The sequence below is a fragment of the Enterobacter sp. BNK-18 genome (genome assembly GCF_047456135.1).
Lineage (GTDB): Bacteria > Pseudomonadota > Gammaproteobacteria > Enterobacterales > Enterobacteriaceae > Enterobacter > Enterobacter ludwigii.
Genome location: NZ_CP179899.1, coordinates 1,087,137 through 1,200,073, shown reverse-complemented (window position 1 = coordinate 1,200,073; position 112,937 = coordinate 1,087,137). Strand labels below are relative to the sequence as shown.

General features: G+C 54.3%; 113 protein-coding genes, 2 tRNA genes and 1 other RNA gene (2 of these 116 cut by a window edge). 65 read left to right on the top strand and 51 right to left on the bottom strand.

Features of this window, described 5'->3' with window-relative positions; all coding sequences use genetic code 11:
* The 6 genes from ACMGG3_RS05780 to uspE all read left to right on the top strand — a co-directional run.
* On the top strand, positions 1-120 hold the final stretch of the coding sequence (locus ACMGG3_RS05780; RefSeq protein ID WP_414149675.1) for a M20 family metallopeptidase. 1,326 nt of this gene lie to the left of the window's left edge; only the last 120 of its 1,446 coding nucleotides appear in the window; its start codon lies off the left edge, out of view; the stop codon is at positions 118-120.
* A gap of 60 nt (positions 121-180) precedes the next feature.
* On the top strand, positions 181-1,707 hold the full coding sequence (gene abgT, locus ACMGG3_RS05775) for a p-aminobenzoyl-glutamate transporter (RefSeq protein ID WP_020884305.1): 1,527 nt from the start codon (positions 181-183) through the stop codon (positions 1,705-1,707).
* A 10-nt stretch (positions 1,708-1,717) separates the two neighbouring features.
* The gene (gene ogt, locus ACMGG3_RS05770) at positions 1,718-2,233 is read left to right on the top strand and encodes a methylated-DNA--[protein]-cysteine S-methyltransferase (RefSeq protein WP_020884306.1); all 516 of its coding nucleotides are present in this window, start codon (positions 1,718-1,720) and stop codon (positions 2,231-2,233) included.
* Between the two features lie 183 nt (positions 2,234-2,416).
* Positions 2,417-3,169, top strand: coding sequence for a fumarate/nitrate reduction transcriptional regulator Fnr (fnr, locus tag ACMGG3_RS05765; protein ID WP_014070017.1), 753 nt, complete (start codon positions 2,417-2,419; stop codon positions 3,167-3,169).
* Between the two features lie 176 nt (positions 3,170-3,345).
* A complete protein-coding gene (locus ACMGG3_RS05760; RefSeq protein ID WP_223398027.1) occupies positions 3,346-3,498 on the top strand; it encodes a hypothetical protein in 153 nt (50 codons plus the stop codon).
* Between the two features lie 110 nt (positions 3,499-3,608).
* Positions 3,609-4,559: a universal stress protein UspE gene (gene uspE, locus ACMGG3_RS05755; protein ID WP_014169827.1), complete on the top strand. Its 951-nt coding sequence runs from the start codon at positions 3,609-3,611 to the stop codon at positions 4,557-4,559.
* A gap of 50 nt (positions 4,560-4,609) precedes the next feature.
* On the opposite strand, the gene pntB is transcribed toward uspE, so the two are convergent.
* Entirely contained in the window at positions 4,610-5,998 is a 1,389-nt protein-coding gene (gene pntB, locus ACMGG3_RS05750) for a Re/Si-specific NAD(P)(+) transhydrogenase subunit beta (protein ID WP_025204333.1), read from the bottom strand.
* A 10-nt stretch (positions 5,999-6,008) separates the two neighbouring features.
* Positions 6,009-7,538: a Re/Si-specific NAD(P)(+) transhydrogenase subunit alpha gene (gene pntA / locus ACMGG3_RS05745; RefSeq protein ID WP_020884308.1), complete on the bottom strand. Its 1,530-nt coding sequence runs from the start codon at positions 7,536-7,538 to the stop codon at positions 6,009-6,011.
* A gap of 535 nt (positions 7,539-8,073) precedes the next feature.
* Between pntA and ydgH the strand changes: the two genes are divergently transcribed.
* The 3 genes from ydgH to folM all read left to right on the top strand — a co-directional run bounded on the left by ydgH (position 8,074) and on the right by folM (position 11,348).
* On the top strand, positions 8,074-9,018 hold the full coding sequence (ydgH, locus tag ACMGG3_RS05740; protein ID WP_020884309.1) for a DUF1471 family protein YdgH: 945 nt from the start codon (positions 8,074-8,076) through the stop codon (positions 9,016-9,018).
* Positions 9,019-9,203: 185 nt separating this feature from the next.
* Positions 9,204-10,586: an amino acid permease gene (locus ACMGG3_RS05735; protein WP_020884310.1), complete on the top strand. Its 1,383-nt coding sequence runs from the start codon at positions 9,204-9,206 to the stop codon at positions 10,584-10,586.
* A gap of 39 nt (positions 10,587-10,625) precedes the next feature.
* The gene (gene folM / locus ACMGG3_RS05730; RefSeq protein ID WP_025204335.1) at positions 10,626-11,348 is read left to right on the top strand and encodes a dihydromonapterin reductase; all 723 of its coding nucleotides are present in this window, start codon (positions 10,626-10,628) and stop codon (positions 11,346-11,348) included.
* Here the strand turns inward: folM and ACMGG3_RS05725 are convergent.
* On the bottom strand, positions 11,345-11,680 hold the full coding sequence (locus ACMGG3_RS05725; RefSeq protein ID WP_025204336.1) for a GlpM family protein: 336 nt from the start codon (positions 11,678-11,680) through the stop codon (positions 11,345-11,347). The two genes, folM and ACMGG3_RS05725, sit on opposite strands and share 4 nt — an antisense overlap.
* A gap of 128 nt (positions 11,681-11,808) precedes the next feature.
* Here ACMGG3_RS05725 and rstA point away from each other — a divergent pair, with 128 nt between their 5' ends.
* From rstA to tus, 3 genes are all read left to right on the top strand, one after another.
* On the top strand, positions 11,809-12,525 hold the full coding sequence (gene rstA / locus ACMGG3_RS05720; RefSeq protein ID WP_025204337.1) for a two-component system response regulator RstA: 717 nt from the start codon (positions 11,809-11,811) through the stop codon (positions 12,523-12,525).
* 483 nt (positions 12,526-13,008) lie between these two features.
* Positions 13,009-14,307, top strand: coding sequence for a two-component system sensor histidine kinase RstB (gene rstB / locus ACMGG3_RS05715; RefSeq protein WP_414149674.1), 1,299 nt, complete (start codon positions 13,009-13,011; stop codon positions 14,305-14,307).
* A 74-nt stretch (positions 14,308-14,381) separates the two neighbouring features.
* Complete coding sequence (gene tus, locus ACMGG3_RS05710; RefSeq protein WP_414149673.1) at positions 14,382-15,311, top strand: DNA replication terminus site-binding protein; 930 nt, start codon at positions 14,382-14,384, stop codon at positions 15,309-15,311.
* On the opposite strand, the gene fumC is transcribed toward tus, so the two are convergent.
* Together fumC and fumA are read right to left on the bottom strand one after the other, a co-directional pair.
* Positions 15,312-16,706, bottom strand: coding sequence for a class II fumarate hydratase (gene fumC / locus ACMGG3_RS05705; RefSeq protein ID WP_414149672.1), 1,395 nt, complete (start codon positions 16,704-16,706; stop codon positions 15,312-15,314).
* A 137-nt stretch (positions 16,707-16,843) separates the two neighbouring features.
* Positions 16,844-18,490: a class I fumarate hydratase FumA gene (fumA, locus tag ACMGG3_RS05700; RefSeq protein ID WP_025204339.1), complete on the bottom strand. Its 1,647-nt coding sequence runs from the start codon at positions 18,488-18,490 to the stop codon at positions 16,844-16,846.
* Positions 18,491-18,687: 197 nt separating this feature from the next.
* On the opposite strand from fumA, the gene manA reads away from it, so the two are divergent.
* The gene (gene manA / locus ACMGG3_RS05695) at positions 18,688-19,863 is read left to right on the top strand and encodes a mannose-6-phosphate isomerase (RefSeq protein ID WP_272754962.1); all 1,176 of its coding nucleotides are present in this window, start codon (positions 18,688-18,690) and stop codon (positions 19,861-19,863) included.
* A gap of 99 nt (positions 19,864-19,962) precedes the next feature.
* Positions 19,963-21,513, top strand: a complete 1,551-nt coding sequence (locus tag ACMGG3_RS05690; protein ID WP_414149671.1) for a YdgA family protein — start codon at positions 19,963-19,965, stop codon at positions 21,511-21,513.
* Between the two features lie 69 nt (positions 21,514-21,582).
* On the opposite strand, the gene ACMGG3_RS05685 is transcribed toward ACMGG3_RS05690, so the two are convergent.
* A complete protein-coding gene (locus ACMGG3_RS05685; RefSeq protein ID WP_014169810.1) occupies positions 21,583-22,611 on the bottom strand; it encodes a Mal regulon transcriptional regulator MalI in 1,029 nt (342 codons plus the stop codon).
* A gap of 177 nt (positions 22,612-22,788) precedes the next feature.
* Here ACMGG3_RS05685 and malX point away from each other — a divergent pair, with 177 nt between their 5' ends.
* The 3 genes from malX (at position 22,789) to add (ending at position 26,700) form a co-directional block, all read left to right on the top strand.
* The gene (gene malX / locus ACMGG3_RS05680; RefSeq protein WP_414149670.1) at positions 22,789-24,381 is read left to right on the top strand and encodes a maltose/glucose-specific PTS transporter subunit IIBC; all 1,593 of its coding nucleotides are present in this window, start codon (positions 22,789-22,791) and stop codon (positions 24,379-24,381) included.
* A 48-nt stretch (positions 24,382-24,429) separates the two neighbouring features.
* Complete coding sequence (locus ACMGG3_RS05675; RefSeq protein WP_414149669.1) at positions 24,430-25,602, top strand: MalY/PatB family protein; 1,173 nt, start codon at positions 24,430-24,432, stop codon at positions 25,600-25,602.
* Positions 25,603-25,698: 96 nt separating this feature from the next.
* A complete protein-coding gene (gene add / locus ACMGG3_RS05670) occupies positions 25,699-26,700 on the top strand; it encodes an adenosine deaminase (protein ID WP_414149668.1) in 1,002 nt (333 codons plus the stop codon).
* A gap of 45 nt (positions 26,701-26,745) precedes the next feature.
* Here add and ACMGG3_RS05665 read toward each other — a convergent pair whose 3' ends face one another.
* On the bottom strand, positions 26,746-27,786 hold the full coding sequence (locus ACMGG3_RS05665) for an oxidoreductase (protein WP_410378574.1): 1,041 nt from the start codon (positions 27,784-27,786) through the stop codon (positions 26,746-26,748).
* A gap of 243 nt (positions 27,787-28,029) precedes the next feature.
* Here ACMGG3_RS05665 and blr point away from each other — a divergent pair, with 243 nt between their 5' ends.
* The 12 genes from blr to gstA all read left to right on the top strand — a co-directional run bounded on the left by blr (position 28,030) and on the right by gstA (position 38,423).
* A complete protein-coding gene (gene blr / locus ACMGG3_RS05660) occupies positions 28,030-28,155 on the top strand; it encodes a division septum protein Blr (RefSeq protein ID WP_168112406.1) in 126 nt (41 codons plus the stop codon).
* A 232-nt stretch (positions 28,156-28,387) separates the two neighbouring features.
* The gene (ydgT, locus tag ACMGG3_RS05655) at positions 28,388-28,603 is read left to right on the top strand and encodes a transcription modulator YdgT (protein ID WP_006174966.1); all 216 of its coding nucleotides are present in this window, start codon (positions 28,388-28,390) and stop codon (positions 28,601-28,603) included.
* An 86-nt stretch (positions 28,604-28,689) separates the two neighbouring features.
* A complete protein-coding gene (locus ACMGG3_RS05650; protein ID WP_025204344.1) occupies positions 28,690-29,130 on the top strand; it encodes a DUF2569 domain-containing protein in 441 nt (146 codons plus the stop codon).
* A 76-nt stretch (positions 29,131-29,206) separates the two neighbouring features.
* Positions 29,207-29,788: an electron transport complex subunit RsxA gene (gene rsxA / locus ACMGG3_RS05645; RefSeq protein ID WP_014169803.1), complete on the top strand. Its 582-nt coding sequence runs from the start codon at positions 29,207-29,209 to the stop codon at positions 29,786-29,788.
* On the top strand, positions 29,788-30,366 hold the full coding sequence (rsxB, locus tag ACMGG3_RS05640; protein ID WP_049022026.1) for an electron transport complex subunit RsxB: 579 nt from the start codon (positions 29,788-29,790) through the stop codon (positions 30,364-30,366). Before rsxA ends, rsxB begins: the two co-directional genes overlap by 1 nt.
* Positions 30,359-32,581, top strand: coding sequence for an electron transport complex subunit RsxC (gene rsxC / locus ACMGG3_RS05635; protein ID WP_014169801.1), 2,223 nt, complete (start codon positions 30,359-30,361; stop codon positions 32,579-32,581). The genes rsxB and rsxC overlap by 8 nt, the downstream gene beginning before the upstream one ends.
* Positions 32,582-33,634 carry an electron transport complex subunit RsxD gene (gene rsxD, locus ACMGG3_RS05630; RefSeq protein ID WP_014169800.1) on the top strand — a complete coding sequence of 351 codons (1,053 nt, stop codon included), beginning with the start codon at positions 32,582-32,584 and terminating at the stop codon, positions 33,632-33,634.
* 10 nt (positions 33,635-33,644) lie between these two features.
* Positions 33,645-34,265, top strand: a complete 621-nt coding sequence (gene rsxG, locus ACMGG3_RS05625) for an electron transport complex subunit RsxG (RefSeq protein ID WP_163304230.1) — start codon at positions 33,645-33,647, stop codon at positions 34,263-34,265.
* A gap of 2 nt (positions 34,266-34,267) precedes the next feature.
* The gene (locus tag ACMGG3_RS05620; RefSeq protein WP_020884326.1) at positions 34,268-34,954 is read left to right on the top strand and encodes an electron transport complex subunit E; all 687 of its coding nucleotides are present in this window, start codon (positions 34,268-34,270) and stop codon (positions 34,952-34,954) included.
* Positions 34,951-35,586 carry an endonuclease III gene (gene nth, locus ACMGG3_RS05615; protein WP_410384094.1) on the top strand — a complete coding sequence of 212 codons (636 nt, stop codon included), beginning with the start codon at positions 34,951-34,953 and terminating at the stop codon, positions 35,584-35,586. The genes ACMGG3_RS05620 and nth overlap by 4 nt, the downstream gene beginning before the upstream one ends.
* Before the next feature lie 617 nt (positions 35,587-36,203).
* On the top strand, positions 36,204-37,712 hold the full coding sequence (gene dtpA, locus ACMGG3_RS05610; protein WP_014169796.1) for a dipeptide/tripeptide permease DtpA: 1,509 nt from the start codon (positions 36,204-36,206) through the stop codon (positions 37,710-37,712).
* A gap of 105 nt (positions 37,713-37,817) precedes the next feature.
* Positions 37,818-38,423, top strand: a complete 606-nt coding sequence (gstA, locus tag ACMGG3_RS05605; RefSeq protein ID WP_014169795.1) for a glutathione transferase GstA — start codon at positions 37,818-37,820, stop codon at positions 38,421-38,423.
* A gap of 59 nt (positions 38,424-38,482) precedes the next feature.
* Here the strand turns inward: gstA and pdxY are convergent, their stop codons facing one another.
* From pdxY to anmK, 5 genes are all read right to left on the bottom strand, one after another.
* Complete coding sequence (pdxY, locus tag ACMGG3_RS05600; RefSeq protein WP_014169794.1) at positions 38,483-39,343, bottom strand: pyridoxal kinase PdxY; 861 nt, start codon at positions 39,341-39,343, stop codon at positions 38,483-38,485.
* Positions 39,344-39,408: 65 nt separating this feature from the next.
* Positions 39,409-40,683: a tyrosine--tRNA ligase gene (gene tyrS / locus ACMGG3_RS05595; protein WP_047744554.1), complete on the bottom strand. Its 1,275-nt coding sequence runs from the start codon at positions 40,681-40,683 to the stop codon at positions 39,409-39,411.
* 125 nt (positions 40,684-40,808) lie between these two features.
* Complete coding sequence (gene pdxH / locus ACMGG3_RS05590) at positions 40,809-41,465, bottom strand: pyridoxamine 5'-phosphate oxidase (RefSeq protein ID WP_025204349.1); 657 nt, start codon at positions 41,463-41,465, stop codon at positions 40,809-40,811.
* Positions 41,466-41,522: 57 nt separating this feature from the next.
* Entirely contained in the window at positions 41,523-41,846 is a 324-nt protein-coding gene (mliC, locus tag ACMGG3_RS05585; RefSeq protein WP_020884329.1) for a C-type lysozyme inhibitor, read from the bottom strand.
* Positions 41,847-41,939: 93 nt separating this feature from the next.
* Entirely contained in the window at positions 41,940-43,064 is a 1,125-nt protein-coding gene (anmK, locus tag ACMGG3_RS05580) for an anhydro-N-acetylmuramic acid kinase (protein ID WP_014169790.1), read from the bottom strand.
* 254 nt (positions 43,065-43,318) lie between these two features.
* Here anmK and slyB point away from each other — a divergent pair, with 254 nt between their 5' ends.
* Together slyB and ACMGG3_RS05570 are read left to right on the top strand one after the other, a co-directional pair.
* Positions 43,319-43,786 carry an outer membrane lipoprotein SlyB gene (gene slyB, locus ACMGG3_RS05575; RefSeq protein WP_014169789.1) on the top strand — a complete coding sequence of 156 codons (468 nt, stop codon included), beginning with the start codon at positions 43,319-43,321 and terminating at the stop codon, positions 43,784-43,786.
* 235 nt (positions 43,787-44,021) lie between these two features.
* Positions 44,022-45,383: an MASE4 domain-containing protein gene (locus tag ACMGG3_RS05570; RefSeq protein ID WP_414149667.1), complete on the top strand. Its 1,362-nt coding sequence runs from the start codon at positions 44,022-44,024 to the stop codon at positions 45,381-45,383.
* Between the two features lie 35 nt (positions 45,384-45,418).
* Here the strand turns inward: ACMGG3_RS05570 and slyA are convergent, their stop codons facing one another.
* Positions 45,419-45,859, bottom strand: coding sequence for a transcriptional regulator SlyA (gene slyA / locus ACMGG3_RS05565; protein ID WP_014169785.1), 441 nt, complete (start codon positions 45,857-45,859; stop codon positions 45,419-45,421).
* Between the two features lie 186 nt (positions 45,860-46,045).
* On the opposite strand from slyA, the gene ACMGG3_RS05560 reads away from it, so the two are divergent.
* Genes ACMGG3_RS05560 through ACMGG3_RS05550 form a run of 3 tightly spaced genes read left to right on the top strand, consistent with a single transcriptional unit; the run spans position 46,046 to position 49,178 of the window.
* A complete protein-coding gene (locus ACMGG3_RS05560) occupies positions 46,046-46,282 on the top strand; it encodes a DUF1656 domain-containing protein (protein ID WP_020884333.1) in 237 nt (78 codons plus the stop codon).
* 2 nt (positions 46,283-46,284) lie between these two features.
* Positions 46,285-47,145 (top strand): HlyD family secretion protein, encoded by an 861-nt coding sequence (locus ACMGG3_RS05555; protein WP_040017309.1) that lies wholly within the window; start codon positions 46,285-46,287, stop codon positions 47,143-47,145.
* A complete protein-coding gene (locus ACMGG3_RS05550; RefSeq protein WP_047366454.1) occupies positions 47,145-49,178 on the top strand; it encodes an FUSC family protein in 2,034 nt (677 codons plus the stop codon). Before ACMGG3_RS05555 ends, ACMGG3_RS05550 begins: the two co-directional genes overlap by 1 nt.
* Here the strand turns inward: ACMGG3_RS05550 and sodC are convergent.
* The 3 genes from sodC to ACMGG3_RS05535 all read right to left on the bottom strand — a co-directional run bounded on the left by sodC (position 49,157) and on the right by ACMGG3_RS05535 (position 50,939).
* Complete coding sequence (sodC, locus tag ACMGG3_RS05545) at positions 49,157-49,675, bottom strand: superoxide dismutase [Cu-Zn] SodC (protein WP_020884336.1); 519 nt, start codon at positions 49,673-49,675, stop codon at positions 49,157-49,159. The genes ACMGG3_RS05550 and sodC overlap by 22 nt on opposite strands.
* A gap of 79 nt (positions 49,676-49,754) precedes the next feature.
* Positions 49,755-50,651: an aldo/keto reductase gene (locus ACMGG3_RS05540; protein ID WP_079231117.1), complete on the bottom strand. Its 897-nt coding sequence runs from the start codon at positions 50,649-50,651 to the stop codon at positions 49,755-49,757.
* Positions 50,652-50,699: 48 nt separating this feature from the next.
* Positions 50,700-50,939, bottom strand: coding sequence for a DUF1289 domain-containing protein (locus ACMGG3_RS05535; RefSeq protein WP_020884337.1), 240 nt, complete (start codon positions 50,937-50,939; stop codon positions 50,700-50,702).
* Between the two features lie 149 nt (positions 50,940-51,088).
* On the opposite strand from ACMGG3_RS05535, the gene eptA reads away from it, so the two are divergent.
* From eptA to rnt, 5 genes are all read left to right on the top strand, one after another.
* A complete protein-coding gene (gene eptA, locus ACMGG3_RS05530) occupies positions 51,089-52,714 on the top strand; it encodes a phosphoethanolamine transferase EptA (protein WP_032681163.1) in 1,626 nt (541 codons plus the stop codon).
* Between the two features lie 41 nt (positions 52,715-52,755).
* A complete protein-coding gene (locus tag ACMGG3_RS05525; protein ID WP_014169778.1) occupies positions 52,756-53,355 on the top strand; it encodes a TetR/AcrR family transcriptional regulator in 600 nt (199 codons plus the stop codon).
* Positions 53,356-53,408: 53 nt separating this feature from the next.
* Positions 53,409-54,506 carry an alkene reductase gene (locus ACMGG3_RS05520; RefSeq protein ID WP_020884339.1) on the top strand — a complete coding sequence of 366 codons (1,098 nt, stop codon included), beginning with the start codon at positions 53,409-53,411 and terminating at the stop codon, positions 54,504-54,506.
* A gap of 100 nt (positions 54,507-54,606) precedes the next feature.
* Entirely contained in the window at positions 54,607-55,014 is a 408-nt protein-coding gene (gene gloA / locus ACMGG3_RS05515; RefSeq protein WP_020884340.1) for a lactoylglutathione lyase, read from the top strand.
* 96 nt (positions 55,015-55,110) lie between these two features.
* A complete protein-coding gene (gene rnt / locus ACMGG3_RS05510; RefSeq protein WP_025204356.1) occupies positions 55,111-55,761 on the top strand; it encodes a ribonuclease T in 651 nt (216 codons plus the stop codon).
* Positions 55,762-55,806: 45 nt separating this feature from the next.
* Here rnt and grxD read toward each other — a convergent pair whose 3' ends face one another.
* A complete protein-coding gene (grxD, locus tag ACMGG3_RS05505) occupies positions 55,807-56,154 on the bottom strand; it encodes a monothiol glutaredoxin 4 (RefSeq protein WP_003832760.1) in 348 nt (115 codons plus the stop codon).
* 339 nt (positions 56,155-56,493) lie between these two features.
* On the opposite strand from grxD, the gene ACMGG3_RS05500 reads away from it, so the two are divergent.
* Positions 56,494-57,267 carry a C40 family peptidase gene (locus ACMGG3_RS05500; protein WP_014169773.1) on the top strand — a complete coding sequence of 258 codons (774 nt, stop codon included), beginning with the start codon at positions 56,494-56,496 and terminating at the stop codon, positions 57,265-57,267.
* A gap of 122 nt (positions 57,268-57,389) precedes the next feature.
* Positions 57,390-57,971, top strand: a complete 582-nt coding sequence (gene sodB / locus ACMGG3_RS05495) for a superoxide dismutase [Fe] (RefSeq protein WP_020884341.1) — start codon at positions 57,390-57,392, stop codon at positions 57,969-57,971.
* A 38-nt stretch (positions 57,972-58,009) separates the two neighbouring features.
* Here sodB and ACMGG3_RS05490 read toward each other — a convergent pair whose 3' ends face one another.
* Positions 58,010-59,176: an MFS transporter gene (locus ACMGG3_RS05490; RefSeq protein WP_414149666.1), complete on the bottom strand. Its 1,167-nt coding sequence runs from the start codon at positions 59,174-59,176 to the stop codon at positions 58,010-58,012.
* Positions 59,177-59,339: 163 nt separating this feature from the next.
* Entirely contained in the window at positions 59,340-59,429 is a 90-nt protein-coding gene (locus ACMGG3_RS05485) for a YnhF family membrane protein (RefSeq protein WP_032670423.1), read from the bottom strand.
* 297 nt (positions 59,430-59,726) lie between these two features.
* On the opposite strand from ACMGG3_RS05485, the gene purR reads away from it, so the two are divergent.
* Positions 59,727-60,752 carry an HTH-type transcriptional repressor PurR gene (gene purR / locus ACMGG3_RS05480; protein ID WP_014169769.1) on the top strand — a complete coding sequence of 342 codons (1,026 nt, stop codon included), beginning with the start codon at positions 59,727-59,729 and terminating at the stop codon, positions 60,750-60,752.
* 16 nt (positions 60,753-60,768) lie between these two features.
* Here purR and punR read toward each other — a convergent pair whose 3' ends face one another.
* Positions 60,769-61,680 (bottom strand): DNA-binding transcriptional activator PunR, encoded by a 912-nt coding sequence (gene punR, locus ACMGG3_RS05475; RefSeq protein WP_014169768.1) that lies wholly within the window; start codon positions 61,678-61,680, stop codon positions 60,769-60,771.
* A 115-nt stretch (positions 61,681-61,795) separates the two neighbouring features.
* Between punR and punC the strand changes: the two genes are divergently transcribed.
* Both punC and cfa read left to right on the top strand, forming a co-directional pair.
* Entirely contained in the window at positions 61,796-62,995 is a 1,200-nt protein-coding gene (gene punC, locus ACMGG3_RS05470) for a purine nucleoside transporter PunC (protein WP_414149665.1), read from the top strand.
* A gap of 299 nt (positions 62,996-63,294) precedes the next feature.
* Positions 63,295-64,443, top strand: coding sequence for a cyclopropane fatty acyl phospholipid synthase (gene cfa, locus ACMGG3_RS05465; protein ID WP_014169766.1), 1,149 nt, complete (start codon positions 63,295-63,297; stop codon positions 64,441-64,443).
* Positions 64,444-64,471: 28 nt separating this feature from the next.
* Here the strand turns inward: cfa and ACMGG3_RS05460 are convergent, their stop codons facing one another.
* Positions 64,472-65,113: a riboflavin synthase gene (locus tag ACMGG3_RS05460; RefSeq protein ID WP_020884345.1), complete on the bottom strand. Its 642-nt coding sequence runs from the start codon at positions 65,111-65,113 to the stop codon at positions 64,472-64,474.
* A 225-nt stretch (positions 65,114-65,338) separates the two neighbouring features.
* Between ACMGG3_RS05460 and mdtK the strand changes: the two genes are divergently transcribed.
* From mdtK to ACMGG3_RS05440, 4 genes are all read left to right on the top strand, one after another.
* Entirely contained in the window at positions 65,339-66,712 is a 1,374-nt protein-coding gene (gene mdtK, locus ACMGG3_RS05455; protein ID WP_014169764.1) for an MdtK family multidrug efflux MATE transporter, read from the top strand.
* Between the two features lie 153 nt (positions 66,713-66,865).
* Positions 66,866-66,942, top strand: a tRNA-Val gene (locus ACMGG3_RS05450).
* 4 nt (positions 66,943-66,946) lie between these two features.
* Positions 66,947-67,023, top strand: a tRNA-Val gene (locus ACMGG3_RS05445).
* Positions 67,024-67,141: 118 nt separating this feature from the next.
* The gene (locus ACMGG3_RS05440) at positions 67,142-68,737 is read left to right on the top strand and encodes an FAD-NAD(P)-binding protein (protein ID WP_414149664.1); all 1,596 of its coding nucleotides are present in this window, start codon (positions 67,142-67,144) and stop codon (positions 68,735-68,737) included.
* Between the two features lie 28 nt (positions 68,738-68,765).
* On the opposite strand, the gene ACMGG3_RS05435 is transcribed toward ACMGG3_RS05440, so the two are convergent.
* The gene (locus ACMGG3_RS05435; RefSeq protein WP_014169762.1) at positions 68,766-69,401 is read right to left on the bottom strand and encodes a carbonic anhydrase; all 636 of its coding nucleotides are present in this window, start codon (positions 69,399-69,401) and stop codon (positions 68,766-68,768) included.
* Between the two features lie 72 nt (positions 69,402-69,473).
* Positions 69,474-70,256, bottom strand: coding sequence for an MBL fold metallo-hydrolase (locus tag ACMGG3_RS05430; RefSeq protein WP_025204360.1), 783 nt, complete (start codon positions 70,254-70,256; stop codon positions 69,474-69,476).
* A gap of 125 nt (positions 70,257-70,381) precedes the next feature.
* On the opposite strand from ACMGG3_RS05430, the gene ACMGG3_RS05425 reads away from it, so the two are divergent.
* Positions 70,382-70,522: a hypothetical protein gene (locus ACMGG3_RS05425; protein WP_020884349.1), complete on the top strand. Its 141-nt coding sequence runs from the start codon at positions 70,382-70,384 to the stop codon at positions 70,520-70,522.
* A gap of 35 nt (positions 70,523-70,557) precedes the next feature.
* Here ACMGG3_RS05425 and ACMGG3_RS05420 read toward each other — a convergent pair whose 3' ends face one another.
* The 4 genes from ACMGG3_RS05420 to ACMGG3_RS05405 form a co-directional block, all read right to left on the bottom strand.
* Complete coding sequence (locus tag ACMGG3_RS05420; protein WP_020884350.1) at positions 70,558-71,037, bottom strand: GlcG/HbpS family heme-binding protein; 480 nt, start codon at positions 71,035-71,037, stop codon at positions 70,558-70,560.
* 89 nt (positions 71,038-71,126) lie between these two features.
* Complete coding sequence (locus ACMGG3_RS05415) at positions 71,127-71,738, bottom strand: response regulator transcription factor (RefSeq protein WP_414149663.1); 612 nt, start codon at positions 71,736-71,738, stop codon at positions 71,127-71,129.
* Positions 71,731-73,056 carry a sensor histidine kinase gene (locus ACMGG3_RS05410; protein ID WP_414149662.1) on the bottom strand — a complete coding sequence of 442 codons (1,326 nt, stop codon included), beginning with the start codon at positions 73,054-73,056 and terminating at the stop codon, positions 71,731-71,733. The genes ACMGG3_RS05415 and ACMGG3_RS05410 overlap by 8 nt, the downstream gene beginning before the upstream one ends.
* 107 nt (positions 73,057-73,163) lie before the next feature.
* Entirely contained in the window at positions 73,164-73,331 is a 168-nt protein-coding gene (locus tag ACMGG3_RS05405) for a hypothetical protein (protein WP_014169756.1), read from the bottom strand.
* Positions 73,332-73,575: 244 nt separating this feature from the next.
* Between ACMGG3_RS05405 and ACMGG3_RS05400 the strand changes: the two genes are divergently transcribed.
* The 4 genes from ACMGG3_RS05400 to ACMGG3_RS05385 are packed head-to-tail and all read left to right on the top strand — an operon-like array spanning position 73,576 to position 76,639.
* The gene (locus ACMGG3_RS05400; RefSeq protein WP_414149661.1) at positions 73,576-74,406 is read left to right on the top strand and encodes an ABC transporter substrate-binding protein; all 831 of its coding nucleotides are present in this window, start codon (positions 73,576-73,578) and stop codon (positions 74,404-74,406) included.
* Between the two features lies 1 nt (position 74,407).
* A complete protein-coding gene (locus ACMGG3_RS05395) occupies positions 74,408-75,223 on the top strand; it encodes an amino acid ABC transporter ATP-binding protein (RefSeq protein WP_014169754.1) in 816 nt (271 codons plus the stop codon).
* On the top strand, positions 75,223-75,969 hold the full coding sequence (locus ACMGG3_RS05390) for an amino acid ABC transporter permease (protein WP_025204365.1): 747 nt from the start codon (positions 75,223-75,225) through the stop codon (positions 75,967-75,969). Before ACMGG3_RS05395 ends, ACMGG3_RS05390 begins: the two co-directional genes overlap by 1 nt.
* Entirely contained in the window at positions 75,953-76,639 is a 687-nt protein-coding gene (locus ACMGG3_RS05385; RefSeq protein WP_047357333.1) for an amino acid ABC transporter permease, read from the top strand. The genes ACMGG3_RS05390 and ACMGG3_RS05385 overlap by 17 nt, the downstream gene beginning before the upstream one ends.
* Here ACMGG3_RS05385 and fumD read toward each other — a convergent pair.
* The 4 genes from fumD to ACMGG3_RS05365 form a co-directional block, all read right to left on the bottom strand.
* A complete protein-coding gene (fumD, locus tag ACMGG3_RS05380) occupies positions 76,620-76,829 on the bottom strand; it encodes a fumarate hydratase FumD (RefSeq protein WP_014831602.1) in 210 nt (69 codons plus the stop codon). The two genes, ACMGG3_RS05385 and fumD, sit on opposite strands and share 20 nt — an antisense overlap.
* A gap of 108 nt (positions 76,830-76,937) precedes the next feature.
* Complete coding sequence (locus ACMGG3_RS05375; protein ID WP_014169750.1) at positions 76,938-77,750, bottom strand: MetQ/NlpA family ABC transporter substrate-binding protein; 813 nt, start codon at positions 77,748-77,750, stop codon at positions 76,938-76,940.
* Between the two features lie 28 nt (positions 77,751-77,778).
* Positions 77,779-78,447, bottom strand: a complete 669-nt coding sequence (locus ACMGG3_RS05370) for a methionine ABC transporter permease (protein ID WP_025204366.1) — start codon at positions 78,445-78,447, stop codon at positions 77,779-77,781.
* Positions 78,440-79,462 carry a methionine ABC transporter ATP-binding protein gene (locus tag ACMGG3_RS05365; protein WP_020884357.1) on the bottom strand — a complete coding sequence of 341 codons (1,023 nt, stop codon included), beginning with the start codon at positions 79,460-79,462 and terminating at the stop codon, positions 78,440-78,442. The genes ACMGG3_RS05370 and ACMGG3_RS05365 overlap by 8 nt, the downstream gene beginning before the upstream one ends.
* Positions 79,463-79,861: 399 nt before the next feature.
* On the opposite strand from ACMGG3_RS05365, the gene ACMGG3_RS05360 reads away from it, so the two are divergent.
* The 4 genes from ACMGG3_RS05360 (at position 79,862) to lpp (ending at position 84,726) form a co-directional block, all read left to right on the top strand.
* Positions 79,862-81,232: a pyridoxal-phosphate dependent enzyme gene (locus tag ACMGG3_RS05360; protein WP_063435084.1), complete on the top strand. Its 1,371-nt coding sequence runs from the start codon at positions 79,862-79,864 to the stop codon at positions 81,230-81,232.
* An 11-nt stretch (positions 81,233-81,243) separates the two neighbouring features.
* On the top strand, positions 81,244-82,389 hold the full coding sequence (locus ACMGG3_RS05355) for a trans-sulfuration enzyme family protein (protein WP_049022368.1): 1,146 nt from the start codon (positions 81,244-81,246) through the stop codon (positions 82,387-82,389).
* A 377-nt stretch (positions 82,390-82,766) separates the two neighbouring features.
* Entirely contained in the window at positions 82,767-84,179 is a 1,413-nt protein-coding gene (gene pykF, locus ACMGG3_RS05350; protein ID WP_014169744.1) for a pyruvate kinase PykF, read from the top strand.
* 310 nt (positions 84,180-84,489) lie between these two features.
* Complete coding sequence (gene lpp / locus ACMGG3_RS05345; RefSeq protein ID WP_001082307.1) at positions 84,490-84,726, top strand: murein lipoprotein Lpp; 237 nt, start codon at positions 84,490-84,492, stop codon at positions 84,724-84,726.
* Positions 84,727-84,786: 60 nt separating this feature from the next.
* On the opposite strand, the gene ldtE is transcribed toward lpp, so the two are convergent.
* From ldtE to ACMGG3_RS05300, 9 genes are all read right to left on the bottom strand, one after another.
* Positions 84,787-85,800 carry a L,D-transpeptidase LdtE gene (gene ldtE, locus ACMGG3_RS05340; protein WP_414149660.1) on the bottom strand — a complete coding sequence of 338 codons (1,014 nt, stop codon included), beginning with the start codon at positions 85,798-85,800 and terminating at the stop codon, positions 84,787-84,789.
* A gap of 97 nt (positions 85,801-85,897) precedes the next feature.
* Positions 85,898-86,314, bottom strand: a complete 417-nt coding sequence (gene sufE, locus ACMGG3_RS05335) for a cysteine desulfuration protein SufE (protein ID WP_025204370.1) — start codon at positions 86,312-86,314, stop codon at positions 85,898-85,900.
* 14 nt (positions 86,315-86,328) lie between these two features.
* Positions 86,329-87,549 carry a cysteine desulfurase SufS gene (gene sufS, locus ACMGG3_RS05330; RefSeq protein ID WP_414149659.1) on the bottom strand — a complete coding sequence of 407 codons (1,221 nt, stop codon included), beginning with the start codon at positions 87,547-87,549 and terminating at the stop codon, positions 86,329-86,331.
* Entirely contained in the window at positions 87,546-88,817 is a 1,272-nt protein-coding gene (sufD, locus tag ACMGG3_RS05325; RefSeq protein ID WP_414149658.1) for a Fe-S cluster assembly protein SufD, read from the bottom strand. Before sufD ends, sufS begins: the two co-directional genes overlap by 4 nt.
* Positions 88,792-89,538 (bottom strand): Fe-S cluster assembly ATPase SufC, encoded by a 747-nt coding sequence (gene sufC / locus ACMGG3_RS05320; RefSeq protein WP_020884365.1) that lies wholly within the window; start codon positions 89,536-89,538, stop codon positions 88,792-88,794. Before sufC ends, sufD begins: the two co-directional genes overlap by 26 nt.
* Before the next feature lie 9 nt (positions 89,539-89,547).
* Entirely contained in the window at positions 89,548-91,038 is a 1,491-nt protein-coding gene (gene sufB, locus ACMGG3_RS05315) for a Fe-S cluster assembly protein SufB (RefSeq protein ID WP_414149657.1), read from the bottom strand.
* 8 nt (positions 91,039-91,046) lie between these two features.
* Positions 91,047-91,415, bottom strand: coding sequence for a Fe-S cluster assembly scaffold SufA (sufA, locus tag ACMGG3_RS05310; protein WP_008500631.1), 369 nt, complete (start codon positions 91,413-91,415; stop codon positions 91,047-91,049).
* 313 nt (positions 91,416-91,728) lie between these two features.
* Positions 91,729-92,457, bottom strand: a complete 729-nt coding sequence (locus tag ACMGG3_RS05305; protein WP_020884367.1) for a MerR family transcriptional regulator — start codon at positions 92,455-92,457, stop codon at positions 91,729-91,731.
* Between the two features lie 188 nt (positions 92,458-92,645).
* Positions 92,646-93,866: a diguanylate phosphodiesterase gene (locus ACMGG3_RS05300; RefSeq protein WP_414149656.1), complete on the bottom strand. Its 1,221-nt coding sequence runs from the start codon at positions 93,864-93,866 to the stop codon at positions 92,646-92,648.
* Positions 93,867-94,207: 341 nt separating this feature from the next.
* On the opposite strand from ACMGG3_RS05300, the gene ycgZ reads away from it, so the two are divergent.
* The 4 genes from ycgZ (at position 94,208) to fdhF (ending at position 97,423) form a co-directional block, all read left to right on the top strand.
* The gene (ycgZ, locus tag ACMGG3_RS05295) at positions 94,208-94,447 is read left to right on the top strand and encodes a regulatory protein YcgZ (RefSeq protein ID WP_414149655.1); all 240 of its coding nucleotides are present in this window, start codon (positions 94,208-94,210) and stop codon (positions 94,445-94,447) included.
* A 4-nt stretch (positions 94,448-94,451) separates the two neighbouring features.
* Positions 94,452-94,772 (top strand): hypothetical protein, encoded by a 321-nt coding sequence (locus tag ACMGG3_RS05290; protein WP_020884369.1) that lies wholly within the window; start codon positions 94,452-94,454, stop codon positions 94,770-94,772.
* 29 nt (positions 94,773-94,801) lie between these two features.
* A complete protein-coding gene (locus tag ACMGG3_RS05285; RefSeq protein WP_014169732.1) occupies positions 94,802-95,080 on the top strand; it encodes a biofilm development regulator YmgB/AriR family protein in 279 nt (92 codons plus the stop codon).
* 192 nt (positions 95,081-95,272) lie between these two features.
* Positions 95,273-97,423 (top strand): formate dehydrogenase subunit alpha, encoded by a 2,151-nt coding sequence (gene fdhF / locus ACMGG3_RS05280; protein WP_078773940.1) that lies wholly within the window; start codon positions 95,273-95,275, stop codon positions 97,421-97,423.
* Between the two features lie 37 nt (positions 97,424-97,460).
* On the opposite strand, the gene fliB is transcribed toward fdhF, so the two are convergent.
* The 7 genes from fliB to ACMGG3_RS05245 form a co-directional block, all read right to left on the bottom strand.
* A complete protein-coding gene (fliB, locus tag ACMGG3_RS05275) occupies positions 97,461-98,678 on the bottom strand; it encodes a flagellin lysine-N-methylase (protein ID WP_044859405.1) in 1,218 nt (405 codons plus the stop codon).
* A gap of 110 nt (positions 98,679-98,788) precedes the next feature.
* Positions 98,789-99,451, bottom strand: coding sequence for a helix-turn-helix transcriptional regulator (locus ACMGG3_RS05270; protein WP_014169729.1), 663 nt, complete (start codon positions 99,449-99,451; stop codon positions 98,789-98,791).
* Positions 99,452-99,498: 47 nt separating this feature from the next.
* Positions 99,499-100,014, bottom strand: a complete 516-nt coding sequence (locus ACMGG3_RS05265; protein ID WP_414149654.1) for a fimbrial protein — start codon at positions 100,012-100,014, stop codon at positions 99,499-99,501.
* Positions 100,015-100,022: 8 nt separating this feature from the next.
* Complete coding sequence (locus ACMGG3_RS05260; RefSeq protein WP_414149653.1) at positions 100,023-100,970, bottom strand: fimbrial protein; 948 nt, start codon at positions 100,968-100,970, stop codon at positions 100,023-100,025.
* A gap of 2 nt (positions 100,971-100,972) precedes the next feature.
* Positions 100,973-103,498 carry a fimbria/pilus outer membrane usher protein gene (locus ACMGG3_RS05255; protein WP_414149652.1) on the bottom strand — a complete coding sequence of 842 codons (2,526 nt, stop codon included), beginning with the start codon at positions 103,496-103,498 and terminating at the stop codon, positions 100,973-100,975.
* Positions 103,499-103,542: 44 nt separating this feature from the next.
* Complete coding sequence (locus ACMGG3_RS05250) at positions 103,543-104,220, bottom strand: molecular chaperone (RefSeq protein WP_041162554.1); 678 nt, start codon at positions 104,218-104,220, stop codon at positions 103,543-103,545.
* A gap of 54 nt (positions 104,221-104,274) precedes the next feature.
* A complete protein-coding gene (locus ACMGG3_RS05245) occupies positions 104,275-104,805 on the bottom strand; it encodes a fimbrial protein (RefSeq protein WP_020884377.1) in 531 nt (176 codons plus the stop codon).
* 451 nt (positions 104,806-105,256) lie between these two features.
* Between ACMGG3_RS05245 and ACMGG3_RS05240 the strand changes: the two genes are divergently transcribed.
* Positions 105,257-105,916 carry a winged helix-turn-helix transcriptional regulator gene (locus ACMGG3_RS05240; protein ID WP_025204381.1) on the top strand — a complete coding sequence of 220 codons (660 nt, stop codon included), beginning with the start codon at positions 105,257-105,259 and terminating at the stop codon, positions 105,914-105,916.
* Positions 105,917-105,983: 67 nt separating this feature from the next.
* Positions 105,984-106,613, top strand: coding sequence for a winged helix-turn-helix transcriptional regulator (locus ACMGG3_RS05235; protein ID WP_014169722.1), 630 nt, complete (start codon positions 105,984-105,986; stop codon positions 106,611-106,613).
* Between the two features lie 51 nt (positions 106,614-106,664).
* On the opposite strand, the gene ACMGG3_RS05230 is transcribed toward ACMGG3_RS05235, so the two are convergent.
* The 3 genes from ACMGG3_RS05230 to ACMGG3_RS05220 all read right to left on the bottom strand — a co-directional run bounded on the left by ACMGG3_RS05230 (position 106,665) and on the right by ACMGG3_RS05220 (position 110,408).
* Complete coding sequence (locus ACMGG3_RS05230; RefSeq protein ID WP_003857766.1) at positions 106,665-106,859, bottom strand: YdiH family protein; 195 nt, start codon at positions 106,857-106,859, stop codon at positions 106,665-106,667.
* Between the two features lie 85 nt (positions 106,860-106,944).
* Positions 106,945-107,355 (bottom strand): 1,4-dihydroxy-2-naphthoyl-CoA hydrolase, encoded by a 411-nt coding sequence (gene menI / locus ACMGG3_RS05225; protein WP_284942304.1) that lies wholly within the window; start codon positions 107,353-107,355, stop codon positions 106,945-106,947.
* Complete coding sequence (locus ACMGG3_RS05220; protein WP_414149651.1) at positions 107,352-110,408, bottom strand: FAD-binding and (Fe-S)-binding domain-containing protein; 3,057 nt, start codon at positions 110,406-110,408, stop codon at positions 107,352-107,354. Before ACMGG3_RS05220 ends, menI begins: the two co-directional genes overlap by 4 nt.
* Before the next feature lie 197 nt (positions 110,409-110,605).
* On the opposite strand from ACMGG3_RS05220, the gene ydiK reads away from it, so the two are divergent.
* Together ydiK and rprA are read left to right on the top strand one after the other, a co-directional pair.
* Positions 110,606-111,721 carry an AI-2E family transporter YdiK gene (gene ydiK, locus ACMGG3_RS05215; protein ID WP_414149650.1) on the top strand — a complete coding sequence of 372 codons (1,116 nt, stop codon included), beginning with the start codon at positions 110,606-110,608 and terminating at the stop codon, positions 111,719-111,721.
* Positions 111,722-111,929: 208 nt separating this feature from the next.
* Positions 111,930-112,037: antisense sRNA RprA (gene rprA, locus ACMGG3_RS05210), an RNA gene on the top strand.
* Positions 112,038-112,042: 5 nt separating this feature from the next.
* Here rprA and ACMGG3_RS05205 read toward each other — a convergent pair.
* Positions 112,043-112,937 carry the end of a glycoside hydrolase family 3 N-terminal domain-containing protein gene (locus tag ACMGG3_RS05205; RefSeq protein ID WP_414149649.1) on the bottom strand. The gene runs 1,481 nt beyond the window's last position, so 895 of the gene's 2,376 nt are visible here — the last part of the coding sequence; the start codon falls outside the window, past its right edge; its stop codon occupies positions 112,043-112,045.

Here is a 112,937-nt window from a genome sequence, read left to right as displayed (position 1 = left end):
AATCTGCTCCAGGATGCAACGCTGCTGCAACAATGCCGGGAAGAGTTCGAACAACAAATCACCGAAAAGCCGTACGTGTGTCCGATTCCGGCAGGCGTGACACCGTCACCTTTAAAATAATAAAACACAACACAACAACACAACAACACAACAACACAACAACAGTCCCGAGGAACGCCCATGAGTATGTCTTCCATACCTTCGCATTCCCCATCCGGTAAGCTCTATGGCTGGGTTGAAAGGATCGGCAATAAAGTGCCGCACCCTTTCCTGCTTTTTATCTGGTTGATCGTGGTTTTGATGGTGGCGACAGCGGTGCTGTCCGCCTTTGATGTCAGCGTGCGCAGTCCGGCCGATGGCAGTATGGTGGCGGTCAAGAACCTGTTGAGTGTCGAAGGGTTGCACTGGTTCTTACCGAATGTGGTTAAAAACTTCAGCGGCTTCGCCCCGCTGGGAGCCATTCTGGCGCTGGTACTGGGCGCCGGGCTTGCCGAGCGTGTCGGTCTGTTACCGGCGCTGATGGTGAAAATGGCCTCCCACGTCAGCGCACGTTACGCCAGCTACATGGTGCTGTTTATCGCCTTCTTTAGCCACATCTCCTCTGATGCCGCGCTGGTGATCATGCCGCCCATGGGCGCTCTGATTTTCCTCGCCGTCGGACGCCATCCCGTGGCGGGTCTGCTGTCGGCGATTGCGGGCGTAGGCTGCGGCTTTACCGCCAACCTGCTGATCGTGACCACCGATGTCCTGCTCTCAGGCATCAGCACGGAGGCGGCCAAAACCATCGACACCGCGATGCACGTCAGCGTCATCGACAACTGGTACTTTATGGCCAGCTCGGTGGTCCTGCTGACCCTGGTGGGCGGACTGATTACCGATAAGCTTATAGAGCCGCGTTTAGGGAAATGGGAAGGCCGAAGCGATGAGAAGCTGGAGACGCTGAGTAAAGAGCAACGCGTTGGCCTGCGCGTGGCAGGCGTGGTCTCGCTGGCGTTTATTGCCGCGGTCGCGCTGATGGTGGTACCGGAAAACGGCATCCTGCGCGATCCGGTTAAACATACCGTTCTCCCCTCGCCGTTTATTCAGGGCATTGTGCCGCTGATTATTCTGTTTTTCTTTGTCGTTTCGCTCGCCTATGGGATCGCCACCGGCAAAATTCGCCGTCAGGGCGATCTGCCGCAGCTGATGATCGAACCCATGAAAGAGATGGCGGGCTTTATTGTGATGGTGTTCCCGCTGGCGCAGTTCGTGGCGATGTTTAACTGGAGCAACATGGGCAAATTTATGGCCGTGGGGCTGACCGATGCGCTGGAAGCGGCGGGGTTAAGCGGCGTCCCGGCATTTGTCGGCCTTGCGCTGCTGTCGTCACTGCTGTGCATGTTTATCGCCAGCGGCTCGGCTATCTGGTCGATTCTGGCCCCCATCTTTGTGCCGATGTTTATGATGCTGGGGTTCCACCCGGCGTTTGCCCAGATCCTGTTTCGTATCGCAGACTCCTCCGTCATCCCCTTGGCACCGGTCTCACCGTTTGTTCCGCTGTTTTTAGGCTTCCTGCAGCGCTATAAACCAGAGGCAAAACTGGGTACCTACTATTCGCTGGTTTTACCCTATCCGCTTATCTTTTTAGGGGTATGGCTGGTGATGCTGGTGGCATGGTATCTTGTCGGTCTGCCGATTGGGCCGGGGATTTACCCAAGGCTGCACTAAAGGATTAACGATGCTGAGATTACTCGAAGATAAAATTGCCACGCCGCTTGGTCCACTGTGGGTGATTGCAGACGAGCAGTTCTGTCTGCGCGCCGTTGAGTGGGAAGAACACAGCGACAGGATGGACACGTTGCTCAACGTGCACTATCGCGCGCAGGGTTATGAACGTATCAGCGCCACCAACCCCGGCGGCCTGAGCGACAAACTGACGGCGTACTTCGAGGGCGATCTCAGCATCATTGACACCCTGCCGACCGCCACGGCAGGCACACCTTTCCAGCGCGAAGTCTGGCAGGCGCTGCGCAGTATTCCGTGCGGACAGGTCATGCATTACGGCCAGCTCGCCGGGCAACTCGGCCGTGCCGGCGCGGCCCGCGCGGTCGGCGCGGCAAATGGCGCTAACCCCGTCAGTATTGTGGTCCCCTGCCACCGCGTGATTGGCCGCAACGGCACCCTGACCGGCTATGCCGGTGGCGTGCAGCGCAAGGAGTGGTTACTGCGTCACGAGGGGTATCTCCTGCTCTAGTTTCCAGGCTTTTAGTGCTTAATTTTCTTCCGGTTAGGCTAAAAATCCATAATCAAGCTGTGGAATTTCAAGAAGATGGCAACAGGTTGCCGTCTCTTGTCCTTATTGATGGTTTGGCAGGCTTACGTACTTACCAAAAAGATGTTAAAATTGACCAATATCAATTAAGGCTTGAGCAAACCTATGATCCCGGAAAAGCGAATTATACGACGCATTCAGTCTGGCGGTTGTGCTATCCATTGCCAGGATTGCAGCATCAGCCAGCTCTGTATCCCGTTTACCCTGAATGAGCATGAACTCGATCAGCTTGATAATATCATCGAGCGCAAAAAGCCTATTCAGAAAGGGCAGACGCTGTTTAAAGCGGGAGACGAACTGAAATCGCTCTATGCTATCCGTTCTGGCACCATCAAAAGCTACACCATCACGGAACAGGGTGATGAGCAGATCACCGGCTTCCATCTGGCGGGTGACCTGGTTGGCTTTGATGCCATCGGTACTGGCCATCACCCGAGCTTTGCTCAGGCGCTGGAAACCTCAATGGTTTGCGAAATCCCGTTTGAAACGCTGGACGATCTCTCAGGCAAAATGCCCAATCTGCGTCAGCAGATGATGCGTCTGATGAGCGGTGAGATCAAAGGCGATCAGGACATGATTCTGCTACTTTCCAAAAAGAATGCAGAAGAACGCCTGGCCGCGTTTATCTATAATCTCTCACGCCGCTTCGCGGAGCGCGGTTTCTCCCCGCGTGAATTCCGTCTGACCATGACGCGTGGCGATATCGGTAACTACCTGGGCCTGACCGTGGAAACCATTAGCCGCCTGCTGGGTCGTTTCCAGAAAAGCGGAATGCTGGCCGTTAAGGGTAAATACATTACCATCGAAAACGGTGAAGCTCTGGCCGTTCTTGCCGGTCACTCCCGCAACGTGGCATAACGCCTCCGCATGATTGATGCCAGGCCGATAAATTTTTATGATTTATTGGTCTGGTACGTCACCACTTCCGTTTCACCACGTTTCCCTGGCACCGCCCCACTCAGTCCCTGAAAGGTTCTTGTTGAGGTTATGAATTGAGAGAAAGTTTATTTTTCGTTTCAGTCGTTATCGCCTCAGTGACCTTCATATTCATCTGGATCATGCTTGTCGGGCCAATGAAGGGTGAAGAAAAAACCTACGTACAGGATTCAACGACGTTTGCGATTGCGGTGATGGTACTGCTGCTGATTGCCTTTATCGCGGTAACGACAACGGTTCTGTTTCTGTGACAGATTTTCATGATTTATTGATCTGACAAAAACTTCCCCCCTGTTTCATTCAAGATATATAGGTTACTCTTTTAATTACAGACTGTGGTGACAGTAGTAAGGAGACCTGTATGGCAAAGTATCAAAACATGCTGGTGGCTATCGATCCTAACCAGGACGATCAGCCGGCATTACGACGTGCTGTGTATCTACATCAACGGATTGGTGGCAAAATCAAAGCGTTTTTGCCGATCTATGACTTCTCTTATGAGATGACCACCCTTCTGTCGCCTGACGAACGCACCGCAATGCGTCAGGGAGTGATCAGCCAGCGTACCGCGTGGATCCGTGAACAGGCCAAATATTACCTGGAAGCGGGTGTTCCTATCGATATTAAAGTGGTCTGGCATAACCGACCTTTCGAAGCCATTATCCAGGAAGTGGTCGCCGGTGGGCACGACCTGTTGCTGAAAATGGCGCACCAGCACGACAAGCTGGAATCCGTGATCTTTACCCCTACCGACTGGCACCTGCTGCGTAAATGCCCTTGCCCGGTGTGGATGGTAAAAGACCAGCCGTGGCCAGAAGGCGGCAAGGCCGTCGTGGCTGTCAACCTGGCGAGCGAGGAGGATTACCACAATTCGCTCAATGAAAAGCTGGTCAAGGAGACGATCCAGCTTGCCGAGCAGGTTAACCACACTGAAGTCCATCTGGTGGGCGCTTACCCGGTAACACCGATTAATATTGCCATCGAGCTGCCTGAATTTGACCCGAGCGTGTATAACGATGCGATCCGGGGGCAGCACCTGCTGGCCATGAAGGCGTTACGCCAGAAATTCAGCATCGATGAGAAAATGACACATGTGGAAAAAGGGTTACCTGAAGAGGTGATCCCGGATTTAGCAGAACATCTGCAGGCGGGGATTGTGGTACTGGGTACCATTGGCCGGACCGGTATTTCTGCCGCGTTCCTGGGCAATACCGCCGAACAGGTGATCGACCATCTGCGCTGTGACCTGCTGGTCATCAAGCCGGATGAGTATCAGACACCGGTTGAACTGGACGACCCGGAAGACGACTAAGTTCAGACATAAAAAAACCGCCGGAAACGGCGGTTTTTTTTGTCGCTGATTTACAGCGATTTCAGAATCGCATCGACACTGGCTTTTGCATCGCCAAACAGCATGTGCGTGTTCTCTTTAAAGAACAGCGGGTTCTGAACCCCTGCATAACCGGTGTTCATGGAACGTTTGAAGACAATCACGTTCTGCGCCTTCCACACTTCCAGAACCGGCATACCGGCGATTGGGCTACGCGGATCGTCCTGCGCCGCCGGGTTAACGGTGTCGTTGGCACCAATAACCAGGACGGTGTCGGTATCGGTGAAATCATCGTTGATCTCATCCATCTCCAGCACGATGTCGTAAGGCACTTTCGCTTCCGCCAGCAGCACGTTCATGTGGCCTGGCAGACGCCCCGCTACCGGGTGAATGCCAAAGCGAACCTTGATACCACGCGCACGCAGCTTCTCGGTGATCTCCGCAACCGGATACTGAGCCTGCGCCACCGCCATGCCGTAGCCTGGGGTAATGATGACCGAGTGTGAGTTTTTCAGCATCTCTGCGGTATCTTCCGCGGTGATCTCACGGTGCTCACCCACTTCTTCGTCAGAACCGGTTGAGGAGCCGTCCGAACCAAAGCCACCCGCGATAACGCTGATAAACGAACGGTTCATCGCCTTACACATGATGTAAGACAGGATCGCACCAGAAGAACCGACCAGCGCACCGGTGACGATCAACAGATCGTTGCTCAGCATGAAGCCTGCTGCTGCCGCGGCCCAACCGGAGTAGGAGTTCAGCATGGAGACAACCACTGGCATATCGGCACCACCAATGGAGGCCACCAGGTGCCAGCCAAAGGCCAGGGCAATCAGGGTCATCACCAGTAACGCCAGCACCTGCAGGCCCACGCTTTCAGTGCGCACGAAGACCACCAACAGCACAAAGGACACGACCAGCGCCGCCAGGTTCAGCTTGTGACGGTTTGGCAGCATCAGCGGTTTAGAAGAGATCTTACCGCGCAGTTTGCCGAACGCGACAATTGAGCCGGTGAAGGTCACCGCACCAATGAAGATGCCGAGGAACACTTCCGTCAGATGGATGTTGACCAGAATCGGTTCCAGACCGGGTGTGTGGTACAGATAGCTGTTGAAGCCCACCAGCACCGCCGCCAGCCCCACGAAGCTGTGCAGAATGGCCACCAGCTCTGGCATCTCGGTCATTTCAACGCGTTTCGCCAGGCGAATACCAATCGCGCCACCGATGATCATCGCCACCAGGATCCATGCAACGTTGCCGGTGTCCGGCCCGAAGATGGTGGCAATCAGCGCAATCGCCATCCCGGCGATACCAAAGTTATTTCCCTGCTGAGACGTTTCGTGTTTGGAAAGTCCCGCCAGACTGAAAATAAACAGGATTGCAGCAACAATGTATGCGGCTGTGACTAATCCTCCAGACATATGCTACCCCTTAGCCTTTACGAAACATTTTCAGCATGCGCTGAGTCACGGTGAACCCACCGAAAATATTGATACTGGCGATCAGCACCGCGATAAAGCTCAGGAAGCTTACCCAGCCGCCGTGGCCAATCTGCAGCAGCGCCCCGACCACGATAATCCCGGAGATGGCGTTAGTGACCGACATCAGTGGCGTATGCAGCGCATGAGAGACATTCCACACGACGTAGTACCCCACCACACACGAGAGCGCGAAGACGGTAAAGTGGCCGAGGAATTCTTTCGGCGCGACATCTGCCAGCCAGCCAAACAGAATAATGACCAGCGCCATGATCGCGTACTTGCGCCACGGAGAAGCCGGTTTAGCAGGCTCTTTAGGCTCAGGTGCCGCTTTCGGTGCCGCCTGAGGCTGCGCGGACACCTGAATCGGTGGCGCAGGCCAGGTGATTTCGCCTTCACGCACCACCGTTACGCCACGCACAACAACATCGTCAAAATCAACGGTGATGTTGCCGTCTTTCTCTTTGCAGAGCAGTTTCAGCAGGTTAACAAGGTTGGTACCGTACAGCTGAGAAGACTGGGTTGGCAGACGGCCCGGCAAATCGGTATACCCGATCACCTTCACGCCGTTAGCGGTTGTGGTCACCTGATTTGGCACGGTGTATTCACAGTTGCCACCGTTCTGCGACGCCAGGTCGACGATCACACTGCCCGACTTCATTGAGTCAACCATCTCACGGGTAATCAGCTTCGGCGCGGGTTTACCGGGGATAAGCGCGGTAGTGACAATGATGTCGACATCTTTTGCCTGCGCGGCGAAGAGTTCCATTTCCGCTTTGATAAAGGCTTCGGACATGACCTTCGCGTAACCGTCACCGCTGCCCGCTTCTTCCTTGAAGTCCAGCTCAAGGAATTCGGCACCCATACTTTGGACTTGTTCTTTTACTTCAGGACGGGTGTCAAAAGCGCGTACGATAGCGCCCAGGCTGTTTGCTGCGCCGATAGCCGCAAGACCCGCCACGCCCGCGCCAATCACCATCACTTTCGCCGGAGGCACTTTCCCTGCCGCAGTGATCTGACCGGTAAAGAAGCGACCAAACTCATGCGCCGCCTCAACAATCGCGCGGTAACCGGCGATATTCGCCATGGAACTTAAGGCATCCAGCGACTGCGCGCGCGAAATACGCGGCACGGAGTCCATGGCCATCACGGTCACGCCACGTGCTGCCAGCTTCTCCATCAACTCAGGATTCTGTGCAGGCCAGATGAAGCTCACCAGCGTCGTGCCAGGATTCAGCAGTTCAATCTCGCTCTCTTCCGGCGCATTAACCTTGAGAATAACGGGCGACTGCCAGACTTCAGCACCGTCCACCACTTCCGCGCCAGCCTGAATAAAGGCCTCGTCATCGAAACTCGCCAGTTTGCCCGCGCCGCGTTCAACTGCGACGGTAAAACCCAGTTTAAGCAGTTGCTCCACCGTTTTCGGTGTTGCCGCTACGCGGGTTTCATTGGCTAACCGTTCTTTTGGTACCCCAATACGCATAGTTTTCCCTTCCATCGGTTTTTGATGATGGTTTGTCGATAAATGCCCGCGGTTTGTATCAACTTTCGCCAGCAGGACAGCGACGACATATGATTAACCCCAGAAAATAAAACAGTAACAAACTTTCTATAACCTACTGAAAATAACGCCCGTGATCTACCGCCAGAAAACACTATTTCTTACTTTATCTGTGAAAAATAAGTGATCTGCGTCGCTGACAGTGATATTTACCTTAAATTCATCGCTGAGACCGATAAATAGCGCAAGCGAAGCGGTAAAAACATGATATAGCGCCATTAGAGAACAACTTATTAACATTAAATTAACTTGTAAAAGTCATAAGCTTTATCAGTTTTGCTTGTCAGACGCCTGTTTTTTCAACATATCACTAAATGTTATCAAATCAGATGATTCAGTGAGCACAGGCTGTGAAAAATGGCGCAGACAGCGACGGGTTTTAAATGCCATAATCGGGACCGTCTCAAATTAACAACAATACCAGTACATGGTTTGCGCAAGGCGAAGGATTATTTTTATGAAGCTTAAGAACACACTCCTGGCGTCCGCACTTCTCTCCGCGACCGCCCTGTCTGCGAATGCCGCGACAGAGTTAACGCCGGAGCAAGCGGCAGCGTTAAAACCTTTTGACCATACGGTCATTGTGGGTCGTTATAATTCTATTGGCGATGCCGTCGCCGCCGCATCAAAAGCCGCCGATAAAAACGGTGCGGCCTCGTTTTACGTTGTTGATCAGTCTGACTCCGGCAACAGCGGTAACCAGCGCGTGACCATTGCGCTGTATAAAGACAATGCGCCGAAAGCTGACGCACCGAAAAACCGCGTGATTAACGGCGTCGTTGAATTACCAAAAGATCAGGCGATTGAGCTGGAACCTTATGACACCGTCACCGTGCAGGGCTTCTATCGCAGCCAGCCTGAAGTGAACGATGCCATCACCAAAGCCGCAAAAGAAAAAGGCGCGTACTCTTTCTTTATCGTGCGTCAGGTCGATGCTAACCAGGGTGGCAACCAGCGTATTACCGCGTTCATCTATAAAGAAGATGCGAAAAAACGCGTTCTGCAAAGCCCGGACGCCATCCCTGCTGATTCCGAAGCGGGTCGTGCGGCGATAGCAAAAGGCGGCGAAGAAGCGAAGAAAGTGGAAATTCCAGGCGTAGCCACCTCTGCCGCACCAAGCGCTGAAGTGGGCCGTTTCTTCGAAACGCAATCCACCAAAGGTGGCCGTTACTCCGTTACCCTGCCAGACGGAACCAAAATTGAAGAGCTGAACAAAGCCACTGCAGCGCAGATGGTGCCGTTCGACAGCATTAAATTTACCGGCAACTACGGCAACATGACGGAAGTCTCTTATCAGGTCGCGAAACGTGCGGCGAAGAAAGGGGCGAAGTATTACCACATCACCCGCCAGTGGCAGGAACGTGGTAACAACGTGACCATCAGCGCCGACCTGTACAAGTAACAGAACGGTTGACCCGAGGCGGCGCAATGCCGCCTTTTTTGTTACTTTTTTTTGAAATTCGGCCCCACGTCATTGCATGCTTTCGTGACACTCCGTAAAATCCCGCGCCTTAGTGTGATCCACCATTTTTATGCGCCTGTGCGAAATAATTATTCTGGATTTGGACCTTTCATAACAGGAAGCCAATGGAAAAGAAACTAGGCCTGAGTGCTTTGACTGCACTCGTTTTGAGCTCAATGCTGGGTGCGGGCGTGTTCAGCTTACCGCAGAATATGGCAGCGGTCGCCAGCCCTGCCGCACTGCTTATAGGGTGGGGCATCACGGGTGCCGGGATTTTGTTGCTGGCGTTCGCAATGCTGCTTCTGACCCGCATCCGCCCGGATCTGGATGGAGGGATTTTCACTTACGCCCGTGAAGGTTTCGGCGAACTGATTGGCTTCTGTTCCGCATGGGGCTACTGGCTATGTGCGGTCATCGCAAACGTCTCCTACCTGGTGATCGTCTTTTCGGCGCTCAGTTTCTTTACCGATACCCCTGAACTGCGGTTCTTTGGCGACGGCAATACCTGGCAGTCCATTGTGGGCGCCTCGGTACTGCTGTGGGTTGTTCACTGGCTGATTCTACGTGGCGTACAGACGGCGGCCAGCATTAATCTGGTGGCAACTCTGGCCAAACTGGTTCCGCTCGGCCTGTTTATCGTGCTGGCCTTTATGGCGTTCCGTCTCGATGTGTTCAGTCTCGATTTCAGCGGTGTCGCGCTGGGCGTACCGGTCTGGGAGCAGGTCAAAAACACCATGCTGATCACCTTGTGGGTCTTCATCGGTGTTGAAGGGGCCGTCGTGGTCTCTGCCCGGGCGCGGAATAAGCGCGATGTGGGTCGCGCCACGCTGCTGGCGGTACTGGCGGCGCTGGGCGTGTATCTGATGGTGACGCTGCTGTCGCTGGGGGTGGTCGCGCGTCCTGAGCTGGCCGAAATGCGTAACCCGTCGATGGCGGGCCTGATGGTGAAAATGTTCGGACCGTGGGGTGACGTGGTGATTGCCGCGGGGCTGATTATCTCCGTGTGTGGCGCGTACCTGAGCTGGACCATTATGGCGGCAGAAGTGCCGTTCCTGGCCGCAACGCACAAAGCATTTCCACGCCTGTTTGCTCGTCAAAACAAAAACAGCGCGCCGTCGGCCTCACTCTGGCTGACCAACATCAGCGTTCAGGTCTGTCTGGTGCTGATCTGGCTCACAGGTTCAGACTATAACACTCTGCTGACCATCGCCTCGGAGATGATTCTGGTACCCTATTTCTTAGTGGGTGCATATCTGTTAAAAATCGCCACACGTCCGGCGCACTATGTGGTGGGTGTCGGAGCCTGTATTTACGGCCTGTGGTTGTTGTATGCTTCCGGGCCTATGCATCTGCTGCTGTCGGTGGTGTTGTATGCACCGGGTCTGCTGGTGTTTATCTACGCCCGCCGCACGCATCAGTTAGAGAACGCGCTTAGACGCCGTGAGATGGCCTTAATCGGGCTGTTACTGGTTGCTGCCGTACCGGCAACCTGGATGTTAATGGGATAGAATCGCCTTTCCCATTGTTGAACTGAAAAGGAGAACACGATGGGAAACGCGCAGCAACGCCCAATACTGATTACTGGTGGAGGCCGTCGTATCGGCCTCGCCCTTGCCCATCACTTTCTCAATCTTCGCCATCCGGTCATCATCAGTTATCGCAGCGAATATCCCTCGATTGAGGGGCTACGCAAAGCCGGTGCGATCTGCATTCAGGCCGACTTCTCAACCGATGACGGTATTCTGGCCTTCGCTGAAAAAGTAAAATCTACCACCCCCGGGCTGCGCGCCATTATCCATAATGCCAGCGCCTGGCTTCCCGAAAAATCCGGTACGCCACTCAGCGAAACGCTCTCCTGCATGCTGCAGATCCACGTCAATGCGCCCTATCTGCTGAACCATGCCCTGCTCGACCTGTTGCGCGGTCACGGACATGCGGCGGGTGATATTATTCATTTCACCGATTACGTCGTGGAGCGCGGCAGCGACAAGCACATCGCCTATGCGGCCAGTAAAGCCGCACTCGATAACATGACGCGCTCGTTCGCGCGTAAACTTGCCCCTGAAGTTAAGGTGAACGCCATCGCCCCGGCGATGATTTTATTCAACGAAGACGATGATGCGGAGTATCGCCAGCAGGCGCTGAATAAATCGCTGATGAAAATTGCGCCAGGTGAAAAAGAGGTTATCGATCTGATCGATTATCTGCTCACCAGTTGCTACGTCACTGGCAGAACCTTTGCCGTGGACGGCGGTCGACCGCTGCGCTAGTGAAAGCGGCTCCAGAAGAAGATAAGCACCCAGGCGCTGAGTCCCCAGCAGACAACGGCCCCGCTCAGCGCCAGGGGAAGTCGCATAAAACCGGTGAAGTACCAGAGTGAAAGCAGATAAAGAAAATAAGGGATGATCGACCACATCCCGAACACGATAGTCGTACGCAATGCTTCCGTGCCTCGTTCTGAGGCGACAATATAGTGCGCTATTAACGCAAAGGTCGGGAAGAGTGGGATCAGCCCGGCAATATAATAATTCCTGGTTTTAGCCAGAACACCAATCAGTAACACCACCAGCGCACCCAACGCGGCTTTTATCACCAGCCCCATGTTTTTCCCTATAACAATCAAATAACACTATGAGCCAGAATAACGGAACTGGCGTTAATTATGAAAGATTAATGGAACGTTAAGGTTGTGCGGTGTATGTTGGCTTTTTTCACGATAACAGACGTTGTATGAATAAGATTGTTTATGTTGAAGACGAGCCCGAAGTGGGGCAATTGATCGCCGCCTATCTGGGTAAACATGATATGGACGTCATTGTTGAGCCTCGTGGCGATCGTGCCGAAGAGGTGGTCTTACGTGAAAACCCGGACCTGGTGCTGCTGGACATTATGCTGCCCGGCAAAGATGGCATGACGGTCTGCCGCGATCTGCGCGCCCGGTGGGAGGGCCCTATCGTGCTGCTGACCTCGCTGGACAGCGACATGAACCATATTTTGTCACTCGAAATGGGTGCCAATGACTACATTCTGAAAACCACGCCCCCTGCCGTCCTCCTTGCTCGTCTGCGCCTCCATTTACGCCAACGTGCCAGCGTTGAACGAGAAGCGCCTGCTCAGTCGCTGACCCCGCACAAAGCGATGCGTTTTGGTACCTTGTCTATTGATCCGATTAACCGTCAGGTTCTGCTTTCTGGCGAGCTTATCGCCCTTTCCACCGCAGATTTTGACCTGCTCTGGGAACTGGCAACCCACGCCGGGCAGATCATGGACCGCGATGCATTACTGAAAAACCTGCGCGGCGTCAGCTACGACGGAATGGATCGCAGCGTTGACGTGGCTATTTCGCGCCTGCGTAAAAAACTGCAGGATAATGCCACTGAGCCGTACCGCATTAAAACCGTGCGTAACAAGGGCTATCTGTTCGCGCCTCACGCCTGGGAAACCTGATGCCGGTTCCCCACGACACTGTTTAAAACATTACGCAGACGAGGTCTGACAGTTGCATAAAATAAGAACACTCAGCCTGATCTGCTGTTTTGGGTTAACCGGGTGCGTTGTCGCAGATATGGATTCAAGTCATTATGACTATGTTCCATATATTCAGACTATCCAAAATCCCAGGACCCCGGGCCATACCAATGTGCAACAACGCCGTGAGGATTTGTACGCCTGCGGCGTTGATCGAAAGTATTCGCTCAATTCATGGGACGAAAACTTCAGTCGTAACCGCCTGCTGCCGGGCGAAACGATAGAACAGCAGGATTCCAGGATCAAAAAAATAGAAGACTGTATGAAATCAAAAGGGTACGTTCTGTGGGATTACTCACAATGCGGGCCCCGTAAAAAACCGAGCGGTATGTGTAACTAGTTTGGGTTTGCGTGTTTGTCTTCGACGCAGGTTGTTAACGTATTGATTTTCGGTGAGATTGAATGAAAAAGCTGTTCGTACAGTTTTACCTCCTGCTGTTTGTCTGCTTCCTGGTGATGACCATGCTGGTTGGACTGGTCTATAAATTCACCGCCGAACGTGCGGGCAGGCAGTCACTGGATGATTTAATGAAAAGCTCGCTCTACCTGATGCGCAGCGAGCTGCGAGAGATCCCGCCACACGACTGGGCCAAGACCTTAAAAGAGCTGGATCTGAACCTGTCGTTTGATCTGCGCATCGAGCCGATGAAGGATTTCGATTTAGAGCCACCCGCCATGCAGCGACTGCGTGACGGGGACATTGTGGCGCTGGATGAGAAATATACCTTTATCCAGCGCATTCCACGGAGCCATTACGTTCTGGCCGTGGGGCCGGTACCTTATCTCTATTATCTGCACCAGATGCGCCTGCTGGACCTTGCCCTGCTGGCTCTCATTGCCATTTCGCTCGCGTTCCCGGTCTTTATCTGGATGAGGCCACACTGGCAGGACATGCTGAAACTGGAATCTGCTGCGCAGCGTTTTGGTGACGGGCATTTTACCGAGCGCATTCACTTCGACAGCGGTTCCAGCTTCGAACGTCTTGGCGTGGCGTTTAACCAGATGGCCGATAACATCAATGCGCTGATTATCAGTAAAAAACAACTCATTGACGGAATTGCTCACGAGCTGCGTACGCCGCTGGTACGCCTGCGCTATCGGCTTGAGATGAGCGAAAACCTGACGGAGGCCGAGTCTCAGGCGCTGAACCGCGACATTGGTCAGCTTGAGGGCCTCATTGAGGAGCTCCTGACCTACGCGCGCCTCGATCGCCCGCAAAACGAACTGAACCTCAGTACGCCGGACCTGCCCGGCTGGTTACAAACCCATATCGATGATGTCCAGAGCGTAAACCCGCAACGCACGCTACTGACACGCGTCACGCCCGGCGATTATGGTGCACTGGATATGCGTCTGATGGAACGCGTGCTGGATAATCTGATGAACAACGCCATGCGTTATAGCGAGAGCACGCTGCAGATTGGCTTAGATTTACAGGGTAGTCAGGCCTGTCTGACGGTTGAGGACGACGGACCGGGCATCGCCCCGGAAGCGCGTGAAACGGTGTTTGAGCCGTTTGTACGCCTCGACCCCAGCCGCGATCGTGCCACGGGGGGATGTGGCCTCGGGCTGGCAATTGTTTACTCCATTGCGCAGGCGATGGGCGGCACGGTGCATTGTGAAGAGAGCGCGCTCGGCGGCGCGCGCTTCTGCTTTAGCTGGCCGGTATATCACAACATCACCCTTCCCGTCCCTGCCTGACCTTTATCGCACGCTGGCCTGACCCGGCGTGCTGTGCTATATGATAAGTATGTTGTAACTAATGAAGAGTTATCATGGCGACGTACGATCTCATCGAAAGGCTGAACAGCACGTTCCGCGACATTGAACACGAGTTACTGACTCTGACCGAACGTTTGCAGACCTGCCGTCTGTTAGCCGCGCGGGTCTTTACCCTGCCGGATGTGGTGAAAGGCGCTGAACACGACCCGCTGGAAACCATAGAGGTACAGCAGCATATCGGCAAAGTGGCGCTGGAACTGACGCTGCGACACTACCGTCGCCTGTTTATCCAGCAGCAGTCAGAAAACCGCAGCAGTAAGGCGGCCGTTCGTCTGCCGGGCGTAATCTGCCTGCAAACCGATGCAACAACGCGAGAAACGCTGGAAAACCAGATTGCGCATATCAACACGCTTAAGGCGACGTTTGAAAAGATCATTACTGAAGAGTCGGGTCTGGCCCCTGCCGCCCGTTTTGAATGGGTACACCGACAGCTACCGGGATTGATCACCCTGAATGCCTACCGTACGCTGACGGTACTACGTCATCCCGCCACGCTTCGCTTCGGCTGGGCCAACAAGCACATCATTAAAAACTTCACCCGGGATGACATTCTGGCACAGCTGGAAAAGAGTCTTAAGGCACCGCGGACTGTCGCACCGTGGTCACGCGAGCAGTGGATTGAACGGCTTGAGCAGGAGTACCACAGCATCGCCTCACTGCCGGTGGATACCCGGCTTAAGATTAAGCGTCCGGTGAAGGTGCAGCCTATCGCGCGCGTCTGGTATTCCGGCCAGCAAAAGCAGGTACAGTATGCCTGCCCAACGCCGCTGATCGCACTTTATGATGCCGATCAGGGGGCCATTGTGCCGGATATTGGCGAACTGCTGAATTACGATGCTGAAAATGTCCAGCATCGTTACAGACCTCAGGCGCAACCGCTGCAGCTGATCATTCCGCGGCTGCACCTGTATGTGGCGCAGTGATTATTTCAGGCTGCCGACCATCGATTCCGGGCGTACCCATGCATCAAACTCAGCCTCCGTCAGGTAACCCAATGCCAGAGCGGAGGCTTTCAGCGTCAGCCCCTCTTTATGCGCTTTTTTCGCAATCTCAGCGGCTTTGTCGTAGCCGATATGGGTATTCAGCGCGGTCACCAGCATCAACGACTCATTGAGCAACTGGCTGATGCGCTCGCGGTTTGGCTCAATGCCTGACGCACAGTGCTCGTTGAAACTCTCCATACCGTCCGCCAGCAGGCGTATGGACTGAAGCACGTTGTGAATCACCATCGGGCGATAGACGTTCAGCTCAAAGTTACCGGACGCGCCGCCCATGTTAACGGCAACGTCGTTACCCATTACCTGACAGCAGAGCATGGTCATGGCTTCACATTGGGTCGGGTTTACTTTGCCCGGCATGATTGAGCTACCCGGCTCGTTCTCCGGAATGCTAATTTCACCGATACCGCAACGGGGACCCGAGGCCAGCCAGCGCACATCATTGGCGATTTTCATCAACGACGCTGCCAGCCCCTTGAGGGCACCGTGGGTATGAACCAGCGCATCACAGGTGGCCAGCGCTTCAAACTTATTCGGCGCCGTGATAAACGGCTGCCCGGTGATGGCCGCCAGCTCGTCGGCAACGCGCACCGCATATTCCGGATGGGTATTTAACCCCGTACCGACCGCCGTTCCGCCCAGCGCCAGCTCTGCAAGATGCGGCAGGCTGTAATCGATGTGCTTGAGGTTATGTTCTAGCATTGCCACCCAGCCGGAAATCTCCTGGCCGAGCGTCAGCGGCGTGGCATCCTGCAGGTGAGTACGTCCTATTTTGACGATATCGCTGAAAGCCTGCGCCTTCTCGCCAAGGGTGGTTTTAAGCACGTTGAGCTGCGGGATCAGCTGTTCACGAAGCGCAATCACCGCCGCCACGTGCATCGCCGTCGGGAAGACGTCGTTCGAACTTTGGCTTTTGTTTACGTCATCGTTCGGGTGAACCTTACGCTCCATACCGCGCACGCCGCCCAGCAGTTCGCTTGCCCGGTTCGCCAGCACTTCGTTCATATTCATGTTGCTCTGGGTGCCAGAACCGGTCTGCCAGATGGCGAGGGGGAATTCATCGGGATGCTTGCCGGCCAGCACTTCATCGGCAGCAGTGATAATCGCGGTGGCCTTATCTGCCGCCAGCAGGCCTAAATCCTGATTCACTTTGGCGGCCGCACGTTTAGTGAGCGCCAGCGCCTGAATCAGCGAGACGGGCATTTTCTCGGTCGAAATACGGAAATGTTCCAGCGAACGCTGGGTTTGCGCGCCCCATAGCTTGTCAGCCGGGACATCGATCGCGCCCATAGAGTCTTTCTCACGGCGTACCGTAGTCATTACTTTCTCCTTGATAACACTGTCGGGATTGCTCACATGCTTCAGAGATAAGTATTGATTGCTTTACAGAAAAGATATGGCGCTTTGTGCGCTCTTTGATGTGCCGGGTGACGTGAACGCCACCCGGCTATAGTAGATTACTTCACACACGCCGAACATTGTGAGGACTGGATCTGTCTGAAGAAGTCGTTACCTTTGTCATCCACAAGGATAAACGCCGGGAAATCTTCCACTTCAATTTTCCAGATAGCTTCCATACCCAGTTCCGGGTATTCAATGCACTCCAGGCTCTTGATGCTGCCCTGCGCGAGTACGGCAGCCGGACCGCCGATGCTGCCCAGGTAGAAGCCACCGTGTTTATGGCAGGCATCTGTCACCTGCTGGCTACGGTTTCCTTTTGCCAGCATGATCATGCTGCCGCCGTTGGCCTGCAGCTGGTCAACATACGAGTCCATACGGCCTGCGGTGGTCGGGCCTAACGAGCCAGAGGCGTAGCCTTCTGGCGTTTTGGCCGGGCCTGCGTAGTAAATCGGGTGATCTTTGATGTACTGCGGCAGCCCTTCACCGTTGTCCAGACGCTCTTTCAGTTTCGCGTGAGCGATGTCACGACCAACGATGATGGTTCCGTTAAGAGAGAGACGGGTCGACACCGGATACTGAGACAGCTGCGCCAGAATCTCTTTCATCGGACGGTTCAGGTCAACGTGAACGGCTTCACCCTCGCCCGCTTTGCGCAACGCTTCAGGAATGTACTTCCCTGGGTTGTTCTCCAGTTTTTCGATCCAGACGCCTTCGCGGTTGATCTTCGCCTTGATGTTACGATCCGCAGAACAGGAGACTCCCATCCCGACCGGACAGGAGGCGCCGTGGCGCGGCAGACGGATCACACGCACATCATGGGCAAAATATTTGCCGCCGAACTGCGCGCCCAGGCCGAGGTTACGCGCTTCTTCCAGCAGTTCCTGTTCAAGCTGAACATCGCGGAACGCCTGGCCGTGCTCGTTCCCTTCGGTAGGCAGGCCGTCATAATATTTGGTCGACGCCAGCTTCACCGTTTTCAGGGTGCTCTCTGCTGACGTACCGCCAATCACAAAGGCAATATGGTACGGCGGGCAGGCAGCGGTGCCGAGCGTGCGCATTTTCTCAACCAGGTAATTCTTCAGCTTGCCCGGTGTGAGCAGCGCTTTGGTTTCCTGGTAGAGATAGGTTTTGTTCGCTGAACCGCCACCTTTGGCGATGCAGAGGAATTTGTATTCATCACCGTCCACGCTATACAGGTCAATCTGCGCAGGCAGGTTTGTGCCCGTGTTGACCTCTTTGTACATATCCAGCGCCGCGTTTTGCGAGTAGCGCAGGTTGTCTTCGGTGTAGGTGTTGTACACGCCGTGCGCCAGCGCCGCTTCGTCGCCGCCGCCGGTCCAGACGCGCTGGCCTTTTTTACCCACAATGATGGCCGTGCCGGTGTCCTGGCAGGTAGGTAAAATACCTTTCGCCGCGATATCCGAGTTACGCAGGAACTGCAGGGCGACGTATTTGTCGTTTTCGCTGGCCTGCGGGTCGCTCAGGATATCGGCCACCTGCTGCTGGTGCGCAGGGCGAAGCATAAACGAGGCGTCGTGGAAAGCCTGCTGCGCCAGTAACGTCAGCGCCTGCGGATCGACCTTGAGGATCTCCTGCCCTTCGAATTCAGAGACGGAGACGTGATCGCGGGTTAACAGGTAATATTCGGTTTGATCCTTACTGAGGGGAAAAGGATCCTGATAATGAAAGGGTTTGTTCGACATTGTTCTCTCACTTACTGCTTCAGTCTGATTATTTGGGCAGATGTTCCGCTGCCCGCTTAAAAGCGAGTCAGCTTATCCTACACAATTTTTTAACAAAAACTGAGACTAGTACGACTTTTTACATCCGCAGGTTACTTCCATGTGGTTTATTGCTTTAATACCCGGAGTTAATTCCACCATTGAATCAGGGCTTGATAATGCAAAAACTCATTAACTCAGTGCAAAACTACGCCTGGGGAAGTAAAACTGCGTTAACGGATCTCTACGGTATCGCGAACCCAAACAACCTGCCAATGGCAGAACTGTGGATGGGTGCGCACCCGAAGAGCAGCTCAAAAATTGAAGACGCAAGCGGCCAGGTTCGCTCTCTGCGCGACGTGATTGATGCCGACAAAGCCACCCTGCTGGGTGACAAGGTTGCCAGCCGTTTTGGTGAGCTGCCGTTCCTGTTTAAAGTGCTGTGCGCCGACCAGCCGCTCTCCATCCAGGTGCACCCGAATAAAAAAGCCTCTGAGATGGGCTTTGCGAAAGAGAACGCGGCCGGTATTCCGTTAGATGCCGCCGAGCGTAACTACAAAGATCCTAACCACAAGCCGGAGTTGGTCTTTGCGCTGACCCCCTTCCTGGCGATGAACGCGTTTCGCGAGTTCTCAGAAATTATCTCCCTGCTGCAGCCGGTGGCGGGTGCTAACAACGCGATCGCCCACTTCCTGGAAAACCCGAATGCAGCAGGCCTGAGCCAGCTTTTCGCCAGCCTGCTGAACATGCAGGGTGAAGAGAAATCTCACGCCCTGGCGGTGCTGAAAGCAGCGCTGGACAGCCAGCACGGTGAGCCGTGGGATACCATCCGCCTGATTTCTGAATTCTACCCGGACGACAGCGGCCTGTTCTCCCCTCTGCTGCTGAACGTGGTGAAGCTGAACCCGGGCGAGGCGATGTTCCTGTTTGCTGAAACCCCGCACGCCTACCTGCAGGGCGTGGCGCTGGAGGTGATGGCCAACTCAGACAACGTACTGCGTGCAGGCCTGACGCCGAAATACATTGATATCCCTGAGCTGGTTGCCAACGTGAAGTTTGAGGCGAAGCCTGCGGATCACCTGTTGACTCAGCCTGTTAAACAGGGTGCGGAGCTGGACTTCCCGATCCCGGTGGATGATTTTGCCTTCTCATTGCATGACCTGAGCCCGGCAGAAACCGCTATCGCGCAGGAGAGCGCGGCAATCCTGTTCTGCGTTGAGGGTGAAGCAACGCTGCATAAAGGTAGCGACCGTCTGGTGCTCAAGCCAGGCGAATCGGCATTTGTAGCGGCAAACGAGTCGCCGGTGAGCGTGAGCGGTACCGGTCGTCTGGCGCGTGTTTTTAATAAGCTATAAGCACTTACTGAATTTTTTAACAACTCTTGCTAAGCTAGTTGAAGACTTTACATCACCGGGCGGTTTCTACCGCCTGGTTTCATTTTAGGGATAGTCGCAATGAAAAAATCGGTCGTAGCGGTAGGAGTGATTGTAGCGTTAGGCGTGGTCTGGACAGGTGCCTCCTGGTTTACCGGGAAACAGCTGGAAAGCCGTCTGGCTGAGATGGTGGCACAGGCTAACGGAGAGCTTAAGCGTGGTGCGCCGGAAGCAGGCGTGGAGCTTGCCTACCAGAATTATCAGCGTGGTATCTTTACCAGCCATATGCAGGTGGTTGTCAAGCCTGTTGCCGGTAATGAAAATGGCTGGCTGAAACCGGACCAAAGCGTGGTGCTGGATGAAGTGGTCAGCCACGGTCCGTTCCCGCTGGCACAGTTAACGTCTTTTAACCTGATCCCGTCGATGGCGTCCGTTCATACTGTACTGGTGAATAACGACTTAACCAAACCTCTGTTTGATCTGGCAAAGAATGAGTCACCTTTCGAGGTTAACACCCGCATCAGCTACGCCGGTGACACACGTTCCAGTATCGATCTGAAAGCACTGAACTACGAGAAAGATAACGAGAAAGTGACCTTTAGCGGGGGGAATTTCAAGGTTGATGCTGACCGCGATGGAAATGTCTTCTCCCTGACCGGTGAAGCAGAGAGCGGCCTGATCAATGCCGTCAATGAATACGGTCAAAAGGTTCAGCTGACGTTCAATAACCTGAAAGCCGACGGCGACAGCAAGATGACCGATTTTAAAGAGCGTATCGGTAATCAGAAACTCTCTTTTGACAAGATTGCTATCGCGGTTGAAGATAAAGAGATGGCCGTGCTGGAAGGCATGGAGGTGGACGGCAAATCCGACGTGTCTAAAGACGGTAAGAGCATCAATACCCAACTGGATTACGCCCTGAAGAGCCTGAAAGTGCAGAACCAGGATCTCGGGACCGGCAAACTGTCGCTGAAGATTGGCAATATCGACGGTCAGGCGTGGCATGAATTTAGCCAGAAATACAGCAAAGAGAGCCAGGCACTGCTGAGCAATGCCGCGCTGCAGCAGAATCCGGAAGTTTACCAGCAGCAGGCCATGGCGGTGCTGATGAACAACCTGCCAATCCTGCTGAAAGGCGAGCCAGTTATCACCGTGGCCCCGCTGAGCTGGAAAAACAGCAAAGGCGAAACCAACTTTAATCTGTCCCTGTTCCTGAAAGACCCGGCAACCGCAACGGGTGAACCTCAGACCCTGGCGCAGGAAGTGGATCGCAGCGTGAAGTCACTCGACAGCAAGCTGACCATCCCTGTGGATATGGCGACCGAGTTTATGACCCAGATTGCGAAGCTTGAAGGGTATGGCGATGAAGATGCCGGCAAGCTGGCGAGCCAGCAGGTGAAAGGCCTGGCGGCAATGGGCCAGATGTTCCGCATCACGAAGATGGAAGACAACACCATTTCCACCAGCCTGCAGTATGCCAACGGTCAGGTCACGCTAAACGGCGATAAAATGCCGCTGGAAGATTTTGTCGGGATGTTTGGTATGCCTGCCCTGGGGATGCCGGAACCGGCTGAACCTGCAGCGCCGGCCGTGCCTGAAGCACCCGCTGCACCCGCTGCACCACAGCAGTAATCATCAAAACCCCTCTCTGAGGGGTTTTTTATTACCGGTTGCAGGTACTCAGACTGGTGCCACGAAATACTATTTCACCGTCACTAACCGTGCCGACACAATCTGGTGCCCGGCCTGCACGTCTGCTTTTTCGATGCGCTGCATAATCCTGTCCGCCAGCGTGTAACCCATCTCCCGGGCAGGTGTGGTGGCCCAGACAATGGGCAGATCGTCCAGCGCGTTTTCACCAACGTCGGCAAATGCCCCTAACGCCACCTGGTGGCCGAAGAAGGTTTCAACCCCACCCTCGCCGCTCTGACGCCCGGCGCGGATCAGGCCAAACCAGGCCCCCATCGCAATCACCTCGTTATAGCAAATCACGGCGCTTATCGTCGGGCTACTCCGTAATAACGCGTTTATCGCTTCCGCGGCTTTCTTCTGGCTGGATTCGCATTCCACCACCCATTCACTGTGGAACGGGAGGCCGTATTTAATCAGCGTCGCGCAGTAACCGCCTACCCGCTCGGCTCGCGTCAGGGACGAGCTTTTTCCGCCAAGCCAGGCAATGCGCTGATGCCCCCGATGAATGAGATGCTCCGTCAACATTTGTGCGGCCTGCATGTTGTCCGGTCGCAGGGTATCGGCTTCGTCCAGATAACTGGCGCGCGAGGCAAACACCAGCGGCACGCCTTTTTCAGCGGCGCGCTCGCACAAGTCATTACTCACCCCCGACGCGCCGGCGACGATCACCCCGTCGACGCCCTGCGTAAGCAGCATATCCAGACGGGAAAGGAGCTGATCGGCCTCGCGACCGCCGTGAAGCAAAAAGACCATCCGTCCCTGCGCTTCAAGCGCTTCGGTCAGGCCCGCGGTCAGTTCGGCATAAAAGGGAGAGGTCAGGTCACGCACAATCAAACCGATCACACCGCTTTGGCCGCCGCGCAGCGCTGATGCCTGGCGGTTACGTACAAAGCCCAGTTGCTCAACCGCCTCGTTAACCCGTTGCCCGGTCGCGGGAGAAATGCGTCCTTTCCCGCTGAGCACCAGTGAAACGGTGCTGACGGAAACCCCCGCCGCCAGCGCGACATCGTTGATGGTGATTTTTTTCGCTACAGCCATGTGTCGGCGTGACTCCCTGAAATGAGATCGGTAAAACGTTTTATCAATATGTAATCTTTATACTACCAGTCAAAGCCTGAGAATGTGATTCAGAGCGCACTAAACTTTGATAAAACGTTTTATCTTCTCGCAGCATTGAAGCAGATAAACTGATTTTAACAATAAAGGAGTCGTTTTATGACGGCGAAAGCAGCACAAAAAATATCGCTGTGGGAATTTTTCCAGCAACTGGGTAAAACCTTTATGCTGCCCGTGGCACTCCTCTCGTTCTGCGGGATCATGCTCGGGATCGGCAGTTCGTTGAGCAGTAAGGACGTCATCACGCTGATCCCGTTCCTCGGGACACCTGTGCTGCAGGCGATCTTTATCTGGATGAGTAAAGTCGGCTCCTTCGCCTTTAGCTTCCTGCCGGTGATGTTCTGTATTGCTATCCCGCTGGGTCTGGCACGCGAGAACAAAGGCGTGGCCGCCTTTGCCGGGTTTGTCGGTTATGCGGTAATGAACCTTGCGGTGAACTTCTGGCTGACGGCTAAAGGCATTCTGCCCACCACCGATGCCGCCGTGCTTAAAGCGAACAACATTCAGAGCGTTATCGGGATTCAGTCCATTGATACCGGGATCCTCGGCGCGGTGATCGCCGGGGTGATTATCTGGATGCTGCATGAGCACTTCCACAATATCCGCCTGCCTGATGCGCTGGCGTTCTTCGGGGGCACCCGCTTTGTACCCATTGTAACCCTTGTGGTCATGGGTCTGTTTGGCCTTATTATTCCGCTGATCTGGCCAGTCTTTGCGCTGGGGATTAACGGGATTGGCCGCATCATCAACGGTGCGGGCGATTTTGGTCCGATGATCTTCGGAACCGGCGAACGTCTGCTGCTGCCGTTTGGTTTGCAACATATTCTGGTGGCGCTGATCCGCTTTACCGAAGCGGGCGGCACAATGGAGGTGTGCGGACACGATGTGAGCGGTGCGCTGACCATCTTCCAGGCACAGCTGAGCTGCCCGACCACGCACGGCTTCTCTGAAAGTGCGACCCGCTTCCTGTCACAGGGTAAAATGCCGGCCTTCCTCGGCGGCTTGCCGGGTGCGGCGCTGGCCATGTATCACTGTGCTCGTCCGGAAAACCGCCATAAAATTAAAGGGCTGCTGATTTCCGGGGTCATCGCCTGCGTCGTGGGCGGTACAACGGAGCCAATCGAATTCCTGTTCCTGTTTGTCGCGCCAGTGCTGTATCTCATCCACGCGGTACTGACCGGTCTGGGCTTCACCGTGATGGCGGTGCTGGGCGTCACCATCGGGAATACCGACGGCAACGTCATCGACTTTGTGGTGTTCGGGATCCTGCACGGGTTGTCGACCAAATGGTACCTGGTACCGGTGGTGGCCGCTATCTGGTTCGCGGTGTACTACGGCATTTTCCGCTTCGCCATCACCCGCTTTAACCTCAAAACGCCTGGACGGGATACCGATACCGCCAGCAGCGTTGAGCAGGCTGTTGCAGGTACCGTGGGTAAGTCCGGCTATAACACCCCTGCTATTCTGGCGGCGCTGGGCGGTGCGGATAACATTACCTCTCTGGATAACTGCATCACCCGACTGCGCCTGTCGGTGGCGGACATGTCGAAAGTGGACACCAACGCCCTGAAAGCCAACCGGGCCATCGGCGTGGTACAGTTAAATCAACATAATTTGCAGGTGGTTATCGGCCCGCAGGTTCAGTCAGTGAAAGATGAGCTGGCAACCCTGATGCGTACAGTGGAAGCCTGATGCCTCACCCCCTCGCGCTGAGGGGGTTTTTCTTTAAGGACTTGAGTCATGTTCGATTTTTCAACCGTCGTGGATCGACACGGCACCTGGTGCACGCAGTGGGACTATGTCGCCGACCGCTTTGGCGCGGCCGATCTGCTGCCCTTCACCATTTCCGATATGGATTTCGCGACCGCGCCCTGCATCACCGAAGCGCTGCACCAGCGTATTCATCACGGGGTGTTTGGCTACAGCCGCTGGAAAAATGAAGAGTTTCTCGCCGCTGTGGCGCACTGGTTCCGGCAGCGCTTTAACAGCCACATTGATACCGACTCGCTCGTGTACGGGCCTTCCGTTATTTATATGGTATCCGAACTGATTCGCCTCTGGTCAACTCCCGGCGACGGCGTGGTGGTCCATACCCCCGCTTACGATGCGTTCTATAAGGCCATCGAGGGGAATGCCCGCCAGGTGGTCGGCGTGGCGATGGAAAAACATGCCACGGGCTGGCAGGGAAATAGGGCCGCACTTGAGGCGGCGCTGGCAAAACCGGAAAACAAAATTTTGCTGCTGTGCAGCCCGCAAAATCCCACGGGTAAAGTCTGGACCCGTGAAGAGCTGAGTCACATGGCAGAACTGTGCGCCCGTTATGACGTGGCGGTGATTAGCGATGAAATTCATATGGACATGGTGTGGGGAGGCCGTCGCCATACGCCGTGGAATGAAGTGGCACGCGGTAAATGGGCACTTCTGAGCTCTGGTTCAAAAAGTTTTAACATACCGGCGCTCACCGGTGCCTGGGGGCTGATTGGCGATGAAGAGAGCCTTAACGGTTACCTCAGCGCATTAAAAGGTCGTGACGGGCTCTCTTCCCCTTCCGTACTGGCGCTGACGGCCCACATTGCTGCCTATCAGCAGGGAGAGCCATGGCTGGATGCGTTGCGGGCGTATCTGGAGGAAAATCTGGCGTACATTGCACGCGAATTACACCGCGCGTTTCCGACGCTCGACTGGCAGCCACCCGAAGCCACGTATCTGGCCTGGATCGATTTGCGTCCACTCAACCTTGACGACAAAATGCTACAAAAAGTCCTGATTGAGCAGCAAAAGGTCGCCATCATGCCAGGATACACCTACGGCGAAGAGGGTAACGGTTTTGTCCGTCTGAACGCGGGATGCCCGCGTAGCAAGCTTGAGCAAGGGGTTCAGCGGCTGATCGCCGGCATAACGACGCTCCTGTAATCAGATTGCGCAACGGAATATTCCCTTGCGCAAATAGCTTTTTACCTCGTTTTGTTTTTATAATATGACGCACTTTAACCAGAAAAGAGTGCGACCATGATTGATACACGCCTGCCACTAACTGATATTCACCGCCATCTTGACGGTAACATTCGTGCCCAAACCATCCTCGATCTTGGCCGCCAGTACAATCTCACGCTCCCTGCACAAACGATTGAGACCCTAATCCCCCACGTTCAGGTCACCTCAAATGAACCGGATCTGGTCAGTTTCCTGAGCAAACTCGACTGGGGCGTGAAGATGCTGGCCTCGCTGGATGCCTGCCGCCGTGTTGCTTTCGAAAATATTGAAGATGCCGCCCGTAATGGCCTGCACTACGTTGAACTGCGCTTTTCGCCAGGCTATATGGCGATGACCCACAACCTGCCCGTTGCAGGCGTGGTTGAAGCGGTAATTGACGGCGTGCGCGAAGGGTGTAAAACCTTCGACGTTCAGGCTCGCCTGATTGGCATTATGAGCCGTACCTTCGGTGAAGCGGCCTGCCTGCAGGAGCTGGAAGGGTTACTGGCACATCGTGATGCGATCGCTGCCGTTGACCTGGCGGGTGATGAACTCGGCTTCCCGGGCAGTTTGTTCCTTTCTCATTTCAACCGCGCGCGTGACGCCGGCTGGCACATTACCGTGCATGCCGGTGAAGCGGCAGGCCCTGAAAGCATCTGGCAGGCCATCCGTGAGCTGGGTGCAGAGCGTATCGGTCATGGTGTCAAAGCCGTTGAAGATCGCGCCCTGATGGATTTCCTTGCCGAGCAGCGTATTGGTATTGAATCGTGTTTGACGTCCAATATTCAGACCAGCACAGTGGCATCACTGGCGCATCACCCGCTGAAAACCTTCCTGGAGCACGGTGTTCTGGCCTCACTGAACACGGACGATCCGGCAGTACAGGGCGTGGATATTATTCATGAGTACACCGTCGCCGCACCGCAGGCTGGCCTGACTCAGGATCAGATCCGCCAGGCGCAGATTAACGGCCTGGACATCGCCTTCCTGACGCCAGCAGAGAAACAGGCGCTGCGGGATAAGGTCGCCCGCGGCTAAGCCCGTTGCCGGGTGGGGTCGTCCCCTTACCCGGCTTTGTCAGAATCACGCCAGACAGAGCGTTGCGCGGTGTTTGGCTGATTCAATCCCCAGTTCAATCAATTCCATAATCTGAATCGCCTGGCTGGCCGGAACCGGGTTATCCCCCGTCCCGTTTAGCGCATCACGGATAGCGGCATAATACGCCGGATAGTTACCCGGGATCGTCAGTAACGTTTCTTCAACCCTCTCCTCACCTTCCACCCGCGTCACAACCCCGTCCCGCATGTCATAGCCCCAGTCTTCCTGCGGCAAACGCTCGCCGTTTTTCAGGCGTTCTTCCTGAGGATCGAGACCAAACTTCACATAGCTCCCGCGCGTACCGTGAAGGATATAACGCGCTGATTCGGCGGCTGCCACCATTGTCCCGTGCAGTACAATACGCCGCTGCGGGTAACTCAAGATGGCATGAAAGTAGTCGGTGGTTTGCGCTCCGGGTCTGAGCTGGGCCAGATCGACCGTCATGCTGACCGGTAGGCCAAACAAATTTACGGCCTGATCGAGAAGATGCGGCGCTAAATCGTACCAGATGCCGCTGCCCGGCCCGGCTTGCTCACGCCAGCGGTTTCGGACCTGAGGGCGGAACCGGTCAAAGTGCGATTCAAAAAAGAGGATTTCGCCCAGCGTGCCTTCATTAAGGAGCGCTTTTACCGTCAGGAAATCACTGTCCCAGCGGCGGTTATGAAATACCGAAAGCACTCTGCCAAAACTTTTTGCCAACGCATCCAGTTCGCGCGCCTGTGACAACGTCACCGTGAAGGGTTTATCGACAATAACGTGCTTACCGGCTTCCAGTGCTGCCTTTGCCAGCGGAAAATGCGTGTCATTGGGGGTGGGAATGACGATCAAATCAATATTAGGGTCGTTAAAAAGATGCTTAGGTTCAGAAACAACCGGCACGGAGGGCCAGTCGGCATGCACTTTCGTGGCATTGCTACTGGAAACTGCCGCCAGCGCCATGCCCGGCGTCCCGGCAATCAGAGGCGCATGAAAAGTCTTGCTCGCGTAACCGTAACCAATAAGCCCGACGCGGATGCTATCACTCATAATGTTGCCCTCTTTTATGACTATCTTATTTCACACTGGCTACTCTGACGTTCTTACAGATTAATCATGTGCCATATGACGTAAAATAGCAGGCTATGCCGGTTGTTTTTGTTACATAGATTTAACGTTCTGATTTTGTTTAGGGGAACCGTTCCCAAAGCACTTGCCGCGGGGGAAACGGCGCTGTAACATTTGCAACCTGTATTTATGGATAAATTACACGTACCAGTCATGACGTCAATTATTAATCGAATCATTGAATTAGCGGGATGGATTGTCCTTGGGGTATCGGTCATTTTGCTTGGCGTTGCCAGCCATATCGATAACTACCAGCCGCCGGAGCCTGTCACCGTCGCCCAACCTAAGTAACCGGTTACCGCAATAAAGAGTGACATAATATGTCAGTTACTTATTGCCAGCCCTGGTGAACACGGTTAACCTTCTCTTCCAGGCATCGTCTGATGCCTGTACTTTCAGCAAAGAAAACTCCTAATTTAGTCGCGTTATCTGAGTGGGCTGTTTACGTCTTTATTAATCCGTTTATTATTCGGACGAATTACCTTAACTGGTATTACTCACTTTTATATGGAAACTTATTAATATGACAGTTCAGGACTATTTATTAAAATTTCGCAAGATCAATTCGCTTGAGAGCCTGGAAAAACTGTTTGACCATCTGAACTACACGCTGTCGGATAATCAGGAAATCATCAATATGTATCGCGCCGCTGACCACCGCCGTGCGGAGCTGGTCTCCGGTGGCCGTTTGTTCAACGTCGGTGAAGTGCCTAAGTCTGTATGGCGCTACGTTTTATAAGAAAGTAGCCATCCGCGCGAAATGTTATATACTCTCCGCCCTGCAAACTGGCTGTACAACATTTCGCGCAGATTATGGGAGAGTTCATGACCGCAACGCCTGGAGAACGAATTGGAGGCTGGTTAATCGCCCCACTGGCATGGCTGCTGGTTGCCTTATTAAGCGCATCACTTGCGCTGCTGCTTTATACCACCGCACTGATTACACCTCATGCAATCCAGACCCTGATGTCGCAAAGTGTGCTTAATATTACGATGTGGTTTGTGTCGTTCGTTTTTGCGATCGGGATGTGGTACTACACGCTATGGCTGACCATTGCCTTCTTTAAGCGCCGTAAGGGTGTCCCTAAACACTACATTATCTGGCTGCTGATTTCGGTCCTGCTGGCGGTGAAAGCCTTTGCTTTTTCGCCAGTTTCTGATGCCCTGGCCGTTCGCCAGCTGCTTTTTCCGTTACTGGCTGCGGCGCTGCTGGTGCCCTATTTCAAGCGTTCGACGCGGGTGAAGAACACCTTTGTGAACCCGTAATAACCTTACAGATAACCTGTTGTCGCCTGCGGTGGTTTGTCCGATAATAGGCGGCTTTTTTATTTCAGGCTAAATAATGACCGATTACTTACTGCTCTTTGTCGGCACTGTGCTGGTTAACAACTTCGTCCTGGTGAAGTTCCTTGGCCTGTGTCCATTTATGGGGGTTTCCAAAAAGCTGGAAACTGCAATGGGCATGGGGCTGGCCACCACCTTCGTGATGACGATGGCGTCTATCTGCGCGTGGTTGATTGATAACTGGATCCTCATCCCGCTGGATTTAATCTATCTGCGTACGCTGTCCTTTATTCTGGTCATCGCGGTGGTAGTGCAATTCACAGAAATGGTGGTGCGTAAAACCAGCCCGGCTCTCTATCGCCTGCTGGGTATCTTCCTGCCGCTGATTACCACCAACTGTGCAGTACTTGGCGTGGCGCTGCTGAACATCAACCTTGGGCATAATTTCATGCAATCGGCGCTGTACGGTTTTTCTGCCGCCGTCGGTTTCTCTCTGGTGATGGTGCTGTTCGCCTCGATTCGCGAGCGTCTGGCAGCAGCGGATATCCCTGCGCCATTCCGCGGTAACGCGATCGCCCTGGTGACAGCAGGTTTAATGTCTCTGGCCTTTATGGGCTTTAGTGGTCTGGTGAAGTTGTAATGAGTACTATCTGGATAGCCATCGCCTCTATCAGCGTGCTGGGGTTGGTGTTTGGCCTTATTCTGGGTTACGCCTCCCGCCGTTTCGCGGTAGAGGACGATCCTGTTGTAGAAAAAATCGATGAGCTTCTGCCGCAAAGCCAGTGCGGGCAGTGTGGCTATCCTGGCTGCCGCCCCTATGCCGAAGCGGTAGGCGTGCAGGGTGAAAAAATTAACCGCTGCGCACCCGGCGGTGAAGCGGTAATGCTGAAAATAGCCGCCCTGCTTAACGTTGACCCGCAACCTGTTGACGGCGATGAAGATGTGCAGGAGCCGGTTCGCGCCCTCGCCGTGATTGACGAAGCGAACTGCATCGGCTGCACAAAATGCATTCAGGCATGCCCTGTCGACGCCATCGTTGGCGCAACGCGTGCCATGCACACCGTCGTGGCGGATCTGTGCACCGGCTGTAACCTCTGCGTGGCACCCTGCCCGACGCAATGTATCGCGTTGCGCCCGGTTGAACCGACTACCGAAAGCTGGAAGTGGGATCTTCAAACCATTCCGGTTCGCATCATTCCTGTGGAACAACATGCTTAAGTTATTTTCTGCTTTCAGAAAAGAGAAGATTTGGGACTTTGACGGTGGTATCCATCCACCTGAAATGAAAACCCAGTCCAACGGCACGCCGCTTCGCCAAATTCCGCTGGCGTCCCGTTACGTCATGCCGCTGAAACAGCATATCGGTGCTGAGGGTGAACTGTGCGTGAAAGAAGGCGATACCGTCCTTCGCGGCCAGCCGTTAACGTTCGGTCGCGGACGTATGCTGCCGGTCCACGCTCCGACGTCCGGTACAGTGGTGGCGATCGCCCCCCATACCGTAGCACACCCCTCTGCGCTCTCCGAACTGAGCGTCATTATTGAAGCCGACGGAGAAGACCGCTGGATAGACCGTGACGGCTGGAGCGACTACCGCAACCGGAGCCGCGAAGCGCTTATCGAGCGTATTCATCAATTCGGCGTTGCCGGCCTGGGCGGCGCGGGGTTCCCTACTGGCGTCAAACTGCACGGCGGCGGCGATAAAATTCAGACTCTGATCATCAATGCAGCAGAATGTGAACCCTACATCACCGCCGACGATCGTCTGATGCAGGACTGCGCCGCGCAGGTCGTGGAAGGGATCCGCATTCTTGCCCATATTCTGCAGCCACGCGAAGTGCTGATTGGCATTGAAGATAACAAGCCACAGGCTATTTCGATGCTGCGTGCCGTCCTCAACGGCAGCCACGATATCGGCCTGCGCGTTATCCCAACCAAGTACCCCTCTGGCGGTGCCAAACAGCTGACGCAAATTCTGACCGGCAAGCAGGTTCCGCATGGCGGACGCTCTTCGGACATCGGGGTGCTGATGCAAAACGTCGGGACAGCCTACGCCGTGAAACGTGCGGTGGTGGACGGTGAACCGCTGACCGAGCGCGTGGTTACGCTGACCGGTGAATCTGTCGCACGTCCGGGCAACGTCTGGGCGCGTCTGGGTACGCCGGTTCGTCATCTGCTGGAACAGGCTGATTTTTGCCCGGGCAGCGACCAGATGGTGATCATGGGTGGCCCGCTGATGGGCTTTACCCTGCCGTGGCTCGATGTCCCGGTAGTAAAAATCACAAACTGCCTGCTTGCCCCCTCCCCGACCGAAATGGGTGAAGAGCAGGAGGAGAAAGGCTGTATCCGCTGCAGCGCCTGTGCCGATGCCTGTCCGGCGGATTTACTTCCGCAACAATTGTACTGGTACAGCAAAGGTCAGCTGCACGATAAAGCGCAGGCCCATAACCTGGCCGACTGCATCGAATGCGGTGCCTGCGCCTGGGTCTGCCCAAGTAACATTCCTCTGGTGCAGTACTTCCGCCAGGAGAAGGCCGAGATTTATGCCATCTCCATGGAAGAGAAACGCGCAGCCGAAGCGAAAGCGCGTTTTGAAGCGCGTCAGGCGCGTCTGGAGCGTGAAAAACTGGCCCGTCAGGCGCGTCACAAACAGGCAGCAGTTCAGCCCGGCGAAAAAGACCAGGATGCGATTAATGCCGCACTGGCACGCGTGCGGGAGAAAAAAGCGACGGCAGCCCAGACCGTGGTGATCCCGGCCGGTGAAAAACCGGATAACAGCGAAGCGATTGCCGCCCGCGAAGCGCGTAAAGCGGCTGCGCGCGCCCGTCAGGCAGAAAAAGCACAGTCAGCCTCCTCTGACGCTGAGATCGATCCGCGTAAAGCCGCCGTTGAAGCCGCCATTGCCCGCGCCAAAGCCCGTAAGGCCGGCGAGCAAAACGTGGTAGTTGAACAAGAAGCGGAGGCCGTAGATCCCCGTAAAGCGGCTGTTGAAGCGGCGATCGCTCGCGCCAAAGCGCGTAAGGCCGGCGAGCAAAACGTGGTGGTTGAGCAAGAAGTGGAGGCCGTAGATCCCCGTAAAGCGGCTGTTGAAGCGGCGATCGCGCGCGCTAAAGCGCGCAAAGCAGCGGCGCAGACTGAAACCGCTACGCCTGAAGCCCCCGTCGACCCGCGTAAAGCGGCTGTCGAAGCCGCCATTGCCCGTGCCAAAGCGCGTAAAGCGGCGGCGCAGCCTGAAGCCGCTGAACCTGAAGCACCTGTCGACCCGCGTAAGGCGGCTGTTGAAGCCGCCATTGCCCGCGCCAAGGCCCGCAAAGCAGCACAGCAGGAAGAACAGCAGCCGGCCGCAAACGACGACCCACGTAAAGCCGCAGTCGCCGCCGCCATTGCGCGCGTTCAGGCGAAGAAAGCCGCACAGCAAGCAGTTAACGAGGATTAAATGGTTTTCAGAATCGCAAGTTCCCCTTACACCCATAATCAGCGCCAGACATCACGCATCATGATGCTGGTGTGCCTGGCGGCGCTGCCGGGCATTGCCGTTCAGTGCTGGTTTTTCGGCTGGGGAACGCTGTTCCAGATAGTGCTGGGTTGTGCCAGCGCCTTAGGGGCAGAAGCCCTGGTGCTTAAACTGCGTAAGCTGGCGGTTTCCCGCATCCTTGCCGATAACTCAGCACTGCTGACTGGCCTGTTGCTGGCAATCAGTATTCCACCGTTTGCTCCGTGGTGGATGGTGGTGCTCGGTACGGTGTTTGCAGTCATTATTGCCAAACAACTTTATGGTGGGCTGGGCCATAACCCGTTCAACCCGGCGATGATTGGCTACGTCGTACTGCTGATCTCCTTCCCGGTTCAGATGACCAGCTGGTTGCCGCCGCATGACATTGCCGCGACGGTACCCGGCTTTATGGATGCCCTGCACGTTATCTTTACCGGCCATACCGCGCTCGGTGCGGATATGAACGCGCTGCGTATGGGCGTGGATGGCATCAGCCAGGCCACACCACTCGATACGTTTAAAACCTCCCTGCATGCCGGGCACTCCGTCGATCAGATTATGAAATCTGCCATCTTCAGCGGCATGCTGGCGGGCGCGGGCTGGCAGTGGGTGAACCTTGCTTATTTGCTGGGCGGGCTGTTCCTGCTGCAGCAGAAAGCGATCCGCTGGCATATTCCGGTCAGCTTCCTCGTGACGCTGGCGGTCTGCGCCACACTGGGATGGGTGTTCTCGCCAGAATCGCTCGCCAGCCCACAGATGCATCTGCTCTCGGGGGCAACCATGCTGGGTGCGTTCTTTATCCTGACCGATCCGGTAACGGCATCTACCACGAACCGTGGTCGCCTGATCTTCGGTGCGCTGGCTGGCTTGCTGGTGTGGCTCATCCGCAGCTTTGGCGGTTACCCGGACGGTGTGGCATTCGCGGTTCTGCTTGCAAACATCACCGTTCCGCTCATCGACTACTACACGCGTCCGCGCGTGTACGGCCACCGTTAAGGGTTTCGCGATGCTGAAAACAATGCAAAAACACGGCGTCACGCTGGCCATTTTCGCCGCGGTCCTCACCGGACTGACGGCCCTGGTGAACAACCTGACCAAATCGACCATCGACGAACAGGCGGTGAAGCAGCAAAAAGCCCTGTTCGATCAGGTGATCCCCCCTGATTTCTACGATAATGACCTGCAGAAAAGTTGCTTCGTGGTCCAGGCACCTCAGTTAGGGAAAGGCCCGCACCGCGTCTTTATTGCCCGTAAGGGGGATAATGCGGTAGGCGCGGTGATGGAAGCGACGGCGCCCGATGGCTACTCCGGGGCGATTCAACTGCTGGTCGGCAGCGATTTCTCCGGTACCGTGTTGGGTACGCGCGTGACGGAACATCATGAGACGCCAGGCCTGGGGGATAAAATTGAAACCCGTCTGAGCGACTGGATTTTGCATTTTGCCGGAAAAGTGATCCACGGCGAAGCGGATCCTGCGTTTGCTGTGAAAAAGGATGGCGGCGAGTTTGACCAGTTCACGGGGGCAACCATTACCCCACGGGCCGTGGTCAATGCCGTAAAACGAGCCGGGCTGTATGCGGAAACGCTGCCCGCGCAGATGAACAATCTTACGGCCTGTGAGGAGTAATCATGAGCCAGGTTAAAGAGGTTATCGTCCAGGGATTGTGGAAGAACAACTCCGCGCTGGTACAGCTGCTGGGGATGTGCCCGCTGCTGGCGGTGACATCCACCGCCACCAACGCGCTGGGTCTGGGGCTGGCAACCACGCTGGTTCTCACCCTGACCAATCTGTCCATCTCTGCCCTGCGCCGCTGGACGCCATCGGAAATCCGTATTCCGATTTACGTCATGATCATCGCGTCGGTGGTGAGTATCGTCCAGATGCTGATTAACGCTTATGCGTTCGGCCTGTATCAGTCGCTCGGGATCTTTATTCCCCTCATCGTAACCAACTGTATTGTGGTCGGGCGCGCGGAAGCTTTTGCCGTGAAAAACAGCCCGGCGATGTCGGCTCTGGATGGTTTCTCTATTGGTATGGGGGCAACCGGTGCCATGTTCGTACTCGGCTCAATGCGTGAGATCCTGGGTAACGGAACGCTGTTTGATGGCGCAGATGCGCTGCTCGGCGGCTGGGCTAAAGCGCTGCGCATCGAAGTCTTCCACACCGATACGCCGTTCCTGCTGGCCATGCTGCCGCCAGGCGCGTTTATTGGCCTCGGCATGATGCTGGCGATAAAATACCTGATTGATGAAAAACGTAAGCGCCGCGCGGCTGAGCGCAGCGTACAGGAAGGGATACCCGAGAAGGCCTCATGAATAAAGAAAAGCGCATTGCGATCCTGACCCGTCTGCGGGATGAGAACCCACATCCGACGACGGAGCTGAATTTTAACTCCGCGTTCGAGCTGTTGATCGCCGTGCTGCTCTCTGCGCAGGCTACCGACGTGAGCGTTAATAAGGCGACCGCCCTGCTTTATCCGGTCGCCAACACGCCAAAGGCGATGCTGGAACTGGGCGTTGACGGGGTGAAGTCCTATATCAAAACCATCGGTCTGTTTAACAGCAAGGCTGAGAACGTGATCAAAACCTGCCGGATCCTGCTGGAACAGCACGGGGGTGAAGTGCCGGAAGATCGCGCCGCGCTGGAAGCATTACCCGGCGTGGGACGTAAGACTGCGAATGTGGTACTTAACACCGCGTTTGGCTGGCCGACTATCGCCGTTGATACCCATATTTTCCGCGTCTCTAACCGCACTAACTTCGCACCGGGCAAGAATGTCGAGCAGGTTGAAGAGAAACTGCTAAAAGTGGTTCCCGCCGAATTTAAGGTGGATTGCCATCACTGGCTCATTCTCCATGGCCGTTATACCTGTATTGCCCGTAAGCCTCGCTGTGGCTCCTGTATTATCGAAGATCTCTGCGAGTACAAAGAGAAAGTGTATCCCTGATATCTTGCGCTTTTCGTTTTCTGACGCAACGGCAATTCCTTACCAAGAGAGGGTCTACCAGAAGACCTTCTTTTGACCATAATTTATCCGCCTTCCTTACCGCTTCCCTTATCACTTGTTCGAGCCTTTAACGCTCAAACAGGTTAATACTTTTTTCATAGCCGAAAATTTCTATACATATGTGATCAAGATCACCCTGATAACTTCGTGTTGAATTTTTGTTGTTAAAAGCGGCGTAAACCCTTTGCCAGACAAGATCAAACTCATCATGAGCAACACATAAGACCAGCTATTTTTCAGAATATGGGCTATATCACTGCAATAAACCTCAAATAGCAGAACATATCGCCACTGAGGGCAAATTATGGGTGAATGCCAGTCAAAAAAACTCCCTTTACAGATCGTATGAAATTTAACGCTGAATAACATTTGTATGAACCGCCGATTATAGCGGCCCAGTTATATGTAACAGATTATTACAAACGTATTGCCAGACGGTGCAGGATAGTGAACATTACCCGCCGTTTCTCCTCCCAATATAACTATAAGGCGGATGGACTACGGCCATCACGCGATGAACACCCCCGTTAATATGGGATGTAAAAAAAGAGGTATATGTGTCGACTGCAAACAATAAACCAACAGATGAAAGCGTAAGTCTTAACGCTTTTAAACAACCTAAAGCGTTCTATCTCATCTTCTCTATCGAGTTATGGGAGCGTTTTGGTTATTACGGCCTGCAAGGGATCATGGCGGTTTACCTGGTAAAACAGCTGGGTATGTCCGAAGCAGATTCCATTACGCTGTTCTCCTCTTTCAGTGCCCTGGTGTACGGTCTGGTCGCTATCGGCGGCTGGCTGGGTGATAAAGTCCTCGGGACTAAACGTGTCATTATGCTGGGTGCGATTGTCCTGGCCGTTGGCTATGCGCTGGTTGCATGGTCTGGTCACGATGCCGCTGTGGTGTATATGGGTATGGCGACTATCGCCGTCGGTAACGGTCTGTTCAAAGCGAACCCGTCTTCCCTGCTCTCTACCTGTTACAACAAAGATGACCCGCGTCTGGACGGTGCATTCACCATGTACTACATGTCCGTGAACATCGGTTCCTTCTTCTCCATGCTGGCAACCCCGTGGCTGGCCGCTAAATTCGGCTGGAGCGTTGCGTTCTCCCTGTCCGTTGTCGGTATGCTGATCACCGTGGTTAACTTTGCCTTCTGCAAACGCTGGGTAAAAGACTACGGCTCCAAACCAGACTTCGAACCGGTTCACATTGGCAAACTGCTGGCGACCATTGTCGGCGTGGTGATCCTCGCGGCAATCGCAACCTGGCTGCTGCATAACCAGGGCATCGCGCGTGCCGTTCTGGGTGTGGTTGCGCTGGGTATCGTGATCATCTTCGCGAAAGAAGCCTTCGCCATGCAGGGTGCCGCTCGTCGTAAGATGATTGTGGCCTTCATTCTGATGCTGGAAGCGATTATCTTCTTCGTTCTGTACAGCCAGATGCCAACGTCTCTGAACTTCTTCGCTATCCGTAACGTTGAACACTCAATCCTGGGTATCGCGTTCGAGCCGGAACAGTATCAGGCCCTGAACCCGTTCTGGATCATGATTGGTAGCCCGATTCTGGCTGCTATCTATAACAAAATGGGCGACCGTCTGCCGATGCCGCACAAATTTGCTATCGGTATGCTGCTGTGTTCTGGCGCATTCCTGGTACTGCCGCTGGGTACGAAATTTGCGACTGACGCCGGTATCGTCTCCGTTAACTGGCTGATCCTGAGCTATGCGCTGCAGTCTATCGGTGAACTGATGATCTCCGGTCTGGGCCTGGCGATGGTTGCACAACTGGTTCCTCAGCGTCTGATGGGCTTCATCATGGGTAGCTGGTTCCTGACCACTGCGGGTGCCGCCATCATCGCAGGTAAAATTGCAAACCTGATGGCCGTGCCGGATAACGTGACTGACCCACTGGTCTCTCTGAACGTCTACGGTACCGTGTTCATGCAGATTGGTATTGCTACTGCGGTTATCGCGGTTCTGATGATGCTGACTGCGCCGAAGCTGAATCGCATGACTCAGGACGACGACAAGACGGCGAAAGCGACCGAAACCGCTACCGCATAATGTCACTGAGAAACGACTGAACAGAAGCCGCTAATGTATTAGCGGCTTTTTTTTTACCCGTTCGCGCACTAACATAGCTGAAACCTCAGCAAAAAGGAGTTACCGATGAAACTGTTCTACAAACCGGGCGCGTGCTCTCTTGCTTCCCACATTACCCTGCGCGAGAGCGGCAAAGATTTCACGCTGGATGGCGTTGACCTGATGAAAAAACGCCTGGAAAACGGCGATGATTTTTTTGCTATTAACCCGAAGGGACAAGTTCCGGCTCTGCTGCTGGATGACGGTACCCTGCTGACCGAAGGCGTGGCGATTATGCAGTTCCTCGCCGATAGCGTGCCCGACAGGCAATTGCTGGCACCGGTAAGCACGGTTTCTCGCTACAAAACGCTGGAGTGGATGAACTACATTGCGACCGAGCTGCACAAAGGCTTTACGCCGCTGTTCCGTCCGGAGACGCCGGAAGAGTACAAACCGACCGTACGTGCTCAGCTGGAGAAAAAACTGCAGTACGTTAACGCATCGCTGAAAGACGATCAGTGGATTGGAGGCGCGCGTTTTACGATTGCTGATGCCTATCTGTTCACCGTGCTGCGCTGGGCGCGGGCCATTAAGCTCAACATGGACGGGCTGGACCACATTGCATCGTACATGGATCGCGTAGCCGCGCGTCCTGCGGTGGCTGCAGCGCTTAAAGCAGAAGGGTTGAACTGACCGGCGCACTGTATTGCCGGGTGGCGCTGTCGCTACCCGGCCGACAGGAACGTGAACCGTTATAACCGGGTCGCGCTGAAGTAATGCTCCGGTTTCGCGATACGATCCTGTGCCGCGACCACCTGCAGTTCATACTCCTGCATCTCTTTCGTCGCCTTCATGATTTCGTACACTGCTGCAGTCACATGCTCAAGCGCATCCCGCAGCGTGGCCCCCTGAAGTAATTTCACCAGCAGCAAGCCGCTTGTCACATCACCGACACCCACCGGCTGACGCATGCCGAAGTCCACCAGCGGACGGCTGATATGCCAGGCTTCGTCTTTCGTCACCAGCAGCATCTCAAAACGGTCCCTGCTCAGCCCTGCGCGCGCGAGATGTTTCACCAGGACAATCTCCGGCCCCTGGGCTATTAGCTCGCGAGAAGCGCTTACCGCCTCTTCTACGCTATTCACCGGATGCTCGCAGAGAATTTCCAGCTCAATCAGGTTCGGCGCAATAATATCGCTGGCCGGCAGCGCGTGACGCACATGGAATTCAGCCACGCCGGGGGCCACGATACAGCCTTTCTCCGGATGCCCCATAACAGGATCACAAAAGTATTTCGCCGCCGGGTTTGCCGCTTTCACCTGGCGGACAATGCCCAGGATATGCTCTCCCTGCTCTGCCGAACCGAGATATCCGCTCAGTATCGCATCACAGCGTTTTAGCTGATCGATATTGGCAATGCCCTGCACAATGTCGGTGAGGTGCGAAGGCGGCATCACGCAGCCGGTCCATTGACCGTATTGTGTATGGTTTGAGAACTGCACGGTATTGAGGGGCCAGACGTTGGCACCGAGGCGGCGCATCGGAAATTCCGCGGCGCTGTTGCCAGCATGCCCAAAGACCACGTGGGACTGAATGGCGAGGATGTTCTTCATTTTTACTTACCAAACCCTGAAAAAACAAAAGGGGCGTGGTTTCCCACGCCCCTGGATACTTTTAATTATTTCCAGCAGACCAGACAGTAGTTTTTCTTACCGCGACGCAGAAGCGTGTAGCGGCCATACAGACGATCGCTGTCAGCGAAGGTGTATTCCGGGTCGGCCTGTTTTTCACCGTTAATAGTGATCGCGTTCGAGGCGATGGTTTTACGCGCCTGACCGCGGGATGGCTGCAGCTCGGAGTCCACCAGCGCCTGCATCAGGTCGGCACCTTTTTCCATCTCAACCATCGGCACACCATCCTGCGCCAGCTGTTCGAAGTCCGCTTCGCTCAGGTCGCTCAGCGTCCCGTTGAACAGGCTTGCAGTAATGCGTTTTGCCGCGGCCAGACCTTCTTCACCGTGAACCAGTTTGGTCACTTCATCAGCCAGTACGTACTGAGCACGTGGCGCTTTACCGCTGTTTTTGTCTTCTTCTTCCAGAGCATTGATCGCCTCAATGTCCATAAAGGTGAAGAACTTCAGGAAGCGATAAACATCGGCATCCGCCGTGTTAATCCAGAACTGGTAGAATTTGTACGGGCTGGTTTTCTTCGGATCAAGCCATACCGCGCCGCCTTCGGTTTTACCAAATTTGGTGCCGTCGGCTTTGGTGATCAGTGGAACGGTCAGACCGAAGACCTGGTTCTGGTGCAGACGACGCGTCAGATCGATACCCGACGTGATGTTGCCCCACTGGTCAGAGCCGCCAATCTGCAGGCAGACGCCGTGCAGTTTATTCAGGCAGGCAAAGTCATAACCCTGCAGCAGGTTGTAGGAGAACTCGGTAAAGGAGATGCCCTGGTCGTCACGGTTCAGACGCTGCTTCACCGCTTCTTTGTTAATCATCTGGTTAACAGAGAAGTGTTTGCCAATGTCGCGCAGGAAGGTCAGCACGTTCATGCCGCCAAACCAGTCATAGTTGTTGGCCGCAATCGCAGAGTTGTCACCGCAGTTAAAGTCGAGGAAAGGCGCAACCTGTTTGCGGATCTTATCCACCCACTCCTGCACGGTGTCTTCGGTGTTCAGTTTACGCTCGGCAGCTTTAAAGCTTGGGTCGCCAATCAGACCGGTCGCGCCGCCAACCAGTGCGACAGGCTTGTGGCCCGCCATCTGGAAGCGTTTCAGGCATAACAATGGAACAAGATGCCCCAAATGCAAGCTGTCAGCGGTAGGATCGAAGCCGCAATAGAGCGCGATCGGGCCTTGCGCCAGTCGCTCTGCTAACGCTTCCTCGTCCGTCACCTGAGCCACAAGGCCCCGCTCTTGCAATTGTTTAATCAAGTTACTGCTTGCCATCAAATTCTCCATGTATAAACGACTGCACCTTTGCCGGTACACGACTTTTCGCCTGATGCGAAAGGTACATAGAATAAAGCGCAAGCGCGGCCTGCGCTAGCGCTTAAATCAACAAATTTCGGCGATTACGGTGCCAGCCTGTCGATTTTCCAGCCGCCATTTTCACGCTGGTATAAAAAGCGGTCATGCAGACGGTGTTCGCCGCCCTGCCAGAATTCCATCTGCTCGATCGGAATGCGGAAGCCCCCCCAGAAACTGGGCAACGGAACTTCGCCCTGCTGGAATTTCTGCTTCAGTTCGAGGAATTTGCTTTCAAGCACGCCACGCGCCGAAATACGGCTGGACTGTTTTGAGACCCAGGCGCCAATCTGGCTGTCACGCGGACGGCTGTGGAAATACTTCACCACTTCCAGCGTGGAGAGACGCTCTGCTTTGCCGGTGACCATCACCTGACGCTCCAGCATATGCCACGGGAACAGCAGGCTGATACGAGGATTGTTTTCCAGGTGGTGTGCCTTACGACTGCCCAGGTTGGTGTAAAACACCAGGCCTTTCTCGTCATAATGTTTGAGCAGGACGATACGCTGATACGGTTGACCGTTTTCATCTACCGTTGCGACAACCATTGCCGTTGGGTCGGCGAGTTTCGCTTCGCAGGCCTGTTTCAGCCAGCGTTCAAAAAGCACGAGGGGTTCGGCGGGAAGATCCTGGCGACGCAGGCCGCCTTTGGTGTATTCACGGCGCAGATGCGCAATTTGCTGCAGTTCGTCGTTATCTGACATGGCGTTAGCTGACATTGACATTGGGTGGCGCTATTGTGCGCCGCCCCTGTGAAAATCTCAACGCTTCGGATTTTCGAGCTGGCAATTGTTCAGCACAATACGGTCGCGTTTGTAGACGGTGGCACTGTCGCCTTTCGACCAGAAGACATAAATTCCGTCCGTGTAGCGTGCGCCGGAGGCAGAAATGCCCTGCTTGAGGGTGAGCAATTTGTTGTCGTAGACAAAACTGGCTTCCTGACGCGGATTGTTCAGCTTAACGGTCAGCGGTTTTTCATCACAGCGATACTCCAGGGTATCGGTCTGCATGCGATCAAGGAACTGGTTGTAGACGCTGCATCCTGACAGCAATAAAGGCGCGGCAATAAGAAGAAGTTTTTTCATGGGCGTATTCCGAAGACTTTCCTGGTCCTGGAGGGCATGGCTGCCCTCCTGTTTCATTCCATTCTAACGACCACACGCAGCGCTGAATTTCAGTTAACTCTGATTATGACGTGGATTCGCCGGGAAAATGGCCCCGAGGACGCTGGCCTCACGTGCGCCAGTCACCGACGGCAAATTGCCCGGAAGCCCGGCAATGGTGCGCCAGGCAAGCCAGGCAAAGGCCAGCGCTTCCATATCATCGCCACTGATGCCGGCTTCATCGGTGGTCGTCACCTCGGTACCTGGCAATAACCCGGCAAGACGTGCCATCACCAACGGGTTACGGCTGCCACCGCCGCACACCAGCAGGCGTTCGCATCCACCGCTGAGAAGAACCTGTTCCGATATCGAAACCGCCGTTAACTCGGCGAGCGTCGCCTGGACATCCTGCGGTGCAAGCGCCGGGAACTGCGCCAACTGACGTTCGAGCCAGCCATAGTTGAAATATTCGCGCCCCGTGCTTTTGGGCGCCGGTAAAGCGAAGTACGGATCGCTTAGCATGGACTGCAACAGCGGGATGATCACTTTGCCTTCGCTGGCCCACTGCGCGTCTTTATCATACGCCTGACCACGCTGACGCCAGATCCAGGCATCCATCAGCATGTTACCCGGGCCGGTGTCATAGCCGCGTACGGGTTGATCCGGGATAAGCAGAGACAGGTTGGCAATACCGCCAATGTTCAGCACCATTCGGCGCTCTGTCGGATGGGTCAACAATGCCTGATGAAAAGCGGGCACCAGCGGCGCGCCCTGCCCGCCAAGCGCAATATCGCGACGCCGAAAATCACCGACTACGGTTACGCCCGTCTTCGCCACAATCTGGTTATTGTCGCCGATTTGCAGGGTATGCGGTGCATCGCCGACCGGCTCATGCCAGACCGTTTGTCCGTGACAGCCGATGGCGACGACATCCTGCGGGCGAAGCTTTTCTTTATGCATCAGAGCCAGTACCGCATCGGCAAACAGCGCCCCCAGCCGCACATCAAGCTGACCAAGCTGAGAAAGCGTCAGTTGCTGCCCCTGACAGACACTGAGAATGTCCTCTTTCAGCGCCCGGGGGATAGGCCAGGTCAGGCTCGCCTGCTGTGCCACCATGTTTTCATCAATAGCGGCCAGAACGACGTCTACGCCATCCAGACTGGTACCCGACATCACACCAATGTAGCGACCCGATTTCATGCGCTTTCCTTACGTTGCGTGGGCTAATGCTCTCCACTCAACCATAAACAGCGCCGCTTTGCTATCCGGCGATAATATTTTTTAACAATCTCAGACAGGTAACCTGCCGGGTGCCCGTTTATGTCTCGTTAAGTTAAATTCAAGTACAATTTTCTTATTGTTAGTGCAAAGATATGAACTATGGCCCCTTATGCCATATAATTTAGCCATAACGGATGCCCGCCATCGGGCGTTTTGGTGAACAGGAGATTCAAATGATTTTACGTGTACTGGGCGTTTCGCTGATCGGTTTAACCCTTGCAGGCTGTGTGAATGACAGTTCACTTTCTGGCGACGTGTACAGCGCTTCTGAAGCCAAACAGGTTCAGAGCGTCACTTACGGTACCGTTGTTAACGCACGCCCTGTACAAATTCAGGGTGGCGATGACAGCAACGTGATGGGTGCCATCGGCGGTGCTGTGCTGGGTGGCTTCCTCGGTAATACCGTAGGCGGTGGCACAGGTCGTTCGCTGGCCACAGCAGCAGGTGCCGTTGCGGGTGGTGTTGCAGGCCAGGGCGTTCAGGGTGCAATGAACAAAAGCCAGGGCGTAGAACTGGAAATCCGTAAAGATGACGGCAGCACCATCATGGTAGTACAGAAACAGGGTAATACCCGTTTCTCTGCCGGCCAGCGCGTTGTTCTGGCGAGCAACGGAAGCCAGGTCACCGTTTCTCCACGCTAATTCAAACTGGATGTGGTCATCAGACCACATCCATTTAACAAATCCATTTAGCAAATCCAGTAAACAAATCTATTTACATATAATATAATTACCAGCAATATATTTACAAAAAACATTCCCGCCATGAATCATTAAGCGCGGTATATCTTGTTCCTGCGCAAAGTATTTACTCTCCACGCCTGTTACTCTCTTTCTTACTTTACATTTTTTAATTTTATTATTCCGTCAAATCCCTATGCTTGCACTACAACGATATTTTAAGAACCCTTATATTACATTCTGTTTTGGATGCATCGTCGTCGTTGGAATATTACAAGGTCTCTTTGTAAAACTGGTCGAATTAGTCCCTTCATTCTCACCGCTGCTATTCCCGACACTTACCATATTTTTGCTGGTATTCCACCTGTTTATTGCCTGCTTCATGGTCATGAAATACTGGTGCGACAGACGGCGGTTGTACCTTATCGCCCTCGCCTCGGCCTTTGCCGGGTCGACGATGCTGATGGCCGGTACCCTGTCCAGCTTCCCGTCATGGCTGGATCTCTATCAGTTCAATGTGGTCGACTATAACGACGCCATGATCTTCTTTATGTTCCGTCATATTCTTATGGCGGTGCTGATAATAGTCTCAGCCTTGCTCTATTCCATTCGGGATTATCCCCTTTCACGCCCCGCAGATATTGCCGTGGTTATCGGTACAATGCTGTTTACGGTTTCTATGGTCGCCCTGGCCTGGTTCTGCTCCAGCCACTCGGCACTGATAACGCTGGATCTGGTGGATAATGAAACCCGGCAATTTATGGTTCTCTGGAGCCAGGTCATAAATATCTTTTTGATTCTTCTCTGGGTTGTGGCGTTAGCAACGTTAATGACGATTACCCGGGTGCGGAATCTTTTTTGGGTTGGCGGTAATTTCTTATGTGTTTGTTATGTCCTGACGCTCTCATTACTGTTAGCCGGCGGACATGCTGAGGACACGTCCTGGTATCACGCTCGCTTATTCGAAACCGTGGCGACGCTGATGATTATTTTTGTCCTGCTGTACGACGTCTTTAACCTGTATCGTGACTCGCACATAAAGTATCAGCAGTCTTATCAGAACTCGATCCGCGACCCGCTGACGCGCCTCTACAACCGCAGTTATTTTTACGACGCCTTAAATCAGGCACTCAGCATCAGCAAAGCCAACCACCCTGTGTCGGTTATCGTCAGCGATCTCGACCGTTTTAAGCGCATCAACGACTGCTACGGCCATCTGCAGGGAGACAAAGTATTGCAGTTTGTCGCCAACCTGCTGATGGATTCCGTCCGCCCACAGGACATCGCGGCACGTATTGGCGGGGAAGAATTTGTCCTGATGCTGACCAATACTTCGTCGGAAGCAGCGTACCAGGTGGCTGAACGCATACGGCTAAGGCTGAGCAGTTTTGATAAGGTCAGCAGCGGGTGTCAGTTACCTGAATCCATCACGATTAGCATGGGGGTGTTTACCGCCACCTCTCCGACGACGACCGCTGAAGCGTGCGTGGAGAATGCTGACAAGGCGATGTATGAAGCGAAAGAGACCGGGCGTAACCGCGTCGTTGTGTCGAGGTAAAAAAGGCCTTGCTGCTGCAAGGCCTTGTGATGGTCTCAGTCGCGTGACTGCAGCTCATGGATGTTCTGCTCAAGGCGCCCAATGAGGCTGATGAGCAGTTCAAGCTCTGCGGGTGAAACCCCGGAAAGGATTTCGCCGCGCGTTTTGGTGATAACGGCTTCCATTTCAGTAATGATAGGTGCCGCTTTCTCAGTGAGCTTAATCCGCTTAGCGCGACGATCGCTGGCGCAGGTTTGCCGGGAGATGAGTCCTTTCTCTTCCAGTTGGTCAAGCGTACGTACCAGTGACGGTTGCTCAATGCCGATCGCTTTTGCCAGTTGAATTTGTGACTGGTCGGGTGGCAGCTGATGAATGTTATGCAGCGTGACCCAGTGCGTCTGTGTCAATTCCAGAGGTTTCAGGCGATGGTCAATCAGAGCACGCCAGACGCGTACCAACCTTGCCAGATCAGAACCTAATGGCGATTCCAATTTCATCTCCTTATAATTAGCTTGCTAAGTTATTATACTGATTTTAGAATAGTGTGCAGCATTTGTATTGGCAAAACAAATGCAATACTGCATTCATCGAACTTAAAAGGATGACTTACACTGAATTGTGATGTTCCATCAGATTAAGACTCGCCCTCGCGGCATTTTGTTCACTGCAAAGGATCTCTGCCCGTGACGTTTTTTCAAAGCTCCGTGGGACTCCCCCTTCAGGACCTGATTTTCGGTGCGTCAGTCTACTTTCCGCCCTTGTTTAAGGCCGTCCTGGTCGGCTTTATGATTTGGCTCATAGCCCATCGCCTGCTTCGCGACTGGATGTACTCCGGCGAGATTTGGCACCCCATGTTAATGGACCTCTCCCTGTTTGCCCTTTCCGTATGCCTGGGCCTTGCTGTCTTGATTGTGTGGTGAATATGCCCCTGAAAACGCTGAAGTACTTTTCCACGCTGATTGTTCTTGCCCTGGCCCTGGTTGCCGGGTGGTGGCTCTGGAATTTTTATATGCAGTCACCCTGGACACGTGACGGCAAAGTGCGGGCTGAGCAGGTCAGCATTACCCCACAGGTTTCGGGCAGCATTACGACGCTTGTTGTGAAAGATAACCAGTACGTTAAAAAGGGTGACGTGTTATTCCGTATCGACGACACCCCCTATCATATTGCGATCCTTAACGCCCAGGCACAGCTGGCGAAGGCCCAGTCTGATTTAGCAAAAGCCAATAACGAAGCCAATCGCCGCCGGCATTTGTCGCGCAACTACATTTCCGCAGAAGATTTAGATACTGCCAATATCAACGTTAAGGCCATGCAGGCGAGCGTGAACGTCGCGGAGGCTACGCTCAAACAGGCGCAGTGGGAGCTGACACAAACCGTTATTACCGCGCCAGTCGATGGATGGATCACCAACCTGTCAGCCCGCGTGGGGAATTATGCCACCGCCGGGCAACCCGTTTTCGCCCTTGTCGACAGCCACTCGTTCTATGTGGTGGGTTATTTTGAAGAGACCAAGCTTCGCCATATTCGCGAAGGGTCTCCCGCTACCATTACGCTTTACAGCGGCTCGCAGAGGTTACAGGGTCACGTCTCCAGCATTGGCCGCGCCATCTACGATCAGAGTGTTGAAATGGATTCAGGCCTGGTACCGGACATTAAACCGAACGTGCCGTGGGTGCGTCTGGCCCAGCGCGTACCGGTTCGTGTGGAGTTTGACCATTTACCGCAGGGCATAACGCTGGTCTCCGGCACAACCTGCACCGTCGCCATCGGGACCCGTTGATGAACCTGCAGGCCTTCTCCTGGCGAAATACGCCGTGGATGAAAGCGACACGTCCGCAGTGGCGCTATGCGCTGCGTAATGGCATTGCGATGTGTCTGGCGCTGACTGTCGCCTATTACCTCAACCTTGATCAGCCCTACTGGGCAATGACCTCTGCCGCGGTGGTGAGTTTCCCCACCGTCGGCGGGGTGATCAGCAAGAGTCTTGGACGTATTGCCGGCAGCCTGTTGGGTGCCACCGCAGCGTTAATCATTGCAGGTCATACGCTGAACGATCCGTGGCTTTTTTTGTTGAGCATGGCGATATGGCTGGGCTTTTGTACCTGGGCCTGCGCGCACTTTACGAATAACGTTGCCTATGCCTTCCAGCTGGCCGGCTATACCGCCGCCATTATCGCCTTTCCGGTGGTGAATGTGCTCGATACCACCGAGCTGTGGGACATCGCACAGGCGCGCGTCTGCGAAGTAATTGTCGGTATTCTGAGCGGCGGTTTCATGATGATGATACTGCCCAGCACCTCCGATGGCACCGCGCTTATTACCGCCCTGAAGACCATGCATACCCGTTTACTGGAGCACGCAAGCCTGCTCTGGCAACCGGATACCAACGACGACATCCGTCTCGCGCACGAAAAGGTGATCGGCCAGATCCTGACCATGAATCTGTTACGCATTCAGGCCTTCTGGAGCCACTATCGCTTTCGTCGTCAGAACACCCTGCTGAACTATCTGTTGCATCAGCAGCTGCGTATGACCAGTTCAATCTCCAGCCTGCGCCGGATGCTGCTCAACTGGCCCACGCCCCCTGCACATACGCGCGCCGTAATTGAAACGCTGCTTGCGGCGCTTGCACGCCCGGATGCCGACATCTACACCGTCGCGAAGATTATCGCCCCGCTCGCGCCAGTAGATGAGTACGATTACCGTCACCGCGCCTTCTGGCAGCGTCTCAACTATTTTTGCCGGTTGTATCTGCGCAGCAGCCGCTGGATTAACGCCGTGGAAAATGCCACCCCGGTAACCGAGTTCGCTGTCCCCGGTAGCCCGGCGCTGGCACGACACACAGACTCGATGGAGGCACTGTGGAGCGGTTTTCGTACCTTTTGCGCACTCACGCTGGTTGGCGCGTGGAGTATCACCACCCAGTGGGAGTCAGGCCCTGCGGCCCTGACGCTTGCTGCTATCAGCTGCGTGCTGTACTCCGTCGCCGCGTCACCGTTCAACTCCCTCACGCTGCTGCTGCGCACCCTGGTGCTGCTCTCGCTGTTTAGTTTTGCCGTGAAGTTTGGGTTGATGGTGCAGATAAGCGACCTGTGGCAATTCCTTCTGTTCCTGTTCCCGCTGTTAACCACCATGCAGCTGCTGAAGCTGCAAATGCCCAAACTCGCGGGGCTGTGGGGACAGCTGATTGTGTTTATGGGCTCGTTTATCTCCGTCACTAACCCGCCGGTTTATGACTACGCCGATTTTCTCAATGACAATCTGGCGAAGATCCTTGGCGTTGGGCTGGCGTGGCTGGCATTTGCGGTGTTACGTCCGGGTTCAGATGCGCGCAAGAGTCGCCGGCATATCCGCGAGTTACGCAGAGGTTTTGTCGACCAGTTGAGTCGAAAACCGCATTTACGTGAAAGTGAGTATGAATCGCTGGTCTATCACTATGTCAGCCAGCTCAATAACAGCCAGGACTCCCTTTCGCGCCGCTGGCTGTTGCGCTGGGGCGTGGTGCTGTTGAACTGCTCTCACGTGGTCTGGCAACTTAGGGCATGGGAAACACGTTCCGACCCGCTGTCGCAGGTTCGTGATGTCTGCATCACCCTGCTACGCGATGTCATGAGCGAACGCGGTGTCCAGCAGCGTCCACTGGAAACCACGCTTGCTGAACTTCAGCGAATTTGCGATACCCTTGCGCACCACCACTCGCCTGCAGCACGAGATTTAGCCTCGATAATCTGGCGCCTGCACTGCTCGCTGTCGCAGCTGGAACAGGCACCGGCTCCGGGTACAATTGGGGATCACATCACCCCGCAGGCATAGCGAGCCCCGCCACCGCCAAGCGGTTTTGGCTGATCGGACATATTGTCGCCGCCGACGTGGATCATCAGCGCCTTGCCTTTCACTTCATCCAGCTTTTTCAGCCGCGGCGCGACAACGGGATCCGTGGCTTTGCCGTCGTTATTCACCACCAGCACCGGCAAATCGCCCAGATGTCCCATGCCGTCAGGACCTTCATGCTTACCGGTATGTTGTGGGTCGAGGTGGCCGCCTGCCGCCTCCGCAGCCGAGGCTTTACCCTCTTTTAATGCGGGCTGACAGCTACCGTTGGCATGGACATGGAAACCATGTTCACCAGGAGGAAGGGCTTTGAGATTGGGCGCGAATTCCAGTCCCTTGTCGGTTTCAGTGATTTTCACCGTGCCGATGGACTGACCTACACCCTGAGAGGTGACGAGATTCATTTCCACTTCATCACTGGCCGCCTGCGCACCTGCACAGACCACCAGCGTGACGAGAGCCAGAGTAAAACGCTTCATATGACCTCCACGGGTTGTTTTTTGCCCCTTAAGTTTATACCAGGGGCAAAGATTTCACCGGAAAGTCACGTTTTACCGGTTACGGGACGTCGTAACCCAGCGCCGCTTTGCGGATGCGGAACCACTGCTGACGGGTCATCTGCAACTCTTCCGCGGCAATGGCGGCGCGTACGCGTTCAATTTTGCCCGAGCCAATGATCGGCAGTGGTTTTGACGGCAGACGCAGGACCCACGCGTACACCACCTGTTCGATGCTCCCGGCATTCAGTTCGCGGGCAATGGTCTCAAGCTCAGTGCGCAGCGGCTGGAATTCATCATCATTAAACAGGCGTCCGCCGCCCAGGCACGACCACGCCATCGGACGGATACGCAACTGCTGAAGCTGATCGAGCGTGCCATCCAGCAGCAGCGGCTGATGAACCGGAGAAATTTCAACCTGGTTGGTGGCCAGGGTAAACGGCAGACGAGACTGCAGCAGCGCAAACTGTGCAGGGGTAAAGTTTGATACGCCGAAATGACGCACTTTGCCGCTTTGATGCAGATTCAGAAACGCTTCGGCCACCTCATCGGCATCCATCAACGGATCGGGGCGGTGGATCAGTAGCAGATCGATATGATCGGTCGCCAGGTTAACCAGCGACTGTTCGGCGCTCTTAATGATGTGCGCGCTGTCGGTAATGTAATGGCCGAGGGCATGCTCCGGTTTTGCCGTCGTGGCAATCCCGCATTTGGTGACGATCTCCATGCGTTCGCGTAACGCAGGAACCAGTTTGAGTGCCTCGCCGAACGCGGCTTCACACTGATAGCCACCGTAAATATCAGCGTGATCGACCGTGGTGATCCCTAAGTCGAGATGCTCTTCAATAAAGCTTGCCAGCTGGAGGGGGGACATATTCCAGTCCATCAGGCGCCAGTAGCCCATCACAAAGCGGGAGAATTCTGGGCCCTGGGGGGCAAGGGTAATTCGCTGAACCATAACATTTTCCTCAAGGACGTGATGTCATGAGTATACGCAATTACCGTGTTAAAACAGTGAAGGTTGCTGGGGTTCTTCGGTGTCACCGGCTTTGTTTGCGCGTATTTTGCGCAGAAGTCGCTGTCGACAGAGACGGAGCACCTCCTGTTTCTGCGTGTCGCTGAAGTGTTGCCAGTTAAAACGCTCATCGCGCGTGCGCATGCAGCCACGGCAATATCCGCGTTCATCCACCTGACAAATACCCCGGCACGGGCTCTGGATGGGGAAAAACTCCAGTTGCTCTGCCACACTCACCTCCCGATAACGACTATCACCTACAGTGAAGACGCTAAACGTCCCGCGTGCAAGGGCTTTACCACAGTTTTGTGGCATTAAGGTTTCACTAATCTTCGTTCTCTATACTCGCCCCATCATTAAAATTGCAGGTTTTCTGATCGATGTGGCTAATCAAAAAGTTACAATGTAACGATATAAAATTTACTCTGGGCTGTGCACTTTTCTTTACCGTATTAAACGCGCTGTTTATTCAGCGTAGCTGGGCAATTATCGCGCCCGCGCATATCCATGACGTCCTCTTTGCCGCGTCCGTTCCACTGGTGCTGTTTTGCGGCTGGGTCATTGTTTTTAGTCTGCTTAATATCCCGTTTATCCGTAAGCCGCTGCTGATTGTCTTGACCGTCGGATGCGCCGCCGCGACCTACTTTATGTATACCTACGGCGCGGTTATCGATCAGAACATGATTGTTAACGTGTTCGAAACCAACTCTCAGGAAGCCACCGCCCTGGTGACGCCGCAGATGATCCTGTGGATTGTCGTTGCCGGTCTTGTTCCGTCCGTGGTGCTGGCCATGATCCGCATTCGCACCGGGAAATGGTGGTACGCCCTGCTGACCCGTTTTGCCGCAATGCTCGGCGCCCTGCTGGTTATCATCCTCATCGCCGCCCTGTTTTATAAAGACTACGCGTCGCTGTTTCGCAATAACAAAAGCATCGTCAAAATGGTGACCCCCGCAAACTATGTCAGCGCGATGGTCAAATACAGCAAAATGCGCTGGTTTGCAGGCGATCAAACACTGGTCCGGATCGGTGAAGATGCCCATAAAGGGCCGCTGATTGCAGGCCAACAAAAGAAAACCGTTCTGGTGCTGGTCATCGGCGAAGCGTCACGTGCCGCGAACTACTCGTTGAATGGCTACGGGCGTGAAACAAACCCCGAGCTGAAAAAGCAGGATGTGATTAACTTCCCGCAGGCCTCCTCCTGCGGCACCGAAACGGCCGTTTCCGTGCCCTGCATGTTCTCCGGTATGACGCGCAGTAAATACGATGCCGATCTGGCCCATCACCAGGAAGGGTTGCTGGACGTGCTCGCCCATGCGGGGATCAATATGCTGTGGCGTGACAATGATGGCGGTTGTAAAGGCGCCTGCGATCGCGTTCCCCATACCGACATGACCCAGTGGAAACTCGATCAGTTCTGCAAAGACAACTCCTGCATTGACGATGTGAACTTCACCCGTCTGGACAATGTTCTGGATGGCCTGAAGCAGGACTCCGTACTGGTCATCCACCTGATGGGCAGCCACGGCCCGGCATACTATCGCCGTTATCCGGATAATTTCCGCAAATTTACGCCAACCTGCGATACCAATGAAATTCAGGATTGCGATCACCAGGCGCTGATGAATACCTATGACAACACCATCCTGTATACCGACAGCATGGTCAGCAAAACCATCGATGCCCTGAAAGCGCGTCAGGTGAGCATGAATACCGCCCTGATTTATCTTTCGGATCACGGGGAGTCGCTGGGCGAAAGCGGGATTTATCTGCACGGCACGCCGTATCTGCTGGCACCAGAGCAACAAACGCACATTCCGTTTATGTTCTGGTTATCACCAGACTATGCGAAAAATTTCGGCGTCAACGCGCAGTGTTTACGTGACTATGCAGCAAAAAATGCGGTTTCGCAGGACAATTTGTTCTCTACCGTATTGGGTATGATGGACATTAAATCAAAGGTTTATCAACAGCAGCTGGATATTCTGAACGCATGTCGCCACTGAACACGCTTGCAATAGACCGAACGGTCTATTAGAGTGCGGCCATGAGCAGAAATACAGAACACGATACCCGAGAACATTTACTGGCGACCGGCGAGCGACTTTGCATGCATCGCGGGTTCACCGGTATGGGGTTGAGCGAGTTATTAAAAACCGCTGAGGTACCGAAGGGGTCGTTTTATCACTACTTCCGGTCCAAAGAGGCGTTTGGCGTGGCAATGCTGGAGCGGCACTATGCCAGCTACCATCAGCGCCTGGCAGCGCACTTTGCCACGGGCGAAGGTAATTATCGCGATCGTGTTCTGCACTTCTATCAGGAAACGCTGAACCAGTTCTGTCAGCAGGGCATCATCAGCGGTTGCCTGACGGTAAAACTTTCTGCCGAAGTGTGCGATCTTTCAGAAGATATGCGCACAGCAATGGATAAAGGGGCCCGCGGGGTTATCGCCCTCATGGCACAGGCGCTGGAGAAAGGCCGCGATGAAAAAACGCTGACTTTTCCCGGCGAACCCTTAACCCAGGCGCAGGTTTTATACGCCCTCTGGTTAGGCGCGAACCTGCAGGCCAAGATTTCACGCAGTGCGGTGCCGCTTGAAAGCGCACTGGCACATGTAAAAAGCAGCATTACTACGCCTCGCGTATAGCAGGCGTTTTTATTTACGTAATTACTAGACGACTGGTCTACTCAGGAGCCTTTATGTCCGCTGAAAAATTATTTACCCCCTTGAAAGTGGGTGCCGTTACCGCGCCAAACCGTGTGTTCATGGCCCCGCTTACCCGTCTGCGCAGCATTGAGCCGGGTGATATCCCTACCCCGTTGATGGGTGAATATTACCGTCAGCGCGCAAGCTCTGGCCTGATCATCACCGAGGCCACTCAGATTTCTGCTCAGGCTAAGGGTTACGCTGGCGCACCAGGTCTGCACAGCCCGGAACAGATTGCCGCGTGGAAAAAAATCACGGCTGGCGTTCACGCTGAAGAGGGTCGTATTGCCGTCCAGCTGTGGCATACCGGTCGTATCTCTCACAGCAGCATCCAGCCTGGCGGTCAGGCACCGGTTTCCGCCTCTGCCCTGAGCGCGAACACCCGCACCTCGCTGCGTGATGAAAACGGCAATGCGATCCGCGTTGATACGTCTATGCCGCGCGCTCTTGAACTGGACGAGATCCCGGGGATTGTTAACGATTTCCGCCAGGCCGTGGCGAATGCGCGTGAAGCCGGTTTCGACCTGGTTGAACTGCACTCCGCGCATGGCTATCTGCTGCACCAGTTCCTGTCACCGTCCTCTAACCATCGTACCGACCAGTACGGCGGCAGCGTTGAAAACCGTGCGCGCCTGGTGCTGGAAGTGGTGGATGCCGTATGTCAGGAGTGGAGCCCGGACCGCATTGGTATCCGCGTGTCCCCGATTGGTTCTTTCCAGAACGTTGATAACGGCCCGGACGAAGAAGCGGATGCCCTTTATCTGATTGAAGAGCTGGCAAAACGGGGTATCGCGTATCTGCATATGTCCGAGCCAGACTGGGCCGGTGGTCAGCCTTACACTGAAGCCTTCCGTCAGAAAGTACGCGAACGCTTCCACGGTGTGATCATCGGTGCAGGGGCATATACCCCTGAGAAAGCTGAAGATCTGATTAGCAAAGGTTTGATCGACGCCGTTGCATTTGGTCGCGATTTTATCGCTAACCCTGATCTGGTCGCCCGTCTGCAGCAGAAAGCCGCGCTGAACCCTCAGCGTCCGGAAAGCTTCTACGGCGGCGGCGCTGAAGGTTATACCGACTACCCTACCCTGTAATCTCTTCATTGCTCATTGATAGCGGCGACCTTTCGCCGCTATACTAAAACATCGTTTCTGTTCAAATAGATATTCTATTCCATTGGTTAATGAGGAAATTATGCGCCTACTTCACACCATGCTGCGCGTTGGCGATCTGCAACGTTCTGTCGATTTCTACACTAACGTACTGGGTATGAAACTGCTGCGCACCAGCGAAAACCCGGAATATAAATACTCGCTGGCGTTTGTGGGTTACGGCCCGGAAACGGACGAAGCGGTCATCGAACTGACCTACAACTGGGGCGTGGACAGCTATGAGCTGGGCACCGCTTATGGTCATATCGCGCTGGAAGTGGACAACGCAGCCGAAGCCTGTGAACGTATTCGCAGCAACGGCGGTAACGTGACGCGTGAAGCTGGCCCGGTCAAAGGCGGCACCACCGTGATCGCGTTTGTTGAAGATCCGGACGGCTACAAAATCGAACTGATTGAAGCCAAAGACGCTGGTCGCGGTCTGGGCAACTGATCCCGCAGGGCGCAACATGCGCCCGTACTTTTACTGCATCCCCATCCAAAATTTGCCATAATGCGCACTGCTTTTTTCCCCATGTAAGAGACCCTGATGTCCGATAACGCTCAATTTAGCGGTCTGTGCGACCGTTTTCGTGGTTTTTATCCTGTTGTGATCGATGTTGAAACAGCTGGATTTAACGCTAAAACCGATGCGCTGCTTGAAATTGCCGCCATCACGCTGAAGATGGATGAACAGGGATGGCTTACACCGGACACCACGCTGCATTTCCACGTTGAACCGTTTGAAGGGGCCAACTTACAGCCCGAAGCGCTGGCCTTTAACGGCATCGATCCGCATAACCCGCTGCGTGGTGCGGTAAGTGAATATGACGCGCTGCACGCCATTTTTAAAATGGTGCGTAAAGGTATGAAAGAGAGCAACTGCAGCCGCGCCATTATGGTGGCGCATAACGCCACGTTCGATCACACCTTTACCATGGCCGCCGCCGAGCGCGCGTCGCTCAAGCGTAACCCTTTCCACCCGTTTGTGACCTTCGATACCGCGGCACTGAGCGGTCTGGCGTTGGGACAAACGGTATTATCAAAAGCCTGTATTACGGCAGGCATTGAGTTTGACGGTACGCAGGCGCATTCCGCACTTTATGACACCGAGCGGACGGCGGAGCTGTTTTGCGAAATTGTGAACCGCTGGAAGCGTCTGGGTGGCTGGCCGCTGCCGATGGGTGACAATGAAGAATAAAAAAAAGCGACCTCATGAGGTCGCTTTTTTGTCTTCGCAGATAACTTACTCCGCGTCTGGCTCTTCCGTTTTGTACTTCGCAGCCGTTTCTTTGATCAGCTGCTGCAGTTCGCCGCGCTGATACATTTCGATCAGGATATCGCAACCGCCGACCAGCTCACCGTCTACCCACAGCTGTGGGAACGTCGGCCAGTTAGCGTATTTAGGCAGCTCAGCGCGGATGTCCGGGTTCTGCAGGATATCAACGTAAGCAAAACGCTCACCACAGGCAGACAGCGCCTGAACCGCTTGCGCGGAGAAGCCACAGCTTGGCAGCTTCGGAGAACCTTTCATATACAGCAGAATCGGGTTTTCAGCGATCTGGCGCTGGATTTTTTCAATAGTGGTGCTCATGTCTTGCTTCCTTTAACTTCTGTTACGGCATTCGTCTGTCATTGTAGCGGTTCAGACTGCCATCGGAAAATAACATTTTTGTCACGTCTTTCTTATTTTACCGCGTGTGATGAAAAGTTGCATTGCAAATGGTGTTTAACCCTGCGGCACTCAGGGTTTTGTTTAGGGAGTGAACAATAGTGCGACAGATTGATGAATTTTTTTGCACTTGCTAACGAAACAGGATTGTAGATTGAAAAATGCTATTAACTTATCGGGTTTTTATAGATTAGAATCGACGGGCTTTGTAAATCATTCGCGGGTATTATTGATGACCTGCATTTATCAGGGGACTGCCCAGTGGCGCGGATAAATAAAATCTCGATCACGCTCTGTGCTTTACTGTTTACAACACTCACTTTCACGCCAGTGGCGAACGCCTCTCAACAGGCGCGGCACTCTGCTGTACAAAAAACGCATCTGGCCAAAACCACAGACCGTAAGAAAAAAACCACCAGCAAGAACGACAAGAAAAAGACCACCACCCAGACTAAAAAGACCGCCTCCAGCAAGACGAAAACAAAACCTTCCCGCACTGCCCACGCAACCAAAAGCAAAGCCTCGCAAACTGCAGCTAATCTCGTGACGGAAAAATGCATCCCCCGCAAAGGTCATAAAGCGAAATGCACGAAGGTCACGAAAATAGCGGAAGTGCATAAGGTTCGCGTGCAGAAAGCGCAAAAAACGGCGTTGAATAAACTGATGGGGCAGATCGGCAAACCCTATCGCTGGGGCGGCAGCTCACCGCGTACCGGTTTCGACTGCAGCGGCCTCGTCTATTACGCCTATAAAGATCTGGTGAAGTTCCGAATTCCACGTACCGCCAATGAGATGTATCACCTGCGCGACGCGTCACCGGTCAACCGCGGTGAACTGGAGAATGGCGATCTCGTCTTCTTCCGCACTCAGGGGCGCGGCACGGCTGACCACGTTGGCGTATATGTAGGCAACGGGAAATTTATCCAGTCCCCACGTAGCGGGCAGGACATCCAGATAACCTCTCTCAGTGAAGACTACTGGGTACGTCACTATGTCGGCGCACGCCGCGTGATGACGCCAAAAACCATTCGCTAACCCCTGCCCTGCCACAGCCGTGGCAGGGTAAGTTCCTCTTTTGCATACCCTTTCAATTTGCTATCCTGTCCCTGTTGTCTGTGTGGTTATTGGCAACATAAAAAACAATAAGGAGAGAAGCAATGTCGTTCGAATTACCTGCACTACCATATGCAAAAGACGCCCTGGCCCCGCACATTTCTGCGGAAACCCTGGAGTATCACTACGGCAAACATCACCAGACGTACGTCACCAATCTGAACAACCTGATCAAGGGCACCGATTTTGAAGGCAAAACGCTGGAAGAGATCGTCCGCAGTTCAGAGGGCGGTGTCTTTAACAATGCCGCTCAGGTGTGGAACCACACCTTCTACTGGCACTGCCTGGCACCGAATGCAGGCGGCGAACCTACGGGTGAACTGGCTGGCGCGATTAACGCGGCATTTGGTAGCTTTGCTGATTTTAAAGCGAAGTTTACGGATGCTGCAGTCAAGAACTTCGGTTCTGGCTGGACGTGGCTGGTTAAAGACGCGGATGGCAAACTGGCTATCGTTTCCACCTCGAACGCGGGTACGCCACTGACCACCAGCGCGACGCCGCTGATGACCGTGGACGTCTGGGAACACGCTTATTACATTGATTACCGTAACGCGCGTCCGAACTACCTGGAGCACTTCTGGGCACTGGTTAACTGGGCGTTTGTGGCGAAGAACTTCGCCGCGTAAGAGACACGCAGAAGGGGTTGCCCTTCTGCGTTTTTTAATTATTCAGCAGCGCACGCTGCTTCCGGCTGTTTACGGCCAGACATCATCACTAACAGCAGGCCGAGTGCGGCAATTATCGCCCCCATCACCGGCACAAAGCTGTATCCCAGGCCGCCAGAAATGACGGCACCACCGGCAGCGGCACCGAGCGCATTGCCAAGGTTAAACGCGCCAATATTGACCGACGACGAGAGACCCGGTGCCTCATGGGCAACGCGCATCACGCGCATCTGCAGCGGCGGAACCACGGCAAAGGTCGCAGCCCCCCAGACAACCATCGCCATCGCCGCCCCGACTTCATTACGCGCCAGCCATGGAATGGCGATCATGATGACAATCAGCAGCGTTAAAAAGCCTTTCAGCGTCCCGCTCACGGAATGATCGGCGAATTTCCCGCCGAGATAGTTGCCTATAGAGAACCCGACACCAATCAGCACCAGCATCGCGGTCACAAAGAGAGGCGTCGCGTGGGTGATATCGTGCAACACCGGTGAAATATAGGTGTACAGAGTAAACATGGCGCCCGCCCCCAGTACGGTGGTCAACAGCGCGGAGAGCACCTGCGGGCGCATCAGTACCGACAGCTCTTTGCGGACGTCAGGACGTTCACCAGCGCAGCCTTTCGGCAAGGAGAAGTACAACGCCACCATGGCGATAACACCCAGCACGGCCGTCGCCAGGAACGACATGCGCCAGCCGATCGCCTCACCCAGCCAGGTTGCGGCAGGTACACCGCCAATGTTGGCAATCGTCAGACCCATAAACATGGTTGCCACGGCACTCGCCTGCTTGTGTTTTGGTACCACGCTTGCGGCCACAACCGATCCCAGCCCAAAGAACGCGCCGTGGTTAAGGCTGGTCAGAATGCGGGACAACATCAGGGTGGTGTAATCCGGAGCAATGGCGGAGAGCACGTTGCCCAGCGTAAATATCGCCATCAGGAAAATCAGCGCATTGCGGCGCGCGCGGTGTGAAAGCAGAAGCGTCATGAGCGGTGCCCCCACCATCACGCCAATGGCGTAGGCGCTGATGAGCATCCCGGCCGCCGGGATAGAAACATCCACGCCCCGGGCGATAACAGGCAGTAACCCCATCGGGGAGAATTCAGTGGTGCCAATCCCAAAAGCGCCAATCGCCAGGGCAAGCAGGGGAAAATTGATTTTCATGCGTCAACTCCGGATGCCGTGTCATGTCGTGACACAGAACAAAGAAGCCGAAAGCATGACATCAATCACAAAAAATGAGAAGTTAACAAATTGGCAAAAGATTTTTGCCGCAGGCGTAACAATCAGGAAAACTGAGAGGGAGAAAGCTCTCCCTCCGTGTAAATCAGTGCAATGCAGCCGTCAGACCCGCCGCAACAATCAGAGCCAGTACAATAACGGTGGTCACCAGCGAAAACTTCAGATCGTAGCTCATCAATTTTTCTCCTTTTAATCTCCCCACGAAAAGTGAGCCTGCTCATTTTTACACAGTTTAGTTCAAAAATCTTCCTGGATTTAAACTGATAACCACTTTAGCTCTTCCCCTTTTCATCAAGATAGGACAAAATTCCACGCTAAATTTATTAGCGTACCGGCCATTGACCCCCTCCTGACGTCCTGTGTCGTTTTCCCGGCGTGCCGCAATTCAAGATTGCGTGATAAGGGTGAGAGAAGGCAAACGTTTACCTTCAAGTTTTTCAGGAGTTTAGGATATGGTCTGGAGTGACATTTAATGGCAACAATTAAAGACGTAGCAAAACGCGCAAACGTTTCCACTACAACCGTATCACATGTAATTAACAAAACCCGCTTTGTGGCGGAAGAGACGCGCAACGCCGTCTGGGCGGCAATCAAAGAATTACACTATTCACCGAGTGCGGTGGCGCGCAGCCTCAAAGTTAATCACACCAAATCCATTGGTTTGCTGGCAACCAGCAGTGAAGCGGCCTATTTTGCCGAGATCATTGAAGCGGTCGAGAAAAACTGCTTCCAGAAAGGCTATACCCTGATTCTGGGCAACGCGTGGAACAGCATTGAAAAACAGCGCGCTTATCTCTCCATGATGGCACAAAAGCGTGTGGATGGCCTGCTGGTGATGTGTTCAGAGTATCCGGAGTCCGTGCTTTCCATGCTGGAAGAGTACCGCCATATTCCTATGGTGGTCATGGACTGGGGCGAAGCGCGTGCAGACTTCACCGACTCCGTCATCGATAACGCGTTTGAAGGCGGCTATATGGCAGGCCGTTATCTGATTGAACGCGGTCACCGTGAGATTGGTGTGATCCCGGGTCCACTGGAGCGCAACACCGGTGCCGGGCGTCTGGCCGGGTTTATGAAAGCAATGGAAGAGGCGCTGATTACCGTGCCGGAAAACTGGATCGTGCAGGGCGACTTTGAACCGGAATCCGGTTACCGCGCGATGCAGCAGATTGTCTCCCAGTCGCATCGCCCGACAGCCGTGTTCTGTGGCGGTGACATTATGGCGATGGGTGCTCTCTGTGCCGCCGATGAACTGGGTCTGCGCGTGCCGCAGGACATTTCCGTGATCGGGTATGACAACGTACGCAACGCGCGCTTCTTTACCCCGGCGCTGACCACCATCCACCAGCCAAAAGACTCGCTGGGTGAAACGGCCTTCAATATGCTGATGGACAGGATCGTCAACAAGCGTGAAGAGTCTCAGTCTATTGAAGTTCACCCGCGTCTTATCGAACGCCGTTCCGTTGCGGATGGTCCGTTCCGCGACTATCGTCGTTAATCTTTTACGGGGCCAGTTATACTGGCTCCCGTAGCCATTCCCGGTTAAGCGTCTCACTGTCTCCCAGGTAATCCAGAAGCCAGGCCATTGCGGGCGACACATCATTTTGTTGCCAGGTGAGACAACAGGCCGCATCCGGAAAAGGATTTTCCAGCGTCAGTTCAACCCATTCACCGGTGTCGATTCGGGGCCGTGCAAAATGGCCAGGGACCATGGCAACGCACAGCCCGGCGCTGAGGCATGTTGCTGAGGATTCCCAGTCCGGCGCAACCACCCGTCGCTGGTTATCCAGCAGCCAGGTAATGCGTTTGGGCAACGAACGCGAGGTATCTTCCAGCACCAGCGAGGGCCAGTTACGGAGCGTTTCGTCGCTGAGCGGCCCGTCCAGGTCAGCCAGCGGATGATCGCTTGCCACCACACATTTCCAGTTGAGCATGCCCATGTCGCGAAAGGCAAAGCGTCCCCCAACCGGGATCGCCTGCGTGGCACCGATCGCCATCTCTGCCCTGCCATCTGCCAGCGCATCCCAGACGCCGTTAAACACTTCCTGGGATACCCGCAATTCGACATCCGAGAAATGGCGATAGAAATCGACAATCATCTGCCGGGTACGTTCTGGTTTTACGATGTTATCCACGGCAATGGAAAGATGTCCTCGCCAGCCGTTAGCGATCTGCTGACACTGTTCGCGGGTGATCTGCATTTTTTTGATAACAGAACGCCCTTCTTTCAAAAACCATGCCCCGGCGGGCGTTAATTCCACATCACGGTGACGCCGTTCAAACAGCGGAACGGCCAGCCACTCCTCAAGCTGACGCACCGTATAGCTGATTGCCGAGGGGACGCGGTGCAACTCCTGCGCTGCACCGCTAAAGCTGCCGTTGCGCGCAACAGCATCGACCACTTCAAGAGAATAATCTGACCACATTTTCTGCCTGCAAAAATTTTGAATGCACTCGCCAAATATTAGCGTTTCACAAGCTGCTTTGCACTCCCTACACTCTGCGCAAACATAGACCTGCCTCCCTCAGGAGAAAAAAACAATGCAACCCAGGAAAGGATTTTTAGTCTGGCTCGGTGGTTTAAGCGTGCTGGGCTTTTTAGCCACTGATATGTACCTGCCCGCCTTCGCCGCAATGCAGGAAGATTTACAGACCCCGGCGGCAGCCATCAGCGCCAGCCTGAGCTTATTCCTCGCGGGCTTTGCCTTCGCGCAGCTGCTCTGGGGGCCTCTCTCTGACCGCTTTGGTCGTAAACCGGTGCTGTTGCTGGGACTGGCTATCTTTGCCGTCGGCTGTCTGGGTATGTTATGGGTACGCGATGCAACCTGGCTGCTGGTGCTGCGCTTCGTGCAGGCCGTTGGCGTCTGTGCTGCTGCGGTGACCTGGCAGGCGCTGGTAACCGACTACTATCCGGCCAACCGGACAAACCGCATTTTCGCCACCATTATGCCGCTGGTAGGGCTTTCACCTGCCCTCGCCCCGCTGCTCGGGAGCTGGATCCTGACACATTTCGACTGGCAGGCCATTTTCGCTACGCTGTTTGCCATCACGCTGGTCCTGATGATCCCGGCATTCACACTCAAGGCGGCACATAAGAAAGAGACGCCTGCCGACACGACACCGGTGACCTTCACCTCTCTGCTGAGCACCAAAGCGTACCGCGGTAATGTCCTGATTTATGCCGCCTGCTCGGCGAGTTTCTTCGCGTGGCTGACCGGTTCACCGTTCATTCTTCACGATATGGGTTACAGCCCGGCCGCCATTGGTCTGAGCTATGTCCCGCAGACCATCGCGTTTCTGGTCGGGGGCTATGGCTGTCGCGCGGCGCTGCAAAAATGGGAAGGTCAGCAGATGCTGCCCTGGCTGCTGGTGCTCTACGCGCTGAGCGTGATCGCCACCTGGGCTGTGGGCTTTATCCCGGGCGCCGGTCTGGCAGAAATTCTGATTCCATTCTGCGTGATGGCCGTGGCGAACGGTGCGATTTACCCTATCGTCGTAGCCCAGGCGTTACGTCCGTTCCCACAGGCAACAGGTCGTGCGGCCGCGCTTCAGAATACCCTGCAGCTGGGTCTGTGCTTCCTGGCAAGCCTGGTGGTCTCTGCGCTGATTGCCACGCCGCTCCTGACCACCACCAGCGTCATGCTGGTTACGGTTGCGCTGGCCCTTCTGGGATACCGTATGCAGTCTGCGGCACAACGTGAGCAGGATGACCGCGCAGAGGTGAAAACCTCGCATGCATAATCGCGCCAGAAATTATGTTAAATATCAGTGATTAGGTTGCTAAGAATTTTCTATTGAATCACCAAATTTTGAGGCCTATACTAAATTTGGTTCGATTAAATACGATAAATATTAAGTGTTAACGGGAGCCGGAGCGCTCCCGTTTTACCATGGAAGGCATTTCGGCAAGGGTTATCTCCCTTCCTCTGTTCTACGTCGGATACTAGCCTCACGGGGAAATACCGTGAGATTTCTCACAAACCATAAAAAGCGTCTACGCTGTTTGAAGGTTCTGATCACAGTAAGGTGATGGAGAAGCTATGAGTTCATCGTGTATAGAAGAAGTCAGCGTTCCGGACGATAACTGGTCCCGGATCGTCAGTGAACTGTTAGGTCGTGCAGGCATCACTATTAATGGATCTTCGCCATCCGATCCACAGGTTAAGCATCCCGACTTTTTTAAACGCGTATTGCGGGAGGGATCGTTAGGCCTGGGGGAAAGTTATATGGACGGCTGGTGGGAGTGTGAACGGCTGGATATGTTTTTCTCCAGCGTGTTACGTGCCGGTCTGGAAAACCAGCTCCCCCGCAATCTGAAAGATACATTACGTGTCGCCTCCGCCCGGCTGTTTAATCTGCAAAGCAAAAAACGGGCGTGGATCGTCGGCAAGGAGCATTACGACCTCGGTAATGACCTGTTCAGCCGCATGCTCGATCCTTTCATGCAATATTCCTGCGCCTACTGGAAAGAGGCCTCAACCCTTGAAGAAGCCCAGCAGGCTAAGCTGCGTCTGATTTGTGAAAAACTGCAGCTACAGCCGGGCATGCGTGTGCTGGATATCGGCTGTGGATGGGGTGGTCTGGCCTATTTTATGGCGAAGCATTATGGTGCCAGCGTGGTCGGTGTGACCATTTCAGCTGAACAGCAAAAAATGGCACGGGAGCGCTGCCAGGGCCTTGATGTGGATATTCGCCTTCAGGATTATCGCGACCTGAACGAGCAGTTTGATCGCATAGTCTCCGTAGGCATGTTCGAACACGTGGGGCCGAAAAACTATGACACCTACTTCAGCGTGGTGGACCGTAACTTGAAACCTGACGGCATCTTCCTGCTGCACACCATTGGTTCTAAGCGCACCGACAATAACGTCGATCCGTGGATCAACAAATACATCTTTCCGAATGGCTGTTTGCCGTCCGTTCGCCAGATTGCTAACGCCAGTGAACCTCATTTCATTATGGAAGACTGGCATAACTTTGGCGCGGATTATGACACCACGTTGATGGCATGGCATTCACGTTTCCAGGAAGCCTGGCCAGAAATTGCGGACAACTATTCTGAACGGTTTAAACGGATGTTCAGCTATTATCTCAATGCCTGCGCAGGCGCCTTTCGCGCGCGTGATATTCAACTTTGGCAGGTTGTTTTCAGCCGAGGGATAGAACACGGTTTGCGGGTCGCACGCTAAAAAAAACCCCGGATATCCGGGGTTCATTTTATTCTTCTTCTGCAGTCTTTATTATTGCGGCTTCTTTTGCCGCCAACAGCCGCTCAACGGTATCCACAACCGCCTGAGTCTGCGGATCGATTTCGATATTAACCCGATGCCCCAGTTTTTTCGCCCCCAGGGTTGTACGCTGGAGAGTTTCAGGAATTAAATGCACGCAGAAACGGGTCGGCGTCACTTCCCCAACCGTCAGGCTAATCCCATCAATACCAATAAATCCTTTATACAGGATGTATTTCATTAATGAAGGATCCTGCACTTTAAACCAGATTTGACGGTTATTTTCCGAGGTGACAATCTTCGCCACTTCCGCGGTGGTCATAATATGGCCTGACATCAGATGGCCGCCAATCTCATCGCTGAACCTGGCCGCACGCTCTACGTTTACGGTATCCCCCACCACCAGCTCGCCCAGGTTGGTGATGCGCAGCGTCTCTTTCATTAAATCAAAGCTAATCTGGTTACCGTTAATTTCGGTTACCGTCAGGCAACAGCCGTTATGTGCAATCGAGGCGCCAGTTTCAATGCCATCAAGCATATATTCCGGAAGCTCAACCACATGAGTTCGGAAATTAGGTTTTTCATCAATGGACACCACTTTGGCGGTGCCCTGCACAATACCAGTAAACATGCTTACAACTCCTGTTTTTTCCGGACGGTGGTGACACCGTTTAATCCCACCACAATAACAGTTGGAAAAACAGGTTGCCAGCGGAGCGCATTTTGTGGCGATTTTTTCACTAGATAAATAGCTAAACCCCGCTACAATAGCTGGCACCCCCCTGCATTTTCTTCTTGCTGCCAGTTACGGCGGCCTTTTTAGTCTCTCAAATAACTAGAATATAAAGGTGTTCACGTGCAGAAGTACATGAATGAAGCGCGCCAGTTATTGGCACTGGCTATACCAGTGATCATCGCGCAAGTAGCCCAGACCGCAATGGGATTTGTGGATACGGTAATGGCGGGTGGCTACAGCGCCACCGATATGGCCGCCGTGGCAATAGGCACCTCGATCTGGCTTCCGGCCATCCTGTTTGGCCACGGCCTGCTGCTCGCCCTCACCCCGGTTATCGCTCAGCTAAATGGCTCAGGGCGACGTGAACGTATTGCCCATCAGGTTCGACAGGGGTTCTGGCTGGCAGGATTTGTCTCCGTGCTGATAATGGTTGTGCTGTGGAATGCCGGTCATATCATCCGCGCCATGCATAATATTGACCCGGCACTGGCTGACAAAGCCGTCGGCTATCTGCGGGCCCTGCTGTGGGGTGCGCCAGGCTATCTGTTCTTCCAGGTCGCGCGTAACCAGTGTGAAGGCCTGGCGAAAACCAAGCCCGGAATGGTGATGGGCTTTATCGGCTTGCTGGTGAATATTCCGGTGAACTACATCTTCATCTATGGTCACTTCGGTATGCCGGAGCTCGGCGGCGTCGGCTGCGGCGTGGCGACGGCTGCCGTCTATTGGGTGATGTTCTTCAGTATGATCTCCTATGTGAAACGTGCCCGTTCAATGCGCGATATCCGCAATGAACGTTCGTTCAGCACGCCGGACTGGAACATCATGACGCGTCTGGTGCAGTTAGGCCTGCCGATTGCGCTGGCGCTGTTCTTTGAAGTGACGCTGTTTGCCGTGGTCGCCCTGCTGGTTTCTCCGCTCGGCATTGTGAACGTAGCCGGTCACCAGATTGCGCTGAACTTCAGTTCCCTGATGTTCGTATTGCCGATGTCGCTGGCCGCAGCGGTGACCATTCGCGTGGGCTTTCGTCTGGGGCAAGGTTCGACGCTGGATGCGCAAACGGCGGCCCGCACGGGGCTTGGCGTCGGTGTCTGTATGGCCATCTGTACGGCACTGTTTACCATCACGCTACGTGAGCAAATTGCCCTGCTTTACAACGACAACCCGGAAGTGGTGGCGCTGGCATCCCATCTGATGCTGCTTGCCGCGGTGTACCAGATCTCCGACTCCATACAGGTGATTGGCAGCGGCGTACTGCGTGGGTATAAAGATACGCGTTCGATCTTCTTTATCACCTTCATCGCTTACTGGGTGCTGGGTCTGCCGTGTGGTTATATCCTGGCGCTTACCGACCTGGTGGTTGACCGCATGGGGCCGGCAGGATTCTGGATGGGCTTTATCATCGGCTTAACCTCTGCGGCAATTATGATGATGCTGCGCATGCGCTTCCTGCAACGCCAGTCATCCTCGGTAATATTGCAACGCGCTGCACGTTAAATACGCAGTAGCCGCCAGCTGGCGGCTACTTTCTCTTCACTTTGCGCGGTAATAAAGCAATCGCGTGAAATCAGAGAGAAAAATGCATTTTCCCTCTTGCCTCAACGATGCTGTGCCGCTAATATTCGTCCCCGTTGTCACCGACAACACGTTGCGTTCATAGCTCAGTTGGTTAGAGCACCACCTTGACATGGTGGGGGTCGTTGGTTCGAGTCCAATTGAACGCACCATTCTGCGTCCGTAGCTCAGTTGGTTAGAGCACCACCTTGACATGGTGGGGGTCGGTGGTTCGAGTCCACTCGGACGCACCATTTCAGTCCTGAAATGGTGCAAATCCTCTTCTTAATGCCTGATTTTTCTTAATACCCCAATTTCATCATTATTCTCCTGCTACGCTTTTCTTATGGAAAAAAAACAGGAAGACTGTCGATGAAGAAAATCGCCATTATCGGCTCCGGCCCTACAGGGATTTACACCTTTTATTCTCTTCTTAAGAACGCGTCGCCGCTCTCTGTCTCCGTTTTTGAACAGGCAGACGAAGCTGGCGTAGGAATGCCCTACAACGACGACGATAACTCTCGCCTGATGCTGGCTAACATTGCCAGCATTGAAATCCCGCCCCTTTTTATGACCTACCTCGACTGGCTTAAGCGCCAGAGTGAAGCCCATCTGGCGCGCTTTAAGGTTGATAAAGCCACCTTGCATGACAGACAGTTTTTGCCCCGTATTCTGCTGGGCGAGTATTTTCGCGACAGTTTCCAGACGATAGTCCAGGAAGCTAAGAGGCGGGGATTTCAGGTTGAGATCCACACGTCTGCCACCGTCACCGATGTTGCCCCGTCTTCCTCCGGCGTGACGCTTTCGGTCAATGACACGCCGTTTCCGGAACAATTCGATCTCGCCGTGATCGCCACCGGGCATGTCTGGCCAGAAGAAGAGGAAGCCACGCGCGCGTATTTCCCAAGCCCGTGGTCAGGGTTGATGGATGCCCGCATCCGCCCCTGCCGCGTCGGTATTATGGGAACATCCTTAAGCGGGCTGGACGCGGCGATGGCCGTGGTCATGCAGCACGGTGAGTTTCGCGACGGCACGTTCCTCCTCGATAAAGGAAGTGAAGCGTTAAAAATTGTACTCATGTCCAGGACCGGGATTCTGCCAGAGGCCGATTTTTACTGTCCTATTCCGTACGAACCGCTGTCGGTATTAACCGAATCGGTACTCGAAGCCGAAATCGCCAAAGGATCAGACGGTCTGCTTGACCGCATTTTCGCCCTTATGGTGAAAGAGCTTGAACTTGCCGACCCGGCCTGGTGTGAGAAAATATCGCTGCGCATGCAGACGGCGGACAGCCTTCGCGAAGCGTGGTTTGAGGATCGAAAACAGCACGGTCCGTTTACCTGGGCTGAAGAGAACCTGAATGAGGTCGAGCGGAACAAACGTGACCGGCGCACGGTGGCCTGGCGCTACACCGTGCTTCGGCTGCATGAAGTGGTCCAGGAGATGGTTCCTCAGCTTACCGAAAAGGACGCTGAACGCTTTAAAAACGGGCTGGCACGCGTCTTTATCGACAACTATGCCGCCATTCCCCCGCAGTCCATTCGCAGGCTTCTCGCGCTTCGTGAGGCCGGCATCATTAGTGTTGTGGCGCTGGGTGATGATTACACGCTGGATATTGGCAGCGCGCAGACGGTCATCGCCACTAAAGAGACGGCCTACCGTTTCGACGTCTTTATTGATGCCCGCGGGCAAAAGCCGCTTAAAACAAAAGATCTGCCCTTCCCTACGCTGCGCAAGCAGCTACAGGCGACGGGCGATGAGATCCCGGATATTGGCGAGGATTACACGTTAAAAGCGCCGGAAACGCTTCGCGGACGCATTGCATTTGGCGCAATCCCGTGGCTGATGCACGATCACCCTTTTGTTCAGGGACTGGCGGAATGTGCAGAGATAGCAGAGGCGATGGCAAAAGCCGCAGAGAAAACCGCATCGGGTTCAAGAAGGAAATTACCGTACAGTGATGACTGACAGGGCATCCGTGCCCTGCAACGCGGGATTACTCGAAGTAAACCTGCGGGTTATCGGATAAAGAGACAAAGGTTTTCGTCTCTTTATCCAGTGCAAGAATTTTGCCGCTTTCAATGTCATACACCCAGCCGTGAAGACGGATGGCGTTGTTGCGCAGGCCCACCGCCACTGACGGGTGAGTCTTAATGTTGCTCAGCTGCGCAAACACGTTTTCCTGCACCATCGCATTCACTTTATCGATTGGCTTATCCCAGGTTTTCTTCTCAACCACCGCTTTTGCCGCATCGGAATAGCGTAACCAGTGAGAAACCGCCGGCATAGGTTCGAGGTCCGCATTGTCGGCAATGGCTTTCATCGCCCCACAGTTGGAGTGGCCGCAGATAACAATATCGGTCACGCCCAGCGCGACAACCGCGTATTCAATCGTTGCGGAGACACCGCCTGGCTCAGGGCCGAACGGTGGCACGATGTTGCCAGCATTACGAATGACAAAGAGTTGTCCTGGCTCTTGCTGAGTGACCAGTTCTGGGACCAGACGGCTGTCGGAGCATGAGATGAACAGCGCTTTGGGATTCTGGCTGGACGCTAAACTGCGGAAGAGCTCTTTACGTTGCGGGAAAATCTCTTTTTGAAAGCTGAGAAAACCTTCAATGATATGTTGCATAGCAATTTCTCTTTTATCTGTTTTAGTTTAGGTATGATCGGGATCACACAAGTAAAGTTTACCCACCGGACTTTACTTCAGACAAGCAATATATTTCTGGCCCGACCGCTGCACAATCTCATCCGCATTCGCCAGGATATTTTGCCCTTCAAAAGCGCCGTACAGGCGAGCGAATTTTTTCCCCACCAGCCGCCCGGTCACGTCTTCGACGCTGCGGGCGGGCAACGGCAGCATATTCGGATAGCTCCACATAAACGAGACGGCATCTTTGCCCGGCGTGACCTGTAGAATATCACCTGCCAGTAAGACACCATCACCCTCCTGCCAGTGCAGCACCGTTCCGCCAGCGAAATGTCCTCCGAGGCGTAATAACGTTACCGCGGGGAAAATGTCCAGCGTATCGCCCTGCCAGAAGTGGAGCATCGGGCTGTCGCGCATAACCCACTCGCGATCGTTCGCGTGCAGGTAAACCGGCGCATCGAAAGCCCCGGCCCACTCCTGCATTGTGGTGTAGTAGTGAGGATGTGAAATCGCGATCGCGCTGATGCCACCGAGCGCCGTGATGATGGTTCTGGTTGCCGGGTCGAGATTCGCAATGCAATCCCAAAGGATATTGCCGTGGGGGGTACGCAGAAGCAGCGCGCGCTGGTTGATGGCAAAAGCGGGCACCGTTTTGATACTGAGCAGCTGCGGCTCAAGCTGCTGCCATTTATTGCTGTGTGTGGCCGTCACCGTCGCAAAATCACTCCACGCCTGGCCGCTGGCCGGAACATACTGGCGTTCATCCTCGCACACAGGGCATCGCGCCGGCGTTGCGTCATAAGAGGTACCGCAGGTTTTACACAGTGTAATCATGAGCTCTCCTCAGCGATAAAGCACTGAGTATGGCAGGGATTATCGTTATGTGCTGCGCGGTACATTGCCGGTTCTTTTTGCCCTATACTGTGCCAGTATCAAAAACCGAACAAAGCAGGTGCCATATGGAAATTGATCTCGAAAACTTGGTCTTTAACGGGCTGGATGAAGCTGAAGAGCGTAACGCGGAACGTCTCGACGACGCTGATAAAAAAGCGCAGTCGATTATCGCCGATGACGACTGCGGTGATGCCTGCAAGATCTGATGATAAAGCACCGGAAAACCCGGTGCTTTTTTATATTATTTCTTCAGCCCGTCAATCGCCGCCTGCGCGCACGCTTCATCCAGATGACCACCCGGCGCACCGCCGATCCCTATTGCGCCGATCACCTCATCCCCCTCTTTCACCGGCAGACCACCGGCCAGCAGCAGGAAGCCCGGAATATCACGCATGTTTTGTGCGCCGGCATTGCTCTGCGCGGCTTCCATAACCTTGCCTGACGCATTTTTTGCACTCAGCGCGGTATAGGCTTTCATTTCGCTGGCTTTTACCGTGTGTGGCCCGGCATTGTCGGTACGCTGCACCGCTTTGACCACACCGGCGCGGTCCACCACGGTGACCGTCACCTGGTAGTTTTTCGCTACGCAGGCCTGAATGGCGGAGGTCGCCAGCGCGTTGGCCTGCGCCAGGGAGAGATTTTTCTGGTTCAATGCGTCGGCCTGTGCCGTCAGGCTTACGCTACCGGCGACAAGCGCGGCTGCCATCATTACTTTTTTCATCGCACGTCCTCGAATGATTGAATACCGTTCGATCGTACTCAGACGCGCGATGAAGCGTAATTCGGTTGATTACGCAATTATCTTGGTAGTTATACGGATTGTAATTTGTCGTAATCGCGGATTGCCTGCACCAGGCTGGTCACGCCAAGCTTGGCGAACGCCGCGGCCCGGTGCGCTTCAACCGTTCTGGGCGAGAGGTTCAACTGCAGGGCCACCTCTTTATTGCTGCGTCCTTCCATCAGCACCGCCAGCACCTCGTGCTCACGCGCCGTCAGTTGTTCGAAACGCGCTTTAATCCGCGACGTTTCCTGCCAGCGGGTCAGTCGTCTCTGGCTCTCTTCGAAGGCGAGCCCCACCGTTTCAATGAGCTTATCGGCATCCAGCGGCTTGGTGAAAAACTCAAAGACGCCATTGCGAAAGGCGCGGCGGCAGGCATCAACGGTACCGTGTCCGGTCATGACGATAACCGGCAACAGCGGCCAGGGCCATTTGCCCTCCTCCAGCCAGGTCAGCCCGCCTTTTCCCGGCATGCGCATATCCAGCAGCAGACAGCCGACGAGCGCCGCGCGCCCACCGTGCGCTGACGTAAACGCGTCCACGCTTTCAAACCCATTGACCTGCCAGCCCATTCCCGAGAGTAAGAAGGCCAGCGAATCACGGATGGATTCATCGTCATCAATCAGCCAGACTGTGTTATCCACGCGTATTTACCTCTCCACTCGCCAGTTGTAACCGGACCTGCGCCCCGCCCTGGGGCGCATTGCCCAGCGTGATTGATCCATTCATGCGCGTCATCAACGACTCCGTTAACGTCATTCCCAGTCCTATTCCTTCCGTCCGTCCGCTGTAAAACGGCATAAAGGCGTTCTGCAAGGCCTCCGGGCTAAAGCCAGGTCCGCCATCGGTGAGTGTGATATAAATCCAGTTTTCCCGTTTCTCGCTGGTTATTTTCACCCACCCTTGCGCGCACTCTTGCTGGGCCTGAATGGCATTACTGAGCAGATTATGCAGCACCTGTTCAAGCCAGAGTCTGTCTGCCAGAACCCGCGTGGCACCTACCGCGAACGCATGGCTCACCGCGATATGCTCAGAGCGGCGTTCATGTTCAAGGAGATCGACCACCTGCTGCCAGCACGGTTTCAGGTCGATGTCGCGCAAGGTGACTTTTTCCTGAACCACATGTTCGCGAAAGCGGGTTAAGAGCGCGCTGATACGCTGGGTTTGTACCAGCGCGGCAGCCAGCGCCTGCGATACGGCCTGCGGATTCGCCTGCTGTTGTTGGCGCTGAGCACCCTGAATCCAGGTCTGAACGGCAGTCAGCGGCTGGTTAATTTCATGCACGATCCCAGCGGTGATCTCTCCCAGGGTGTTGAGCCTTGCATGCTGGTAATAGTGTGCGCGCTGTTCGGCGTGCTGGCGCTGCCGCCGTTGCCAGAGCAGCAGGCTGGCCGCGGCGATAAGCACCGCCCAGCCGAAGAACAGGAACGGATATACCCACCAGGAGACGGCCAGCCAGTGCGGCTTTGCCGTGGCCATAAGGGTAAAAGGTTGTGTGGGTTGCGTGAAGGTCCGCTGCCAGTGCCAGAAAGCCCCGGCAGGGGGCGCGTTATCTGCGTCATTGAAGCGAATGGCAAGTGCATCAAAGGTATGTTGGGTGCTGAGCAGCGGCGCAAGATCGATAAGTACGCGGATCTGACGCCAGGGATTGTACAGCCAGTACTGACAATCGCGGGTCGATTCCACACGGGCAGCGTTCAGCGCACGGCCTGAAGTTTTCTCAAGGGCGAGGATGTGCGGGAATTTTTTGCGCAGGGCCGCGAGGTCTTCCTCGCCGTTGAGTAACGGCAAAACAGATTCATTTTGCGTCAGCACGGCGCTAAGGGTGGAATAGCGTGTCGAAAACTCACGATCGCGTTCCCAGAACTGGCGGCGGATCTGTTCGGCATAGAGCAAAACGCCGCTGATGAGGCACGCCAGGAGCCAGACAATAACCGTGCGCCTGAAAAGAGTGTTATTCATTCCGTTAACGGGTCAGGAGATTCATCCTGCCAACATTAGCAGTTAACCGTTGTCAGAACAAAATTTCGCACAGCTCATTCCAGTACATTTCGCGCGTGCGGCGCAGTTCAGCGTGACGTTTTATCATGGAACCACTCCGGATCAATGTTGGCAACGTCCACGCCATACAGGCTGGCGACAGGCAGTACGGACTCAAGAACACGTTGCGCGCTGTTCTCCGCATTCGCTGGTCGGGTCGCAAAAAACCGCCGTAACGTGTTTATCCACTTTTTCATCGTCTTTCCCCCTCTCGCTTCACTTGACCTAAGTTAAACACCCAACACCCGCACAGGGGAAATACCAAAATCCACTGTCGATGTGCAGGATTTGCAAATAGCCCTCCATTCTTTTACTCACGATTAACACCTTGTTCACTAATGCTTTTTTGCTAATAGCAAAGAACGATTTCTTATTTGGCGAGAGCTTTCGCTTATGGGAGCGTAACGGGGTAAAACAAAAACAACGGGATGAACAATCACTATGGCAGCAAACACGAAAGGGTTTAAAAAAAGGACACTGGTGCTGGGCTTACTGGCGGCAGGCGGTCTGTTCTCGATGCAGGTGCAGGCCGATCAACTGGCGGATATTAAAGCCGCAGGCGTGGTCAAAGTTGCCACCTTTGATGCCAATCCGCCGTTTGGCTCCATCGATGCAAAGACCCATGAGATTGTCGGCTACGACGTCGATTTCGCCAGAGCGCTCGCCAGTGCACTTGGCGTGAAGCTTGAACTGGTCGCCACCAACCCCGCTAACCGCATTCCCCTCCTGCAGTCCGGTAAAGCGGATTTGATTGTGGCAGATATCACCATTACCCCGGAACGGGCGCAGGTGGTTGATTTCTCCCTTCCCTATTTCGTGACCGGCCAGCAGTTCCTGGTACCGGTAAAAGCTGCCGATACGCTTGATGCCTATAGCCGGGCGCGCATTGGCGCGGTAAAAGGCACAACGGGTGAACAGGCGCTGCACCAGCGTTTCCCGCACGCCCGCGTGCTCTCTTATGACGATATTCCGCTGGCGCTGACGGCCCTGCGCAACGGTAACGTGCAGGCTATCACTCAGGACAGTACGATTCTGGCCGGTCTGCTGGCGCAGGCGCCGGACAAGGCGAACTTCAAAATCCTGCCCGATCTGCTCAGCAAAGAAGAGATTGGCGTGGGGGTAAAAAAAGGCGAAACCGCACTGCTGAAAGCCGTCAACGACGAGCTTGTTAACCTTGAGAAGAACGGTCAGGCGGTAAAAATCTATGACGTCTGGTTCGGTCCGGATACCCCCTCCCCACAGCCTCGTGCCTTTAAAATAGAAGCTCAGTAATATGCTCTCAGCGCTTTTTTCACACTCCGCGGCCGGTGCCGCGGATTTTTCACATCTGGAACACGCCAGCGTCGAGTTTCGCGATGTGCAGAAACATTACGGTAACCATCAGGTCTTAAAGGGCATTAACCTCACCATCACGCCAGGTGAAGTGGTGGCCATTCTCGGGCCTTCGGGTTCCGGTAAATCCACCCTGATCCGGCTTATCAATCAGCTTGAAACCCTGAGCGGTGGCGAGATCCTGATCGATAACAAGCCCACCGGACGGCTCTCCGGTACCGCGCTGCGTCAGTTGCGCAGCCGCGTCGGGTTTGTGTTTCAGCAGTTCAATCTTTACGCCCACCTCACCGCCAGTCAAAACATCACGCTGGCGCTGGAGCATGTTCACGGCTGGAAGGCCCAGCCAGCTCAGGCGCGGGCGCTGGCACTGCTGGAAAAAGTGGGGATGCTGGAAAAAGCACACCATTTCCCTGCCGAACTTTCCGGCGGTCAGCAACAGCGCGTGGCGATTGCCCGCGCGCTGGCCTCTTCACCGCAAATCATTCTGTTCGATGAGCCAACCTCCGCGCTTGACCCGGAGATGATTGGCGAAGTGCTGTTCGTGATGAAGGCGCTTGCGCACAGCGGGATCACCATGATTGTGGTGACGCATGAGATGCAATTTGCCCGGGAAATTGCCGACCGGATTGTGTTTATCGACGCCGGGCACGTTCTTGAAACCGCGCCACCGGAGCAATTTTTCAGGCAACCGTCGCACCCACGCGCTCAGCGATTCCTGCAAAAAGTCCTGAACCCGCTGCATCAGGAGCATCTCTAATGCCCGCACTTGACTGGCAGGGCGTGCTGACCGGACAGCCCCTGCAGTGGATCGTATCCGGATTTCTCACCACCCTGTGGGTGACGCTCGCGGGGATGCTGCTGGCAACCCTGCTCGCGCTGCTTTTTCTGCTTCTTCGCCTGACGGGTGGACGTGTCGGGAACGCGGTCGTCAGTAGCTGGGTGTCGCTGTTTCGCAATACGCCGCTGCTGGTGCAGCTGCTGTTCTGGTATTTTGCCGCCTGGAACGGGTTACCACAGGCGTTCCGGGATGCCGTGAATGCGGATCACCGCTGGTCCGTTTTGCCCGGTGACGTCTGGTGGTTTACCCCCGAGTTTTTATGCTCTGCATGGGGGTTAGGCGTATTCACCTCGGCTTTCTTGATTGAGGAAGTGGCATCGGGACTACGTTCAGTCCCTGCCGGGCAACGGGAAGCGGCGCTCGCACAAGGATTTTCCGCGTGGCGCTTGTTTCGTTACATCCTTCTGCCGCAGGGGCTGGCCAACGCCTGGCAACCCGTTGTCGGGCAGTATCTCAATCTGATGAAACTCTCATCGCTCGCCAGCGGCATTGGCTTTGCCGAACTGACCTATCAGGTGAGACAGATTGAAAGCTACAACGCCCATGCGCTGGAGGCGTTTACCGTCGGCACCGTCCTGTACCTGCTTACCGGTATGCTGATGGGGACGGTGCTGGTGCGCCTCGGCCCAATCTCAGGGAGGGGAAACCATGCTTGCCGGACTTAATGTCATTACCGATAACCTGGATTACCTGCTCTGGGGACGTGCGGCAGTTGGTGAGCCTGGCGGGGTCTTGCTCTCGTTGCTGATGGCGCTGGGCGCGGCGGCTCTCGCCCTGCCCGGTGGAATTGCTCTCGCGTGCCTGGCCTGGCGTTTTACGGGGCTTGTGCGCAAGGCGCTCTTTGTATGGGCGGAGTTAATTCGCGGGATCCCGTTAATCTTTGTGATTTTCTGGATGTGGTATCTGCTGCCGCTCATCACCGGCGGCGATCTCCCGGGGGCGCTCACCGTCACGCTGGCCCTGGCCTGGTTTACCGCGGCTTCGGTTATGCATTCAGTACTGGCCGGACTCAGCGCCTTACCGTCAGGGCAGTACGAGGCCGCCCTGTCTCAGGGTTTCAGTACCCGGCAAACGCTGTCGCGCGTGCTGCTGCCGCAGGCGCTGCGCAATATTCTGCCGTCACTGGTGGGGATTTTTATCAGCCTGCTGAAGGATACGTCGCTGGCGTTTATTGTGAATGTCCCTGAGCTCACCACGGTGGCCGGCCAGGTGAACAACCGGGTGCAAATTTACCCGGCAGCCATTTTTATCTTTACGGGTGTGGTCTACTACCTGCTCTGCTGCTCCCTTGAGCAGCTTGCGAAACGCTGGCGCTTCAACCGGCCAGTGCTTTGACCACGGTTTCCATCGCCTGGGTGGTTAACTCGCTACGTTTTACGCGCTGGTTCGCCAGCGCCGTACGCAGCACCCCCGCAATGACAATATGCTTCGGCTCCTGCCCCAAATCACGCATCTCCAGAACGACCTTCCCGACCACCCGACACATCTCCTGATACAGCGCTTCGTCTTTGGTCACATTACCCATCGTCATCACTCCATTGCCCTAAACTCTCAGCTTAAATGATTCATCGCCCGGATACAAAAAAGAAGCCCGGCGAGAGTCCCGCCGGGCTTCATTCGTAAAATCAATAAATTAGTTGTTTACCGGGATCACTGCGCCTTTGTATTTGGTGCGGATCCAGTCCTGAATCGCTTTGGAGTGCAGAACGTTCACCAGCGCGACGATATCTTTCTTCTTCTCGTCACCACGATGCACGGTAATGATGTTGGCATACGGGTTATTTTCACCACTCTCTACCGCAATCGGGTCATGTACAGGATCAAGGCCCGCATCAATCGCGTAGTTGGCGTTAATCACGACCGCGTCACCTTCGTCGTTGTTGTACATCTGTGGCAGCAGAGAGGCTTCCACGTTAGGCGTGAACTGCAGTTTTTTCGGGTTTTCCACGATATCGCTGATACGCGCGGTCACTTTGTCGATGCCCGGCTTCAGTTTGATCACCCCCTCTTTTTCGAAGATAGAGAGAATACGGCCCTCTTCAGATACAGCATCACGCATGATGATTTTGCCGCCCTGCGGCAGATCTTTCAGGGATTTGTATTTTTTGGAGTAGATCCCGATTGGCTCGATGTGGATCGCGCCCGCGCTGACAAAATCATAATCCTTATCACCGGCGTGATCTTTCAGCACGCTGTTCAGGTAAGGAATATGCTGGAAATAGTTAGCGTCAATATCATGACCCGCCAGCGCGGTGTTGGGCAGAATGTAGTCCTGGAAAGGTTTGATCTCCAGATCGATACCCTGCTTCGCCAGGATAGGCTTCGCCTGCTCCAGAATTTCGGCGTGCGGCGTGTTGGATGCCCCCACGGTCAGGGTATCAGCCCAGGTGGCAAAGCTCAGGGCGCTCAGGGTTGCTGCGGCGATCAGTGTCAGTGTTTTTTTCATGATGATGGTTCCTGTGTGTTATTAGAGATTATCGTTTATCTAACAGTGAGGTCAGGACGTCGCCGCAGAACTGGATAATGAAAACGATGATCAGAATGGTCACCGTCGCCACCAGCGTGACGTCGCCATGGTTGCGCTGGAATCCTTCCAGATAAGCCAGATTTCCCAAACCGCCTGCGCCAATCACCCCCGCCATGGCGCTGTAACTCACCAGCGCAATCAGCGTTACCGTAATACCTGATACCAGTGCAGGGGATGACTCCGGCAGTAAAACCCGAAACACCAGGGTGCTCAGTCGTGCGCCCATTGAGCGCGTGGCCTCAATAACCCCCTTGTCCACTTCACGCAGGGCAATTTCGACCAGGCGTGCGTAGAACGGTGCCGCACCGACAATCAGAGCCGGCAGCGCCGCGTTTGCGCCAAGAATGGTGCCGACAAGGGTTTTCGTGAACGGGATCAACAGCACAATCAGAATGATGAACGGGATAGAACGAAACACGTTCACCACAATTGAAATCACGCTGTAGACCGCGCGGTTGTGGAACAACCCGCCGCGCGCGGTTAAAAACAGCGCCAGGCCAAGGACGATCCCAAGAACAAAGGTTGCCACGCCGGAAAGGGCAGTCATGTACAGCGTTTCCAGCGTCGCCGCCCAGAGTTGCTCCCACTTCAGATGAGGAAAAAGCGTCTCAGCCATGTTTAATTACCTCGCCTTCAATATCGCTGTGCTTCAGGTCGGCGAGGATATTGCTCAGTTGTTCATCCGATGCCACGACGTGTACCCAGAGTTGCCCAAATACGCCGTGGGCCGTTTGGGTCATTTTTCCGTGCAGAATGTTAAACGGCAGGCCGTAGCGCAGAGTCAGCTCGCCCACGATCGGCTTATGGGTGCTGTGGCCCGTAAAGGTCAACCTGATGACGCTACCTTCAAGGTCCGCTGCCAGCTCCGTATTAAACGTCTCTTCCTCGGCATACTGGCTCACCTGGCGGACAAACTGCTGAGTGATAGGCTGCTGCGGACGGGTAAAGACGCTCAGCACCTCCCCCTCCTCCACCACTTTGCCGTTCTCCATCACCGCCACGCGGTCGCAAATTTTGCGCACCACGTGCATCTCGTGCGTGATCAGCACAATGGTCAGCCTGAAGCGGCGGTTAATGTCCAGCAGCAGATCGAGGATTTGATCGGTGGTCTGCGGATCGAGGGCTGACGTGGCTTCATCGCAAAGCAATACGTCGGGGTTATTGGCCAATGCACGTGCAATCCCCACACGCTGTTTTTGCCCGCCACTCAGCTGCGAGGGATAGGCGTTCTCGCGTCCCTTCAGCCCAACGAGATCGACCAGTTCGGCCACGCGGGCCTTAATGTTGGCTTTTGGCACACCGGCGATTTGCATTGAGAACGCGATATTCTCACTCACCGTGCGCGACCAAAGCAGATTGAAGTGCTGGAAGACCATGCTGATCTTCAGACGCGCCTGGCGCAGTGCTTCGCCCTTTGCGGCAGAAATGTCCTGTCCGTTGATGGTCACACTGCCGCGAGTGGGTTTTTCCAGTCCATTCAGCAAACGAATAAGAGTACTTTTACCCGCGCCGCTGTAACCGATAATGCCGTATATCTGCCCCTGCTCTATCGTCAAATTGACGTTATCAACGGCAGTGAGTGCAACCTTCCCGTTGTCAAAAACCTTCGAAATATTGCTGAGTACAATCATTCTTATGTGTAATCCGTCCCGCGCATGGCGGTTTAGCAGTATGGATGTCCAAATGATAGTAAACAGGCGTTATCACCTTTTAAATGAACAAAAAGGAATTTGTTATAACTTGCAGGAATAAATAGCGATTTTCGTACCGGCAGGCATTTAGACCAATTTCAGAAATGATTATCTGGCATGTGCATATCAGTGGTTCATCACCTGATGAAAACGGTTAATTTTTCAGCATTTTTGACTGATATAGCCATCCTCACATCCAGAGCACTTTACGTCTTGCTATCCCTCCATCCAAAAACGGCATTTATATTCTTTTCTGTTCTAAAACGGAGTGAAGGATTCTTTAAGGGGTTAATTTCCCCGCCCTATCATCCTGTCATGACCTCCTGAAAGGAAAACACCATGACGATTTACCACTCCGTCACCGAACTGATTGGCCACACCCCGCTTATCCAGCTGCATAAGCTTGATACCGCTCTCTGCTCGTTGTTTCTGAAGCTGGAAAACCAGAACCCGGGCGGTTCGATTAAAGACCGCGTTGCACTGTCGATGATTAACGAAGCGGAGCGCAACGGTCAGCTGCAGCCAGGCGGTACCATCATTGAGGCGACGGCGGGAAATACCGGTCTTGGCCTGGCCTTGATCGCCGCGCAGAAAGGCTATTCGCTGATCCTGGTGGTGCCAGACAAAATGAGCCGCGAGAAGATTTTCCACCTGCGGGCACTGGGGGCTCAGGTGGTACTGACCCGCTCCGATGTCAATAAGGGCCACCCTGCCTACTATCAGGATTACGCGCAACGTCTGGCGAATGAACTGCCGGGGGCGTATTACATCGATCAGTTTAATAACGAAGCCAACCCGCTGGCGCACCGCACCACCACCGCGCCTGAATTGTATGAACAGCTTGACGGTAAGATTGACGCCATCGTCGTCGGCGTGGGGTCTGGCGGGACGCTGGGTGGGCTACAGGCGTGGTTCGCTGAGCACTCACCGCAGACTGAATTTGTACTGGCCGACCCGGCCGGTTCGGTCCTGGCCGATCAGGTAGAAACGGGACGCTATCAGGATGCGGGTTCGTGGCTGGTTGAGGGGATTGGTGAAGACTTTATTCCCCCGCTGGCACACATCGAAGGGGTGAATCGTGCCTGGCGCATCACCGATCGCGAAGCTTTCACCACCGCCCGCGAGCTGCTGAAAACGGAAGGCATCCTGGCAGGCTCCTCCAGCGGCACCCTGCTGGCGGCTGCGCTGAAATATTGCCAGGCCCAGACCACCCCGAAACGGGTTGTGACCTTCGCCTGCGACAGTGGCAACAAATATCTCTCAAAGATGTTCAACGATGACTGGATGCGCCAGCAGGGTTTGATCTCCCGGCCGCAGGCTGGCGATCTCTCCGACTACATTGCCCTGCGCCACGATGAAGGCGCAACCGTCACCGCCGCGCCGGATGACACCCTCTCCACCGTACTGGCGCGGATGCGTTTGTATGACATCTCCCAGCTGCCGGTCCTGGAGAACGGCCAGGTCGTGGGCATCATCGACGAGTGGGATCTTCTGCGCCATATCGGTGGCGATGGCGACCGCTTCTCGCTTCCCGTGACCGCGGCAATGACCCGTCAGGTGGAGTTCCTCGATAAAAACGCCCCGGAAAGCGCCCTGAACGCCATTTTCGATCGCGGTCTGGTGGCGGTCATTAATGACAATGACCGCTTCCTGGGCCTGATTACGCGCAGCGATGTTCTTACCGCCTGGCGCAACCGTCTTCAGCAATAAAGGAATACATGATGAAAAATCTGGCAACCCTGAGCGTACACAGCGGTGAGTTTAACGATCGGCATGGCGCGGTCATGCCCCCGATTTACGCCACCTCCACGTTTGCGCAACCGTCACCCGGCGAGCACACCGGCTATGAATATTCGCGCAGCGGCAACCCGACCCGCCATGCGCTGGAAACCGCCATCGCCGAACTGGAAGGCGGGACCCGCGGCTATGCCTTCGCTTCCGGCCTCGCCGCCATCTCTACCGTGCTTGAACTGCTGGATAAAGACAGCCATATCGTCGCCATTGACGATGTCTACGGCGGGACCTGGCGCCTGATTGAAAACGTGCGCAAACGTAGCACCGGCCTGCAGGTGAGCTGGGTCAAGCCGGACGATTTGGCCGGTCTTGAAGCCGCCATTCGGCCGGATACGCGGATGGTATGGGTTGAAACGCCAACCAATCCGTTGCTTAAACTGGCGGATCTGGCGGCTATCGCCGACATCGCCCGTCGTCATCACGTCATCAGCGTGGCCGATAATACCTTCGCGTCGCCCATCATCCATCGCCCGCTGGAAACGGGTTTCGACATCGTCGTGCACTCTGCCACCAAATACCTGAATGGTCACTCGGACGTGGTCGCCGGACTGGCGGTTGTGGGAAATAACGCCGCGCTGGCGGACAAGCTTGCCTACCTGCAGAACGCGGTCGGCGGTGTACTGGATCCGTTTAGCAGCTTCCTGACGCTGCGCGGTATTCGTACGCTGTCGCTGCGGGTAGAAAAGCACAGCACCAACGCGCTGGCCATTGCGCAATGGCTGGAGCAACAGCCGCAGGTCGAAAAGGTATTTTATCCTGGGCTGGAATCACACCCGCAATATTCGCTTGCCCGCACGCAGATGGCGCTGCCGGGCGGCATGATTTCTCTGGTGGTGAAAGGCGATGCGCAACGGGCCACAGAGGTGATCCGCGCACTGAAATTATTCACCCTCGCCGAAAGCCTGGGTGGCGTGGAAAGTCTGGTCAGCCAGCCTTACAGCATGACTCACGCTTCGATTCCGCTTGAACAGCGGCTGGCCAACGGCATAGTACCGCAGCTGATTCGCCTGTCCGTGGGCATTGAAGATGCCAAAGATCTGATTGCCGACCTCAGCCAGGCGCTGAAAAACTAAGCAAAACGCGGCAGGTCACGCACCTGCCGCGATAAGATGTCATCTAACCTTAACGCCTTGATAACAATCTCATGTGGATCTGCACAGATTATTTTTGAAACGCTGTTTTCATTTTCCTTTTATCTTAAAATCAGCGTATAATGCGCGCCTAATCCCTGGTGAATGGTTTCAGCGCTTGGAATACAAAAAACAACGTACAACTACTCCTCTCCTTCGTTGGGCTGTCACTCAGGCACACTTTCTTCTGCACGCTCATTTGATGTCTCCTATCCTTAGTGCGTGTCATATACTCTTTTGCAACACAGGTTTGACTCCGCGGCGGTGCGCCCCCGGAGCGAGATTTCCATATCCTTCCCAACTTAAAGACTAAGACTGTCATGAAAAAGACGAAAATTGTTTGTACTATCGGCCCGAAAACCGAATCTGAAGAGATGCTGAGCAAAATGCTGGACGCCGGCATGAACGTTATGCGTCTGAACTTCTCCCACGGTGACTATGCTGAACACGGTCAGCGTATCCAGAACTTGCGCAACGTGATGAGCAAGACCGGTAAAAAAGCAGCCATCCTGCTGGATACCAAAGGTCCAGAAATCCGCACCATCAAACTGGAAGGCGGTAACGACGTCTCTCTGAAAGCCGGCCAGACCTTCACCTTCACCACTGACAAGACTGTTGTCGGTAACAACGAAATCGTTGCGGTCACCTATGAAGGTTTCACCAGCGACCTGTCCGTTGGCAACACCGTGCTGGTAGACGATGGTCTGATCGGCATGGAAGTGACCGCCATCGAAGGTAACAAGGTTATCTGTAAAGTGCTGAACAACGGCGACCTGGGTGAAAACAAAGGCGTTAACCTGCCAGGCGTTTCCATCGCGCTGCCAGCCCTGGCTGAAAAAGACAAACAAGACCTGATCTTCGGTTGCGAGCAAGGCGTCGACTTCGTTGCGGCATCCTTCATTCGTAAACGTTCCGACGTGGTTGAAATCCGTGAGCACCTGAAAGCGCACGGCGGCGAGAAGATCCAGATCATCTCCAAAATCGAAAACCAGGAAGGCCTGAACAACTTCGACGAAATCCTCGAAGCATCAGACGGCATCATGGTTGCACGTGGTGACCTGGGTGTTGAAATCCCGGTTGAAGAAGTTATCTTCGCGCAGAAGATGATGATCGAGAAGTGTGTTCGCGCGCGTAAAGTGGTTATCACCGCAACGCAGATGCTGGATTCCATGATCAAAAACCCACGCCCAACCCGCGCAGAAGCTGGCGACGTGGCTAACGCCATCCTCGACGGTACCGATGCAGTCATGCTGTCCGGCGAATCCGCGAAAGGTAAATACCCGCTGGAAGCCGTTGGCATCATGGCGACCATTTGCGAACGTACTGACCGCGTGATGACCAGCCGTCTGGACTTCAACAACGACAGCCGCAAACTGCGTATTACCGAAGCAGTCTGCCGCGGTGCGGTAGAAACCGCTGAGAAACTGGAAGCGCCTCTGATTGTGGTTGCCACCCAGGGCGGTAAATCTGCTCGCGCAGTCCGTAAATACTTCCCGGACGCGACGATCCTGGCGCTGACCACCAACGAAACCACTGCCCGTCAGCTGGTGCTGAGCAAAGGCGTGGTTGCGCATCTGGTGAAAGAAATCGCGTCTACCGACGATTTCTACATTCAGGGTAAAGCGCTGGCGCTGGAAAGCGGCCTGGCACAGAAAGGCGACGTTGTGGTCATGGTTTCTGGTGCGCTGGTACCAAGCGGAACCACCAACACAGCATCTGTTCACGTGCTGTAATAATTCCCGAACGAATTAATTTTCATAAAAAGCGTCCTCCGGGACGCTTTTTTTATTTCATGCATTAGCCAAAGTCATTCAAAAAGCAAATCGGGTTTCTCTATTTAATTGTGAATTATCTAAGATGAATCCGATGAAAAATGCCTTTTTTTACAGAGCTTTTTGCCAAAAAAGGGCCGATTCGATGCTTCTTTGAGCGAACGATCAAAAATAGGCGTATTCCCATCAAAAAAATATTCTCAACCTAAAAAACTTTGTGTAATACTTGTAACGCTACATGGAGATTAACTCAATCTAGAGGGTATTAATAATGAATCGTACTAAACTGGTACTGGGCGCGGTAATCCTGGGTTCTACTCTGCTGGCTGGTTGCTCCAGCAACGCTAAAATCGATCAGCTGTCTTCTGACGTTCAGACTCTGAACGCTAAAGTTGACCAGCTGAGCAACGACGTGAACGCAATGCGTTCCGACGTTCAGGCTGCTAAAGACGACGCAGCTCGCGCTAACCAGCGTCTGGACAACCAGGCTACTAAATACCGTAAGTAATAGTACCTGTTAATAAAATGGCGCACATTGTGCGCCATTTTTTTTGTCTGCGTCAAACCCCTACTGCGTCACCTTCTCACCGTCATCTTCCGCGACCGCAGCGGATATCCGACTGTTCTGTACTGACAACACGTTCTGACGCGCTGACGCGCCGTTATCGGCCGACACGGCTACCGGGATCCCCGCGCGGCGTGACAAGGCTTTATCGATAAGCGCTTTATCACTTCCTGACTGCGAGACAAACGTCGCAAAGTCTGCGGAATGCGAAATGGGTGTCATCTGGGGGTTTTCACCCTCAACCTGCGCCAGCGGACGATGCACTTCAATATAGCGTTTACCGTCAGGCTCGACGGAGAACTTCACCGGCTCATTAATGATTTGCACCCGCGTGCCGACCCGCACCTGCTCAAACAGCGCTTTGATATCCGGCGCGTTCATGCGCATACAGCCGGAGCTGACCCGCAGGCCGACGCTGTCCGGTGCGCTGGTGCCGTGGATCAGGTATTCCCCGCGACCCACGCCTAAACGCAATGCAAAGCGTCCTAGCGGGTTATTTGGCCCGGCCGGGACCACGGGCGGTAATTTGATGCCCTGCTCCAGAGAGCGCGCTCTGATGCCCGGTGTTGGGGTCCAGGTAGGATTAGGGATCTTTTGGCTGACCCGGGTGGTGGTGACCGGCGTTTCCAGTCCCAGTTGCCCAATGCCGAGCGGGAAAACCTGAACAATGTTTTCGCCCGGCGGGAAGTAGTAAAGCCGCAGCTCCGCCAGGTTCACGACAATCCCCTCACGGGGCGTGTCGGGCAACAGCATCTGCGAAGGGATCGTGATCACCGTCCCCGGCGCAGGGTTTACCGGCGCAATAGTATTATTGGCTTCAAGGATAAGCTGTGCGGCAGTATTAAACCGGCGAGCGATGGTCTGAAGTTTATTATCCCCTTCCTGTATCGTGTAGGTTTGATTTTGCCCAATCAGACGGCTGCCTGCGGGCGGCAACGGGTAATCCATCGCGCGGGCCGAATTAAGAGCACCGAGCGAACCCAGGAGTAATAGAGTTATTAGAGACGCGCGCTTCATGCTGAGATTCCTTATTCACTGGCCGGATGCCAGAAAGCTGAAAAACCAGCGAGGCGGGAACCACCTCGCGAAACAGAATGAATGCTGTTCTGTAAGTCTAGCTAAGGATTGCAGCTTTGGCGCGGATGGCGCGAATCATCGCTTCCAGCCCCTGGGAACGGGACGGGGTGAGGTGTTGGGTCAGGGCCATTTTTTCAAACCACGGGCGGACATCAAAAGCGACAATATCCTGCGCTGACATCTGGTGATAGAGAATAAATACCACCGCAATAAGCCCTTTCACAATAGCGGCATCACTGTCGCCCTGTAATTCGATCACGCCGTCGCGCGTCTGCTCCATCACAATCCAGACCTGGCTCTGACAGCCCTGAATAATATTTTCCGGGTTGTGTGCCTCTTCGCTGAGCGGCGGTAAACGCTGGCCCAGTTCAATGATATAGAGGTACTTCTCTTCCCAGTTTGCGCAACGCCCGAAGTTACGCAGTAATTTTTCTTTATCCGGCAAATCTGCCATCTTTCGCCTCTCCGTTAGCCCAGCAACTGGTGAATGCGTTTAAGCCCCGCCACCAGCCTGTCGACCTCTTCCGTTGTGTTGTACATCACCAGCGATGCGCGGCACATCGCCGGCACCTGGTAAAACGCCATCAACGGCATAGCACAGTGGTGTCCGGTGCGAACGGCCACGCCGTAATTATCGAGGAAACTGCCCACATCGTATGCATGGTGTTTACCCAGATTGAACGCAATCACCCCCTGGCGGTCCGCCGGGCCGTACAGGGTCAGCGCCGGTACGCTGGCAAGCTCCTGCAGCGCGTAGTGCATCAGCAGGTGTTCGTACTCCTGAATCGCGTCAAGGCCAACAGACGTAACATAGGAGATGGCTGCCCCCAGCCCGATAATCCCGCCGGTATTCGGCGTGCCAGCTTCAAAGCGCCACGGTGCGCGTGCGTAGGTGGTCCCCTCTGAGAGACTGACGGTCGCAATCATCGAGCCGCCCCCTTCCCACGGTGGCATCGCCTGCAGAATATCTTCTTTCACGTACAGCACGCCAATCCCGGTCGGCCCATAGAGCTTGTGCCCGGAGAAGACGTAGAAATCGCAGTCCAGCGCCTGGACGTCGACCGCGTGGTGCATGACCGCCTGCGCACCATCAATCAGCACCTTCGCGCCAGCCTGGTGGGCTTTCTCAATAATCGCTGCCACCGGGTTCTCGGTTCCCAGCACGTTAGAAACCTGGGTCACGGCCACCAGCCGCGTACGCGTATCCAGCAACGCGTCAAGTTGCTCAAGCTGCAGGGTGCCATCAACGTTCAATGGGATCACCCTCAGTTGCGCACCGACACGCTCACAGAGCATCTGCCACGGCACGATATTGGCATGGTGCTCCATCTGGGTGATGATGATGTTATCCCCCGCGTGGAGCTGCGCGTTGCCCCAGCTGTTGGCAACAAGGTTGATCCCCTCGGTGGTACCACGCACAAACACCAGTTCCTCTGGCGAGCGTGCATTGAGGAAAGCGGCGATTTGGGTACGCACATTTTCCATACGCTGGGTCGCCTCCGCACTCAGGGTGTGGATCCCCCGGTGCACGGCAGCATAACCGTGGCGGTAGAATTCCGCTTCCGCTTCGATCACCTGATTCGGTTTCTGCGCGCTGGCCGCACTGTCCAGATACGCCAGGGGCAGACCGTTCACTTCACGGGTCAGAACCGGAAAATCTGCCCGTACTTTCTCTACGGGAAAACTCATGCTTCGCCTCCAGGCAGACGCTGCCCGATACGGGCCAGCACCTGCTGTTTTAACAGGCCATCGTGCAGCGCTTCCGTCAGTTCAGCGGCAAACGCATAGATAATCATTTGCTGCGCCGCCTGCTGGTCGATACCGCGGGAGCGTAAATAGAACATCTGTTCGTCATCAATTCGCCCGACCGTCGCGCCATGGCTGCACTTCACGTCATCAGCATAGATTTCAAGCTGTGGTTTGGTGTCCACTTCCGCCAGGCGTCCTAATAACAGGTTGTTGTTGGTCATCTGCCCGTCGGTTTTAATCGCGTGCTGCGCCACGTTAATCAGGCCGTTAAACACCGCCCGCCCTTTGTCGCTGACAATGGTTTTGTGCAGCTGGCGACTGTTACAGTAACCTTTGTTGTGCTCAAGCCAGGTGCGTGTATCGCACACTTGCGTTTTAACCGGCATCGCCAGGCTGTTGATGCGAAGCGTTGTATTCTCGCCGTTAAGCTGCGTGCTGGTGTTATGGCGCAGTACCGCGCCGCCCAGCAAAAAGCTGTGGCTGTATGCCGCGGCATCTTGTCCAAGCAGCATGTCGTTATGCGCAAAGTGGTGGCTCTGCGGGTTTTCAAACGCCAGTTTGATATGGTGAAGTTGGGCATTGGCGGCAACATGCATTGTCAAACGCGCCCCGGTAAAGTGCCGGGCCTCGTTGAGGCTGACGTAATGCTCAATCACCGTGGCCTCCGCCCCTTCCGCCAGCTCAAGATGGTGGCGGTAGTGAGCAGTGTTGATCTCGTCGCCGTCTGCTCCCTGGGTGATGTGCATCAGCAGCAGCGGTTTTACCGGACGCTGGTTACGCTTAACGCGAATATGCGTCACGCTCCGCGCCAGGCTCTCGGTGAGATGCAGGAAGACCTCGGGCTGTACCGGGGTGCTTAGGCTCTGACGGTCATCGTTAATGGCAATCTCAAATCCACAGTCCTGGGTGCTGTCACTCAGCTCAGGGCGGAACTGACCATCGACGAAGACCAGACGCACGGCATCCACGGTCAATGCCAGGGCATCACGCTGCGCCGGGCTGATGTCTGCCAGGCGGGAGACAAACTCGCCGTTCAGCAGGCCATCAAGCGGCGTGTATTTCCAGTTCTCCTGCTTGCGTGACGGCAAACCGAGACGCAGCATCTGCTGCAGGTGCTGTTGCGCCTGTTCCGAGCGCGTATTGCCCTGCGCTTCAAACAGACGGTGCCACTGCTGGAGCGCATTACTGCTGTTCGGTAAGCCAGCCATAACCCTGCTCCTCCAGTTGTTTAACCAGCGTGAAATCACCGGATTTCACAATACGCCCCTGGTAAAGCACATGGACGTAATCCGGCTTGATGTAATCCAGAATACGCTGGTAGTGAGTGACGATGATGAACGCGCGTTTGCCGTCGCGCAGGGAGTTCACCCCATCGGCGACAATCTTCAGGGCATCAATATCCAGACCGGAGTCGGTCTCATCCAGAATACACAGTTCAGGCTCAAGGACCGCCATCTGCAGAATGTCGTTACGCTTTTTCTCACCGCCTGAAAAACCGACGTTGACCGAGCGGGTCAGCAGGTCTTCCGGCATTTTCAGCAACTTAATCTTCTCTTCCATCAGGTCCTGGAAATCAAAGCGGTCCAGCGCTTCCAGTCCGCGATATTTACGTACCGCGTTCAGCGCCGTTTGCAGAAAGAACTGGTTACTCACCCCCGGGATCTCCACCGGATACTGGAAGGCCATAAAGATACCTTCACCGGCCCGCTCTTCCACCGACATCTCCAGCAAATCTTTGCCGTTAAACTCGACCGACCCGTGGGTCACTTCGTAATCTTCGCGTCCTGCCAGCGTCGCGGAGAGCGTACTTTTCCCGGAGCCATTGGGCCCCATAATGGCGTGGACTTCACCCGGTTTGACGTCAAAATTGAGACCACGCAGGATCTCTTTGTCTTCCACGCTAACCTGTAAATCTTTAATACTTAACATGTGCTTTCCTTAACCGACGCTGTGTTCAAGACTAATGGCGAGGAGTTTCTGGGCTTCAACGGCAAATTCCAGCGGCAGTTCAGAGAACACATCCTTACAGAAGCCGTTCACAATCATTGAGATGGCATCCTCCTCACTGATCCCGCGCTGCAGGCAGTAGAAGAGCTGATCTTCCCCAATACGTGACGTCGTCGCCTCGTGCTCAAGCTGGGCGGTATTGTTACGGCATTCAACGTACGGGAAGGTGTGTGCCCCGCAGTCTGCGCCAATTAACATTGAGTCACACTGGGTAAAGTTTCGGGCATTGGTGGCCGTCGGCATGATTTTGACCAGCCCACGATAGCTGTTCTGACTGTGCCCGGCGGAGATGCCTTTGGAAATAATGGTCGACCGGGTGTTTTTACCGATGTGGATCATCTTGGTACCCGTATCTGCCTGCTGATGGCCGCTGGTCAGCGCCACGGAGTAGAACTCACCGATCGAGTTATCCCCACGCAGAATACAGCTCGGGTATTTCCAGGTGATCGCAGAGCCGGTTTCCGACTGGGTCCAGGACATTTTGCTGTTTTCGCCTTCGCACAGCGCACGCTTGGTCACGAAGTTCAGAATACCGCCGGTGTTGCCATCGCCCGGGAACCAGTTCTGCACCGTGGAGTATTTCACCTCGGCATCTTTATGGATGATGACTTCAACCACCGCGGCGTGAAGCTGGTAGCTGTCACGGACCGGTGCGGAGCACCCTTCAATGTAACTGACGTAGCTGCCTTCATCGGCCACCAGAATGGTGCGTTCGAACTGACCGGTTTTTTCCGCGTTGATACGGAAATAGGTCGACAACTCCATCGGGCAGCGAACGCCTTTTGGCACGTAGATAAAGGTGCCATCAGACGCTACCGCCGCATTAAGCGCGGCAAAAAAGTTATCGTTACTTGGCACCACGGTGCCGATGTACTTTTTCACCAGCTCAGGGTGCTCGTGAATCGCTTCGCCGAAGGAGCAGAAAATAATCCCCTGCTCTGCCAGTTTTTCACGGTAGGTTGTCGCCACTGAGACGGAGTCAAAAATGGCGTCCACCGCCACATCTTTCCCTTCACGAACGGGCACACCCAGCTGGTTAAATGCCTCTTCCACTTCTTTGCTCAGGAAGCTGTTGTCCGCACCGGTTTGCTGCACCGCGCCAGGCTGTGAGGCGCAGGTATCGTCGCAACTCCCGCAGGATGGCGCAGAGTAGTAGCTGTAATCCTGATAGTTCAGCTTGTCATAATGCGCTTTCAGCCAGTGAGGTTCTTCCATTTCCAGCCACGCCCGGAAGGCGCTCAGACGAAACTCAAGCATCCACTCAGGTTCATTGCGTTTGGCCGAGATCGCCCTGACGACATCTTCATTGATGCCTTTCGCCAGTTCATCGGTCTGCAGCTGAGTAAAGAACCCCTCTTTATAATTAAGGTGGCCGCCGCTCCAGGTGTTAACATCACTCGTTGCTTCAGTATTACGAGACATAGTACCGCCTATACCCCAAAGCTTTCGCCGCACCCACATTCGTTCTGGGCTTTCGGGTTATGAAATTTGAATAACTGGTTTAAACCTTCACGTACGTAGTCCACTTCCGTGCCGTCAATAAACGGCATGGCCTGCAGGGCGACATACAATTTTGCGCCGTCAGTTTCGAATACCAGATCATCTTTCTCGGGTTCTGTGACGGTATCGAGCACGTAACCGAATCCTGCGCAGCCGGTCTGTTTCACCCCCAGGCGCACGCCGAGGATCTCTGGCTTTTTCGCCACAAGTTCGTGAATATGTGCCGCCGCCGCTGGCGTGAGCGTTAAGCCACGCCAGGCGAAGTCGGCAGGATTGAAGGTTTCTGAATGCAGTTCCATAGGTCCACCTCATCTAATAAGCCCCAGGGCATAACACCATGTTAGTGATAACGATTATCACTTCAACCCTCTGTCAGCAGGGGCATTGGGCTAAATCGCCCTTTTTGCATACTTTTATTAAGCATAGACCCTGTCAGCGGATGCGGGCGGGATGGATTTAATTGTGCAATACTTTGAAAAATAATGGGTTATCGAATCAGAAAAGCGGAGTAAAGGGGAAAAGTAAAATATGCATCGGAAATGCCTATTTTTAAGATAGATTTTATCCAGAGAAACGACGGGCAAAAAAAAAGGCCTTCAAGGCCTGCGGAAATTAATGATGAAAGGAGACAACAAAACCCTGTTCACGCCAGTGGTCAAGCAGTTCCTGCTGACGCGGCGTCGGCGCTTTACCGGTCCAGACGAAAATTCTTTGCCCAGGAAAAAGTTCCGGACGAGGGGAATCAATCGGGTCGGCCAGCACATCAATATGCCACCCCTTCTGTGCCAGACGCGCAGCCTCAAGCCACAGGTGGGTCCGGTCATCGCACTCCCAGCCAATAAGCAGAGCATCTTTACCGGCTTTCTTACGTGACTCCGCCAGGCTTGCGACAGCAAATTCTATCAGCACACCGTCAAGCAGGCTCGCCATATGACGCACCGTATTTTGATCCTGATTCATTCGCTGACGAACGGGAGAAATAATATTATCGATAAGCGCATCCATCGCGTGATCGCGGCGGAATTCGCCTATTTTGGCGCGCAGCTTTGCCGGGCTGGCATAACGCAAAACCGTCATCATCTCTTCCTGGATTGATGCCCAGTTACCCTGAGTCATCACTTCTTTGTTTTCCAGCAAGCCTTTGACTTTGCCGACCGAAACGCCGCTTTTCATCAGGCGTTTGATCTCTTCAATACGCAGGATATCTTCATCGTCAAACTGACGATGGCCCCCTTCGCTTCGCTGCGGCTTCAACAATCCATAACGGCGCTGCCAGGCACGCAGCGTAACGGGGTTGATACCGCATCGTTCGGCCACTTCGCCGATACTGTAATAGGCCATTAACTCCCTCACGCTTAGAACTTCCATACCCAACCAGACCAACCTTATCAGATTGTACAAACCATTTGTATAACTAAGGCCTCTTTTTGAGCGGGTGAAGGGTATACAAGTTCCTTCACCCGTTAATGTATTGTTGTACAAATTTTGCCGCGCGTACAGTCAAGCTTGCAGGTTTATGTACAGCTTTCTCAAAATTCAAACTTCTTCTCTGGCCACGCGATCGCCGGAATTCCCCCGTGACGCGGGCTGGCAAACAGGTGCCCCTGGAACTGGGAAATGCCTGCAGACTCCAGCCACATCCACTCTTCAGGCTTCTCAACGCCGACGGCACAGAACTGGATCTCCAGCGAGGAACAGCAGGTGATAATCGCCTGAATGATGGCCTGCCGCGGGCCGCTTTTGTGCACATTCGCGACCAGATCGCGGTTAATCTTAATTCTGTCAGGCTGGAATTGCGCCAGTAACTGCAGACCGGCAAAACCGGCACCAAAGTGATCGATGGTTACGCTGATACCGGCACTTTTTAGCTGCCTGACCGAATGGGTAAACTCTTCAAAACGGGAAATCGCTTCGCTCTCGGTGAATTCCACCACAATCTGCTCCGGCACAAAGCCATTCGCGTCAATGGCCGTCAGCAGGAAATCCACGGCGCCAGGCACGTTGACCAGCGTCATGGGCAGCAGGTTAATGGATAATGTCTGATCCTGTAATCCCAGAGCGCTCGCCATGGAGAGCGCAACCTGCTTGCTTTTCAAATCAGAGGCGTACACCTCTTCTCGAGGAATTTGGGCAAAATAGGTTCCGGGCGATTCACCGGTGGGCGTGCGGATCAAGGCCTCCCAGGAGACGACCTGCTGCATAAACGGATCCACGATAGGCTGGAACGCAAAGCTGCAATCCGCGCCTTTAGCCACCACCTCCGGTTGCGCCGATAAATGCGTCTCTTCCGGGATGAAATCCCAGGCATCTGCAGGCGGCAGTTCAAAATAGTTGGCTTTCTCCGTGGCCTCCACGAAGGTGCGGAAAAACTGCAGGGCGCGATCGCTATATGTCAGTTGATACCTGCTGGTGCCTTTGTCGAGAACCTGCTGAAGCACCTCTTCCCTGTCGAACTGACGCAAGTCAAAAAGCTCCATGCCAACCTTGCCGAAGCGTCGGGAGGGGCCGTGATCGCGCATCAGCTCCACCACGTTATGGTGGCGCGTGTCCTGGCAAATCTGCTCGTAAATGGATGAAACGTTTTCCGCTGGGCCTTCGAGCAACTGAAAAAAATGCGTGCCGTTAAACAGCAAGATCCCCGTGACATTGGATTGCCGGTTTTTACTATTTGCAGCAGCTACCATGTTTTCCAGCGCTTTCACTGGAACGTCCTCGCAGATATGACTGCGGTATATGATGGTTGTAAGCATGCTTATCCTGAAGGGGGTTAGGGGTTGGCCACAAAAACACGTCGGTAAACATCTGTTATAGCATATTAATTACGTGACAAATAATTTACATCTCAACCATTTACGGCACCTAACGCATCCGTTTCCTGCGTTGTACAACTTATCCATCATGGTGGGTATTGTACAATATATTCTGTAACGGAAATGCTTCATTTTTATGACTCAACCACCTGATAAATATAGAATTTATAAAATATATCACAATTATTTTAAAAAATTGTACATTTTCTATGTACAGATTTGGAAATTATGTATACCTTAAATGTAACGTTAGTGATTACATTTTTTTACAGGAGCGAAACATGCAGCAGAAGGATTATGTCACAGATTCAGCAGCAGCGATCGCGCACTACTTCGAGAAAGCCGCGCTTCCTACCCAACAGGAGACGCTCGGTCAGGTCGTGGTTGAGATTCTTAGCGACGGGCGAAATCTGAATCGCAAATCGCTCTGTACCAAACTCTTAAGCCGCCTCGAAAAGGCCGATGGGCCTGAAGAGGAACAGCATTACCACATGCTGCTTGGTCTGCTTTTCGAACGGTAATGTTATGAACAGCAGTGATGCAGACCGACTGATTGACCAGCTTATCGGTGAAGCCGTTCTTTCTCTTTTGAAAGAGCGAGGCCCCGTCACAACCGAAGCTCTGGTTCAGCGTCTGCGGGATATGAAAGCGCATGAAAAGGATCCCCAGCGGCGGGAGACACTTGCGATGGTGATTGCCGACATCGGTTCAAACAACATCGCCCTGAAACGTCGCAGAACCGCGCAAGGACGAACCGATAGAGAGGGATCTCTCAACGTTAAAAGAGACAATGTAGTGCCGTTATTTGGAAATGGAAAACCGTCCGATCCCAGGAAAATACATTGACTGCAATTTTACAGCTACGGTGAGAACAAATGAGACAAAATATTCAGCTTCAACCCGAATACCATTCCGCTTTTTTAGAAAGCGCGCTGTCGGAATATTTCCGTCACGCAGGCGATCGTTTTGCTGAAGAGTCCGCTGTTTTTTCTACTGCAGTACGCTGTGTTCTGGCTTCTGAAGGACACCTGTCCAACAAAGCGATCATTTTGTGGCTGATCCAGACGCTGGAATCCACAAACGACGTTGTGCAGGCAGATGTCATTCGTAAGACCCTGGAAATCGTTGTGGGTCACACCATGGACGATCTCTAAAAACCCTCCCCTCTGTGAATACTAACGTGTCATCGTCAAAACTGACGATCGGGCTGACGATGACACGTTCCCTCCTCGTATAACACCCTGTAAAACCTACAAAGTAAATGTGGCATGGTTCCTGCTTACTCCCGTTTACGGGACTGGGCTACCCAGTCAACTTTGCTTCATTTCTTAACAGGTCTGTTATTGATGAAAAAAATCGCCAGCGTCTGCCCCTACTGTGGTGCAGGCTGCAAATTAAACCTTGTCGTCGAAAATAACCGTATCCTCCGTGCCGAAGCGGCCGAAGGCGTAACAAACCAGGGCACCCTGTGCCTGAAAGGTTTTTATGGCTGGGACTTCCTGAACGATACGCGTCTGCTTACCCCCCGTCTGACTCAGCCCATGATCCGCTACCACAAGGGAGAGGCTTTTACCCCCGTCACCTGGGAAGAGGCTATCCGCTATACCGCCCATAAACTCAGGAGCATAAAAGAGCAGTATGGCCCACGGTCCATCATGACCACCGGTTCCTCCCGGGGAACAGGGAATGAAACGAACTATGTGATGCAAAAATTTGCCCGTGCGGTGCTGAATACCAACAACGTGGACTGCTGCGCGCGCGTCTGTCACGGCCCTTCTGTTGCCGGGTTACAGGAAACCCTCGGCAACGGTGCAATGAGCAATTCCATTAACGATATTGAAAACTCAAAATGTCTGCTGGTGTTTGGCTATAACTGCGCCGATTCGCACCCCATCGTCGCCCGTCGGGTCTTAAAAGCCCGCGAAAATGGCGCGAAAATCATCGTCTGCGATCCCCGTCGCATTGAAACCGCACGCATTGCCGACCAGCACCTGCAGCTGAAAAACGGCAGCAACATGGCGCTGGTCAATGCGTTTGGCTATGTCCTTCTGGAAGAGGAGCTGTACGACAAAAACTACGTCGCGCGCTTTACCGAAGGGCTTGACGCTTATCGGGAAACGGTCAAAGACTACGCGCCCGAAAACGTCGAACATCTCACCGGCATTCCAGCCCGGGATGTGCGTCAGGCGATGCGGACGTTCGCGGCTGCGCCTTCCGCCACCGTCATGTGGGGCATGGGCGTAACGCAGTTTGGTCAGGCTGTAGACGTGGTCAAAGGTCTCTCCAGCCTGGCGCTGCTGACCGGAAATCTTGGTCGACCTGCCGTCGGCGTTGGGCCAGTACGTGGTCAAAACAACGTTCAGGGCGCGTGTGATATGGGCGTTCTGCCCAATATGTTCCCGGGGTATCAGGACGTTACGGACCCGGCGGTCCGGCAGAAATTCGCCACTGCCTGGGGAATCGATGTCGGGATTATGGACAAAGAGGTTGGAACGCGTATCACCGAAGTCCCTCACCTTGCGCTGGAAGGCAAGGTAAAAGCCTATTACATCATGGGCGAGGATCCGCTGCAGACTGAAGCCGATCTGGGGCTGGTGCGCCGCGGTTTTGAAGCACTCGATTTTGTGGTGGTTCAGGACATCTTTATGACGAAAACGGCGGAAGTGGCGGATGTTCTGTTACCTGCCACATCGTGGGGAGAACACGGGGGCGTCTTTACCTGTGCCGACCGCGGTTTCCAGCGTTTCGGTAAAGCCATTGAGGCCAGCGGCAACGTGAAACGTGACTGGGAGATCATCAGCCTGCTTGCTACCGAAATGGGCTATCCGATGCATTACGTATCCAACCAGCAGATCTGGGACGAGATGCGCGAGCTCTGTCCGCTGTTCTATGGCGTGACATACGAAAAAATGGGTGAAATGGGCCATGTGCAATGGCCGTGCCCAACGCTCGATCACCCGGGTACGCCGTATCTCTATAAAGATAACCAGTTCGATACGCCGAGCGGCAAAGGCCAGCTTTTTGCGGCAGCCTGGCGCGCGCCAGCCGAGATCCCGGACGAAACGTATCCGCTGGTGCTCTGCACCGTGCGTGAGGTTGGCCACTACTCCTGCCGGTCAATGACCGGCAATTGCGCCGCGCTGCAAAGCCTTGCCGACGAACCAGGCCGTGTACAAATGAACCCCCTCGATGCGGACAGCCTGGGCATTAAAGACGGGCAGCTGGTGTGGGTGCATTCCCGTCGGGGCAAAGTCATTACCCGTGCCAGCATCAGCGAGCGCATCAACGCCGGTGCGGTTTATATGACTTACCAGTGGTGGATTGGCGCCTGTAACGAACTGACGCAGGATAACCTTGACCCGGTCTCCAAAACCCCAGAAACCAAGTATTGTGCGGTTAAGCTTGAGGCGATTGAAGACCAACGCTGGGCGGAAGACTTTGCGGCGTCGTCTTATCAGACCATGAAGACGCGGTTAATCACGGCGGTGAACGTCTGAGGAAAAAGAGGCTCGCCACGGCGAGCCTCGTTATACGTTAGCCAATGAGCAGCAGGCACGAGAGGTCGTCCCCACCGTTAATCTTATCGATAGCAAAATCCATACGGGCATCAATGGTCTGATTGTGCAGGGTCTTTTCTGAGAAGCTGGCGATGGTTTTCATGACCATCTGCTGGTCCAGTTGTTCATCCATTGATTTGACGCTCAGGAAAACTTTCAGGTAGAAAAAGTCCAGAACGATGCGATAAAACTGACGCATAATGGTGGCGGTATTCTTACCCGGGAAATAGCCGCTGTAGAGTTTGTACAACAGATAGTTGCGTAATACGTACGGCTCTGACAGACAGGATTCCTGGCAAAGTTTCCCCCACTGCTGGTTAATCGCGTCGAATTTCTGCGCCAGCCTGGCGGGATCGCTGTCATGGCTGAAATTCAAAAAGTCAGCAATTTGCCGATGCCCTTCGTTGATATACCCATCCCGTGCAGAATCTCGCGCCACGTTCGTGCCGAGGATCGACAACGCCAGATATTTCATCGCATTTGATCGCCCGACATTGCTTTCAGAGAGCAGCGATTTACCGCTCTGCAACGCTTCCAGCAAGGCTTCGTAAAAGCGTTCAACCTGCTCATACTGATTGTGCAAATCGAAGTTCACATGCTGCAAGGTCAGGATCAACTGAGCCAGCGCCATCAAATTTTCTTCAACATTCCTCGCTGGCGACTGGATTATTTTCCACGCAAGGAGATGAATGACCTGGCTGCTTTGAGGCATAGACTGGCGCTGACCAATCAGATTGGTTTTATAAACGGCCAGCAGTTCATCCTGCTCCTGCAATAACATCGCATCGGGGTCGAAGAGAACCCGCCTGACCACTTCCGGACATGAAAGGGTCATGCTGTGGCGAGTTTCATCCAGATAGCGGGTGGAGCTTCGGGGATAAGTACTGCAGGTGTGCGATAAGGCACTTTCACCTAAATCACGGTGTACCATACAGAGCTTATTTTCATCGATAAACGGACACTCCCCATTTTCATCCAGTTTAATACGGGAATAGTTTACTTTGCCTTTACGCTGCAGAATCAGATTGTCTTTGGCGATTGCAGCGATACCGGGATGCGTTGATGAAAGATATTTTTGATGTGTTTTTTTATCAATGGAAATTGTCCAGCCGCGGCAGCAGGAAATTAAACATTCCGGCCCCACACACTTGAACCTGGTCACAAAAATCGGTTTCAGGGTTTTATGAATTTGCATCGCTAATTAATCGTTATATAAAACGTAAAAATAACATGCTGCAGATGCAACTCTAAAGTTTCATAACCGAACACTTGTTTCCGTTATTCCTGTCATCAATAAAAGTGCCTTTACGCCTCCAGACAGGGGCGGTCCTGGAAACCCTGTCTCACAGAATCACGAAAAATATTGGGGGTGCCGTTTTTCTTCACCATCCTGTTGAGCAGCGCGATAAGCTCATAATCACTTCGCAGGTTAAATTTTTGCATGATCATGTACTTGTGCGCAAAAACGGTCTTATAGCCGATCTGTAACGCGTCTGCCGTCTGCATAACGGATAAGCCTTTATACAGGTTCATGACGATGCGTATTTGCTGCGGTGATAATATTTTATGCTCGCAATCGAAACAGGACGTTTTCTGCAGCACATGTCCCTTCAACTGCGTTTTACGCCACGCACACCCTACCGTCTCGCCAATCATGTCAAGAGAGGCCCTGCGGGAGATGAAAATAATATCCTGATAACAGGATTGCGACGCCGTAGACCGTTGCTCATCGTCAACCCAGCCGATCACAATGCCTTTTTGCCGTGACTGTAATTCCGGAAAACAGGTCAGGGTTTCTCCCTGGCATAAAGAGAGGACAATAATATCCGCCGTGCTGACGTTATGCGGCGTCATTTCATAATCAAAGTGAATACAGTCATTAAAATTACGCCAAAAGAAATCCATAAAAAAATACTGCAGACCAGACTGAAATAACGAATCCGTCTCGCTAATTAAAATATTCAACATAGACCACACCGACGGGAAGCAAAAATGCGCGTGAAATCCCGCGCGACTTAATTGTATTGCATCGTAATGACCACCACTGCGCTGAGGGTGCCGGGCGTCGCCCTGCCTCCGGTGGATATAACCGCAGCCTGCATGGCCATCTTCGCCGTCCGGTCTGAGGCGACATATTCCGTCATGCTGGAGCCGTTCCCTTTCAGTATGCCACTTCCGGCCTCGCGCATTGCTATCGCCACGTGGGTGGCCGTACCGCGGTTAATGTAATAGTCGGCGCCGGCAACAGGGTCGGGTGTACCCGTAAAGGTAGCGGTGACGCTACGCGTCCCCACCGGACATTGGGTAAATAACAGATCAAACGTAACCGGGTCTGAGGATGATCCTGGCGTCACCATATTACTCGCCTGGATATTGCCCAGATTAATATCGAGATTCGTATTGCCGTTATTAAACAGGCAGGGTGAGGCCACGATATTTCCGGTGACCCCGATATTTACGCTGTCTGCACATAGCGCTTTGCCGCACAGTAAACCCGACACAAGCAACGCCGCGGGAATTATTTTCATCATCTCACCGGTTATTGATAGGTTATCGTGAGCGTGGCTGACGCATTTGCCGAGCCTGATTCCACGGTGGTTAACGTCTGGTAATAGCGCGCGGTTAACGGGAGCGTCTCCTGTCCTCCCGCAGACTGTTTTAATAACAGGCGACCGTTCATTACCAAAGGAGAACCGTTATAAAGTAGCTGAACCCCTACCCCATTTGCCGTACCGGCATTCCCCTGACCGGTTAATGCCATGACGCTGGTATTGGCGCTGTCCGGATTTTGCATACCGCTGAGTGACACACTGATATTGGTGCCGGCACTGCAGGTTAACCCCAGATTTTGCGTATTTTGGGCGCCGGATGGCGTAGTTCCAATAACGGAGCCAAACGATGAGGCCGGAATATCGCCTATCGGGAACGTCAACTGCGCCGTCGTTATCGTGCATGCCAGCGCATTAATTGTGCCGTCAGTTAACTGGACCGTCAGACCGTCACGATAAACACCGTCACTTCCCTGAAGCGCCACGGTTCCGATAACGCCCGGCGTTAAAGCGCCCGACGTTACCGGGCCGGTCACCACCAGCTCAACTTTTCCACCAAACCAATCCACATACGACGTCACCGCGTTATACGAAAACGTATAAGCCGGGTTTTCAAAATAATTCCCCGAGGAAAAGCGAATACCAATACCGCTGACATTGGTGGCATAAACATGGTTACCGTAGCTGCTCAGGTTCCCATTGTTATATCGCATACTGAATCCCAGCATCAGCGGGTTAGAACATCCCGTTAAATAGGTTCCCGTTGATGAGGCGGCGCGAGAAAAAATAATGGTGCCCACGGGGGCATCACGCTGCACGTTAATCGTGCCCACAGATATCGTCGATATTTGCGGCGTGATGGTTGTACAGGTGCCGGCACGGGCGCTATTCCACCCGCTCAGTAAACAGAGCAGGATCAGAGATAAAGCAAATTTCATTTTTAACCTTCCTGGCGGCAAAGCGCGTTAACGTCGGTTATTCCGCCGTAGGTGGGTTGTGCAGGCAGGCTAAATTGCGCACGGCACTGCTGACCGGGTTGATTTCCCCAGGTTGCCACGATTTCTCCCTGTCCGGGCAGTCCCGTTAAATAGACCTGACCACGGTCGCCCACAATAAAGCTGCTGTTGCTGTCGCCTTTGAGCGTGACGACCGCACCAAACGGAACGGCATACTGCCCGTCGGACAGGGTCATTAGCACCCGGCGCCCGATTTTAGACTTATAATCGGCTTCCACTATCGCCCCGCGGGTCGGTGTTACGGTGCGCGTATTAATCTCAAGCTCCACGTCATCCGGCATAGTTTCCGGCTCAAGAGTGATGTCGTTTTTTCGGTATACCGACAGATTATTAACCACCGTATACCCGCGGTAATCCGTACGAACCCCGGGTTGATTGCGAATATCGACACCGTGTGCACCCGGCGCTTTCACCAGGATATTGGTTTCACCGAGCGGCTGCGAAAGCGTGATGCCGTCAGGGTGAGCAATGATGCCCCCCTGCAACCCGTAATTCAGGCGCTCACTGTGTTTGTCGTAGCTGTAGCCCGCGACAATTTCGCCATAGGTGCCTTTATAGTCGCCGTTCAGGTTGCCGGTATTTCCCGTGCCCTGTGTGCCATAACCTTGCTGCACGTTCCAGTTCAGGGCACTGTTTTCCAGGGACACGCCGTTCAGCCCGACCACGTGCGTCGTGCCGTTGTGCTTACTGGCGTTCATGCCATAGTTAGCCCAGGTACGCGGCAGGAATTTGTCCAACGGTACGCTGACGTTAAAGGCCAGCAACCGATCGTGGTCCGCGTTTTGCGCGCTCCCGCGTCCATTCTTGCTGTAGGTCCAGGTCAAACCGTAACTGACGTTGTTCCAGTCATTGTTGTAGCCCACGCTCCAGGAGGCCATCGCCTGACCAGAATTCCAGTAATCTTCGCGTGCGGCGCTGAGCGTCAGTGAACCCAGTGCGCCGCCCAGCGTCTGGCTCATGGTCAGTTCAGCACGGTTACGCCGCCGATCCTGCAGGGCGCTGCTGTCGCCGTAGGAATCCAGCACGTCCTGCATCCCGTAATAGCCACGGGTTGAATATCGGTATCCCGCAATTGAAAAGTTTGTCCCGGTCTTCGCCATATTTTTGCTGTAACGCGCGCGCAAGGACTGACCGGATGTTTTGTCGGTGTTATTCGGCGTTGACCAGGCCTGGGTCACGTCGGAAGAGATCGCGCCGATATCCCCCATGTTTTTACCGATGCCAAACGCCACTGAACGGTATTTATCAGACCCCTGCATCCCGCCGTAAACGGTGATGCCGTGCTGAATCCCATAAATACCGGTGATTTGACCAAAAGACGTTTTCTCCACGCGGCTGTTGTAGGCGCGATACTGCCCGGCCGTCACCGCATACTTCAGGCGTCCTTCCCGCTGCAGGACCGGCAGCGAGGCATAAGGCAGCGTGAAATGCTGCTCACTCCCGTCAGCCTCTTTAATGGTCACATCCAGATCGCCTGCGCCGCCGGTGGGATACATGTCCGAGATTTCAAACGCGCCTGGCGCCACGTAGCTCTGATAAATTTGATAACCATTCTGGCGGACCACCACCTGCGCATTGGTTCGCGCGATGCCACGGACCACGGGCGCATAGCCTTTAAGAGAGTCCGGCAGCATGTCATCATCCGAGGCCAGCTGACCGCCGCGAAATGGCATACTGTCGAATACATCCGCCGGTGCGGTACTGTCCCCGATAATCAGCTGTGCTTTCAGCGGAATGACGGCGCGCTGCGCATAGGTATACACGTTGTCCCACCGATCCTCACCGGTGGAATCCCGTGACCAGGTGGTGTAATTACGTAAGCGCCACGGCCCGATATTGACCCCGGGGCGCAGGTTGGCGTACTGGCTATCATTCTGGCTGCCGCGAGTGTTCTTCGCCCACGCGTTTGCGCCGCTCAGACTGTAATTAAGCATGGCGGCATTAATCCCCTCATCCCACATCTCTGGCGGAACCGCGTCCCTGGCTGGCAGGTCGATGGCGGCCTGAGGAATGCTGATCACCAGCCGCTGTGCGCCAAACTGAAAATCGCTACTGGCCTGCGGGATCGCCTGAAGGTTTGCGCATTCACCGTTGTTCGCCGCCAGCTGCGGGAAAAGCGTGGTTCTCACGCCCCACTGCTTTAACTGGTCAAGACTCAGGCACGGCCGGAGGACGTCATTGCCCTTTTCGTCTTTTACTGCAGTAAAGGTGATATCGCGGGTCGCCATTAGCTGGTCATCAAGAACAATATCGACGTGATAGGTGCCGGGTGCCTGCGATCCGGATTCAAATGCCGATAAATCCGTTCTCCCTCTTCCTGGATTATCAAGTTCAACCAGTTCGGCATTAAATGTCTCACCGGCAAAAAGCGCCTGCGATGAACCTGCAAGTATTAATCCGATCACTGTCGCCAGGGGTGCAGGTCGAGCCCGAAAATAGTGTATTGCCATCGCTTTTAACTCATTTATGACAGGCAATGCCCGCGTTTCACCGGTTATAAGGTTGCCTGATGCGCGCCCCCAGGGCTGCCGAAGTCATTAATCACTTTAAACGTCAGTACACTGCCGCTGGCCCCTTGCGGTAACGTGAAACGGACTGAGCCACCGGGTAAGACATACGACACGTCATCGATTTTTTTACCTCCAAGGGTGATTTCATTAAAATTGATGACATACGCGGTCGGGTTATTAACCTGAAGTTCATTCCCGGTTCTGCGCCAGCGTAATTGACTGGCCTGTTCGTCAGGCGTGGACGCGTGCAACTCAGCGGGCCGATAAATCAGTTTGAGGCGCGTTTTAACCGCAATTTGTAATGCGTTCATCTGCGTTGAGGCAGACGGAATCGCTTTAATATTCAGCCAGAATAAACTTTCCCGATCCTGAGGCAGTGCCCCCGTCATCACGATGCGCTCAACGTTTTTTTGCCCGCCATCCAGACGATACAAAGGCGGCGTAATAATAAAAGGCACCTTGCCTGACGCCCCTTCCTGCACGTCGATCCATGACTGAATTAAATACGGCGTACCATCAGGGTTATTCACACTGAGTGACGTTTCCTTTTTAGCGCCATCAAAAATAATGCGCGTACCACCAATAATGACGCCGGCATGAGCCGTTGACAGCATCAGAGATAACAACGCTGTTGCCAGTAAAGGGGTTCTGAAAAAATACATTCTGTTCCTCATAAAATTGGGGGCCGGGGCGGCCCCGACGTTCAGGCAAAAGAGCTAGTTATAAACCACCGAGAAGTTGGCGACAGAATTCGCCGGGCCCGCCGTGACGCTGGCCGTGGTCGAAATATACTGAGCATAGAAATTGAGCGTATTGTCTGCGGAGCTGCTGAGCATGTAGGTGTAACCATTGCTGCCATGCAGAGGCAGGTCGGCTTTATCCGCGGTCATCAGATTGATCGCCACGCCCGTTGCAGCCCCCGCCACGGAGGTGTCAATCGCCAGAAGATTGCTATTAGACGCATCCGGAGTACCGTCAAAGCGCACTTTGGCATTCGTGACCGAGACCGGACAGTTTTTCAAAATAATATCGAATTTCGTTGCCGCGGTTCTCGCCCCCGTCGCGGTAAACTCTGTTTTATAATAATCCCCAAGTACAACCACCTGGTTCTGCGATGCCACATCAACATCACAGGCAGAATCCAGAATATTTCCGTTAAAATTAACGGTACCTGCGGCGGCAAACGCATTGGCCATTGTCAGTACGGAACCTGCTGCGATCGTTGCCAGAAGAAGTGTTTTTTTCATCATGCTATATCCTGTATCACTTTATTTATTATTAACATTCAGACAAAAAGACGCGTCGGTTTTTTCACCCGCTTAATGTTTTGCCTTTTACAGACAGCAGCGAAAAAAATGAAATAACTTTATTTCATTAAACGTCTGAAGACGCATATGACTTGCTGTCGATGAAATAAAATTTATACAACTCCGTTGACGTCGACAATCATTTTCGGAGTCTTTCCGTAGACCCGTAATTAACAAAAATAAAACATTGTAAATAAGGAATACCTTATGCATATAACAGGCAGTCTATTAATAGACCGGAGTGTTAAGATCATTAAATTCAAAATGTTAGTCAGGATAATATTGAAAGTCTACTTTTAGACCTGTGCTGCATATTCCCGTAGTCGCTGTTTTTTAAGATAATTCTCTACGCCGGTCACCCATGATCGCAATGAAAGCAGTGGAGCACCTTATGAACACGCGAATGACAGCGGTCCTCACCGATGTAAAATCTACCGTACTGGATTTAAAGCCGTATGCCCATATTGATAAGTTAATCAGTACTGTGCTGCCTTTTACGGAAAGGCATATTCTCGCGAAAGGCGAAATTATTCAGTATCACAATAATGATGTTCGCCTCTGTTTTTTGCTGTTACACGGCAGCGTTGCGCTGCATCGTCGTGGCGATGGTATTGTTTTAAACTCAGAGTCCTCACCTTTTATTCTGGGTGTCAGCAGCCAGTTCTCCTCTGAACATCTGTACGTCAGAGCGCTTGAAACCTCAGAAATAGCGCATGTCTCTCTGGATAATTTTAATAAGATCGTGGCGGAAAAAAACTTATGGGAACATTTTTCAAAGCTACTCATCTATACCGCCTCCCGGGTATACGAGCACTGCGCGCAAATATCGCAGATGTCAGCCTATGACATTATCCGGTTCCAGCTGGTCGAACTGATGCAGGAGCCAGATGCCGTACGGAAAAACATCACGGCGGCAGCGTATATCAAGAGTCGAACCTACCTTTCACGCAGTGGGATTATGCGTATTCTCGCGGAACTGCGTACCGGAAAGTACATCACGATGGAGCGTGGCGTGCTGCTGGAAATCCGTCATTTACCACGTAAATACTGATTGGCCTCGTGTTTACGATATGGAGTAACGCTATAATCAGGGGGGTTATCGCTACGGGTTATAGGTTATGTCCTCTACTGAAAAAACGCATCGTGGTTCTCCTTACGCGCGAGAACTGATTTCATTCCTGCAACCCTACTGTACCACGCGCAATGTCGCTCCCGGCGAACAGCTGGATCTCCAGGTTAATGGCCAGAGCGTGTGCTATTTGATCCTCGAAGGCACCGTTGCTATCTACCGCAGAAGCGACAACATGATGCTCACCACCGCACGTAGCCCGGCGCTTTTTGGCCTCGCCAATCTGACAGACATCTACTTCAATGATTATCTGAAAACCGTGACCCCCTGCCTGACGGGTATGCTTACCACCGCTCAGGTGGAAGCCGTTATCAAAGAGAATGGGTTATGGGGGTTGTTGTCTAAGCACCTGATGTTTGTTTATAACCGGCTATACAATAATGTGATGCCTCAGGGCGCGCCCACGGCCTATGAGATGATTCGCCAGCAATTGATAAAGCTGATGGATGAAGATGAGAGTTATCGCAACGCCATCACCGCAGAGCGGTATATTCGCGAAAAAACCCAGCTGTCGCGCAGCGGGGTGATGCGTATTCTGGCGGATTTGAAAACAGGCGGGTTCATTGAGATAGAAGATGGCAGGCTCGTTAAAATCAATAAACTGCCTGCCCGGTACTGAACGTCAGATACAAAAAAGACCGCTGACGCGGCCTTTTTTTTACTGTCACGATCAATGGACGTGAACGCCCAACCGCCAGGCAAAGTAGATCTCTTCTTTAAGCTCATTTGAAGAGAGCGCCAGCAAATCTGTGAACTCCAGTTCAAGCTGTTTCAGCTTTTTCAGGTACTGCGCCGGAGACAGGTTGCTTTTATCACGACGTAAATATTCAATTGCCAGCTGTGTTGGGGTTATTTCAGTATCCATGATGTCCTCGCTTATGTACAAAACCTGACCAGTATATCACAAGAGGCTGGCTAGTTTTTGACCAAAGGCAAAACATCTGAAAACTTTACACGACCGCCGTCGTCAGTCGCGACGAGCAACAGAGCCGATCCTGCTCGTCAAGAATGTCAATCTGCCACACCTGATGGCGGCTACCGGCGTGTAGCGCGCGACAAACGCCGCGCACCCGTCCACTTCGCACCGAGCGAATATGGTTCGCGTTCACCTCCAGCCCGACGACCTTTTGCTCCCCTTCGGTGCAAAGATAGCCCGCCACGGACCCCAGGGTTTCGGCCAGCACGACGGATGCGCCGCCGTGCAATAAACCAAACGGCTGATGCGTGCGATGATCGACAGGCATCGTGGCCTCCAGTTCATCCTCGCCAATACGCGTGAACTGAATGTCCAGCAGCCCTACCATACTCCCCTCGCCCATGGCATTCAGCGCCTGCAGCGTCACGGCTCGTTTCCAGATCATCCAATTATCTCCAGTAAGGCCTGTAATGGGTGACGCACCCCGTTCCCTTCAACCCGTTTCACCTGGCTTCGGCAGGAGTAGCCCGTAGCCAGACAGCGGTTCCTCGGCAAACGCTGCATCGCCTGATGCCACGACAACTCATAGATACCGAGCGAGTTCGCGTGGTTTTTCACTTCGTGCCCGTAGGTACCTGCCATGCCGCAGCAGCCCACGTTGACGCTCTCAAGCTTCGCCCCGAAGCGGGCAAAGATAGAAGCCCACTGCGCCGGGGCGCCCGGCAGTGCCGTCACTTCCGTGCAGTGGCCGAACAGATACCACGATTCACCGCTCACATCCTTCACGGTCGCCTGTTGCAGCGCCGCCGGCAGCCACTCGTGCACCAGCATGACGTGGAAATCACCGCGTTGCTCCCCCAGCGTCTGCTTATACTCATCGCGGTAGCAGAGCACCAGCGCCGGATCGACACCGACCATCGGCATCCCTAGCTGCGCCACCCGGTTGAGGAAGTCAGCGGTTTTCCGCGCCGTTTTCGCAAAACGGGTAAGGAAACCTTTAATGTGCTGCGCTTTGCCGTTTGGTGAGAACGGCAGTACCACCGGCTGATAGCCCAGTTTTTCTACCAGACGGATAAAATCGGCTACCACCTGGGCATCGTAGTAGCTGGTAAACGGATCCTGCACCACCAGCACCACATTGGCTTTCTGCTCAGGGGTCAGCGCCTCAAGCTGCTCCAGCGTCATGTTCGCCGAGCGGTGCCCCACGAGCTGACGCTGTAGCGAAGGGACTGACAGCAGCGGCAGGTCCACCATCCCGATATGTTTTTCGGAAAGCTTTCGCACCAGCGGCTGATTGATGAAGAAGTTAAAGGTCTTCGGCGCACGCGCCATCAGCGGGGCATAGCTCTCCACCGTCGCCACCAGATGGTCACGCATTGGACGCAGATAGCGGGTATGGTAAAACTGCAGGAAGCGTGAGCGAAACTCCGGCACATCAATCTTGATCGGACACTGGGTTGAGCAGGCTTTACAGGCCAGGCAGCCGGACATGGCCTCCTTCACCTCGTGGGAGAAATCATACTCGCCTTTGTTCGCATGCCAGCTGTTGCGGGTACGTTCAATCAGCGAGCGCAGACTAGCGCGTTTTTCCGGTAATTCCTGTTCCAGCTTCAGCGGATCAACCCCGCGGTCGGCCAGCAGACGCAGCCATTCGCGGACCAGCGTTGCGCGGCCTTTGGGCGAGTGAATGCGGTTACTGGTAATTTTCATCGACGGACACATTGGGCTTTTCACGTCGAAGTTGAAACACAGACCGTTACCGTTACACTCCATTGCACCGCGCCAGGAGGCGCGCACCGCAATCGGGATTTGTCTGTCATAGGTGCCGCGCTTGACGGCGTCCACCTGCAACATTGGGGCATCGACGCCCTCTGGCGGGCAAATTTTACCCGGGTTGAGACGGTTATCCGGATCGAATGCCGCTTTGACCTTACGCAGCTCAGCGTAGAGCGTTTCACCGAAGAACGCCGGGCTGTACTCCGCGCGGAACCCTTTCCCGTGTTCTCCCCAGAGCAGGCCGCCATATTTCGCGGTCAACGCCACCACATCGTCGGAGATCTGTTTCATCAGGATCTCCTGCTGCGGATCGCACATGTCCAGCGCCGGACGCACGTGCAGCACCCCGGCATCCACGTGGCCGAACATGCCGTAGCTCAGACCGTGACTGTCCAGCAGGGCGCGGAACTCAACGATGTAATCCGCCAGATGCTCAGGCGGGACGCAGGTGTCTTCAGCAAAGGGAATCGGTTTGGCAGCCCCCTTCGCGTTGCCCAGCAGCCCCACCGCTTTTTTACGCATCGCGTAAATACGCTCAATGCCGGAGAGTTCGCTGCAAAGCTGCCAGCCAATCACCCCACCTTCGCCTGCTGCAATCATTTCGTCCAGCCGCTGACAGAGCGTGGTGACCTGGCTTTCAATCAGCGCTTCGTCATCGCCGGCAAATTCAACGATGTTGAGACCCAACATCTCTTTATCAGGTACATCGGTGATAAGCTCACTCACCGAGTGCCAGACGATGTCTTCCCGAGCCAGATTAAGCACTTTGGAGTCGACGGTTTCCACCGACAGCGCCCGCGCGTCAACCATAAAGGGCGCATTTCGCAGGGCAGAATCGAAGGAATTGTATTTGACGTTCACCAGCCTACGCACTTTCGGCAGCGGCGTAATGTCCAGCCGCGCCTCGGTAATAAATGCCAGCGTCCCTTCGGAGCCGGTCAGCACGCGGGTTAAATCAAACTGCGTCAGGTCATCGTTAAAGACATGACGCAGATCGTAGCCGGTTAAGAAGCGGTTCAGTTTAGGGAATTTGTCGAGGATCAGCTGGCGGTTATCGCGACAGCGCTCAAGCACGGTGCGGTAAATCCGCCCGTTGGCCGTGTTATCTTTACCCAGCGTTTCCGCCAGTTCGACCGGCATCGGCTGGGTATCCAGGATATCGCCACCCAGCAGTACCGCACGCACGCCAAGAACGTGATCGGAGGTTTTACCGTAGACCAGCGACCCCTGCCCGGAGGCATCGGTGTTAATCATCCCACCGATTGTCGCACGGTTGCTGGTAGAGAGCTCGGGGGCAAAGAAGTAACCATAAGGCTTGAGGTACTGATTAAGCTGATCTTTGATGACGCCCGCTTCGACACGCACCCATCCTTCTTCGGGATTGATCTCAATGATGCGGTTCATATAGCGCGACATATCAATGATGATGCCCTGGTTCAGCGCCTGACCATTGGTGCCGGTGCCGCCGCCGCGTGGCGTGAACACCAGCGAGGTAAATCGCTCCTGCGTTGCCAGTCGCGCAATAAGCGCCACATCGGCCGTTGAACGGGGAAACACGACTGCATCGGGAAGAAGCTGGTAGATACTGTTGTCGGTCGCCATTGTCAGCCTGTCGGCATAATGCGTGGCGGTATCACCTGTAAAACCCTGTTGCTCCAGTGCCTGCAAAAAATTAAGCACCAGCTGAACGACGCCAGGTGCCTGAGAAATCTGTGGGATCATTACTGTCGACCCTAATTAGAGGTGTGAAATCGTTTGCGTGTATCGTAAAAGTTTTATCACATTTTTTTCTTATACGCTCTGCAGAATTACAGGCAGAATTCGCCTGTCAAAAATCGCTGAAATCATTAATGATTAGAGAATCGCGGTTTTCCGTTCCCGCCAGCCACGCTGGTGTTCAATTAAGGAAAGTTTCATTTATGGTCAATCTTCGCCAGCCCAGGGATGTTGCGCAAATTTTGCTGTCGGTGCTGTTCCTGGCCCTCATGATTATTGCGTGTTTGTGGATCGTTCAACCCTTCATTCTCGGCTTCGCCTGGGCTGCAACCGTTGTGGTTGCCACCTGGCCTTTACTGTTACGGTTACAGAAACTGCTCTTCAGACGTCGTGGGCTGGCGGTCCTGGTGATGACGTTGCTGTTGTTCCTGCTGTTCATTATTCCCGTTGCGTTGCTGGTCAATAGCCTTGTCGACTCCAGCGGCCCGGTGATTCGCGCCGTGACCAGTGGCGATCTGACGCCGCCGGATCTCGCCTGGCTTAACAGCATTCCGGTTGTTGGCGCAAAACTTTACAGCGGCTGGCATGGCCTGCTGGAGATGGGTGGCAGCGCGCTGATGGCGAAAGTGCGCCCGTATATTGGCACCACTACCACCTGGTTTGTGGGTCAGGCAGCGCACATTGGCCGCTTTATGATGCACTGTACGCTGATGCTGGTCTTTAGCGCCCTGCTGTACTGGCGCGGTGAGCAGGTGGCTTTAGGCGTGCGTCATTTTGCCACTCGCCTGGCGGGCAAACGGGGTGATGCCGCGGTTCTGCTGGCGGCGCAGGCCGTGCGCGCGGTTGCGCTTGGCGTCGTGGTAACGGCGCTGGTTCAGGCGGTGCTGGGCGGTATTGGTCTTGCGATTTCTGGCGTGCCGTACGCCACCGTCTTCACCGTGGTCATGCTGATGACCTGCCTTGCGCAACTGGGTCCGTTGCTGGTGCTGGTACCCAGCATTATCTGGCTGTACTGGACCGGTGATACCACGTGGGGCACCGTTCTGCTGGTCTGGAGCTGCGTGGTTGGCACCATGGATAACGTTATTCGTCCCATCCTTATTCGCATGGGCGCAGACCTGCCGCTGATCCTTATTCTCTCAGGCGTAATTGGTGGATTGATTGCCTTTGGGATGATTGGTCTGTTTATTGGCCCGGTGCTTCTGGCCGTGACCTGGCGTCTGTTCTCCGCCTGGGTGCACGAAATCCCGCCTCCGGGAACGGACCCGGACGTGATTTTGAGCGAACTGGAAGAGCTCGAAGATAAGAACAAGCAGTAACGGACAGGCCGGGTAACGCAGTCGCGTACCCGGCCTACATATTCCCCTTTAATACTTAAACGTTGCTAAAGTATTTATTCGTTGCGCACTGGTCAGACCCGCTATTACGGCTCTAAGTCCCCTATTAACCTCAAGAAATCTTTACGTCTCTTTAACTATTGAGACGAATCTGATCGACGCTAAAAGCTGACATGCCTACTATTAGGACACGGTTATAAATCAACACCTTGATTTATAAGCATGGAAATCCCCTGAGTGAAACAACGAATTGCTGTGTGTAGTCTTTGCCCATCTCCCACGATGGGCTTTTTTTTATCCTGATTACGCGCGGCTGACGTCACAGGTGCTGAGCATCCGCCATTCCGTTGACAATACACGGGTTTCCCCGGTCACATTGACCGTCACCACCTCGCGAATATCCGCCGACGATGCACCAATCTGCAGTTCAAATTCACCCGGTTCGACGATCCGTTTGCCGTCACGACGGGTAAAGTTGAACATCTCAACGGGCAACGTAAAGGTGAGCGTGGCGGTTTCACCCGGTGAGAGCGTGACGCGCTGGAACGCCTTCAACTCCTGCAGGGGCCGCACCTGCGTGGCGACGTTATCCCGCACATAGACCTGTACCACCTCGCTGCCGCTGCGCTCACCGCTATTGGTGATATCCAGGCTTACGACCACCTCGCCGTCGATCGGAACGCGGGGTTCAGCCACGCGCGCCGTTCCCCAGCTAAACTGCGTCCAGCCGAGACCGAAGCCAAAGGGATAGCGGGAGCCGAAATGGAAAGCGAACGGTGTGCCGCCACTTTTGAGCTTGTGGTTGTAGTAATAGGGCATTGCTCCCGCGCTTTTCGGCACGCTGACCACCAGACGTCCCTGCGGTTCAGCGCGGCCCGTTAATACATCCGCAATCGCCCAGCCGCCCTCCTGCCCTGGCGCCCAGGCCATCAGCAACGCGGCGACGTTATCTTCCAGCCCCTGAAGGTTGTAAGGCCTCCCGCCGGTCATGACCACGATAACCGGCTTGCCGGTGGCTACCAGCGCAGCCAGCAATTGTTGCTGTACGCCCGGCAGATTCAGAGAGTCGGTATCAGAGCCCTCCCCGACGGTTCCGCTCTGGAACAGCCCGGCGAGATCGCCAACGCAGGCCACCACCACATCACTCTCCTGTGCGGCTTTTACGGCATCAGGGATCAGGTCGGTATGCTGCGAGACC

What these genes read in the sequence shown, in the direction of transcription:
- ACMGG3_RS05395 (WP_014169754.1), top strand. Translation starts at nt 74,408, where the DNA reads ATGCTCTCAGCGCTTTTTTCACACTCCGCGGCCGGTGCCGCGGATTTT.
- ydgT (WP_006174966.1), top strand. Translation starts at nt 28,388, where the DNA reads ATGACAGTTCAGGACTATTTATTAAAATTTCGCAAGATCAATTCGCTT.
- ACMGG3_RS05365 (WP_020884357.1), bottom strand. Translation starts at nt 79,462, where the DNA reads ATGATTGTACTCAGCAATATTTCGAAGGTTTTTGACAACGGGAAGGTT.
- ACMGG3_RS05650 (WP_025204344.1), top strand. Translation starts at nt 28,690, where the DNA reads ATGACCGCAACGCCTGGAGAACGAATTGGAGGCTGGTTAATCGCCCCA.
- ydgH (WP_020884309.1), top strand. Translation starts at nt 8,074, where the DNA reads ATGAAGCTTAAGAACACACTCCTGGCGTCCGCACTTCTCTCCGCGACC.
- gloA (WP_020884340.1), top strand. Translation starts at nt 54,607, where the DNA reads ATGCGCCTACTTCACACCATGCTGCGCGTTGGCGATCTGCAACGTTCT.
- sodB (WP_020884341.1), top strand. Translation starts at nt 57,390, where the DNA reads ATGTCGTTCGAATTACCTGCACTACCATATGCAAAAGACGCCCTGGCC.
- ACMGG3_RS05360 (WP_063435084.1), top strand. Translation starts at nt 79,862, where the DNA reads ATGACGATTTACCACTCCGTCACCGAACTGATTGGCCACACCCCGCTT.
- rstA (WP_025204337.1), top strand. Translation starts at nt 11,809, where the DNA reads ATGAATAAGATTGTTTATGTTGAAGACGAGCCCGAAGTGGGGCAATTG.
- rnt (WP_025204356.1), top strand. Translation starts at nt 55,111, where the DNA reads ATGTCCGATAACGCTCAATTTAGCGGTCTGTGCGACCGTTTTCGTGGT.
- ACMGG3_RS05550 (WP_047366454.1), top strand. Translation starts at nt 47,145, where the DNA reads ATGAACCTGCAGGCCTTCTCCTGGCGAAATACGCCGTGGATGAAAGCG.
- ACMGG3_RS05375 (WP_014169750.1), bottom strand. Translation starts at nt 77,750, where the DNA reads ATGAAAAAAACACTGACACTGATCGCCGCAGCAACCCTGAGCGCCCTG.
- sufA (WP_008500631.1), bottom strand. Translation starts at nt 91,415, where the DNA reads ATGGAACTGCATTCAGAAACCTTCAATCCTGCCGACTTCGCCTGGCGT.
- ACMGG3_RS05430 (WP_025204360.1), bottom strand. Translation starts at nt 70,256, where the DNA reads ATGATTACACTGTGTAAAACCTGCGGTACCTCTTATGACGCAACGCCG.
- ACMGG3_RS05260 (WP_414149653.1), bottom strand. Translation starts at nt 100,970, where the DNA reads ATGAAATTTGCTTTATCTCTGATCCTGCTCTGTTTACTGAGCGGGTGG.
- fdhF (WP_078773940.1), top strand. Translation starts at nt 95,273, where the DNA reads ATGAAAAAAATCGCCAGCGTCTGCCCCTACTGTGGTGCAGGCTGCAAA.
- ACMGG3_RS05265 (WP_414149654.1), bottom strand. Translation starts at nt 100,014, where the DNA reads ATGATGAAAATAATTCCCGCGGCGTTGCTTGTGTCGGGTTTACTGTGC.
- slyB (WP_014169789.1), top strand. Translation starts at nt 43,319, where the DNA reads ATGATTTTACGTGTACTGGGCGTTTCGCTGATCGGTTTAACCCTTGCA.
- ogt (WP_020884306.1), top strand. Translation starts at nt 1,718, where the DNA reads ATGCTGAGATTACTCGAAGATAAAATTGCCACGCCGCTTGGTCCACTG.
- ACMGG3_RS05690 (WP_414149671.1), top strand. Translation starts at nt 19,963, where the DNA reads ATGAAAAAATCGGTCGTAGCGGTAGGAGTGATTGTAGCGTTAGGCGTG.
- pntA (WP_020884308.1), bottom strand. Translation starts at nt 7,538, where the DNA reads ATGCGTATTGGGGTACCAAAAGAACGGTTAGCCAATGAAACCCGCGTA.
- ycgZ (WP_414149655.1), top strand. Translation starts at nt 94,208, where the DNA reads ATGCAGCAGAAGGATTATGTCACAGATTCAGCAGCAGCGATCGCGCAC.
- pntB (WP_025204333.1), bottom strand. Translation starts at nt 5,998, where the DNA reads ATGTCTGGAGGATTAGTCACAGCCGCATACATTGTTGCTGCAATCCTG.
- ACMGG3_RS05385 (WP_047357333.1), top strand. Translation starts at nt 75,953, where the DNA reads ATGCTTGCCGGACTTAATGTCATTACCGATAACCTGGATTACCTGCTC.
- ACMGG3_RS05675 (WP_414149669.1), top strand. Translation starts at nt 24,430, where the DNA reads ATGTTCGATTTTTCAACCGTCGTGGATCGACACGGCACCTGGTGCACG.
- ACMGG3_RS05685 (WP_014169810.1), bottom strand. Translation starts at nt 22,611, where the DNA reads ATGGCTGTAGCGAAAAAAATCACCATCAACGATGTCGCGCTGGCGGCG.
- rsxD (WP_014169800.1), top strand. Translation starts at nt 32,582, where the DNA reads ATGGTTTTCAGAATCGCAAGTTCCCCTTACACCCATAATCAGCGCCAG.
- rstB (WP_414149674.1), top strand. Translation starts at nt 13,009, where the DNA reads ATGAAAAAGCTGTTCGTACAGTTTTACCTCCTGCTGTTTGTCTGCTTC.
- fumA (WP_025204339.1), bottom strand. Translation starts at nt 18,490, where the DNA reads ATGTCGAACAAACCCTTTCATTATCAGGATCCTTTTCCCCTCAGTAAG.
- ACMGG3_RS05390 (WP_025204365.1), top strand. Translation starts at nt 75,223, where the DNA reads ATGCCCGCACTTGACTGGCAGGGCGTGCTGACCGGACAGCCCCTGCAG.
- pdxH (WP_025204349.1), bottom strand. Translation starts at nt 41,465, where the DNA reads ATGTCAGATAACGACGAACTGCAGCAAATTGCGCATCTGCGCCGTGAA.
- ACMGG3_RS05255 (WP_414149652.1), bottom strand. Translation starts at nt 103,498, where the DNA reads ATGGCAATACACTATTTTCGGGCTCGACCTGCACCCCTGGCGACAGTG.
- ACMGG3_RS05520 (WP_020884339.1), top strand. Translation starts at nt 53,409, where the DNA reads ATGTCCGCTGAAAAATTATTTACCCCCTTGAAAGTGGGTGCCGTTACC.
- eptA (WP_032681163.1), top strand. Translation starts at nt 51,089, where the DNA reads ATGTGGCTAATCAAAAAGTTACAATGTAACGATATAAAATTTACTCTG.
- ACMGG3_RS05570 (WP_414149667.1), top strand. Translation starts at nt 44,022, where the DNA reads ATGCTTGCACTACAACGATATTTTAAGAACCCTTATATTACATTCTGT.
- pdxY (WP_014169794.1), bottom strand. Translation starts at nt 39,343, where the DNA reads ATGAAGAACATCCTCGCCATTCAGTCCCACGTGGTCTTTGGGCATGCT.
- ACMGG3_RS05405 (WP_014169756.1), bottom strand. Translation starts at nt 73,331, where the DNA reads ATGAAAAAGTGGATAAACACGTTACGGCGGTTTTTTGCGACCCGACCA.
- lpp (WP_001082307.1), top strand. Translation starts at nt 84,490, where the DNA reads ATGAATCGTACTAAACTGGTACTGGGCGCGGTAATCCTGGGTTCTACT.
- ACMGG3_RS05400 (WP_414149661.1), top strand. Translation starts at nt 73,576, where the DNA reads ATGGCAGCAAACACGAAAGGGTTTAAAAAAAGGACACTGGTGCTGGGC.
- ACMGG3_RS05425 (WP_020884349.1), top strand. Translation starts at nt 70,382, where the DNA reads ATGGAAATTGATCTCGAAAACTTGGTCTTTAACGGGCTGGATGAAGCT.
- add (WP_414149668.1), top strand. Translation starts at nt 25,699, where the DNA reads ATGATTGATACACGCCTGCCACTAACTGATATTCACCGCCATCTTGAC.
- rsxB (WP_049022026.1), top strand. Translation starts at nt 29,788, where the DNA reads ATGAGTACTATCTGGATAGCCATCGCCTCTATCAGCGTGCTGGGGTTG.
- rsxC (WP_014169801.1), top strand. Translation starts at nt 30,359, where the DNA reads ATGCTTAAGTTATTTTCTGCTTTCAGAAAAGAGAAGATTTGGGACTTT.
- ACMGG3_RS05270 (WP_014169729.1), bottom strand. Translation starts at nt 99,451, where the DNA reads ATGTTGAATATTTTAATTAGCGAGACGGATTCGTTATTTCAGTCTGGT.
- tus (WP_414149673.1), top strand. Translation starts at nt 14,382, where the DNA reads ATGGCGACGTACGATCTCATCGAAAGGCTGAACAGCACGTTCCGCGAC.
- tyrS (WP_047744554.1), bottom strand. Translation starts at nt 40,683, where the DNA reads ATGGCAAGCAGTAACTTGATTAAACAATTGCAAGAGCGGGGCCTTGTG.
- pykF (WP_014169744.1), top strand. Translation starts at nt 82,767, where the DNA reads ATGAAAAAGACGAAAATTGTTTGTACTATCGGCCCGAAAACCGAATCT.
- grxD (WP_003832760.1), bottom strand. Translation starts at nt 56,154, where the DNA reads ATGAGCACCACTATTGAAAAAATCCAGCGCCAGATCGCTGAAAACCCG.
- slyA (WP_014169785.1), bottom strand. Translation starts at nt 45,859, where the DNA reads ATGAAATTGGAATCGCCATTAGGTTCTGATCTGGCAAGGTTGGTACGC.
- gstA (WP_014169795.1), top strand. Translation starts at nt 37,818, where the DNA reads ATGAAACTGTTCTACAAACCGGGCGCGTGCTCTCTTGCTTCCCACATT.
- ACMGG3_RS05245 (WP_020884377.1), bottom strand. Translation starts at nt 104,805, where the DNA reads ATGAAAAAAACACTTCTTCTGGCAACGATCGCAGCAGGTTCCGTACTG.
- purR (WP_014169769.1), top strand. Translation starts at nt 59,727, where the DNA reads ATGGCAACAATTAAAGACGTAGCAAAACGCGCAAACGTTTCCACTACA.
- ACMGG3_RS05735 (WP_020884310.1), top strand. Translation starts at nt 9,204, where the DNA reads ATGGAAAAGAAACTAGGCCTGAGTGCTTTGACTGCACTCGTTTTGAGC.
- ACMGG3_RS05420 (WP_020884350.1), bottom strand. Translation starts at nt 71,037, where the DNA reads ATGAAAAAAGTAATGATGGCAGCCGCGCTTGTCGCCGGTAGCGTAAGC.
- rsxA (WP_014169803.1), top strand. Translation starts at nt 29,207, where the DNA reads ATGACCGATTACTTACTGCTCTTTGTCGGCACTGTGCTGGTTAACAAC.
- ACMGG3_RS05230 (WP_003857766.1), bottom strand. Translation starts at nt 106,859, where the DNA reads ATGGATACTGAAATAACCCCAACACAGCTGGCAATTGAATATTTACGT.
- ACMGG3_RS05555 (WP_040017309.1), top strand. Translation starts at nt 46,285, where the DNA reads ATGCCCCTGAAAACGCTGAAGTACTTTTCCACGCTGATTGTTCTTGCC.
- ydiK (WP_414149650.1), top strand. Translation starts at nt 110,606, where the DNA reads ATGGTCAATCTTCGCCAGCCCAGGGATGTTGCGCAAATTTTGCTGTCG.
- menI (WP_284942304.1), bottom strand. Translation starts at nt 107,355, where the DNA reads ATGATCTGGAAACGAGCCGTGACGCTGCAGGCGCTGAATGCCATGGGC.
- fnr (WP_014070017.1), top strand. Translation starts at nt 2,417, where the DNA reads ATGATCCCGGAAAAGCGAATTATACGACGCATTCAGTCTGGCGGTTGT.
- sufE (WP_025204370.1), bottom strand. Translation starts at nt 86,314, where the DNA reads ATGGCAGATTTGCCGGATAAAGAAAAATTACTGCGTAACTTCGGGCGT.
- ACMGG3_RS05440 (WP_414149664.1), top strand. Translation starts at nt 67,142, where the DNA reads ATGAAGAAAATCGCCATTATCGGCTCCGGCCCTACAGGGATTTACACC.
- nth (WP_410384094.1), top strand. Translation starts at nt 34,951, where the DNA reads ATGAATAAAGAAAAGCGCATTGCGATCCTGACCCGTCTGCGGGATGAG.
- uspE (WP_014169827.1), top strand. Translation starts at nt 3,609, where the DNA reads ATGGCAAAGTATCAAAACATGCTGGTGGCTATCGATCCTAACCAGGAC.
- ACMGG3_RS05490 (WP_414149666.1), bottom strand. Translation starts at nt 59,176, where the DNA reads ATGAAAATCAATTTTCCCCTGCTTGCCCTGGCGATTGGCGCTTTTGGG.
- rsxG (WP_163304230.1), top strand. Translation starts at nt 33,645, where the DNA reads ATGCTGAAAACAATGCAAAAACACGGCGTCACGCTGGCCATTTTCGCC.
- sufD (WP_414149658.1), bottom strand. Translation starts at nt 88,817, where the DNA reads ATGGCTGGCTTACCGAACAGCAGTAATGCGCTCCAGCAGTGGCACCGT.
- ACMGG3_RS05290 (WP_020884369.1), top strand. Translation starts at nt 94,452, where the DNA reads ATGAACAGCAGTGATGCAGACCGACTGATTGACCAGCTTATCGGTGAA.
- sufC (WP_020884365.1), bottom strand. Translation starts at nt 89,538, where the DNA reads ATGTTAAGTATTAAAGATTTACAGGTTAGCGTGGAAGACAAAGAGATC.
- fumC (WP_414149672.1), bottom strand. Translation starts at nt 16,706, where the DNA reads ATGACTACGGTACGCCGTGAGAAAGACTCTATGGGCGCGATCGATGTC.
- malX (WP_414149670.1), top strand. Translation starts at nt 22,789, where the DNA reads ATGACGGCGAAAGCAGCACAAAAAATATCGCTGTGGGAATTTTTCCAG.
- ACMGG3_RS05460 (WP_020884345.1), bottom strand. Translation starts at nt 65,113, where the DNA reads ATGTTTACTGGTATTGTGCAGGGCACCGCCAAAGTGGTGTCCATTGAT.
- ACMGG3_RS05355 (WP_049022368.1), top strand. Translation starts at nt 81,244, where the DNA reads ATGAAAAATCTGGCAACCCTGAGCGTACACAGCGGTGAGTTTAACGAT.
- ACMGG3_RS05410 (WP_414149662.1), bottom strand. Translation starts at nt 73,056, where the DNA reads ATGAATAACACTCTTTTCAGGCGCACGGTTATTGTCTGGCTCCTGGCG.
- ACMGG3_RS05300 (WP_414149656.1), bottom strand. Translation starts at nt 93,866, where the DNA reads ATGCTTACAACCATCATATACCGCAGTCATATCTGCGAGGACGTTCCA.
- punR (WP_014169768.1), bottom strand. Translation starts at nt 61,680, where the DNA reads ATGTGGTCAGATTATTCTCTTGAAGTGGTCGATGCTGTTGCGCGCAAC.
- ACMGG3_RS05525 (WP_014169778.1), top strand. Translation starts at nt 52,756, where the DNA reads ATGAGCAGAAATACAGAACACGATACCCGAGAACATTTACTGGCGACC.
- ACMGG3_RS05665 (WP_410378574.1), bottom strand. Translation starts at nt 27,786, where the DNA reads ATGAGTGATAGCATCCGCGTCGGGCTTATTGGTTACGGTTACGCGAGC.
- cfa (WP_014169766.1), top strand. Translation starts at nt 63,295, where the DNA reads ATGAGTTCATCGTGTATAGAAGAAGTCAGCGTTCCGGACGATAACTGG.
- sodC (WP_020884336.1), bottom strand. Translation starts at nt 49,675, where the DNA reads ATGAAGCGTTTTACTCTGGCTCTCGTCACGCTGGTGGTCTGTGCAGGT.
- ACMGG3_RS05540 (WP_079231117.1), bottom strand. Translation starts at nt 50,651, where the DNA reads ATGGTTCAGCGAATTACCCTTGCCCCCCAGGGCCCAGAATTCTCCCGC.
- mliC (WP_020884329.1), bottom strand. Translation starts at nt 41,846, where the DNA reads ATGAAAAAACTTCTTCTTATTGCCGCGCCTTTATTGCTGTCAGGATGC.
- ACMGG3_RS05220 (WP_414149651.1), bottom strand. Translation starts at nt 110,408, where the DNA reads ATGATCCCACAGATTTCTCAGGCACCTGGCGTCGTTCAGCTGGTGCTT.
- ACMGG3_RS05485 (WP_032670423.1), bottom strand. Translation starts at nt 59,429, where the DNA reads ATGAGCTACGATCTGAAGTTTTCGCTGGTGACCACCGTTATTGTACTG.
- fliB (WP_044859405.1), bottom strand. Translation starts at nt 98,678, where the DNA reads ATGCAAATTCATAAAACCCTGAAACCGATTTTTGTGACCAGGTTCAAG.
- manA (WP_272754962.1), top strand. Translation starts at nt 18,688, where the DNA reads ATGCAAAAACTCATTAACTCAGTGCAAAACTACGCCTGGGGAAGTAAA.
- anmK (WP_014169790.1), bottom strand. Translation starts at nt 43,064, where the DNA reads ATGAAATCGGGTCGCTACATTGGTGTGATGTCGGGTACCAGTCTGGAT.
- ACMGG3_RS05240 (WP_025204381.1), top strand. Translation starts at nt 105,257, where the DNA reads ATGAACACGCGAATGACAGCGGTCCTCACCGATGTAAAATCTACCGTA.
- abgT (WP_020884305.1), top strand. Translation starts at nt 181, where the DNA reads ATGAGTATGTCTTCCATACCTTCGCATTCCCCATCCGGTAAGCTCTAT.
- sufB (WP_414149657.1), bottom strand. Translation starts at nt 91,038, where the DNA reads ATGTCTCGTAATACTGAAGCAACGAGTGATGTTAACACCTGGAGCGGC.
- ACMGG3_RS05725 (WP_025204336.1), bottom strand. Translation starts at nt 11,680, where the DNA reads ATGGGGCTGGTGATAAAAGCCGCGTTGGGTGCGCTGGTGGTGTTACTG.
- ACMGG3_RS05620 (WP_020884326.1), top strand. Translation starts at nt 34,268, where the DNA reads ATGAGCCAGGTTAAAGAGGTTATCGTCCAGGGATTGTGGAAGAACAAC.
- folM (WP_025204335.1), top strand. Translation starts at nt 10,626, where the DNA reads ATGGGAAACGCGCAGCAACGCCCAATACTGATTACTGGTGGAGGCCGT.
- ldtE (WP_414149660.1), bottom strand. Translation starts at nt 85,800, where the DNA reads ATGAAGCGCGCGTCTCTAATAACTCTATTACTCCTGGGTTCGCTCGGT.
- ACMGG3_RS05235 (WP_014169722.1), top strand. Translation starts at nt 105,984, where the DNA reads ATGTCCTCTACTGAAAAAACGCATCGTGGTTCTCCTTACGCGCGAGAA.
- punC (WP_414149665.1), top strand. Translation starts at nt 61,796, where the DNA reads ATGCAACCCAGGAAAGGATTTTTAGTCTGGCTCGGTGGTTTAAGCGTG.
- sufS (WP_414149659.1), bottom strand. Translation starts at nt 87,549, where the DNA reads ATGAGTTTTCCCGTAGAGAAAGTACGGGCAGATTTTCCGGTTCTGACC.
- ACMGG3_RS05285 (WP_014169732.1), top strand. Translation starts at nt 94,802, where the DNA reads ATGAGACAAAATATTCAGCTTCAACCCGAATACCATTCCGCTTTTTTA.
- ACMGG3_RS05370 (WP_025204366.1), bottom strand. Translation starts at nt 78,447, where the DNA reads ATGGCTGAGACGCTTTTTCCTCATCTGAAGTGGGAGCAACTCTGGGCG.
- fumD (WP_014831602.1), bottom strand. Translation starts at nt 76,829, where the DNA reads ATGGGTAATGTGACCAAAGACGAAGCGCTGTATCAGGAGATGTGTCGG.
- ACMGG3_RS05250 (WP_041162554.1), bottom strand. Translation starts at nt 104,220, where the DNA reads ATGTATTTTTTCAGAACCCCTTTACTGGCAACAGCGTTGTTATCTCTG.
- ACMGG3_RS05435 (WP_014169762.1), bottom strand. Translation starts at nt 69,401, where the DNA reads ATGCAACATATCATTGAAGGTTTTCTCAGCTTTCAAAAAGAGATTTTC.
- ACMGG3_RS05305 (WP_020884367.1), bottom strand. Translation starts at nt 92,457, where the DNA reads ATGGCCTATTACAGTATCGGCGAAGTGGCCGAACGATGCGGTATCAAC.